Annotated in this window: 89 protein-coding genes, 12 tRNA genes and 3 rRNA genes (2 of these 104 cut by a window edge); 21 read left to right on the forward strand and 83 right to left on the reverse strand. The window is 44.0% G+C overall.

The genetic code is table 11. The features are described 5' to 3' along the window. The 9 genes from DBT50_RS06695 to pepV all read right to left on the reverse strand — a co-directional run. Positions 1-15, reverse strand: the start of a protein-coding gene (locus tag DBT50_RS06695) for a DUF4230 domain-containing protein (RefSeq protein WP_111852504.1). 579 nt of this gene lie to the left of the window's left edge; 15 of the gene's 594 nt are visible here — the first part of the coding sequence; the start codon lies at positions 13-15; its stop codon lies off the left edge, out of view. A gap of 136 nt (positions 16-151) precedes the next feature. Further along, on the reverse strand, positions 152-1,150 hold the full coding sequence (gene pta / locus DBT50_RS06700) for a phosphate acetyltransferase (RefSeq protein WP_111852503.1): 999 nt from the start codon (positions 1,148-1,150) through the stop codon (positions 152-154). Positions 1,151-1,328: 178 nt separating this feature from the next. Next, the gene (locus DBT50_RS06705) at positions 1,329-2,744 is read right to left on the reverse strand and encodes an alanine/glycine:cation symporter family protein (protein WP_060778560.1); all 1,416 of its coding nucleotides are present in this window, start codon (positions 2,742-2,744) and stop codon (positions 1,329-1,331) included. A 230-nt stretch (positions 2,745-2,974) separates the two neighbouring features. After that, positions 2,975-5,416, reverse strand: a complete 2,442-nt coding sequence (pheT, locus tag DBT50_RS06710) for a phenylalanine--tRNA ligase subunit beta (protein WP_111852544.1) — start codon at positions 5,414-5,416, stop codon at positions 2,975-2,977. Positions 5,417-5,424: 8 nt separating this feature from the next. Further along, a complete protein-coding gene (gene pheS, locus DBT50_RS06715) occupies positions 5,425-6,474 on the reverse strand; it encodes a phenylalanine--tRNA ligase subunit alpha (protein WP_111846169.1) in 1,050 nt (349 codons plus the stop codon). Positions 6,475-7,341: 867 nt separating this feature from the next. Further along, positions 7,342-7,674 (reverse strand): winged helix-turn-helix transcriptional regulator, encoded by a 333-nt coding sequence (locus DBT50_RS06720; protein ID WP_101560384.1) that lies wholly within the window; start codon positions 7,672-7,674, stop codon positions 7,342-7,344. Between the two features lie 26 nt (positions 7,675-7,700). Continuing rightward, on the reverse strand, positions 7,701-8,318 hold the full coding sequence (locus tag DBT50_RS06725; protein WP_111821960.1) for an HD domain-containing protein: 618 nt from the start codon (positions 8,316-8,318) through the stop codon (positions 7,701-7,703). 26 nt (positions 8,319-8,344) lie between these two features. After that, positions 8,345-9,094 (reverse strand): TrmH family RNA methyltransferase, encoded by a 750-nt coding sequence (locus tag DBT50_RS06730; RefSeq protein ID WP_111852502.1) that lies wholly within the window; start codon positions 9,092-9,094, stop codon positions 8,345-8,347. 1 nt (position 9,095) lies between these two features. Next, on the reverse strand, positions 9,096-10,487 hold the full coding sequence (gene pepV, locus DBT50_RS06735; RefSeq protein WP_111852501.1) for a dipeptidase PepV: 1,392 nt from the start codon (positions 10,485-10,487) through the stop codon (positions 9,096-9,098). Positions 10,488-10,727: 240 nt separating this feature from the next. On the opposite strand from pepV, the gene malQ reads away from it, so the two are divergent. After that, positions 10,728-12,230 carry a 4-alpha-glucanotransferase gene (gene malQ / locus DBT50_RS06740; RefSeq protein ID WP_111852500.1) on the forward strand — a complete coding sequence of 501 codons (1,503 nt, stop codon included), beginning with the start codon at positions 10,728-10,730 and terminating at the stop codon, positions 12,228-12,230. Positions 12,231-12,315: 85 nt separating this feature from the next. On the opposite strand, the gene DBT50_RS06745 is transcribed toward malQ, so the two are convergent. The 9 genes from DBT50_RS06745 to leuS all read right to left on the reverse strand — a co-directional run bounded on the left by DBT50_RS06745 (position 12,316) and on the right by leuS (position 23,342). Beyond that, a complete protein-coding gene (locus tag DBT50_RS06745) occupies positions 12,316-13,845 on the reverse strand; it encodes an IS1182 family transposase (protein ID WP_195851428.1) in 1,530 nt (509 codons plus the stop codon). Positions 13,846-14,004: 159 nt separating this feature from the next. Beyond that, the gene (locus DBT50_RS06750; RefSeq protein ID WP_111853441.1) at positions 14,005-15,717 is read right to left on the reverse strand and encodes a putative polysaccharide biosynthesis protein; all 1,713 of its coding nucleotides are present in this window, start codon (positions 15,715-15,717) and stop codon (positions 14,005-14,007) included. A 135-nt stretch (positions 15,718-15,852) separates the two neighbouring features. After that, on the reverse strand, positions 15,853-16,839 hold the full coding sequence (locus tag DBT50_RS06755) for a uroporphyrinogen decarboxylase family protein (RefSeq protein ID WP_111852612.1): 987 nt from the start codon (positions 16,837-16,839) through the stop codon (positions 15,853-15,855). Between the two features lie 105 nt (positions 16,840-16,944). Further along, a complete protein-coding gene (locus tag DBT50_RS06760; protein WP_111853442.1) occupies positions 16,945-17,541 on the reverse strand; it encodes an ABC transporter permease subunit in 597 nt (198 codons plus the stop codon). 3 nt (positions 17,542-17,544) lie between these two features. Beyond that, the gene (locus DBT50_RS06765; RefSeq protein ID WP_111852614.1) at positions 17,545-18,234 is read right to left on the reverse strand and encodes an amino acid ABC transporter permease; all 690 of its coding nucleotides are present in this window, start codon (positions 18,232-18,234) and stop codon (positions 17,545-17,547) included. 67 nt (positions 18,235-18,301) lie between these two features. After that, positions 18,302-19,123 carry a transporter substrate-binding domain-containing protein gene (locus DBT50_RS06770; protein WP_111852615.1) on the reverse strand — a complete coding sequence of 274 codons (822 nt, stop codon included), beginning with the start codon at positions 19,121-19,123 and terminating at the stop codon, positions 18,302-18,304. Further along, positions 19,123-19,887 (reverse strand): amino acid ABC transporter ATP-binding protein, encoded by a 765-nt coding sequence (locus DBT50_RS06775; protein ID WP_111852616.1) that lies wholly within the window; start codon positions 19,885-19,887, stop codon positions 19,123-19,125. The genes DBT50_RS06770 and DBT50_RS06775 overlap by 1 nt, the downstream gene beginning before the upstream one ends. 164 nt (positions 19,888-20,051) lie before the next feature. Beyond that, entirely contained in the window at positions 20,052-20,915 is an 864-nt protein-coding gene (locus DBT50_RS06780) for a bifunctional hydroxymethylpyrimidine kinase/phosphomethylpyrimidine kinase (protein ID WP_111852617.1), read from the reverse strand. Between the two features lie 12 nt (positions 20,916-20,927). Continuing rightward, a complete protein-coding gene (leuS, locus tag DBT50_RS06785; RefSeq protein WP_111852618.1) occupies positions 20,928-23,342 on the reverse strand; it encodes a leucine--tRNA ligase in 2,415 nt (804 codons plus the stop codon). Positions 23,343-23,734: 392 nt separating this feature from the next. Here leuS and DBT50_RS06790 point away from each other — a divergent pair, with 392 nt between their 5' ends. Next, positions 23,735-24,421: a histidine phosphatase family protein gene (locus tag DBT50_RS06790; protein ID WP_111821972.1), complete on the forward strand. Its 687-nt coding sequence runs from the start codon at positions 23,735-23,737 to the stop codon at positions 24,419-24,421. Positions 24,422-24,495: 74 nt separating this feature from the next. Here DBT50_RS06790 and DBT50_RS06795 read toward each other — a convergent pair whose 3' ends face one another. The 6 genes from DBT50_RS06795 to ytpR form a co-directional block, all read right to left on the reverse strand. After that, entirely contained in the window at positions 24,496-25,797 is a 1,302-nt protein-coding gene (locus tag DBT50_RS06795) for a bifunctional folylpolyglutamate synthase/dihydrofolate synthase (protein WP_111852619.1), read from the reverse strand. A 331-nt stretch (positions 25,798-26,128) separates the two neighbouring features. Next, positions 26,129-27,130, reverse strand: a complete 1,002-nt coding sequence (locus DBT50_RS06800; RefSeq protein ID WP_111852620.1) for a nucleoid-associated protein — start codon at positions 27,128-27,130, stop codon at positions 26,129-26,131. Positions 27,131-27,190: 60 nt separating this feature from the next. Beyond that, positions 27,191-28,078, reverse strand: coding sequence for a UTP--glucose-1-phosphate uridylyltransferase (locus DBT50_RS06805; protein WP_111852643.1), 888 nt, complete (start codon positions 28,076-28,078; stop codon positions 27,191-27,193). Next, a complete protein-coding gene (murC, locus tag DBT50_RS06810) occupies positions 28,068-29,426 on the reverse strand; it encodes a UDP-N-acetylmuramate--L-alanine ligase (protein ID WP_111821976.1) in 1,359 nt (452 codons plus the stop codon). Before murC ends, DBT50_RS06805 begins: the two co-directional genes overlap by 11 nt. 3 nt (positions 29,427-29,429) lie before the next feature. Beyond that, positions 29,430-30,146 (reverse strand): hypothetical protein, encoded by a 717-nt coding sequence (locus tag DBT50_RS06815; RefSeq protein ID WP_111852621.1) that lies wholly within the window; start codon positions 30,144-30,146, stop codon positions 29,430-29,432. Between the two features lie 54 nt (positions 30,147-30,200). After that, positions 30,201-30,827 (reverse strand): YtpR family tRNA-binding protein, encoded by a 627-nt coding sequence (gene ytpR / locus DBT50_RS06820; RefSeq protein WP_230081902.1) that lies wholly within the window; start codon positions 30,825-30,827, stop codon positions 30,201-30,203. Positions 30,828-31,054: 227 nt separating this feature from the next. On the opposite strand from ytpR, the gene DBT50_RS06825 reads away from it, so the two are divergent. Beyond that, positions 31,055-31,441: a hypothetical protein gene (locus DBT50_RS06825; RefSeq protein ID WP_111852622.1), complete on the forward strand. Its 387-nt coding sequence runs from the start codon at positions 31,055-31,057 to the stop codon at positions 31,439-31,441. Positions 31,442-31,532: 91 nt separating this feature from the next. On the opposite strand, the gene trmB is transcribed toward DBT50_RS06825, so the two are convergent. The 4 genes from trmB to DBT50_RS06845 all read right to left on the reverse strand — a co-directional run bounded on the left by trmB (position 31,533) and on the right by DBT50_RS06845 (position 35,161). Beyond that, complete coding sequence (gene trmB, locus DBT50_RS06830; RefSeq protein ID WP_111852623.1) at positions 31,533-32,180, reverse strand: tRNA (guanosine(46)-N7)-methyltransferase TrmB; 648 nt, start codon at positions 32,178-32,180, stop codon at positions 31,533-31,535. Positions 32,181-32,284: 104 nt separating this feature from the next. Beyond that, complete coding sequence (locus DBT50_RS06835) at positions 32,285-33,118, reverse strand: phosphotransferase family protein (protein ID WP_111852624.1); 834 nt, start codon at positions 33,116-33,118, stop codon at positions 32,285-32,287. Between the two features lie 77 nt (positions 33,119-33,195). Then, positions 33,196-34,431, reverse strand: coding sequence for an ABC transporter permease (locus DBT50_RS06840; protein ID WP_111852625.1), 1,236 nt, complete (start codon positions 34,429-34,431; stop codon positions 33,196-33,198). Beyond that, complete coding sequence (locus DBT50_RS06845; protein WP_111852626.1) at positions 34,421-35,161, reverse strand: ABC transporter ATP-binding protein; 741 nt, start codon at positions 35,159-35,161, stop codon at positions 34,421-34,423. Before DBT50_RS06845 ends, DBT50_RS06840 begins: the two co-directional genes overlap by 11 nt. Before the next feature lie 184 nt (positions 35,162-35,345). On the opposite strand from DBT50_RS06845, the gene DBT50_RS06850 reads away from it, so the two are divergent. From DBT50_RS06850 to DBT50_RS06860, 3 genes are all read left to right on the forward strand, one after another. Beyond that, positions 35,346-35,774, forward strand: a complete 429-nt coding sequence (locus DBT50_RS06850; RefSeq protein ID WP_111852627.1) for an HIT family protein — start codon at positions 35,346-35,348, stop codon at positions 35,772-35,774. Positions 35,775-35,777: 3 nt separating this feature from the next. Beyond that, positions 35,778-36,164: a YtxH domain-containing protein gene (locus DBT50_RS06855; protein WP_111852628.1), complete on the forward strand. Its 387-nt coding sequence runs from the start codon at positions 35,778-35,780 to the stop codon at positions 36,162-36,164. 135 nt (positions 36,165-36,299) lie between these two features. After that, the gene (locus DBT50_RS06860) at positions 36,300-37,310 is read left to right on the forward strand and encodes a peptidylprolyl isomerase (protein WP_111852629.1); all 1,011 of its coding nucleotides are present in this window, start codon (positions 36,300-36,302) and stop codon (positions 37,308-37,310) included. 56 nt (positions 37,311-37,366) lie between these two features. Here DBT50_RS06860 and DBT50_RS06865 read toward each other — a convergent pair whose 3' ends face one another. The 7 genes from DBT50_RS06865 to trmL form a co-directional block, all read right to left on the reverse strand. Further along, positions 37,367-38,191, reverse strand: coding sequence for a glycosyltransferase family 8 protein (locus tag DBT50_RS06865; protein ID WP_111852630.1), 825 nt, complete (start codon positions 38,189-38,191; stop codon positions 37,367-37,369). A gap of 500 nt (positions 38,192-38,691) precedes the next feature. Continuing rightward, entirely contained in the window at positions 38,692-39,657 is a 966-nt protein-coding gene (locus tag DBT50_RS06870) for a 3'-5' exoribonuclease YhaM family protein (protein WP_111852631.1), read from the reverse strand. Positions 39,658-39,677: 20 nt separating this feature from the next. Beyond that, positions 39,678-42,449 carry an ATP-binding protein gene (locus tag DBT50_RS06875; RefSeq protein WP_111853443.1) on the reverse strand — a complete coding sequence of 924 codons (2,772 nt, stop codon included), beginning with the start codon at positions 42,447-42,449 and terminating at the stop codon, positions 39,678-39,680. Between the two features lie 24 nt (positions 42,450-42,473). Further along, complete coding sequence (locus DBT50_RS06880; RefSeq protein WP_111852633.1) at positions 42,474-43,718, reverse strand: metallophosphoesterase family protein; 1,245 nt, start codon at positions 43,716-43,718, stop codon at positions 42,474-42,476. 175 nt (positions 43,719-43,893) lie between these two features. Then, positions 43,894-44,280, reverse strand: a complete 387-nt coding sequence (locus DBT50_RS06885) for a YlbF family regulator (RefSeq protein ID WP_013669338.1) — start codon at positions 44,278-44,280, stop codon at positions 43,894-43,896. Between the two features lie 99 nt (positions 44,281-44,379). Continuing rightward, positions 44,380-46,461: a transglycosylase domain-containing protein gene (locus DBT50_RS06890; protein WP_111853444.1), complete on the reverse strand. Its 2,082-nt coding sequence runs from the start codon at positions 46,459-46,461 to the stop codon at positions 44,380-44,382. 95 nt (positions 46,462-46,556) lie between these two features. Continuing rightward, positions 46,557-47,090, reverse strand: a complete 534-nt coding sequence (trmL, locus tag DBT50_RS06895) for a tRNA (uridine(34)/cytosine(34)/5-carboxymethylaminomethyluridine(34)-2'-O)-methyltransferase TrmL (RefSeq protein ID WP_111852635.1) — start codon at positions 47,088-47,090, stop codon at positions 46,557-46,559. A gap of 189 nt (positions 47,091-47,279) precedes the next feature. Between trmL and DBT50_RS06900 the strand changes: the two genes are divergently transcribed. Then, entirely contained in the window at positions 47,280-47,861 is a 582-nt protein-coding gene (locus DBT50_RS06900) for a xanthine phosphoribosyltransferase (protein WP_060778595.1), read from the forward strand. Positions 47,862-48,236: 375 nt separating this feature from the next. Here the strand turns inward: DBT50_RS06900 and DBT50_RS06905 are convergent, their stop codons facing one another. The 3 genes from DBT50_RS06905 to DBT50_RS06915 form a co-directional block, all read right to left on the reverse strand. Then, on the reverse strand, positions 48,237-49,196 hold the full coding sequence (locus DBT50_RS06905; protein WP_111852636.1) for a 2-hydroxyacid dehydrogenase: 960 nt from the start codon (positions 49,194-49,196) through the stop codon (positions 48,237-48,239). Positions 49,197-49,231: 35 nt separating this feature from the next. Then, complete coding sequence (locus DBT50_RS06910; RefSeq protein ID WP_060778597.1) at positions 49,232-49,975, reverse strand: nitronate monooxygenase family protein; 744 nt, start codon at positions 49,973-49,975, stop codon at positions 49,232-49,234. Positions 49,976-50,290: 315 nt separating this feature from the next. Beyond that, complete coding sequence (locus DBT50_RS06915; RefSeq protein WP_111852637.1) at positions 50,291-52,249, reverse strand: sucrose-specific PTS transporter subunit IIBC; 1,959 nt, start codon at positions 52,247-52,249, stop codon at positions 50,291-50,293. 226 nt (positions 52,250-52,475) lie between these two features. On the opposite strand from DBT50_RS06915, the gene DBT50_RS06920 reads away from it, so the two are divergent. Then, positions 52,476-53,969 (forward strand): sucrose-6-phosphate hydrolase, encoded by a 1,494-nt coding sequence (locus tag DBT50_RS06920; protein ID WP_111853445.1) that lies wholly within the window; start codon positions 52,476-52,478, stop codon positions 53,967-53,969. Between the two features lie 13 nt (positions 53,970-53,982). Continuing rightward, positions 53,983-54,963, forward strand: coding sequence for a LacI family DNA-binding transcriptional regulator (locus DBT50_RS06925; protein ID WP_111853446.1), 981 nt, complete (start codon positions 53,983-53,985; stop codon positions 54,961-54,963). A 53-nt stretch (positions 54,964-55,016) separates the two neighbouring features. On the opposite strand, the gene DBT50_RS06930 is transcribed toward DBT50_RS06925, so the two are convergent. Further along, positions 55,017-55,784, reverse strand: coding sequence for a DUF4931 domain-containing protein (locus tag DBT50_RS06930; RefSeq protein WP_111852640.1), 768 nt, complete (start codon positions 55,782-55,784; stop codon positions 55,017-55,019). Positions 55,785-56,007: 223 nt separating this feature from the next. Here DBT50_RS06930 and DBT50_RS06935 point away from each other — a divergent pair, with 223 nt between their 5' ends. Further along, the gene (locus tag DBT50_RS06935; RefSeq protein WP_111852641.1) at positions 56,008-56,481 is read left to right on the forward strand and encodes a nuclear transport factor 2 family protein; all 474 of its coding nucleotides are present in this window, start codon (positions 56,008-56,010) and stop codon (positions 56,479-56,481) included. Between the two features lie 191 nt (positions 56,482-56,672). On the opposite strand, the gene DBT50_RS06940 is transcribed toward DBT50_RS06935, so the two are convergent. The 12 genes from DBT50_RS06940 to DBT50_RS06995 all read right to left on the reverse strand — a co-directional run bounded on the left by DBT50_RS06940 (position 56,673) and on the right by DBT50_RS06995 (position 80,111). Then, positions 56,673-68,183, reverse strand: coding sequence for a collagen-flanked surface repeat-containing protein (locus tag DBT50_RS06940; protein ID WP_111853447.1), 11,511 nt, complete (start codon positions 68,181-68,183; stop codon positions 56,673-56,675). A 500-nt stretch (positions 68,184-68,683) separates the two neighbouring features. Beyond that, positions 68,684-69,643 carry a nucleoside hydrolase gene (locus DBT50_RS06945; RefSeq protein ID WP_111852777.1) on the reverse strand — a complete coding sequence of 320 codons (960 nt, stop codon included), beginning with the start codon at positions 69,641-69,643 and terminating at the stop codon, positions 68,684-68,686. Continuing rightward, positions 69,624-70,304, reverse strand: coding sequence for a DUF1868 domain-containing protein (locus DBT50_RS06950; protein WP_111852776.1), 681 nt, complete (start codon positions 70,302-70,304; stop codon positions 69,624-69,626). The genes DBT50_RS06945 and DBT50_RS06950 overlap by 20 nt, the downstream gene beginning before the upstream one ends. Before the next feature lie 13 nt (positions 70,305-70,317). Further along, the gene (locus tag DBT50_RS06955) at positions 70,318-71,124 is read right to left on the reverse strand and encodes a hypothetical protein (protein WP_111852775.1); all 807 of its coding nucleotides are present in this window, start codon (positions 71,122-71,124) and stop codon (positions 70,318-70,320) included. 72 nt (positions 71,125-71,196) lie between these two features. Beyond that, a complete protein-coding gene (locus DBT50_RS06960) occupies positions 71,197-72,504 on the reverse strand; it encodes an ABC transporter substrate-binding protein (RefSeq protein WP_111852774.1) in 1,308 nt (435 codons plus the stop codon). A gap of 31 nt (positions 72,505-72,535) precedes the next feature. Further along, positions 72,536-73,711: an ABC transporter ATP-binding protein gene (locus tag DBT50_RS06965; protein WP_111852773.1), complete on the reverse strand. Its 1,176-nt coding sequence runs from the start codon at positions 73,709-73,711 to the stop codon at positions 72,536-72,538. A gap of 32 nt (positions 73,712-73,743) precedes the next feature. After that, positions 73,744-74,577 carry a carbohydrate ABC transporter permease gene (locus DBT50_RS06970; protein WP_111822004.1) on the reverse strand — a complete coding sequence of 278 codons (834 nt, stop codon included), beginning with the start codon at positions 74,575-74,577 and terminating at the stop codon, positions 73,744-73,746. Continuing rightward, positions 74,567-75,442: a carbohydrate ABC transporter permease gene (locus tag DBT50_RS06975; protein WP_064292961.1), complete on the reverse strand. Its 876-nt coding sequence runs from the start codon at positions 75,440-75,442 to the stop codon at positions 74,567-74,569. The genes DBT50_RS06970 and DBT50_RS06975 overlap by 11 nt, the downstream gene beginning before the upstream one ends. 30 nt (positions 75,443-75,472) lie before the next feature. Continuing rightward, complete coding sequence (locus DBT50_RS06980; protein WP_111853448.1) at positions 75,473-76,765, reverse strand: ABC transporter substrate-binding protein; 1,293 nt, start codon at positions 76,763-76,765, stop codon at positions 75,473-75,475. Between the two features lie 77 nt (positions 76,766-76,842). After that, positions 76,843-78,135, reverse strand: a complete 1,293-nt coding sequence (locus DBT50_RS06985; RefSeq protein ID WP_111853449.1) for an ABC transporter substrate-binding protein — start codon at positions 78,133-78,135, stop codon at positions 76,843-76,845. A gap of 38 nt (positions 78,136-78,173) precedes the next feature. After that, on the reverse strand, positions 78,174-78,956 hold the full coding sequence (locus DBT50_RS06990) for a metallophosphoesterase family protein (protein WP_181566125.1): 783 nt from the start codon (positions 78,954-78,956) through the stop codon (positions 78,174-78,176). A gap of 582 nt (positions 78,957-79,538) precedes the next feature. Continuing rightward, positions 79,539-80,111, reverse strand: coding sequence for a YdcF family protein (locus tag DBT50_RS06995; RefSeq protein ID WP_111852769.1), 573 nt, complete (start codon positions 80,109-80,111; stop codon positions 79,539-79,541). A 319-nt stretch (positions 80,112-80,430) separates the two neighbouring features. Here DBT50_RS06995 and DBT50_RS07000 point away from each other — a divergent pair, with 319 nt between their 5' ends. After that, positions 80,431-82,056: an aryl-sulfate sulfotransferase gene (locus tag DBT50_RS07000; RefSeq protein ID WP_146744101.1), complete on the forward strand. Its 1,626-nt coding sequence runs from the start codon at positions 80,431-80,433 to the stop codon at positions 82,054-82,056. 76 nt (positions 82,057-82,132) lie between these two features. On the opposite strand, the gene DBT50_RS07005 is transcribed toward DBT50_RS07000, so the two are convergent. Further along, positions 82,133-83,461, reverse strand: a complete 1,329-nt coding sequence (locus DBT50_RS07005) for an FMN-binding protein (RefSeq protein ID WP_111852767.1) — start codon at positions 83,459-83,461, stop codon at positions 82,133-82,135. 157 nt (positions 83,462-83,618) lie between these two features. Between DBT50_RS07005 and DBT50_RS07010 the strand changes: the two genes are divergently transcribed. Then, the gene (locus DBT50_RS07010; protein ID WP_111852766.1) at positions 83,619-84,206 is read left to right on the forward strand and encodes a chromate transporter; all 588 of its coding nucleotides are present in this window, start codon (positions 83,619-83,621) and stop codon (positions 84,204-84,206) included. Between the two features lie 2 nt (positions 84,207-84,208). Beyond that, the gene (locus DBT50_RS07015; RefSeq protein WP_111852765.1) at positions 84,209-84,775 is read left to right on the forward strand and encodes a chromate transporter; all 567 of its coding nucleotides are present in this window, start codon (positions 84,209-84,211) and stop codon (positions 84,773-84,775) included. A 109-nt stretch (positions 84,776-84,884) separates the two neighbouring features. Here the strand turns inward: DBT50_RS07015 and DBT50_RS07020 are convergent, their stop codons facing one another. Continuing rightward, the gene (locus DBT50_RS07020) at positions 84,885-85,037 is read right to left on the reverse strand and encodes a hypothetical protein (RefSeq protein WP_181566126.1); all 153 of its coding nucleotides are present in this window, start codon (positions 85,035-85,037) and stop codon (positions 84,885-84,887) included. 504 nt (positions 85,038-85,541) lie between these two features. On the opposite strand from DBT50_RS07020, the gene DBT50_RS07025 reads away from it, so the two are divergent. After that, the gene (locus tag DBT50_RS07025; RefSeq protein ID WP_111852764.1) at positions 85,542-86,192 is read left to right on the forward strand and encodes a hypothetical protein; all 651 of its coding nucleotides are present in this window, start codon (positions 85,542-85,544) and stop codon (positions 86,190-86,192) included. 213 nt (positions 86,193-86,405) lie between these two features. Here DBT50_RS07025 and DBT50_RS07030 read toward each other — a convergent pair. The 16 genes from DBT50_RS07030 to DBT50_RS07105 form a co-directional block, all read right to left on the reverse strand. Further along, positions 86,406-86,489 (reverse strand) — tRNA-Leu (locus DBT50_RS07030). An 11-nt stretch (positions 86,490-86,500) separates the two neighbouring features. Then, positions 86,501-86,571, reverse strand: a tRNA-Cys gene (locus DBT50_RS07035). 74 nt (positions 86,572-86,645) lie between these two features. Beyond that, a tRNA-Gln gene (locus DBT50_RS07040) sits at positions 86,646-86,717 on the reverse strand. Positions 86,718-86,724: 7 nt separating this feature from the next. Then, positions 86,725-86,797, reverse strand: a tRNA-His gene (locus tag DBT50_RS07045). Positions 86,798-86,824: 27 nt separating this feature from the next. Then, a tRNA-Trp gene (locus DBT50_RS07050) sits at positions 86,825-86,895 on the reverse strand. A gap of 29 nt (positions 86,896-86,924) precedes the next feature. Further along, positions 86,925-87,005 (reverse strand) — tRNA-Tyr (locus tag DBT50_RS07055). 7 nt (positions 87,006-87,012) lie between these two features. Continuing rightward, positions 87,013-87,085, reverse strand: a tRNA-Phe gene (locus tag DBT50_RS07060). A 12-nt stretch (positions 87,086-87,097) separates the two neighbouring features. Next, positions 87,098-87,170: transfer RNA gene (locus DBT50_RS07065), tRNA-Asp, on the reverse strand. 13 nt (positions 87,171-87,183) lie between these two features. After that, positions 87,184-87,256: transfer RNA gene (locus DBT50_RS07070), tRNA-Val, on the reverse strand. Between the two features lie 21 nt (positions 87,257-87,277). Further along, positions 87,278-87,349, reverse strand: a tRNA-Glu gene (locus DBT50_RS07075). Between the two features lie 18 nt (positions 87,350-87,367). After that, a tRNA-Ser gene (locus tag DBT50_RS07080) sits at positions 87,368-87,454 on the reverse strand. 34 nt (positions 87,455-87,488) lie between these two features. Continuing rightward, positions 87,489-87,562, reverse strand: a tRNA-Asn gene (locus DBT50_RS07085). A 13-nt stretch (positions 87,563-87,575) separates the two neighbouring features. Beyond that, positions 87,576-87,691, reverse strand: a 5S ribosomal RNA gene (gene rrf / locus DBT50_RS07090). Positions 87,692-87,767: 76 nt separating this feature from the next. Then, positions 87,768-90,671: ribosomal RNA gene (locus DBT50_RS07095) — 23S ribosomal RNA — on the reverse strand. 211 nt (positions 90,672-90,882) lie between these two features. Next, a 16S ribosomal RNA gene (locus tag DBT50_RS07100) occupies positions 90,883-92,430 on the reverse strand. The 16S, 23S and 5S rRNA genes sit together here with 12 tRNA genes alongside, the layout of an rRNA operon. A gap of 492 nt (positions 92,431-92,922) precedes the next feature. Beyond that, positions 92,923-93,744: a hypothetical protein gene (locus DBT50_RS07105; protein WP_111852795.1), complete on the reverse strand. Its 822-nt coding sequence runs from the start codon at positions 93,742-93,744 to the stop codon at positions 92,923-92,925. A gap of 63 nt (positions 93,745-93,807) precedes the next feature. Between DBT50_RS07105 and proC the strand changes: the two genes are divergently transcribed. Next, complete coding sequence (gene proC, locus DBT50_RS07110; protein WP_111852796.1) at positions 93,808-94,605, forward strand: pyrroline-5-carboxylate reductase; 798 nt, start codon at positions 93,808-93,810, stop codon at positions 94,603-94,605. Between the two features lie 121 nt (positions 94,606-94,726). Here proC and DBT50_RS07115 read toward each other — a convergent pair whose 3' ends face one another. Continuing rightward, positions 94,727-95,182 (reverse strand): Fur family transcriptional regulator, encoded by a 456-nt coding sequence (locus DBT50_RS07115; protein ID WP_111852645.1) that lies wholly within the window; start codon positions 95,180-95,182, stop codon positions 94,727-94,729. Positions 95,183-95,365: 183 nt separating this feature from the next. Here DBT50_RS07115 and DBT50_RS07120 point away from each other — a divergent pair, with 183 nt between their 5' ends. After that, positions 95,366-96,481: an FUSC family protein gene (locus DBT50_RS07120; RefSeq protein WP_013669200.1), complete on the forward strand. Its 1,116-nt coding sequence runs from the start codon at positions 95,366-95,368 to the stop codon at positions 96,479-96,481. 75 nt (positions 96,482-96,556) lie between these two features. Here the strand turns inward: DBT50_RS07120 and pulA are convergent, their stop codons facing one another. Both pulA and DBT50_RS07130 read right to left on the reverse strand, forming a co-directional pair. After that, complete coding sequence (pulA, locus tag DBT50_RS07125) at positions 96,557-98,557, reverse strand: type I pullulanase (RefSeq protein ID WP_111852646.1); 2,001 nt, start codon at positions 98,555-98,557, stop codon at positions 96,557-96,559. Between the two features lie 187 nt (positions 98,558-98,744). Further along, complete coding sequence (locus DBT50_RS07130) at positions 98,745-99,959, reverse strand: hypothetical protein (RefSeq protein WP_111852647.1); 1,215 nt, start codon at positions 99,957-99,959, stop codon at positions 98,745-98,747. A 150-nt stretch (positions 99,960-100,109) separates the two neighbouring features. Here DBT50_RS07130 and DBT50_RS07135 point away from each other — a divergent pair, with 150 nt between their 5' ends. Beyond that, on the forward strand, positions 100,110-100,697 hold the full coding sequence (locus tag DBT50_RS07135; RefSeq protein ID WP_041705902.1) for a DUF402 domain-containing protein: 588 nt from the start codon (positions 100,110-100,112) through the stop codon (positions 100,695-100,697). Positions 100,698-101,107: 410 nt separating this feature from the next. Here the strand turns inward: DBT50_RS07135 and mutY are convergent, their stop codons facing one another. The 5 genes from mutY to DBT50_RS07160 all read right to left on the reverse strand — a co-directional run bounded on the left by mutY (position 101,108) and on the right by DBT50_RS07160 (position 105,480). Then, on the reverse strand, positions 101,108-102,322 hold the full coding sequence (gene mutY / locus DBT50_RS07140; RefSeq protein WP_111852648.1) for an A/G-specific adenine glycosylase: 1,215 nt from the start codon (positions 102,320-102,322) through the stop codon (positions 101,108-101,110). Then, entirely contained in the window at positions 102,319-103,335 is a 1,017-nt protein-coding gene (locus DBT50_RS07145; protein ID WP_111852649.1) for a RecX family transcriptional regulator, read from the reverse strand. Before DBT50_RS07145 ends, mutY begins: the two co-directional genes overlap by 4 nt. Positions 103,336-103,384: 49 nt before the next feature. Then, complete coding sequence (locus DBT50_RS07150; RefSeq protein WP_111852650.1) at positions 103,385-104,242, reverse strand: hypothetical protein; 858 nt, start codon at positions 104,240-104,242, stop codon at positions 103,385-103,387. A gap of 370 nt (positions 104,243-104,612) precedes the next feature. Beyond that, on the reverse strand, positions 104,613-104,870 hold the full coding sequence (locus DBT50_RS07155) for a helix-turn-helix domain-containing protein (RefSeq protein ID WP_013669101.1): 258 nt from the start codon (positions 104,868-104,870) through the stop codon (positions 104,613-104,615). A 262-nt stretch (positions 104,871-105,132) separates the two neighbouring features. Continuing rightward, a complete protein-coding gene (locus DBT50_RS07160; RefSeq protein ID WP_111852651.1) occupies positions 105,133-105,480 on the reverse strand; it encodes a helix-turn-helix transcriptional regulator in 348 nt (115 codons plus the stop codon). Between the two features lie 242 nt (positions 105,481-105,722). Between DBT50_RS07160 and DBT50_RS07165 the strand changes: the two genes are divergently transcribed. The 3 genes from DBT50_RS07165 (at position 105,723) to DBT50_RS07175 (ending at position 109,214) form a co-directional block, all read left to right on the forward strand. Next, positions 105,723-106,994 (forward strand): uracil-xanthine permease family protein, encoded by a 1,272-nt coding sequence (locus DBT50_RS07165; protein ID WP_371653029.1) that lies wholly within the window; start codon positions 105,723-105,725, stop codon positions 106,992-106,994. A 161-nt stretch (positions 106,995-107,155) separates the two neighbouring features. Continuing rightward, entirely contained in the window at positions 107,156-108,169 is a 1,014-nt protein-coding gene (gene galE, locus DBT50_RS07170) for a UDP-glucose 4-epimerase GalE (RefSeq protein ID WP_111852652.1), read from the forward strand. Between the two features lie 163 nt (positions 108,170-108,332). Beyond that, on the forward strand, positions 108,333-109,214 hold the full coding sequence (locus tag DBT50_RS07175) for a LysM peptidoglycan-binding domain-containing protein (protein WP_224785073.1): 882 nt from the start codon (positions 108,333-108,335) through the stop codon (positions 109,212-109,214). A gap of 106 nt (positions 109,215-109,320) precedes the next feature. Here DBT50_RS07175 and DBT50_RS07180 read toward each other — a convergent pair whose 3' ends face one another. Then, entirely contained in the window at positions 109,321-110,316 is a 996-nt protein-coding gene (locus tag DBT50_RS07180; RefSeq protein ID WP_013669562.1) for a D-2-hydroxyacid dehydrogenase, read from the reverse strand. Positions 110,317-110,565: 249 nt separating this feature from the next. Here DBT50_RS07180 and DBT50_RS07185 point away from each other — a divergent pair, with 249 nt between their 5' ends. Then, on the forward strand, positions 110,566-111,099 hold the full coding sequence (locus tag DBT50_RS07185) for an LOG family protein (protein ID WP_111852654.1): 534 nt from the start codon (positions 110,566-110,568) through the stop codon (positions 111,097-111,099). Between the two features lie 265 nt (positions 111,100-111,364). Here DBT50_RS07185 and DBT50_RS07190 read toward each other — a convergent pair whose 3' ends face one another. From DBT50_RS07190 to DBT50_RS07210, 5 genes are all read right to left on the reverse strand, one after another. After that, positions 111,365-112,393, reverse strand: coding sequence for a lipoate--protein ligase (locus tag DBT50_RS07190; RefSeq protein WP_111852655.1), 1,029 nt, complete (start codon positions 112,391-112,393; stop codon positions 111,365-111,367). Positions 112,394-112,411: 18 nt separating this feature from the next. After that, positions 112,412-113,284: an SIR2 family NAD-dependent protein deacylase gene (locus DBT50_RS07195; protein WP_111852656.1), complete on the reverse strand. Its 873-nt coding sequence runs from the start codon at positions 113,282-113,284 to the stop codon at positions 112,412-112,414. Beyond that, positions 113,285-114,097, reverse strand: a complete 813-nt coding sequence (locus DBT50_RS07200; protein ID WP_111852657.1) for a protein-ADP-ribose hydrolase — start codon at positions 114,095-114,097, stop codon at positions 113,285-113,287. Between the two features lie 70 nt (positions 114,098-114,167). Beyond that, the gene (locus tag DBT50_RS07205) at positions 114,168-114,500 is read right to left on the reverse strand and encodes a glycine cleavage system protein H (RefSeq protein ID WP_111853476.1); all 333 of its coding nucleotides are present in this window, start codon (positions 114,498-114,500) and stop codon (positions 114,168-114,170) included. Positions 114,501-114,744: 244 nt separating this feature from the next. Then, positions 114,745-115,343 carry the end of a mechanosensitive ion channel gene (locus DBT50_RS07210; RefSeq protein WP_111852658.1) on the reverse strand. Its footprint extends 679 nt past the window's final position, so only the last 599 of its 1,278 coding nucleotides appear in the window; the start codon falls outside the window, past its right edge — the gene reads right to left on this strand; it ends in the stop codon at positions 114,745-114,747.

Consider the following 115,343-nt stretch of genomic DNA (forward strand, 5'->3'; position numbering starts at 1 on the left):
CTTAAATCGTCGCATAGTTTCCCTCTTTTCTGATAATCATTATAGCAAAAAGTCTGTCAATAGCACTTTTTAAAGCTTGCTTAAACCTATAGCGATAAAAAGCCCTTACCTTGGGGCAAGGGCTCATATTTATCGTGATCTCTTCTCAGTCTTAGTTTTCGTTTAAGCCTGCTTGTAGGGCAGTAACGATAGCTAATTTGTAGGCATCTTCTTCGTTACAGCCACGTGATAGGTCATTTACTGGCTTAGCCATTCCTTGTAAGATAGGCCCAATCGCTTCAAAGCCACCGAGACGTTGAGCAATCTTGTAACCGATATTTCCTGATTGAATTTCTGGGAAAATAAGCACTTTGGCATGACCAGCTACTTTTGATCCAGGGGCTTTCTTTTCCCCAACAGCTGGAACCAGAGCCGCGTCAAATTGTAATTCACCATCAACGTTGAAGTCTTCAGGCGCATTTTCTTGAGCGATCTTAGTTGCTTGGGCAGCTTTTTCTTGTTCTGGAGATGAAGCTGATCCCTTGGTTGAGAATGACAAGAAAGCAATATCCGGTTCCACGTCAAATAATTTAGCGGTTTCCCCTGTCACTAAACCAATTTCCGCTAAGGTTTCTGCGTCTGGACTAATGGTGATCGCGCAGTCCCCCATCATGTATTTTTCTTCACTGCCGTCTTCTTTAGGACGGGTCAATAAGAAAGCGCCAGAAACGTTTTTTACCCCGGCCTTAGTCTTGATGATTTGTAAAGCAGGACGTACGGTATCACCAGTCGCATGGGCAGCTCCTGAAACTAAACCGTCACTTTTACCCATGTAGACGAGCATGGTACCAAAGTAGTTAACGTCTTTAAGCATTTCACGGGCTTGTTCTTCAGTAGCCTTGCCTTTACGACGTTCAACAAAGGCTTGGACCATTTCTTCATAAGCATCATAGTTATCAGGGTCTACGATTTCAATCCCAGATAGGTCAATGTCGCGGTCTTTAGCTTGAGAATGAATTTCATCAGGGTTACCCACTAAAATAGGAACTAATAGGTCGTCAGCTTTTAAGCGAGCTGCAGCCCCTTGAATCCGTTCATCAGTAGCTTCTGGAAAAACGATACGCGTTTGTTTTCCTTTAATTTTTGCTTTTAATTCATCAAATAAAGCCATTTCTCTACCTCCATAAATTATTAGATTCTAATTTTAGTTTACCATAAAATGAGCGTTTCTAATAATCATATGCAAAAAGTACAAAGAAAAAGAGTGCCCCTCCAGCTTGCCTATTACGAATAGAATCGGCAGCTGGAGAAGCGCTCACAATTTCATCAATATAATGATTTATCCGAGATTATTGCCAGAAATCCAATTTTTGTGGATCTAGGCCAATATCCTTGGCTCTAAAGACAGGATTTTTACCCGCTTTTCTTTGCTTATGGTAATCATTTAAAGCGGCAATGGCCTGCTTACTTAACAGTAAAATGGCCGGTAAGTTAATTAAAGCCATCAAGGCCATTAGAATATCTGCAGTCATCCAGGCCAAAGACGATTCTTGTAAGGCTCCTAAGAAGACCACCAAGATGAAAAAGATTCTAAAGAGACGCATAATCCCAGGTCTTGGCGTGCCTTTAAAAATATAGGCAATATTATTATCGACATAATATAAGTTTCCAATTAAAGTCGTAAAACCGAAGAGCATGAGTGATACCGTAATAAAGATATTCCCAAAGTTTCCAAAGACGGTTGCAAGGGAAGCTTGGACATAGGCCGCTCCAGATAATTCTTCTGCAGGGGTTATTCCTGAACTTAAACACATGAAGGCGGTTGCTGAACAAATTAACAAGGTATCGATAAAGACCGAAATCATTTGTACCAACCCTTGCTTAACCGGATGGGATACATGGGCTGAAGCGGCTGCATTAGGCGCTGAACCGATCCCTGCCTCATTAGAAAAGAGACCACGCTTGATTCCATACATCATACTCGACCCAGCAATTCCTGAAAAGATGGCCTTGAAGTTAAAGGCATCCTTAAAAATTAAAGTAAAGATGGTGGGCAGGTAATTCAAGTTAAAGAGGATCATAATCAAAGCGACCCCAACATAAATGGTCCCCATAAAGGGAACTAAAAAACTAGTGAAGGAAATAATCCGTTTGCCTCCACCCAAGATACAATAGCCGGTCACCAAAGCCAAGACCCCACCAACAATTAAAGGCGTCCATTGAGCATGGTAGAAGTCATAGACTTGAAAGGAGTCTTGTAAATTATAGGCAGCCAGCATATTGAAACCAACTGCGTAAGTCAAAATTAAAAACACGGAAAAGATAATGCCTAATCCCCGATTATGGAGGGCCGTTTCAATGTAATGGGAGGGGCCCCCATAAGAATCCCCAGTTGGCGTTTTCTTCTTGTAAATTTGAGCTAGGGTAGATTCAATAAAGGCCGAAGAACCGCCAATAATAGCCACTAGCCACATCCAAAAGACCGCCCCATAGCCACCTAAACAAATGGCTGTTGAGACACCGACAATATTCCCGGTTCCTACCCGTGAAGCCGTTGAAACCATTAAGGCCTGGAATGAAGATACCGAATCTTCTTTTTCAGGTTTTTCCATAATTACCCCAATTGCTTCCTTAAAATCTCTAATTTGGACCCCCTTAGTGCGGAAGGTAAAATAAAGACCAATTCCCAAAAGCAAGACAATTAAAATCGGGTAATAAAGGACATTGCTGATTGGTGTCAGAAAATTAATCAGTTGTTCAGTCACTGAAGTCAGCTCCTTTTTATCAATTAAAAGTTTTTACCTTATTAGATTAGCGAAAAGGCCGATAAATAGCAATGGTTTTTTGTAATGATTTTTGACATCGTTTTAAATTTAAATCTCCCGCCAAAAAAAGAACCTTGACTTATCAAGGTTCTTTAAAGATAGTCTTTATTAGCAATGTTAGCTTTACTGCCACACACTTGGCACTTGCTTAGCAGCAAGATGATTGAATCTTAATCGCGAATTTTTGCTTGTAAGTCATTAGCAAGGGCTGCTTTGACCTTAGCAAAATCTTCATTGACTTCTTCATCCACCAAAGTCGCTTCTGGGTTCAGATAAGTGAGTTGGTAAGCTACCGATTTTTGCCCGTCTTGGATATGTTCACCACGGTAAATGTCAAAGAGTTTAACATTAACCAGGTAACTATTGGCTGCTTTTTGAATGGTTGCTACAATTTCAGCATGGCTCACTTCTTCAGCCACAACCATGGCGATATCGCGGCTAATGCTTGGATATTTTGCCAGGGGTTCTTGGATGACTTGGTGCTCTGGTAAGTCATAGATAGCTTGTAAGTTAAACTCAGCCACGAAACTTTGGTTATTGAGGTCATAGTCCTTAGTAATTTGAGGGTGGAGTTGGGCTAAGTAACCAATGGTTAGCCATTCTCCTTGGTCCTCCACTTGTACAAGGGCTGTCCGACCCGGATGGGTATCCGGTAAATCGGTACTTTGTAGGTAACGGATTTGCCCAGCTAAATTGTAAGAAGCCAGTAGCGATTCCACTGCCCCCTTCATATCATAAAAGTCAACCGCTTGGGCCTTGCCTTGCCAGCTATCGCCTTCGACATCACCCGTCCACAGGGCTGCTAGATGGCTTTCTTCACGAGGCAGGTCATCTTCTATCTCGTCATCATAGAAGACCCGGCCAATTTCATAGATTTGCACGTCCTTCACCTTACGAGCCAAGTTGTATTGAGCAATATCTAATAGACTGGTCAGTAAGTTAGTCCGCATATAACGGCGTTCGTCACTCATTGGGAAATCCAAGGCTACGGCTTCATGGGCTTGGGCTTGTAAGACATCAAGTTTCTTCTCACTGGTTAAACTGTAAGAAATCACTTGGTCAAAGCCTAGCGCTTCCATAGTCCGATGGCTTTGACGTTCAAATTTTTGCCAGTCGTTTAAGCCAATTTTCACCGGTTGGACGGGTGAAATTCGGGAAGGAATCTTATCGTAACCATAGATACGGGCGACTTCTTCCACTAAGTCAGCTGGAATGGAAATATCCCAACGTCTAGTAGGAACGGACACGGTAAATTCATCAGCGGCACCTTCAACCGGGAAACCCAACCGTCTAAAGGATTCTTTGACCTCTTCAAAACTGATTTCCATACCTAGGAGACTGGTAATATAAGCTAAATTGGTCGTCACTTCTTTATCTTTAACGTCAAGGTGAGATACCCGGGCGCGTCCCATAACCGCTTGTCCACCAGCCCAATCTTCCATCAATTGGGCTGCATAGGCGCCGGCTTCATCGATAGTGGCGATATTTAAGCCACGTTCATTTCTTAAACTCGACTCACTTCTAAGGGCTAAGCGTCTGGCTGTGCGGCGGATATGGGAAGAATTAAACATGGCTGATTCAATCAAGACAGTGGTGGTATTGTCATCAATCTCAGTAGACAAGCCCCCCATCACTCCAGCTAGGGCAATGGGTTCTTGGCCGTCAGTAATGACTAAGTCGTCATCGGTTAAGTCTCTTTCCACACCGTCTAAGGTCACTAATTTTTCTCCATTTTTGGCTAGACGGGGAGCAATGGTTTTAGATTGCAACTTATCATAGTCAAAGGCATGAAGGGGTTGGCCGTATTCCAATAAGACATAGTTGGTGGCGTCAACCACATTATTAATCGGACGGATACCTTCCTTCATGAGGCGGATTTGTACCTCAATCGGGCTGGCTTGAATTTTAACATCCTTAACCAAATGAGCAGTGTAGTGAGGGAAGAGATCACTATCAGAAATTTCAACAGTGACCTCGTCACTTAAATCACTTCCCGCTTCAAAGGCTTGGTCATCATAAGTGTTGATGTCAATAGGACGGTCATAGATGGCACTTAATTCATAAGCGACGCCCCGCATGGATAGGGCATCGGCCCGGTTAGGGGTGATATCGAGGTCTAAGACCGTATCTTCTAAGTGTAAATATTCTTTAATGTCTTGGCCTAAGGGAGCATCTTCCGGTAAGATCATAATCCCATTAGCAAACTCTTTGGGAATCACATTTTCGCTGAAGCCGAGTTCCTGTAAAGAACAGAGCATCCCATTGGACTCTTGTCCGCGCAATTTTCCCTTCTTAATCTTTTGGTTACCGGCAACGCGTGCCCCATGTAAAGCAACGATAACCTTCTGACCAGCTGCCACATTAGGCGCGCCACACACAATTTGTAAGGGCTCTTCTTGGCCAACATCCACTTGGCAAACGTGCAAGCTATCGGCATTGGGATGTTTTTCCACAGATAAGGTCTTTCCAACGACAATTTTCTTCAAGCCGGAAAAATCTTGGTTCAAGCCATCGACTTCCAAACCGGTCCGTGATAAGTCTTCTGCTAAAGCTTCATCTTGAATATCTTTAATATCTACAAATTCATTTAACCAATTACGTGATGCTAACATGTCAGTCATTACCCTCTTTCTTGAAATTGATGAATAAAGCGAAGATCGTTTTGGTAGAAATGACGGATATCTTCAATCCCGTATTTCAACATAGCTACCCGGTCTGGTCCCAGTCCAAAGGCAAAGCCACTATACTCTTCGCTATCAATCCCTGACATTTCTAGGACATTAGGATGAACCATACCCCCACCGAGAATTTCAATCCAGCCAGTTTTCTTACAGATGTTGCAGCCTTGGCCACCACACTTGAAACAAGAGATGTCAATTTCAACAGATGGTTCAGTAAATGGGAAGTAGGATGGACGTAGACGCACTTGGCGGTCCGCCCCAAAGAGATGGCGGGCAAACAATTCCAGGGTTCCCTTTAAGTCTGAGAGGCCGATATTTTTATCAACCACTAGTCCCTCAATTTGGTGGAATTGGTGGGAGTGGGTGGCGTCGTCAGAGTCCCGGCGATAAACCTTACCTGGACTAATCATTTGCAAAGGCCCCTTAGAAAAATCATGTTGGTCCATAGCATGGGCTTGGACTGGTGAAGTATGGGTCCGTAAGAGAACCTGATTCTTTTCAATATAGAAGGTATCTTGCATATCGCGGGCTGGATGATCTTCTGGTAAGTTCATCCGCTTGAAGTTGTAATAATCAGATTCGATTTCTGGCCCTTCGACAATGATATAACCAAGGTCTAAGAAGAGATCTTCAATTTCTTCCATGACTTGGCTAATCACATGTTGGCTACCTAATTTTTGTTGCTTACCAGGCAGGGTCACATCAATGGTTTCCGCCATTAATTTTTGGTTAAGGGCTTCTTCTTCTAAAACAGCTTGTTTTTGGTCGAGTTCTTTAGCCACTTTATTTTTTAATTCATTGGCATAGGCCCCTACTTTAGGGCGTTCACTAGGATCAATATCCTTCATATGCCGCAAAGCTTCGGTGATCGGCCCCTTTTTCCCTAGGTACTTGACGCGAATAGCCTGCACATCATCAAGGCTAGAAATGCTTTGAATTTCTTCAGCGATTTGCCCTTCAATTGCTTGTAAATTGCTAATTATATCCATGCTTAAACTCCTTTTTATAACGATTATGTGAGAATTTTTCCACAAAAAAAGTCTCTCATTCCCAATAGGGACGAGAGACCGCGGTACCACCCTAGTTTTTACTCAGTTTGCTTAACAAAACCGAATAAACCCTTCATTTCAGGCGATAACGAGCCCAGTCGGGGTACCTTTTGACTGCTGTCGCCCGGTACCTACTCCAGAAGTGAAAAATTCCCCGCTTACCTGTAAGAAACTCTCAATCGGTGATTTCTCTTCCTGTTACAGGCTATGATAAGGAACCGTCTTCTATCAACGTATTCATTAAGGATAATTGTAGCCGTTAAAGTGGCTTTCGTCAACATGTAATCTGATAGGGATAAAAAAGACTGGACTTAATATCCAGTCTCCTTATTAAAAAAATGCTCCAGTCACAGGACGAACGTCCACTTCACACAGGGTGTGAGACTTGGCGCCTAGGCTTGGATGATTGGAGCAAGTCAGAATAAAAGCGAAACATTCGCTTGTTTCTGACTTGTGAAATCACTCCAAGTCTGCCAAGTCGAACCCGACTAAAACTGGCAACGCTCAGCTTAGTTGAGTTTGGACACCAGCCTTGAAGTCACTTCAGAAAATTCCAACGCACAGACTAGTTGAGCTCGGAAGGGTGAGGGGATGTCCTTTCAGAAAAGTTGAACGATCAGCAAACTGATCTTATCATCTTTTCCTCCAAGGAATCTCCCTCACTGATCCTTCCTCACATCCTTATAGCTGTGCTTATGGCATTTTCTTCCAGTGATTCAAGCCTCTGACGGCGTCCTCACATCCTTACAACTGAGCTTATCCCAGTTTTCTCCAATTGTTTCGTCCTTTGTCGTAACTGTCACACTCTTACTTATCTAACTCAATCCATTGGTCAGACCAGGAATGCAGTGAGGTTAAGACGGTTTCAAGGTCTTGGCCTTTTTGAGTGAGGGCATAGTAAGTATATTTGTGGCAATCACTACATTGCGTCACCCGTTCAAGGATTCCTAAGCAGGTCAACTCTCTTAGCCTTTCGGTCAGTACCCGGTCGGAAATCCCATCAATATGGTCACGTAATTCAGAAAAACGAAGTGGGCCTTTGAGTAAGCTTTGAATGATTAAACCATTCCATTTCTTTCCTAGTAATTGGAAACCTTGCTCAAACTTGCGACACAGAGAAGGAATGTGCTGTTCACTCAAGCGGTCACTTCCTTTCTTATATAAAGTTAATTTTTCTTATTATTTTCTGCTAATTTCGGAAAATATTTTCTTCTCAAGCGATTAAATGGCGTTAGCAAGCGCTCATTAATGGCTTGGTTTAGAGGATTAAGAATGCGTTGGCTACAGAAAGTATGGCAATTGTCCCGCCAAATCTTAGAGGCAGGTTTCAAATATTCTGTCGATGCTAAATATTTATCCACAAAAGTCACCACAAATGACTCTGGATAAGCAGGAAGTTGCCAAGTAGCCAACCACATGTGTTTAATGATAATATCATGTTCAACTTCGTTTAAGTCGGTTAAGACTTCTGCATTTTTTAGTGCAATATAAGGGTGATTGGTGAAATGATTGCCTTTTGAGAATGTCATTTCTTTCGTATCATAGTAGAAAAGATCATGCATTAAACCCGCACGAGCGACTGAACGATAGTCTAAGTTTAAACGCTTAGCAATTTTATAACTATAATAACTGACAGAATAAGAATGAACTAAACGATTCCCATAAATATGTTGGCGAAATAGACCTAAATCGGTAATAAATTCATGGTCTTTAATATCATCGATTAAGGCCAAATAGTCACGGTCATTTTCCCAAGGGTAATTAGTTTCTGTCAATAAGTTCATGTCCTTTCTTTTGTTGACCCTACTGATCAATTGGGAAGGAAGTGGTGCATAGCGATCGAGCCGGCAATGGCGACATTCAATGATTCCGCCTGACCCAGCATGGTAATATAGAGACTAATATCACTCGCTGCAATGATTTCCGGTCGGACACCATTTCCTTCGTTACCTAAAATGATGCCCCATTTTTGGCGTTTTTTCAAGTTATAAGTTTCTAAAGCTTGCGCCTGATCATTTAATTCGGTCGCTGCTAAACAATAGCCTGCTGCCCTCAAACTGGCCATGGCTTCTTCTAAAACCACTTGGTGGAGGCGAACATGGAATTGACTGCCCTGCATGGAACGGACCACCTTGGGACTATAAGGATCAACAGTGCCCTTACCCAAGTAAATATCTTGGTAATGAAAAGCATCTGCCGACCGGATCAAGGTGCCCAGGTTTCCCGGATCTTGGACCCCATCCAATAGCAGGACTGCAGGAGAAGCCGGTTTGAAGGAAGCTTTTTGGTCTTGGTTAACCACTGCAAAGACCCCCTGATCCCTTTGGGTGTCAGATAGTTCTTGGGCTATTTCAGGACTAATCAGAGTTTGATTAGCCAGCTTAAAGTCGGCTTCATGTTCAGGAGTAAGAAAAACTTCCGCTAGGTCAGCCCCTGCCTCTAAGGCAGCCTCTAAAAGATGAGGGCCTTCAATAAGATACTGGCCAGCCTTTTCTCGCCCCCGCCGGCTTAATAATTTTTTAGCGGACTTAATTTTGGGATTATTTTTAGAAGTCAGCATATTACTTGATCAAGCGGTAAATCGCATCCGCATAAATGGCCATAGTTAAGAGGAGGCGATCAACGCGTTGGACTTCATTAGGCTCATGCATGGTAGACACTTCATCTGGGAATTCAGCCCCAAAGGCAACGCCCCGTTCCATCAAACGGCCGTAGGTTCCACCGCCAATAACAACTTCGTGGCCTTCCATACCAGTATGTTCTTCATAAACCTCTAAGAGGGTTTCAACAAGTGGGTCATCCCCAGGAACATAGTGAGGCACTTTGTTAGAAGTCCCAGTTTCTTGGGCAAAGCCAAATTGGTCACCTAATTGACTAAAAGATTTATTCAATTGTTCAAAACTTTGCCCTTGAGGGAAGCGAATATTCAAGGTCACAAATTGTTGTCCATCCTTGGCACCAAAGACACCTGGATTTAAGGATAAGTCTCCCATCACTTCATCATGGTGGTCAATCCCGGTCTTTTGCCCCTTGAAGTCTTGGTGCAAGAGGTTAGCAATGAAGCTAATATAGGAATTGCCTTCTAAATCACTAGATAGGTTCTTTAAGAATAAAGCCAGGTAAGTCGCTGCATTCTCTCCGGCTTCAGGGAAGGCCCCATGTGATACCCGACCATGTAGGTGGAGGTGGATCTTATTGTCTGCACTAGCCTCAACCGTCAAGCTAACGGGTTGTTTAGCTTGGAATTCTTCAGCAGCGGCTTGGACTTCTTCAAGGTCAAAGCCCTTGATAACCGCATCAGCATCCCCTGGGACCATATTTTCCCGAATGCCAGATTCAAAGGATTCAATCGCCCCTTCTAAGGCAGGAAATTTCAAGGTGGTGGAATACATCCCCTTTTCTCCATTGATAATTGGAAACTCAGCATCTGGTGAGAAACCAAAGTCAGGTAGGGGTTCGGTTTCCAGGTAACGGGTCAAGCCCTTCCATTCACTTTCTTCATCCGTTCCGACAATAAAGTGAACTTTTTTCGATACGGGTAAATCTAAGTCACGGATAATTTTTAAGGCGTAGTAGGCTGCTAGCATTGGGCCCTTGTCATCGCTTACCCCGCGGGCATAGAGTTTACCATCAATGAGGGTTGGTTCAAAAGGATCAGTTTCCCAAGAATCGTCGACAGGAACCACATCTAAGTGGCCAATAATCCCTAAAATTTCATCGCCTTGACCAAATTCAAAGCGCCCCGCCATGTTGGCAACATTCTTACTGGTAAAACCGTCACGGTCCACCATGGCTAAGAAAGCGTCTAGGGCTGCCTTAGGACCAGGGCCTAGCGGTGCTTCTTCCGTAGCCTTATCGTCTTCACGGTAGCTAGGAATTCTCAGTAAAGTATATAAATCATTAAGATAGTCGTCTTTTACTTTTGCAACTTCTTCTTGCCAATTAATCGTCATCTTCTTCATCCCTCCAATTGGCTACATTATAGCACAAGAGCCTTTGTCTTGGCTAAGGGAGTAAATATTTCTTTCTCTTTAACTAAATTATATTCAAGAACAAGCTTGATCACCATTTCTTAATCTAGCGTTTCCTGGTTACCTCAAGACGGCAATCACCCCTTAAAGAAAAGGAAAAAGTCATTCTTTTCCACCTTTTTGCTATAATAAGTTTAATCTTAATTAAAGGAGAAAAAGCCTATGACACGTGCAAGTGGTGTGCTCTTACCTATATCGTCCTTGGCTAATGCGGAAGGGATTGGGAGCTTAGGAAAGTCCGCCTATCAATTTGTGGACTTCCTAGCCGCAGCCGGGCAAAGCTATTGGCAAATCCTACCGCTAGGGCCAACCAGCTATGGGGATTCCCCCTACCAATCCTTTTCTGCCTTTGCTGGTAACACCAATTTCATTGACTTAAAAACCCTAGTCGATTGGAGCTTAATTGAAGCCGACGACTATCAAGGCATCGACTGGGGCAATAATCCCGAACAGATCGACTATGCCAAAATCTTTTATCATAAGCGCCCCATCCTAGAAAAGGCCGTCGCTAGCTTTCTTGAGCAAGCCGACAGCGATCCTGATTATCTGACTTTTATCCAGGATAATCAGGACTGGCTGCAGCCTTTTGCTGAATTTATGGCGGTAAAAGAATATTATGACCTAAGCCCGATTAGCGACTGGCCCGAAGCTATCCGTTTAAGGGATGGTGAGGCCGTAAAGGCAATCCTAACCCAAGAAAAAAACAGCCTCAATTACCATTATGTCAGTCAATATTTCTTCTTTAAGCAATGGTTTGCCCTAAAGGACTATGCCAATCAAAAAGGCATTTACCTGATTGGTGATATTCCCATTTATGTGGCTAGTGATAGTGTCGAAGTCTGGCAAACGCCCCACTTTTTTAAGCTTGACCAAAGCGGACAGCCTCAAGTGGTCGCGGGTTGTCCTCCAGACGCCTTTTCTTCTGATGGGCAATTATGGGGAAATCCGATCTATGATTGGGAGACCATGGCCAAGGACAATTATCAGTGGTGGATCAAACGGATCCAAGCCAGCCTCAAGCTCTATGACATGGTAAGAATTGACCATTTTCGGGGCTTTGAAGCCTATTGGGAGATACCAGCTAGCGCTCCAACTGCAGCCAGTGGCAAATGGGTCAAGGGGCCAGGCCTTGACTTGTTCCAAGCCATCAAGGAAGCCCTAGGATCTGTCAACATTATCGCAGAAAACTTGGGCTTTCTGACCCAAGAAGTTGCTGACTTACTAGAAGTTACCGGTTTTCCCGGCATGCATGTCATGCAATTTGGCTTTTCTGGTGAAGATTCTTCTGACCTCCCCCACAATTTCAATAAAAATTCTGTTGCCTATGTTGGGACCCATGACAACCAAACGGCCCTAGGCTGGTATTTAGGTCAAGACGCTGCCAGCCGCTACTATATTGATGCCTATTGTGGTCGGCAGAAAGCGGAGAGTGTCGCGGAAATGTTAAACCGAACCCTAGCCGCCTCTTGCAGTCAAACAGTCATCTATACCATGCAAGACCTCTTAAATCTTGATGACCAGGCCCGCATAAATACCCCCTCCACCTTAGGAGGCAACTGGCAATGGCGGATGTCAGCTACCGCCTTAACGTACAGCTTGGTCAAGAACCTCTACAGCCTGACCAGACTCTACCACCGCTTACCCATAGTTAAAAATTTTCCTTAATAACAAAGAGCCTGGGACAAAAGTCTGCGAACTCTAAAACTAAAAGAGAATCTACAAATTACTTAAGCGTGATTTGTAGATTCTCTTATTTTATTGCTTTTATTTTGCTATATTTTTTCAAATTATTGGCCATGAAGGCCAATCCAACATCAGTTTTAACCCTTGTTTTCCCTCTGAGGTTAAATCGAGTGAACCCTAAAATAGCCTTTATCTGGCCAAAAACTGGTTCAACGTCAATTTTCCGTTTGGAAAAGAGCTTAGATCCTTCTTCAGATAAAAGCTTCTGTGTTTCTATATTCTTTAATTCCTGATAGTTTTTATTATAGTAAAGCGCCTTTTGCGGTGCATTTTTTGGGTCCAAAGGTTTATAAACCTGAATTTCAGAAATATAACCACTCATTTTATTTTTTCGTTTTTGGAGATGACTAAAGAAATAAACCGTGCCGTCAGGATGTGTAAAAGTATTACTTTGCTTATCGTAACTCCAATTATCCATATTTTTAGCTGATTTTTTATGTTTCTTTTTCTGCTCTTTATCAAACCGATTATATTTAATCAAATGGTTAATTTTATGGTTATCTAAATAAGTAAGGTTTTCTTCGCTACCATAACCAGCATCAGCTATAATGCATTTCGGGAAATTAGGGAAACTTTCAACAAAGGGTTGTAAAGTCCGCGTGTCCGTCGGATTGTGGAAAATATCATAATGAAGGACAAACTGGTTTTCAGTCGCTACTTGGATATTGTATCCCGCTTTCAATTGCCCATTCATCATATGATCATCTTTCATTCGCATGAACGTAGCATCAGGATCTGTTTTTGAATAGCTGTTTCTTCCGTTAAATGTTTCAAACTGTTTGGCATACTTTTGTTTGCGGGGTAGAAAATCTTTACTCACTTTACGGTAATGTTTTTTCAAACGACGACGTTCTTGTTTACGTTGATCTGGCCCTTTTACAGGAGTTTCCTCAATATCTTCAGTGAGTTTATCGATTTCTTCCTTAAGAACTTTAGATATCTCTTGAAGCATATTTTCTTCTAGATCTAAATTTTCATCATATTGGATGCCAGCATCAACCATCGGTTGAATTTCATTAAAGTAATATTCACGTGAAGTCACTTTTAATTGCTCTGCATATTTTTCAGTTGCCTTTTTCCAAACAAAAGAATATTTATTGGCATTCGCTTCAATTTTAGTTCCATCTATAAAGCAATTTTCTAAATGAATTAATTTCTCTAACTTTAACTGAGTGGTAAACTCAACGAATAAATTTTCTAATAAACATCTACAATTTTCTGAGGAACGGAAGCGATTAATCGTTCGATAGCTAATCACTTGTTGAGCGACTAGCCACTGCATGGGTATATTTTCAACCATTAATTCTTCTATTTTTCTTCCACTAAATACGCCTTTACTATAAGCATATAAAAGCGCCATAATTAAAGGTTTTGGATGATAGGCAGGACGTCCGTCCTGGGTACTGAAGCTTTCAAAATGTTTTTCATCCAGAGATTCAATAAAATTATAGATTGAAAATACAATATGATCTGGATCGATACATGCAGATAATTCTAGTGGAAGTGTTGTTTGATTCATGTTATATTGTATGTACATAAGAAGCACCCCTTAATCTTTAGTGTGGTTACTAATATTATAGCAGGGTGCTTTTTTTATACCTAATTTTAAGTAAAAGGGTTAAGAAATTAGTGAAAACTAACTTCTTAACCCTTTTTATTTCGAGGCTTTTGTCCCAGCCTCTTTTTGTGCCTCAATCTATAAATGTAAATACTGACGTAATTTTTGTGCTTTATCTTGACCTAGGATAATTTCTAATTGTTGAGATTTGATGAGTCCAATTAAATAGATCCAAATTCCGACTAAAGCGACAAGGATAACCATCACAAAAGCGCCTAACTTATTAGGCTCCGGAATGATCCAGTGGAGAATTTGATAAGTTATTTCACTGATTAGTCCCATAATCAGGACTACTTTGAGGGCTGGCCAGATCCGTCCAGCTAAGTCAGAAAAGCTAAACTGGATCCGCTTATAAATACATGTTAGGTAGAAGGCACACATAAAGATAAATGCCAGTATTGAGGCATACATGGCTCCTTGGCTGCCGCAGACTGCCAGGAGCGGAAACTGGACCAACAATTTAATTCCTAGGCCTAAAACAATCCCAAAGATGGCTTTTTTCTGTTGGTCCATAGACTGCAAGGTCATCACTAAAACATAGAAAAGCCCCATAGGAATAGCCATCAAACAAGAAATTTGTAAGTAAAATTCACCTAAGGGGTCATTTATTCCGTAAAGCAACTGGTAGACTGGGGCAGCTAGAACAGCTAAGCCAATGGCTGCTGGCACCATCACTAAGGTGAAGAGGTGGATACTGTGTAAGACCACATCACAGCTATGGTCAAAAACAGGTTTTAAGTAGTCATCGTAAGCTGATCGAGCCTGGAATTTAGCCACTTCTCGAGTATAAGCATCAGTCACCACGGGAACGGTAGTTGAGGAAATCGCTGTTGCAAAAGAAATAATAATTTGAATCACCCGGCGGGCATTGGCATTAAATACCCCATATTCATAAATTAACTGTCCTTCTCCTAGGTCACTCACCCTTTGCATGATTGGCATGAAGGTATTCATATCGATGAGGTTGACCATTTCGATGATCGAGCCCGTAATCACAAAGGGAATCGCTATGCGGACAATTTCGATTAGGAGTGTCCGGGTGCCTACATAGTCACTGTCCACATGACCAGAGGGGACTGCATATTTATCTCGGTTTTTGAAGTAATAGAAAGCCAGGGTTCCAATCGCTATAACTGCCCCTATAAAGGCAGCAAAGGTGGAGTGACTGGCCGCCTTAGCGACACTGCCATCCATGACCACACGAATCAGATAAACCGTCGCCAACATATAAATGACGCGGGCAAACTGCTCAGTAACCTGGGAAATCGCACTGGGCTTCATTTCTAAATAGGCCTGAAAATAACCCCGCAAAATCGATAGCAAGGGAATCAAGGCCAAGGCAGGCACTAAGGAGCGGATGACTAAGATAACATCTTCTACGTTTCGCGCCGGCTTTCCCTGGGCTAGAAAGGGAGCCAGGAAATAAAGCGCCAGGGCACTTACAATCCCGGTTGCTAACATCATGACAGTCCCACTTTTAAAGAGTCGCTTACTAGTTTGGTACTGGCCTCTAGCCATATAATTGGTCATTTGCTTAGAGATCGCGGCTGGCACCCCAGCGATGGCTATGGCTAAGAATATCGAGTAATAATTATAGCCAATCCCATAGAGGGCATTGGCTTCGGTACCGACTTGTGGGTCTCCAATCCAATGCATCCAGGGAATAATATATAAGACACCAAGAATTCTAGAAACCACACTAGCAATGGACATCCAAGCCGATCCTTCATTGAGCTTCTCCTTGGATTGCTGGTCCTGGAGGATAGACTGGCTCCTCTCATTATCATTCATAGTTTTACCCCAAATCTAACGTAAAATTTTTGTTCATATTACTTCATTCTAATCAATAATTTTACCCAATTCAATTGAGGCCTGGATTCATTAAGTAAACTTAAGGACTTTAAGGAGTTAAGAAATCCTCATCTCCTAGCTTCTGATTAAATCTCTAAGCCGCGCTAAAGTCTCTTCGGAAAAGGGCTGTCTGATCACACAGCCTGGCGTTAAGAGGATACGATTGTCTGTTTGATTAATAGCCTTGGATTGGGCAACTTGGTCTTTAAGTGTTGGCCAATCCGCTTGGGTAATAGCCTCCCGACGTAAGCCACCCATAATGAATTTATCGGTTTCCTGAATGCCTTCTTCTAATTCGGGTTTAGACTCACCAATATGCCAATTAATTATCGGAAGCGGGTAGTCCTTAAGAAGGTCAAACATAATATTCGCTCCGTGAATATGAAGGGTATTTAACCAGCCCGACTCCGCTGCTTCAATAATTTTCAAATCAAAGGGGATCCCATATTTTTGATAGGTTTGAGGGCTCAACTTATCATGGGAAGCCATTTGACTGGCCAGGTAGATCCCGTCTGCCCCCTTAGAGAGTGCTAATTGAACAAATTCAATAGTCGGCCGCGTCAAGCGTTCTAGAGCTTGTAAGAGATAGCCTTCCCCATCCGCTTCAATGTATTGGTCAATCTGACCCTGGCATAGCTTATTAGCAGTCGTTAAGGGGCTATGGACAGTGACCACAAGAGGAATCTCACCCTTGGTCAATTCCACTAAGCGCTCCAAATGTTCTAACTCTCTTTGAAAGGCCGGGGCCTGGCCAACGCTTAGCTCAGGAACCTCCCGCCAATCCTGATAGTAATGGATAGGAGTCGCTTTAACCTGGGCCACCCCACCCTTGGCTATGGCCGAAAAATCGAGGTCGACGCCATAGTCTTCCACCGTATACATACCATTACTCATGGTTTTGATAAAATCCAAGTCAAACTGGCGGGCAAAATCATAAGTGGCTTGGCTGATGGCCTGGGGCTCTCGGTCAATTTCAGGGTAATGGGTCCAAGCAGAGAATGGTGTATAGTCCGTTACTTGCTTAGCCATGAAGGCTTTTAAAAGTTTTTTCTTGTCTGTCATACTAGACTCCTTTCTCAAATGAAATCTTCTGACTCAAGTGGTCAAAGGCAACCTGCAAGAGGCCACAAATTAACCAATAAACGAGGGCCGCTGCCAGGTAAGATTCTAGATAATGGTAGGACAAGGCGGCGGCAAAGCGGGCTTGAGTAAGAATGTCACCACACCCACAGTGAAGGCTAGGGACTGGACCTTAATGGCCTTCAGATAAGCGTTTAAGAAGAGTGGAATGGCAACTGTTAAGGCTTGAGGAAAGATGATCCGTTGTAAGCTTTGCTTTTTAGTCATTCCGATAGATAAAGCAGCCTCCACTTGGTCCTTACTGACCGCATTGAGGGCACCACGGATATTCTCCGACTCAATGGCTGCTTCTAATAAGGTAAAGGCAACAATAATGAGCAAGATATTGGGAAACTCACTAGGCTCCATACCAAAACCAAGCAGGTTCATAAAACTAGCCGCTACATTTGGTAAACTATAGCGGATAATGAACAAATGAACAATTAGGGGAACCCCCCGCATATAGGAAATAAAAATTTCTAACAATTGGTCAATAATCGGAATTCGCCGACGTCTAACTAAGGCAATTAAAGACCCTAAGCCGATCCCCAAGATTAAGACAACCAGGGCTAATAAGAGGACCCGGGGAACCGCCTGTAAGACCACTAAAATGGTGTCCCATAAAATATTAAGATCAAAGCGCATAGCCTAGTCCTCCCTTCTCCAAATCATAGCGTAACGATTTTCCAGCAACTTACTGATTAAGATCAATAATGATGACATGGCCCAATAAATGAGGGCAATAGCAAAGTAGACTTCCACCTGGTAAAGGCCGTAATTATTGGCAATAATAATTTCCGCCTGCCCCATCAAGTCGACTAAACCAATAAGGAAAAGTAGGGATGTATCTTTTAATAAGTCGATGACAGCTGTCGTTAGCGATGGTAAGGCAATAGGGATAATTTGTGGGAAAATAATCCGCCAGTTCCTTTGCCAGGAAGTCATCCCCAAACTCAGGGCCGCTTCTTTTTGGTCTTGGCCGACAGCCAGATAGGCGGGACGGATAATTTCAGCCATGAAGGCCCCGTTATAAGCCACCAAGGCTATAATCGCTGCCGTCACCTGGCTATTGGTCCCCAGTGAAATATGAAAGGGACGTAAAACAAAAGGAATCCCATAATAAGCCACAAAAAGGTGGATAATCCCAGGGGTCGACCGCATAAAAGAGGAGTATATCCTTAATAACGGGTCGACTATTGGAATCTTTTTCACCTGTAAACTGGCCACAATAACAGCCAGCAATAAGGACCCAACTAAGGCAACTACAAAAACAAACAAAGTTAGCGGCAAGGTCTTTAGGAGGGTGGGGAGTATATTAATAATAAATCCAAAATCCATAAAGCAACTCCTTTATTACAAAGAAAAGCGACTAATGGTTATTAACTGATTAGTCGCCTGACAACTATTAATTTTCTTCACTGATTTCATAGTCGAAAATGTTCTTTCCATACCATTTTTCTGAAAGTTCTTGTAATTTACCTTCATCCGCTAGTTGTTGGATCGCCTTATCCAGAGCTTCTTTTAAATCTTCCCGGTCAGGGGCAATCATAAAGTAAGTCGCTTTAACTTGAACAGGTTGGTCAGCTGTATCCACATTTAAGCCTAATTCTTCGATAATTTGATCGGCACCCAGGTTGGATGGCATTACAACAGCATCGGATTCACCCTTGTCAACTGCTTGGAAACGTTCCGCAAAAGAGCCAGATTCACCCAATTGAATATTAATTTGATTGTCAGGGTGGGCTTCATTATAAGCGGTTAATAAGTTAAAGATTCCCCCATTCGGAGTAACCGGGTGAACTTTCTTATCGGTTAAATCATCTAAACTTTGAATGGAATCATCATCAGCGCGTTTGTAAATTTCAATAACGCTAGCTCCAGTATGTCTTTCTGGGAAGAGGTACATGGATTCACGTTCAGGGTTCTTATAGAGTCCCCCACCGATAAAATCATATTGTCCCATTTCCAAACCTACCTGAGCAGCTTCAGAGTCAACACTTTCAATATTAATATTATATTCCGGCATGGCTTCATCTAAGGCTTGGATCAGCTCCACTTCATAACCAGTTAAATTCCCCTTTTCATCGGTAAAAGATAAAGGTTTTGACGCATTTTCAACCGCAACAGTCACGGTTTTGGCTCCGGATTCGGATCCACCTTGGCTATTCCCGCAGGCTGCTAAAAAGAGGCCTGCTAGTACAATGATAAAAGTCTTTAATGATTTCATTAATTATTCTCCTCACTTTCTGCTAAAAAGGGATGTTGGATCTTATTGACAAAGTCTCGCGTCCGGGCTTCCTTAGCTGCTGAAAAAATCTGTTGGGGACTTCCCGATTCAACGATTTCCCCATTTTCCATAAAAACAACCTGGGAAGAAACGTATTTAGCAAAATCCATTTCATGGGTAGTAATCAACATAGTAACCCCGGTCCGGGCAATTTCTTGTAGAATCTTCAGCAATTCTGCTGACCGTTCCGGGTCCAATGACGAGGTTGGTTCATCTAAAAGTAAAATTTCAGGTTTTAGAGCCACTGCCCGGGCAATTCCTACGCGCTGGGCCTGACCTCCAGATAACTGGCTGGGATACTTGTTTAAATGGTCCAACATGCCCACCTGGTCTAATTCTGCCTTGGCAATTTTTTCAGCCGCTTCAGCACTCTTGCCTTGTACGGTCATTAAACCTTCTGTCACGTTCTCTAAAACGGTTTTATTTTTAAAGAGACTATAATTTTGAAAAACCATAGCCGTTCGCCGGCGGATTTCAGTAATTTCCTGCTTGGTCGCTTGGTCAGCTGCCACTGTCAAGTCATTGAGCTGGATATTTCCATGGTCAGCGGGATCGAGGAAATTAATGGTTCTTAGTAAGGTGGTTTTCCCGGTACCACTGGGACCAATAATAGCAACCACTTCCCCGTCATTGACGGTTAGGTCGATCCCCTTTAAAACTTCCTTATCAGCGAAAGTTTTGTGAATGTTCTCTAGGCGCAGCAAAGTCTTCCCTCCATTTACTTATTTTTTGTTAGTAATAATTTTAACATATTTTTCTCCCATAAAAAGCATATTGCTCAGTGAGTTGAAAGTTTTTTTATCAGTATTGAAAAAAAGCGATTAATTCCTGCCTTTAATGGCTAGAAATTAATCGCTTAAATGTTTTTTTATTTATTTTTTAGCTCATGGACAAAGCGGTTAAGGTCGGGACAGGCTTTTTCGAAGTCCAGGCCATCTTGGTGAATATTGGGATTATCGATAGAGGCTTGGAGAATTTTGGGCAGAGTTTCCACAGCTAAGGCGGTACTTGCTTTTAGCGAAGCCCCATTTTCGCGGGCGCCAACGAATATAGAAGCAAAAATATCACCGGTTCCATGGAAAAGTCCGCCGACAAAATCAGCCTGTATCAAACCATCAATCTTATTCTCAGCGTCATAGTAATAGGCCCCGGTCTGTTGATCACCATCATAACCTACCCCAGTCAGAACCAGTGAAGTTGGCTGGTCACTGTCCTGGTTGATTAAAGCAGCTAAGTCTTTAGCGCTTTGATAACCGGCCAGGCCTTCCTGATAGGGAAAGTCATAGATAAAGGCTGCCTCGGTTTGATTGGGCATGATCACATCAGCAATATCACATAGCTTGCGCATGGCCTTGGCATAGGCTTCATCAAAGCCGGGATAAAACTTGCCCTGGTCAGCCATGACTGGATCCAGGTAAATTTTTCCACCGGACTTAATTAATTGAGGTAATTTCTCAATTAAGAAGTCAATTTGCTCAATGCTGCCCAAATAACCAACATAAACGGCGTCAAATGTTAAACCAAAAGATTGCCAGTGATCAACAATTTTTGCCATTTCATCACTGAGATCCAGATAGGTATAGCCTTCAAAACCAGGTCCCGTGTGGGTTGACAAGAGTGAGGTGGGGAGTAAAGTCCCCGCTAATTCCATCATGGCTAAGATAGGTAAGGCTACTGTTGAAGAACACTTACCGTAGCAGGAAATATCATGGACGATTAAAATATTCTTCATGCAATTTCCTTCCTATTTGACCACAATATTAACCAATTTATCTGGAACAGCAATCACCTTCACCACGTCCTTACCAGCAATGGCTGCTTGGACCTTGTCAGAGTCTTTGGCCGCTTGACTCAATTCCTCTTGGCTAAGGCCACTAGCCACTTGGAGACGTTCCTTGATCTTACCGTTCACTTGAACAACAATTTCGATACTTTCTTCGACCAATTGGCTTTCATCGTAACTTGGCCATGGCACATAAGAAATTCCGCTTTCACCAGTTAAGCGTTGCCACAATTCTTCTCCCAAGTGAGGGGCAATTGGAGCCAGTAATTGGACAAAGCCCTTGGCATAATCGTAAGGAATACTTTCTGCCTTATTAGCTTCATTAACAAAGACCATCATTTGCGAAATTGCCGTATTGAAGTGTAATTTTTCCAGGTCTTCAGTGACTTTCTTGACGGTTTGATTGTAAACCTTGTCTAATTCACCCGTGTCAATGGTAGTAATTCGGTCCCGTAATTGGTCGTCACTATCGATAAATAGGCGCCAGACTCTTTCCAGGAAGCGTCTAGCCCCCGCTAAGCCATCTTCACTCCAGGCAATTGAGGCATCCAGAGGTCCCATAAACATCTCATACAAACGTAAAGTATCGGCCCCGTAGCCTTCCACAATGTCATCAGGGTTGACCACATTGCCTTTTGATTTAGACATTTTTTCATGACCTTCACCGAGGATCATCCCTTGGTTAAAGAGTTTTTGGAAGGGTTCTTCGGTAGGCACTACCCCTAAGTCATAGAGGAACATGTTCCAGAAACGCGCATAGAGGAGGTGAAGAACGGCGTGTTCTGCCCCACCAATATAAAGGTCAACATTCATCCAATAGTCGGCTGCTTCTTGACTAATAAGAGCTTCCTTATTCTTAGGATCACAGAAGCGAATAAAGTACCAGCTCGATCCCGCCCATTGTGGCATGGTGTTGGTTTCGCGCTTGCCGTGGAGGCCAGTTTCTTCATCATAAACGTTAAGCCAGTCTTCAAAGTTGGCGAGTGGGGATTCACCAGTACCTGATGGTTTGATATCCTTGCCTTCTGGTAAGAGTACAGGTAAGTCTGCTTCAGGAACTGCTGTGGTGGTCCCATTTTCCCAATGGATAACAGGAATCGGTTCACCCCAGTAGCGTTGACGTGAGAAGACCCAGTCACGGAGGCGGTAAGAGGTCTTAGCTTGGCCAGCGCCCTTGTCTTCTAAGATTTCAATGGCTTTTTGAATGGCTTCATCCTTGCCTAAACCATCCAGTTCTTCTGAATGAATGTGGACCCCATCGCCAGTGTAGGCTTCTTTTTCCAGGTCGCCACCTTCGATAACAGCTTTAATTGGAAGGTCAAATTGCTGAGCAAATTCGTAGTCCCTTTGGTCATGGGCAGGAACAGCCATAACAGCACCGCTCCCATAAGAAACCAAGACATAGTCAGCCACCCAGATAGGGAGCTTGTCCCCGTTGAGTGGGTTAACCGCATAGGCCCCAGTAAATACCCCAGTCTTCTCCTTAGCGAGATCGGTACGTTCTAAGTCAGACTTATGGCTGGCTGCTTCAACATAGTCAGCTACCGCTTGTTTTTGGTCTTCGCTCACAATTTGCTTGATTAATGGATGTTCTGGGGCTAAAGCACAGTAAGTTGCCCCGTAAAGGGTATCAGGACGAGTGGTAAAGACTTCAAATTCTTTGTCAGTATCAGCCACCTTAAAGGTCACATCGGCCCCTTCGGAACGACCAATCCAGTTCCGTTGCATTTCCTTAATGCTTTCTGGCCAATCCAAGTCATCTAAACCATCTAAAAGCCGATCAGCATAGGCGGTAATCTTCAATACCCATTGCTTCATCGGACGCCGAACCACAGGATGGTTGCCCCGTTCAGACAAGCCGTCAATCACTTCTTCATTAGCTAGAACCGTCCCCAAGGCTTCACACCAGTTAACCATGATTTCATCTTCATAGGCTAGTCCCTTTTCAAAGAGTTTGGTGAAGATCCATTGGGTCCACTTATAATATTCTGGATCAGTGGTGTCAATTTCACGGTCCCAGTCATAGGAAAAACCGAGAGATTCAATTTGTTTCTTGAAGACCCCGATATTGGCTTGGGTAAATTCGGCGGGGTCATTACCGGTATCGAGGGCATATTGTTCCGCTGGCAAACCAAAAGCGTCCCAACCCATAGGATGGAGAACATTATAACCTTGGGCCCGCTTCATTCTCGAAACAATATCGGTTGCTGTATAACCTTCTGGGTGCCCCACATGGAGCCCTTGACCAGAAGGATAAGGGAACATATCCAATGCATAAAACTTAGGCAAGGACTTGTCCTCTAAGGTTTTAAAGCTTTTATTGTCTTTCCAATATTTTTGCCATTTTTTCTCTATTGTCTTGTGGTTATAAGCCATTATGTAATCCCCTTCCATTTCAACATGAAATATTTACCTAAAAAAAAAGCCCCCTTATACAAGTTATCTTGCATAAATAGGACGAATGATCGTGGTACCACCTACGTTGGCTCTCTTCTTACCCTTAACGCAGGTGAGACGGCAAACAAGTTGCGTGTGAATCACCAGACGAGTTCACTGTTAGGAATAAGATGTTTTCACCAAGCACATCCTCGCTAAGTATTCCGCCCGAGTTACTACTTCTGAGTCGTCTTCATACTTATGCCATTGTATCACGCTTTAGGTTGATGGGCAACTTTATTTATCTTTGGGAATTTCTTTCAGGCAATGGCTCACCTTTAGTAAAAATATATGCTAAAATAAATAAAAGATAAAAAAGAGGAGGTGATCTGATGCAAGCCATACATTATTACTTTATCCGCCACGGAGAGACCGAAGCCAACCAAAACAAGCTGGCTGGTCAAGAAAAAGTACAAGGTTGGACCGATACCCCCCTAACCCGGGTAGGTCGAGCACAGATGGCCGATTTAGCTGACCACTTTAAAAACATTCCATTGGATTTAGCCTACTCCAGTGACATGCCAAGGAGTCAAACAAGTGCGCAAATCCTCTTATCGAGTCAGCCTCAAGGCCTGATAGCCACTCCCTTAAAAGAATTTCGTGAGATTTATTACGGCGGTATGGAAGGGCAGCCCATCGAAGTAGCCTGGCCCGAAAGCTTGCAGGAAATGGTCCACCACATGCGAGAAGAAGGCATCCCTCAATCACAATTTGTGCCTAATGTTATTGATGGCATTAGCCACCGTGATCCTGAAGGCTTAGCTGAAGATTTTATGACCTTTTGGAATCGCCTAGAAAGTGGGATGATGCAGGTTCATGATGAGGCTTTAGAATACCGCCTAGACCATATGAAACCCGAAATCAATGTCGCCATCATCTCCCACCATACCCCGATCTCTGCCTTTCTGCACGAGGTCTTGGCTGATTTTGACTTAGCCGATGTGCTAGACTACGGTCACTATGCCCATGTTTCCTATCATGATGGTTTCTATGAATTAATCGAGTGGAATATGAGCTAAAGAAGTAAAAAATCTTGTATAAAAATAAAAACCGGATGAATCAGTGTAGAGGATCACTGATCCATTCGGCTTTTTTATTGGTCGGCTTCAAAGGATTCAAAGACCAGCTCTCTTAATTCACCGACCAGGTAGAGGCTACCAAAGACACAGATGAGGCAGTCCCCCTCTTGCTGGTCAGCCCAAAGTCTGGCATAGGCCATAGCGTCTTCATTATCCTTGGCGGTGTAAGTATTTACCTTTTGGAGGCCGGTGACCATATGGACAGTCTTTGTAAGTTCATTGGCCGTCATGGCTCGGTCGGAATCAGGGGTAATGGTGACAATCTCATCAAATAAATGCACAACCTCTCCTAACATCCGGTAAACATCCTTGTCCCTGAGCATGCCAGTAATGCCTAGGCGGGGAATATTAGGGAAGTAATCCTCAACGGCATGGCGCATGGCCCGGACCCCATCTAAATTATGGCTGCCATCAATAATAATTTCTGGATCTTGGTGAACCCATTCAAAACGTCCTGGCCAAGAAACTGTCTGTAAACCTTCTTTTATCTGCTTGAGCTCTACATTAAAACCAGCTCGTTTAATTTCAGCTAAAGCTTCAATCGCCAAGCAGGCATTCAACACTTGGTGTTTACCCAATAAGTTAAGGTGATAATTTTCTCCCTTATAAGTAAAAACTTGCTGGCGGTTTTCCGGGTGAATATTCTCAATACTTTCTGTATCAATCGTCTTCAAAGGAGCCCCTTGACGTTCAGCAGTCGCACTTAAAACTTCAATCGCCTCTTTCGGATAGGGGTAAACCACGACCGGGGTGTAGTACTTAATAATCCCCGCTTTTTCCTTGGCAATTTCTGAAATGGTATGGCCCAGAATATTTTCATGGTCTAAGGCAATTTTAGTAATCACACTGACTAAGGGACTCTTTACCAGGTTGGTGGCATCCAAGCGACCACCTAAGCCCACTTCTAGAACAATAATATCGCAGTCTTCATGGAAAAAGATCAACCAAGCCATGGCGGTAAATAACTCAAACTCGCTGCATTGAATCTTAGTGCCGGCAAGTTTTTCCTTCATGTAGTCTTTCATGGCTCGCAGCTTTTCATCAGCGATATTCTCCCCGTTAATCCGAATACGCTCATTAAAACTCACTAAAGATGGTGAGGTATACAAACCTACCTTATAACCAGCTAATTGGAGGGTTCTAGCTATCATTGAGGCGGTTGAGCCCTTGCCATTGGTGCCGGCGATATGGACAGTAGGCAATTTGTCTTGGGGATTATCAAAGACCGCCATGAGGTCGCGAATATGGTCTAATCCCAGGGTCCACTTGCCCCGCTCTAAGACCGGTAAATCTTTTTCAAATTCTTCATAATCCATCTAATTTGGGTCATCCTTTCACATATCCAGGTCAATGATTAAACTGCCCACTCTATCTGAGTTATCGGAGCAGTCAAAAGTCTGCTTTCTCTTATAGTATACTAAGTTTTTTCGTGCTGGGATAGCCTTAGCTTTATTTTGTCAGCGCGCACTCTCTTTCAAACCTGCTCCGGGTGCAGATCGATCTCCACTTCACTAAAGTGCAAGAAATTCTTTTCAAGAATTTTTGCGCTTTAGCTCCAGTTGCTATAGCTGTTCGAAGCGTAAGCGAGTTACAGATATAGTATGCGTAGCTCTATCGATCTTTGACGCACCCGTCGCACTCTCAACCTTAAAACATATTTTTTATGGATTCGATGTTTTTGATGGTGACACTGATTGTTCCGTCGGGGTTATTGCTTAATTCAATGACGTCGGGATCGTAGAACAAGTCGAGGGGGATGGTGATTTCAATGCCATTGTCCAGTTTCAATTTTTGCCTTTGGAGTTTTGTAGGAATACTTTCAACTTCTTGCATCATTTCATTGTCAAAAGGGAAAGTCTGGGTTTCTTCCAAATAGGATTGTTTCTTGTCCAGGTTATCTTCGTAGAGATAGTCAGCAATCCGCTCATTGGAAAAGCCTTCCTCTCCACTCATTTCATGGTAGAGGATATCTTTGGCCTTGGCGAGAGATTGGTAGACCGGTTCATCATAAGTGTGAGCCGTCTTTTCAACGGCTTTCTTGATAGCTTGGATACTTTCCTTGGCACTGGGCTTGGCCGGCACCTTGAGGTACAATTCACTAAAATAATTGACCTTTTCCCCTAGGCTTTCAATTTCATGCTTCTTTTCCACCAGGTCATATTGGCCACTGGCTAAATTAACCACGATGCCTTCATCAATGGACTGTTTGGCTGATGGCAGAATATTTTTATGAATAATGAGATCATTTTGAACATTGTCTTCATTATAGACCAAGTTATGGGTATAGGATTCATTGTGGTTAAGTTTAAAAGCTGCCAGGTAATCTTCGCCTTGGTCATCAGAAAAACGCAGCCAAAGTAAGTCAGCCGCAGGAATATCAGGGTTTAATTGGATAAATTGAAACCATTGACTAGCCAATGCTTGGCTATTGGGAATAAAGTCTGCTGCGGCCGCCTGAAATTGCTGGTATTTTTCATTGTCAGCCGGAAAAGTTCCCCGCTTCTTCTTATCGGTAACCCAGACCTTGTCAATTAAGGCATTCATATATTTAAATAAATGATTACTATCAACGGCTAAGGGAAGTTCAGACATGACCCCCTGATTAATGTTTTGATCATAGATATGTAAGATCGCTTCTTTGATAATCAAAAATCTGCTCTCCTCCAATGAAAAAGTCTCCCTCAGCTAGTTGAAGGAGACTAGATGACTTTATTTTTCCGCTTTTAAGCGGGGAATGATTTCTTGCTTTAAATAATCATTGAGGCCTTGGCTGGTTTCTTCGTGGTGTAAGGCATACTGGATGCTAGCCTCGATAAGTCCCAAGGGTTCTCCCACTTCATACCATTGGCCATGGAAGTGGGTGGATAAGACTGGATGGTCCTTAGCCAGTAAATTTAAAGCATCGGTGAGTTCAATTTCACCAGATTGCGGGTTAACGCCAACCGCTTCAATCGCTGAAAAAATATCAGGCGTTAAAACATAACGACCGCAGATGGCCATGGCGGGGTCATAATCGGGTTCTGTGGGTTTCTCCACTAGACCACTTATATCATAGACATCTCCCGACCGCGCACTGGCTTCATCAACAATCCCATAATGCTTAGCTTCCTGGTTGGAGACTGCTTGGGTTAAGATTGCTGTTGCTTGGTAACGGTCAGCAATTTCCATGACCTGCTTAGAAGCGGGCTTATCAGAAACCATAATATTGTCCCCCAGGGTTAACAGAAAAGGTTCATCTCCCACAAAGGACTTGGCTTGTAGGATGGCGTCGCCAAGCCCTTTAGGATAGTGTTGGCGTTTGAACTGGATATTATGTAAGGTGCTGGATTGGACCATTTCCAATAAGTCTTCCTTACCCTTTTCAGTAAGGTTTTGCTCTAATTCGTAATTAGAGTCGAAATGGTCTTCGATAGAGCGCTTGTTGCGCCCAGTAACAATGAGAATTTCCTCAATTCCACTGGCCAGCACTTCTTCAACAATAAATTGGATGACTGGCTTATCCATCAAAGGAAGCATTTCTTTAGCAGTGGCTTTAGTAATGGGAAGAAAACGTGTCCCCAAACCTGCTGCCGGGATTACTGCCTTCTTAATGGTCATCATCTGACAACTCCTTATCTGTGTGCCCATTTTCTAACAAGGCGGCTTCATAGGCCTTGGCATATTTAGGAACATCACCAGCCCCCATAAAGAGAATAACCGCATCTTTATAGGCGAGTAATGAGGTCATATCGCCCAGATCAAGAGCCGCATGCGGCACCGTTAAGCGGTCCAAGACATCTTGGCTAGATACTTGGTGGTGATCGGTTTCCCGTGCTGAAGCAAAGATATCACAGACGTAAGCCGCATCGGACTTATCTAGCGCCTCGGCAAATTGGTCCAGTAGAGCCAGGGTCCGCGAATAAGTATGGGGTTGGAAAACACTAATCACGGCTTTATCTGGATATTGTTGGCGGGCGGCATCAATGGTCGCTTTGATTTCTGAAGGATGGTGGGCATAGTCATCAACAATCACCATATCTTCAACAAAACGTTCATTAAAGCGACGTTTCACGCCCTTAAAGCTGGTCAAGGCTTCTTGGACATCCTCTGGATCAAAACCTTCTAAATAACAGAAACCAATCACTGCCAGGCTATTCAAGATACTGTGTTGACCAAAGGTATGAATGGAAAAGTTGCCATAATGCTTGCCTTGGACCCAGACATCAAAGTGTGAGCCCTTGGTGTTACGAACGATATCCTTGGCGACAATATCAAAATCATCATTGTCAATGCCGTAATACCAAACGTCAACCTCATCCTTCAATTTTTGTAAGTAAGGATCGTCTCCATAGGCAATCACTTTATTCTTAACTTGGTGGGCAAATTTTCGGTTAGCAGCAAAGACTTCTTCAATATTATGGTAAAAATCGGGATGGTCGAAGTCGATATTGGTAAAGATGGCATAATCAGGTTCATAAGCTAAGAAATGTTCCCGGTATTCGTCGGCTTCTAAGACAAAGTATTCGCCGTCTTCCACCCCTTTACCGGTTCCGTCTCCAATCAGATAGGAGGTCGTTTTTAAGCTACCTAGAACATGGGCCATGAGACCGGTGGTTGAAGTTTTTCCGTGGGAACCGGTGATAGCAACACTCGTATATTTCTTAATGAGTTCACCTAGGAAATAATGGTAGCGGGTAACGGTCAGGCCTAATTCCTTGGCCCGGACAACTTCAGGGTGGTCATCCTTAAAGGCGTTCCCACAAATCACCGTCATGCCTTCATGGATATTATCAGGATCAAAAGGTAAAACGGTAATGCCCGCTTCCTTCAAGCCTTCCTCAGTAAAGAAATGATCAGTGACATCAGAACCCTGGACCTGGTAGCCAGCTCCTTTAAGAACGCGTGCGAGAGCACTCATGCCTGTGCCTTTGATTCCGGTAAAATGATAGGTCAATTCTTTATCCATGTCTTATTTGTCTCCGTTTCCATCTTGATGCTTTTTGAAAGGGGGTTGGTCCTTTTCTAGGCCATCATCTTGTCCTAGAAAAGAATTCCCTTTGAGGGGCCTTTCCTCAGCCATAATTGACTGCAACCCCCGGTTTAAATGCTTCTTAGGTCTTGCTTTGCTTTTGTTCGAGTTAGGCTGATTTGTAGAAGCCAAATCGCGTTTTTGGCTAGTCCTTGGCGACGCCGTTTCCTTACTTGGGCTTTGAGAAGGCAGTTCTGCTTTTGTCCCTTTGTCTTGAGCAGGGGTGCTGGACTGGGTATTCAACCAGGTTGAGGGCAACTCAGTCGGTTTAAAGGGCTTTTTACTCTGGTACATTTGAAATTCTTTAATTTCACGCCGTAAGCGGGCCTGCTTTTCTCTTTTATCCTCACGAATGGAGTTTTGCTTGTAGTGGTAGGGACTATTTTGCCGCTGGTCATTAATTTCTTTGCGACGCCGCATAGCCTCTGAACGATCAGGACGAACAGAGGCTCGGTTAGCTTGATAAGGTGAGCTATTAATTACCATCTGATCATCGTCAATATGGAAGCTGACCGGGGCTTCTTTGCCTAAGCGCTGGTCATTATTTTCCTGGTAATTGCTATAGTCACGGCTTAGATAGTTAGGGAAATCAAGGACAGAGTGCTTAGGCTTAATCCGCTGCGTATTCTCTTTACGATAAAAAGGGACAAAGGCCATATCCTCTCATTCCTTTCTTGATAAAATATTTCAGTGAACCTGTCAATGACTCCTTTAATTCAATTGCTCTTTGATTGACTCAAAAGCAGTCCCTGGCGTCAATTCATCGTCAAGCACTAAGATGCCTTGACGTTCATGGTCAGGATCTAGGCCTAATTCATAGGCGGAACAAATCATGCCATTACTTTTCACCCCGCGCAATTCTCCCGGCCAGATAATCTGTCCATTGGGCATGACTGCCCCACTCAGGGCAACGATTACGGTCTGCCCTTGGTCAATATTACTTGCCCCACAAACAATTTGTTGGACGCCTGCCGGGCCCACTTGGGTTTGGGTAACATGCAGGTGGTCAGAATTTTCATGATCGACACACTCCAGTACCTTTCCTACCACAATCCGGGGTTCGTTTGAGATTTTGATGGTTTCAAAACCTTGTTCATAGAATAATTGGTTAATTTGCTCAATTTGAGCGTCTTCTAAGAGAACGTGTCCTGTCCCCTTTATTTCCATATAGGTCGAAATATTATTGATATTATAACCAATGGTTTCTTTATTTTCCTTGTTATAAATACGTGTCACATCGGACAACGTTTCAGTTTCTATTAGTTCACGAGGAAGATCTGCTGACGTCAGCATCAACACATCGCCTACTCCTCGAGGATTGTAGAAACTAAGCCACATAATTAACTTCTCCTTTATATTGCTTGCCCGATTTATATCATTGAGCAAGTCATTAAATCTTTACAAAGTATCGTGTAAATTATAAACTGAAACCGTTAAAAAGGCAATTCAAGCCTAATTCCAAAATATATATCTCTCCCTAGACTCCTGCAAGAAAAGCTTATGCGTGTTATAATTAAAAGAAATATTGTGCTTCATCCAATAAACAAAGGAGATTGACATTCACTATGGTAAAAAAAGCCCTAATTAATCAGTTGAAACATAGCGTTTTTCCAAATGATCAAAAGCAAAACTATGCCCTGGCCGGCAGCCTCTTTGCCTGCGGTTTAGTCATTGGGGGTGTTGCTGCGGCTTTGATTTATGACCAAGTCCAAGCCCATAAGACTAAAGATGGCATGGAAGTTTTAGAAGCCGTTAAGGACCACTTTAAAAAAGACGGCGACATCGAAGGCTCTTGGATTGAACTCCAACCGGCCCATGTTAACCGTTTTGACCAAGAACAAAAGCTCTACTACGGCGGTATCTCCCGCTTAGAAAATAATAAGGTCGTTCAATATGAATTCTATGCCGACGCAATCACAGGCAATATTGTTGATATTTTTGCTATTGACTAATTCATCATGCTTAAGAAAAACCAAGCCGGAAGTGCTCAAAGTGAAGAGACTACCCGCTTGGTTTTTCTTTTTATCAATAGGATTTGTTTCTCTATCCCTCAACTCTAAAATGAGCAATTAAGCGGTAAATACGCTGCCCTTTTTGAGAGAACTTGGCCTCATACTCGGTCATGATATTATCTGTTACCCCACTATTGTGGAGGTCCAAAGATACATCATCTAAGACCATTCCGTAATGGGAGAGCGAGGTTAAGGAGTACTCAAAAAGTCCTTGGTTATCTGTCTTGAAAATCAAGCGTCCGTCTGGCTTTAAGATATGCTGGTATTGTTTGAGAAAGTTCTCATGGGTCAAGCGGCGTTTAGCATGGCGTTTTTTGGGCCAAGGATCGGAAAAGTTTAAGTAAATTTCACTAACTTCATTTTGAGCAAACATGTCGCTGACATGGTTACCATCTCCGCGAATGAAACGCAGGTTGCTTAATTCGGTTTCCATGGCTTTTTGTAAGGCCATGACTAGAACATCAGAAATCATTTCGATGCCGATAAAATTAATCTCAGGATAGGTCTTAGCCATTTCAATCAGAAATTGTCCCTTTCCGGTACCCACTTCCACATGGATAGGATGGTCATTGGCAAATATCTCATGCCAGTGGCCTTTTTTATCGTAAGGGTCAGTAATCACCCATTCAGGGTGTTGGGCGATTAGATCTTTTGCCCAGGGTTTGTGACGTACACGCATAGTCTTCCTCCTTAGTGGTGTTTCCTAACTTAGAAAAAGGTTGTGACCCTTGCCACAACCTTTTTTAATTGACAAATGTTTTTAAACCAATGCTGATCATTTTCCTAGTCAATAGACCAGGAAGTGATGGGATTTTCTTGGTTACTGCTTTTAAAATAACGGCTTTCATAGATATGTCTGAGCAATAAAATACTTTCATTAATATGATAGATGCGTTTTTTCTGATAGTCTGCCTTAATTAAAAAGAGCAAGTTCATTAATGAATACCATTCAATTCGTAAATAGGTTTCTTCACTAACATGTAAGTTATACAGATCAAACCAGTGGTCCCAATCTTCCAAGGGAATGTATTGGACTAAGAGCTGGGTAATGTCAAAAATGGGGTCAGCAATGCAGACCTTCTCCCAGTCTACCAAGTATAAGCGGTGGTCTTCTGACAAAATAAAATTACGACGGTTGAGGTCGCTATGGCAGACAGTGCGCCGGGCGTTTTGCACAAAAGACAAGGTGTCATAAAGGTAATCCTTCACACTATTAATATAGGTTAGGGAGTCCAAATCCACACTAAGATTATTTTCAAATTCGTGTAAGAAATCTTCTGGTTTATAGGTTTTTCCACCAATCTTCACCAGCATATTATAGAGATTGTCGGAGTGATGGTAGCGTGACATCAACTTGGTCACGATGCCTTGCTGGATTTCTTGGGCCGACAGGGTGTGTCCATAAAGCCATTCTTGGGCTGAGTAGACATCACCGCTAGCAGTTCTTTTGGTCCAGATCAAGCGGGGGGTAATCCCCTCCATGGACAAGGCAGCTAAAAAAGGAGAAGAATTTCGCTTCAGAAATATCCGCTCTTGATTATGTGTTCCCATAAAAGCTTGGCCAGTATCGCCACCTATTGGGTGCAAGGTCCATTCTTTATCGAATTGGAACTCCATAACTTCTCCTCCCTTTCTCCCGATTATATTTAAACAGTATCTCTTATTTTAGTCAGAAATTAGAGGATCGTCAATAATTATCTATGTAATTTTTCCAAGAGACGATTTTTTCCTCGTAAACGACGGGGTAAATAGACCTGGGTGAAAAGGATAATCACTAACCCCGCTAAAATCAAGAAAATCACACTGTCTTGCCAGGATTTGCTCATTAGGAAAGTCATCGTAAGCAAAGCCGTCTGCAAGCCTAGCGGCAGGTATAAAAAGCGACGAAAAGCAGGTAAAGCTTGCCCCTGGTCTAAGGGGTAGATTTTCATTAAGGGGTGCTTATAATAGCGACGATAGAGCGGTAAAATTTGAAAATGACTGGCATAAAGCATTAAAAGGCCTAAACAGTAAGTCAGCAGGTGACCAGGTAAGAAATAAAGCAAGAGAGTCGCTAGAACAGTGAGCCTGAACCATAAATTAAAATAATCCTGACTCCGACAAAAGGCCCTTTGGTAGAGAAAATAATAGGGATTGTTCTTGCTGGTCATAAGCAGTGGATCTAAGTATTTCCGCCGTTTAACCGCCCTTTGACCCGTAGGAACATCAACAAACAGGCTCAAAACCTGGTTAACCCTTTCTTGGCGTTGACTTTCCTCAGCTACGATTTTTAACCAATCCCATTGCTTTTCACCCTGCCAGTTTTTACTGGTCAGATAATAGATGACGATCATCACAAAAACAAAAGCCAGGGCCAAAAAGACTTTTCCACGCACGGCAAAATACAACTGACAAAAGCTATAAGCTGCAGTCAAAACCATCAAGAGCCTGCGTTTGCTGGAACTGTAAAAATGAAAATTCTCTAAAACTGACCGTAACTGGAGAGCCTTCAAGCCGAGCATTACCACAAAGATAGCAAGGACCTGGCCCGCTGACAAGCCTTGGTGAATCAGTAAGAAGGGATAAGATACCCCAACAAATAAGGCATAGATCCCCGTCGGCAGGAGTAAGCTATAGGCTAAGGCTTGGTTAAAGTAAGCTTTAAAGTTCCTTTCCCGAGCCAGCAAAAAGACCGTGTCCGCCTTTTGAATGAAGCTAGCTAAGTGGCCTATCCCCATCACTAAGGCTGTGGCAATGACTAGCCAGATCCATTGGTAAAGCGGGTTAAAAGTCGTTAAAGTCTTTAGCCACTGACTATATTGAAAGGCCAAGGCCGCTAAAATAAAGGCCAAAGCTAGGATAAAGTGGTCATTGAAAATATATTTAAAATAACGGAATATTCGTTTTTGCTGACTTTGACGGCGTTTGGGATAGAGCTCTTTAAAGGTCATGGCTCTGCCCTCTTACTAAGTCAACATAGAGTTCATCCAAGCTGGCATCTGCCTTATTGAAGCGCTGACGGATCTCATGCAAGGTCCCTTGGGCCTTAATTTGCCCTTCATGAAGGAAAATAAAGCGGTCACAGTAGTGTTCAGCGCTGGAGAGGATATGGGTTGACATTAAAATTGCTGCCCCCGCTTGGCGTTTCTTCAGTAATAATTGAGTAAAGTCATCAATTCCCAGTGGATCTAAGCCGACAAAGGGTTCATCAATAATGTACAACATGGTATCCACCAGCATGGCACAGACAATCATGACCTTTTGCTTCATACCCTTAGAAAAATGGATAGGTAACCAGTCCAAACGTTCGGTTAAACGAAAACGTTCTAAGAGCGGCTCGGCATTAGCCATGGCTTGGTCAGGGTCAATATGGTAGGCCAAGGCGATGACTTGGATATGCTCGCGCAGGGTGAGCTCTGGATAGAGGATCGGTTGTTCGGGAATATAGCTAAGGGCTTGGCGGTAGGCCTGGTTATCCTTAGCCAGTGAATGGCCATTCACCAATATCTCCCCCGCACTCGGCTTGAGCAGACCTAAAATATGCTTAATAGTGGTTGATTTGCCAGCCCCATTCAAGCCAATCAAGCCGACAATTTCACCAGCTTGAACGGAAAAATTTAAATCGTGGAGGACCGTATAATTACTATAACCCCCACTTAAATGTTCTACAGATAGTGTCATCTTTCAATTCCTTTGCTATTGATAATCTAATCTTAAGACCTCATTTTACACCTAGTTTAGCAAATATCCAGAATTTTTTCGATCAGGGGCGGCCGAAAAAATCCCAGTAGAAAAATTGTGACTTCCCTAGGCTTGTGATAAACTTAAGCTAAATGAATAAGTCAATTAGAGAGGACGATATATCATGGAAGATTGCATTTTCTGTAAAATCGCAAACCGGGAAATCCCCACTAATCTAGTCTATGAAGACGAAGTAGTCACTGCTTTCTTAGATAATTCTCAAGTTACCAAGGGGCACACCCTACTCGTTCCTAAAAAACATCTGAAAGATATCTTTGACTACGATGTCAAGGATGCTGGAGCGATTTTTAGACGGATTCCTATTATTGTCGAAGCCATTAAGAAGGCCTTCCCAGACGTACAAGGAATTAACATCTTAAATAACAACGGTGAAATTGCCTATCAATCGGTCTTCCATTCTCACATTCACATCATTCCTCGCTACCAAAAAGAGGAAGGTTTTGCTGTCAAATTTACCAATAACGGTGACAATTATAGTGATGAAGAATTAGCCAAAATTGCTAAAACCATTAACGAAAATATTGAGGTGTAGTCGATGTTAAAAGCATTTTTAAAAGGTTTGGGCTTGGGCGCCCTCCTTGCGGGTTCTTATGCCCTCTTGAAAACGCCCCATTCTGGCGAAACCAACCGCCGCATTCTAAAAGATTATAGTAAACGTTTATCAGGCGCAGCTACCGACCTTACGGGGTCCTTAGCTGAAACCCAAGTAGCCATTAGCGATTTGGCTAATCAAGGCATGCAAACCCTAGGCTCAGCCCGGGACGACATTCAACTAGCAATCCGTGACTTCCAACGCACCGCCGTCCCCCAAATGAATCGTATCCAAGAACAAGTCGCTCAATTACAGGCCGATGTGGATAATTCTGCCCTCTTAAATGGGGAAAAAGATAGTGATGAAACGGCCGATAAAGAAGACGAATAATCCGAAGATAGTAAGAGAAAAGAAGTTTAAGAATCTTTGAAGGTTCTTAGACTTCTTTTCGTTAGCATTGAGTTAGAATAAGAGCTGTGCTATATTTTTAGAGTATATTGAATGAAATGATTAGGAGTTTGATTTATGAAATTTAAGAAAAAATTCACCCTAGGCCTAGTATCCAGTCTATGTGCCTTCACCCTGGCGGCTTGCCAAAGTCAAAGCAATGATAGCGCTGTGGCGACCGGTGATGATATTAAAATTACCCAAGGCCAACTGAATGACCAAATGAAGAAAGTTGCCGGCGATCAGACCCTTCGCCAACTCATCCTTTCTGAAATCTCTAAACAAGAAGTGGGTAAGGACCGTTATAAGGAAATTGAACAAGAAACTGACCAACAAATTGCGGCAACCAAGGCCCAAGTTGGCGATAATGACAAATTCCAAAATGTCCTCAAAAGTTCCGGCGTGCCTTCTGAAGAAGCCTACAAAGAATCACTAATCCAATACACCCTCACCCAAGAGGCACTCAAGAAAAATATTCCTGTTTCAGACGAAGAATTAAAGAAGGCCTACGAAGACTATGAACCTGCTGCGGAAATTTCACATATTTTAGTAGAAGATGAAAACGAAGCCAAGGATATTATCAAACAATTAGACCAAGGTGGCGACTTTAGTGCATTAGCTAAAGAACACAGTAAAGACCCAGGCAGCAAAGAAAAAGGTGGGTCTTTAGGTCAAGTGGAAAAAGGCCAAATGGTCAAAGAATTTGAGGACGCTGCCTTCAAACTAAACGAAGGGGAATACACCAAGGAACCGGTCAAATCCCAGTACGGTTACCACGTCATTAAATTAGATAAAAAGGGTCAAAAAGGTAGCTTTGAAGATGAAAAAGATAAGCTGGCTGAACAAGTTAAGAATAAGAAAATGCAAGATCCTTCTACCCTCCTCCAAGTCACCAGTGATCTCTTGAAGAAATACAATATTGACATTAAGGACTCCGACCTAAAATCTGCTCTCGACCAATTCAAACCAAAAGAAGAGGACAAGAAGTCAGATAAAGATTCTAAAGAAAAATCAAAAGGCCAAGACAAAAAAGACGACCAAAAAGGACAAGAAAACAGCCAAAGTCAGGCAGAATCTGATAAAAAATAGTCTATCAGTAAAAGAGCATGCTCCAAGGAATCTCCTCGGGGCATGCTCTTTTCATTTTATTTGACATTGGTAAATAATTTCCGCTTATGGTCATAGTGGGCATAAAGCAAGCCAAAGTTATCCAAGTGCTTCCTTTGCCAAGGTTTTTTCTTCCCACAAAAATGCAAGAGAGCGCCGTGTTCAACTACCCACTCGGGGGTCCACTCCCCTTCACTAATCAACTCATAAAGTTTACTATAGCGGACATCATAGTTGTAAATTTGATCTGGCAAATCATAGATATACTGGCTGTACAAGGCATTGAGAACATCCTGGTCAGGCAGAATTAATTGATGGCGGTTTTCCTGGATAAAGTCAAAAATATCATCGGCTTTCACCCTTTTGCGGATCGCCTTAAGGTTCATTAATAGGACCCCAGAATTATAATAGTGGTCAGCCTGGGTATTGCCTAGGCGTAGTTTATTGATCTGGTCAGTAATCTTAGTCAACTTAGCGTGACTGGCTGCTCCATATAAATCATCCCCTAAGTCAGTTTCATATAGGGGCACGAGGTCATTGATACAAAGGATATCAGCATCCAAGTAAAGGATCTTCTCTAACTGATCAGGCAAGAAATAGTGGGCTAGCAAGCGGTAGTAGATGGTCTCTGGATAGCGTTTAGAAACCGGTGCCTCTTTAAAAATATCTTGATCAACAAGCACCGGGTGGTAGGTCATTCCCATAGTTTGTAAAAAGCGATCAATTTGATCGCGGGCCGCCAGGGGCTGATTCTGTAAGATATAGACTTGATAGTCATGCTTGGCTGTGTTTTTATAGATGGAGTAAAGCGTGGTTAACATAGGCTCCACATAGTGGTCATCAACGGCAAATAATAAGTTCATTCCATAGCTCCTTGACTGAAAAATAGCTTAAACTTACTTTACCATGCCCAGATGAATTAAAGCCCAAGAAGTCAAAGCTTAATAAATTCTCAACAAAAGAGTGCGACAAGCACGTCAAAGAGCATGACCGATACGCATACTGTATCTGTAACTCGCTGACGCTTCGAACAGCTATAGCAACTGGAGAAAAATACCATAAGCACAGGAAAGCTGTGCCTTGGGATTTTTTGAAGTGACTTCAAGACTGGCAACCGAACTCAACTTGCTGGTCGTTCAACTTTTCTGAAAGGACATTCCCTCACCCTTCCAAACTCAACTAGAACTGTGCGTTAGTATATTCTGAAGCAAGATCAAGGCTGGCGTACGAGCTCAACTAGTCTGTGCATTGGTATTTTTTGAAGCGGACGTTCGTCCTGTGACTGGAGCTCGTTTTGATTAGACAGTCCATATATTAAAAAGGAGGTCGGAACAAAAGTCTCGATCTCCTTTTTCAGTTCTCATTAAATATTTTGATAATAGTCATCACTCGGATGGTAGAAAGAACGTCCTTCTAAGCCCATAATTTTTGGAGTAAATTCACCAGGCTCAACATCCTTTAAGTGACTGGTCATCATATTAATCTTTGCATCCAGGTCATCCACCCGATGAAGGATTTCAGCTTCCAATAGGCGAGGGGTTACCGGACTACCGAATTCATTCTTCCCGTGGTGAGCAAGAATCATATGTTTAAGTAAAACTACTGCTTCTTCATCTTGGCGGTAGCCTAGCTGTTCTGCGGTGAGGGAAATTTTTTGCCCCATCAAAGAGATATGGCCAATAAGGTTCCCCTCAATCGAATAGTCCCCACTTAAAGGATCTACAAATTCAATCACCTTAGCGGCATCATGGAGGATAACCCCAGCATAAAGCAAGCTTTTATCTACATTAGGGTAAAGTTTAGCAATCGCTTGAGCCAGGCGTAACATGGAAACGGTGTGGAAGGCTAATCCTCCAACAAAGGCATGGTGGTGGCGTTTGGCAGCTGGATATTGGTAGAAAATATCATCGTATTCGGTCATGATGCTGCCCACAATTTTCTTGAGCACCGGATGCATAATGCTTTTAATACCCGCTTCAATTTCAGCCTTCATATCTTCTACCTTCATCGGTCCGTCGGCAATAAACAAGGTCGGATCATTGGGTTCACCATCATGGGCTAGACGCAAGCCCGAAATCTTGACTTGGGGTTGGCCATTATATAATTCCCGGTGTCCCTTTAAGCGGACCACCCGACCACTTTGAAAGGCCTCCACTTCATCTTCCATGGCACTCCAATACATACCATCAATAGTCCCCGACTTATCTTGGAAAGTAAAGGCAATGAAGTCGCGCCCATTGCGGTCAGTACGCACATTGGCATTTTTTATCAAAATATAGAGATCAAATTTTTCATTTTGAGGAATTTCATAAATTAAGCACTTATCCATAAATTAAGTTGGCTTCCTTTCTATGCTTCTAAGTAATGAACTTGGTCGGAATGTAAGCCTTGGGTAATTTCTTGGTCAAAGGTAAAGACAATAATTTGACGGGATAGACTCTTTTCTTTCAAGAAGCGATAAATATTTTGCCGGTATTCTTGGTCTAAATGAGCAAAACCTTCGTCAATCAGAATTGGCAAGTCTTGGTGACCGAGTTGGGCGTCTAAGAAGGCAAACCGCATAGCCACAAACAAGAGAGCCTTCTCCCCACGGGATAATTGGTTAACACTGGTCCATTGGTCTCGCATCGGTTGATAGACTTCGACACTGTCATCAGTGTAGCGCATCTTTTCAAATTTCGTATTGGTTAAATCGAATAGATAGCGATTGGCTTGGGCAAGAACTCGTTGGACCGTATCTTGGCCTTGTCCCAGAGTCGCTTCCTCCATCGTCTTAGCTGCCAAAGTATCACTAGCCCAAGCGACTGCGGTATCATAGGATTGATCAACTTGTTCTTGTTTGTCTTGTTCCATGGCTTGTAAGGCTTGGCTGTTTTTCATTTGCTTCAATTGATTTTCAATCCGCGCGATATCAGCAAGTAAGACTTGCCTTTGGCCCTCATAGCTATTAATTTGGTCTTTGGTGGCCTTAATTTGCTCGCTAACTTCCGTCTCATCTTCATTTAAAGCCGAAGCCTTTTTATCCAGATATTGGTTTAAGAGTTGGTAGCGGGCTTCTTTGTCCTTAAATTGACCATAGGCAGTCAAGGCTTTTTCTAGGTCTGCACGGTCGGTTAAGTTGTATTGTTTTAAAAAGTTCTCCTCAGTTTTTTCAAGTTGGTCAATATGGTCAGCTAACTGGCTGAGGCGGGCTTGCTTGGCTTTTTGTTCTTGGTCTTCATAATCAAGATTAGCCGCATAAAGTCGGTAATTGTGGTAGTCATCTTCAAACTGTTGGAATAAGGAATCCAGTGACAGGGCCTGATTATGGCTTGCTTGGCGGTAATCTGACCATTCCGCTTGATGAGCTTGCCCAAAAGCGCCTGCCCCACTTTGATGGATCAGTTGGTTAATTTCCCCTTCCAAGTCTTCAATTTGTTTCACATAGTCGGTTTGTAGCCAAACCAGGGGCATGATGTAAGAGGACCCACCCTTAGCTTGTAAGAAAGCCTCCAAATCCTTGGTAAATTGCTTGGATTCTTCCTCTAGTTCTGCAATTTGTTGGTTTTGATTATCGATTTGGCGTTGGATTTCAGCCGTTTCACTATCGATATCGCGTAAGTCTAATTGGTAGGCCTTCTCTTCTTCATTAACATAGTGTTTACCTTTGCGTTCTTGGAACCAGGCAATTAAGACAAAGATTAAACCGAGTATTAAAGCAGGCATCCCCGCTCCCCGCCAGAAAGGACTGGTGTGGAAGAGTGAAATCGCATAACATATTATACCAACAGCTAATAAGGTCATCCCAATCGGACGAATCCAGGACTGGGTATATTTATAAACAGTGGCTTTGAAGTCATCATAGTTGCTAGAAATCTCTTGACGTTCTTGGCCAAGACTTTCCCGGTCTTCCATCAAGTTTTCTAGGCCGGCTTTGGTATTTTTGTAGAAGACCCGGCGGCTATCAATAGCTTTTTGACGTTTTTGCCATTCATCGCGCTCTTCGTTAGTGAAATCACGCGGCAATTCATCAATGGTTTCAGCTCCTAAGGCTGAAAGTAAGCGGCTTTCTTGGTAACGTTTCTCGACAATTTGATCATGGAGATTCTCATTTTGCCGGATTTGTTCCCGGTAAGCCCGGGCTTCAGCCAACATTTGCTCAGAAATGCCGAGATGGTCACTGATCCATTGTCCTCCGGCATTCAGTTCTTCTTCTGGTTCCGCTTCCGCTTCTACAGAATCCATAATCACAAAGCCCTCAGGGTTGAGTTCCTGATACTCCTCAACCAAGCGGTCCTTGGTGTTCACAATGTTTTGCCATTGGTCAACATCCTGGTCTGAAAAACGTGGTCCATCATATTGGGCGAGTTCAAAGCCCAGTGCCACCCGCTCTTCATCAGAGGCGCTCTGTTGGTCAGCCTTTTCTAAGTCCATTAAGCTTTGTCGAGCATTTTGTTCAGCACTTTGAACTTCTGCCAAGGCCGCCTTTTTATCTGACAATTCTTGGTCCAAGTCAAAATAGGCGTCTTCTTCTTGACGGGCAGCCGCCAAGTCTTGGTTTTGTCTTTCTAATTCAACCATTTCTTGATTAAGCTTAGGATTTTGTCCTTGGGGCCGGTAGAGGCTGTCGGCATCCGCTTGTAATTGGTCGACTTCCTGGCTAAGAGAGAGCTTACCGGTCACACCTAAGTTGACTAAACTACGGGCAAAGTCTTCTTCCGATTCCCAGATAAATTGCATTAAATCAGGTTCAGTAAAGCCAAAATAGGCTAAATAGGTATCCCGGGTCAAATCCCCAAAAAGTTGTTTAAAATGATCAACTTCCTTGGCTTCTTGACCGGCAATAGACATTTTTAAGACTTGCTTACCATTGGCCCGGGTACGTTCAATGGCACAATCGCCCCATTGGGTATCCTTAAAATATAGACGCCCTCCGAAGCGAACTTGGTCATTGGTATCAAAATCACGACTCCCCTTTCGGCGTTGGTTGGGAAAACCGAACATGATACTTAGAACGAAGCTCATCAAAGTGGATTTTCCCGACCCGTTTGGGCCTAGGAAAACATTAAAGTCATCCGTCAATTGAAATTGGCGGTGGACAAATTTTCCATAGCCAAAGATGTCGATTGCTTGTAATTTCATTTGTTATGATTCCTCCGTGCTTGCTTATTTTTGATAGAGAGAGAGTAAAATTTTATTTCTAGTTGCGACTAGGACGTCTTCTTGGAACTGGCTTAGTGAGATGGCCGGCTGCAAGTGGCGCTGCCAAAGTGGGTGGTCTAATAGTTCATTTAACGCCTGGTCAAAGGCTCCTGGATCCTGATAGTGGTCGAGGGTTTCCATCAAGGCCTGCTCGTATAAACTGGACTGGTCCAACCTTTTGCTTCCTTTGACTTCAAAGCGCAAGTCAGCCAGAAAAACGTCATTCTGGTCTTGGTACTGCCACTGTAATTGGTCGAATAAGTCCTTGGCATAGTCCTCCCAGAAAGCCAAGCTATCGTTGTCTGAGCCGTCCACGCGATAATGGAGGCGCAAAACATAATGTAAGCCCTCTGCTCTTGCCTGGTCCAGTTCAGCTTGATATGCTTTTTGGAAAAGTGCTTGCAAATCACTGACCCCGTGAATTGGAGGCGCAATCGCTTGGTGGACTTTAAATTGCCAATCAGTCGTTTCGATGCTTTCAATGATTGGATCCTTTCCTTGTTCAAGCGAGACGAGGACACCACCTTTAGGACCAGTTTCTTTGAAATGGGTCCCTTGGATATTGCCGGGATAGACGATAGGTGTTTGTCCGGATAATTGTTGGGCTGCATGAATATGCCCCAAGGCCCAATAGTCATAGGCTAATTGTTGTAAATGACTTTTTTGAAAAGGGGCATAGTGGTCTTGTTGGCTGTTTCCCTGACTTTCCTGGCCGTGAAACATACCAATGTGGTAGTCTACATGATTATAACGCTTAGGAAAATATTGGCTATAATCTTCCGTTAACCAGCGCTTGGGATAAGAAAAGCCGGTAATAGCCACCTGGTCACCCCTAGCGGTAGTAAACTCTAGAGTAGTTACCTGCCGTGGAAAGACCCGGGTAGAGGCTGGCGAGGCCAGGTGTTTTTCTTTTTGGCTCTTATAGTCATGGTTACCAAACAAAATAAAAGAGGCGATGCCTGCCTGGTCCAAGCGCTCCAAGCCCTTAACGAGGGCAAACTGTTCTGCCAAGGTCCCCTCAGGACTGTCATAGAGGTCTCCTGCGAGTAAGACACAGTCAACCTCCTCATTGATGGCAATATCGATCAAACGATTGTAGGAGTCAATGGTCGCTTGCCTTAAGGCTTGGTACACTTTATGATTTTGTTTTTTTATTTTTTTCATTGTTTGACCGAGATGCAGGTCAGCCGCATGAACAAAGCGTAACAAGTCATCGCACCCTTTCCTTATTGATACTTCCCTAGTTTATCATATTTTAACGGGCTTTGTCGCAAGATTTATCGGCGAATTCAAGGCGATAGGGCCTCATCAATTGCTCACTAGAAAATTTTTAAAAAAATAAAAAAATAGCCACCTCAAAGATTTGAGGTGACTAGAGGCTTAATTATTCGCCATCTTTATCTTCTGAACTGAGTTTAGTTGCTTGGTTAGCACGGTCATAGATCTCACGAATAGGACGACCAACCGCTTGGTTAACATCTTCAACGTATTGGTTGAGTTGTTGTTCTTTTTGCATTAACTCACTTAAGACCGCATTGTTAGCCAAAGTTTTTTGCATGTCTTCAGCTTTTTTAACATCCTCTTCACTTAACTCTTGACCTAATTGCATCTTAGTTTGGACGCTAGTTTGATAGTTTCTAAAATTAATGTAGAGTTCACGTGCTTCGTCATCATTAAGAAGCTTATCCATCGCCTCACTTAAGGCGTCATAAGCGTCTAATTCGCGAATGTCACGTTCTAATTGGTTAATGGTATCGTAAATATTTGCCAAATTGATCTCTCCCTTATATGTTTTTTTCAATATACCATGGATAAGATTGTTTTTAAAGTATTTTACTATCCCAGCCAATTCAGTGACTGAATGGTGAGCCTAAAGTAGACCTCTAAAATAATCAAAGAGATTTCGCCCACCATCAATAATTCGGTTGATTACGTCTTCATTGTCTGAATTGGAGTGAGGTGATTGACTAGCCCCTTCTCCGTTATTATATTCAAAACGATTACCGTATTGCTTAGCCGCTGATTCCACCTGGAATGGAGTTCCCGGACTGTTAGCCAGGATTCCTTGGAGGATGGTATTGAAACTAGAGTGGGAATTAACTCCAGAGTAGGCGGAAATATAATTTTCCGAAGAGGTTTGGTCAAAACCAAACCAGGAAGTCACTACCACATCAGGAGTATAGGCAACAAACCATTCATCATTATAGCCCGCTGCATGAGGATCATCCAAAGTCAATTCAACTGTTCCCGTCTTCCCAGCTACTTGGTAACCCGGTGGTTCAGCTTGAGAACCGGTATAGTTTCCATCATAAACCGCTAGCATCATGCTGGTCATTTCCTTAGCAACGCCTTGAGACATCACCGTGTTTTGCTTAGGACTTTGTTCCTTAACCACTTCCTCACCATTAGGACCGATAATTTTTCGGATAAAGTAGGCCTCGGAACGTTTCCCATTATTAGGAAAGGCTGTATAAGCACTGGCTAGCTGAATAGGTGAAACCCCTTCCGTCAACCCACCCAAGGCACTGGCTAAGGAGAGGTCCTTATCCGTATAAGGAATACCGAAAGCATCAAGTTTCTTCATGGCTGTATTGACCCCCACTTGGTCCATCAACCAAACTGCTGAGGTGTTTTTACTTAGGGCCAAGGCTTCCCAGAGCGGTAAGTCGCCATTCGATTGGTGGTTCCAGTTTTCAGGTCGGTAGTTGTCAGTCCCGTAAGAGCGGACTTCATCAGGCACTTGGTCATTCTTTGAAAAACCATGTTCTAGGGCTGGAACATAAACATTTAAAGGTTTGAGTGTTGAACCTGGTTGCCGTTTCATTTGAGTAGACCGATTAAAGCCACGGAAGTGATAGTCGCCCACCCCACCAACACTGGCTAAGACACCGCCATTATAGGGGTCTAGGGCCACGGTCGCACTTTGCGAAGCCTGACCACTATTGTTAGTTGGGAAGAGTTGCTTATTCTCATAGGCAGCCTCTAACTGACTTTGGTAGGTTGGGTTAAGATTGGTATAAATCTTATACCCTCCATTCATAACCTCTTCTTCGGTCAAACCAAACTTATTGATCGCTTCCTCTAAGACGCTGTCGAAATAATAAGGGTACTTGGATTGGTCACTAGCCACCGGATTATTCATCTGTGGCATCACTGTACCTTGAGCATTTTGGGCCTCAGTTTCACTGATAAAATCATTATTACTCATCAGGGAAAGCACCAAATTTCGGCGTCCTTGAGCTTCTTCATAATTATCAATCGGATTATAGAGGCTGGGCCCCTTCAAGGCTCCGGCTAGGACTGCCGCATTAGGTAAATTAAGGTCAGCAGCATGGGTGCCAAAGTATTTTAAGGACGCATTTTCTACCCCATAAACCCCATTACCAAAATAGGTATGATTGAGATACATTTCTAGAATTTGATCCTTAGAATATTTCTTCTCCACTTCTAGGGCGATAAAGAGTTCTTTAAACTTTCTCAGCAGGCTCTGTTCATTAGTTAAGAAGGAATTTTTTACTAATTGCTGGGTCAGAGTGGATCCCCCTCCAACCACATTTCCGCGGTGAACCACATAGCCCACCATGGCCCGGCCGATCCCGATAATATCAAAGCCAGGATGTTGGTAAAAGCGCTTATCTTCAGTCGATATGACAGCATTTTGAATATTAGGTGAAATCTGATTTAAGGACACATAGGTTCCGCGTCCGTCAGCCATTTCCCCAACGGCTTGGTCAGATTGGTCATAAATCTCAGTAGTCATTTGGAGCCGGGCTTGTAAGTCATCGACATTAGTCATCTTTGCCCCAACCACTAAATAAGATTCGAAAATAAAGATGATCAAGAGGACAAGAAAGATTAGCCACTTCGTCAGGCGAAATTTCTTCCAGTAGTGACCTAAAAAGGCTTTGACCTTGTCAAACCAGGAACTTTCTTGCTGTTCTCCCTCATTCATATCGCTGCCCCCTTTCAAGTATTCAATTCATCTTACTACAGTTTCTTCATTAATATTTATCCTTGAAGCGATATTTAAATTTTCTTATTTATCATTTAATCTTTTTTTAAATTTGCTAATTTGTCATGGTCATAGCTATGGATAAGCTCTAAGTCATTGAAGGCTTGTTGACGGAGGACTTCATAGATACAAATGGCTGCACAATTGGACAAATTCAGGCAGCGGACATGGGTATCATCCATAGGCAGACGCAGGCATTGGTCTTCATGTTCATGCATAAAGGCTTCCGGTAGACCCGTGGTTTCCTTACCAAACATGAGGAAGATATCTTCTCCCCGCTTTTTATGGGTCATGTAATCAATATCGGTATAATTCTTGGTAGCGAATTTACTGATTAAATACAAAGGCCGACCATCCAAATAATTCATAAAGGCCTTCAAGTCGTCATGATAGGTAATGTCTAAGGCATCCCAATAATCGAGTCCAGCCCGCTTCAAATGTTTATCATCCGTTTGAAAACCCAGGGGTTCGATTAAGTGCAGGTGGGTGTCAGTCGCTGCACAGGTACGAGCAATATTTCCAGTATTGGCTGGAATTTCTGGTTCAAATAATACAATATGGTTTGTCATTAAAATCTCCTCTTCAAAATATTCTCATCTTATCTATTATACCCCTAGCCGGATGATTACGAAACCAAGACTTAGAAACAGGAAAAAATCGCTTAATGTTCAAAAAATGTTCGCATTTTATCCCGATAAAGGGTAGAATAGGGATAACTTATTCTAATTATTGCTCAAAATACCAAAGGAGGAAAAAGAGTGGCAAACTTAAAGCAACGGATTCTTGAAGATGGTAAAGTATTTCCGAACAACGTTTTGAAGGTTGATTCATTCCTCAACCACCAAATTGACCCTAGTGTCATCAGTGATATTGCTGATAAAATCATTGCTCACTACCAAGGTCGCGAAATTACCAAAATTGTTACCGTCGAAGCTTCCGGGATCGCACCATCGATTATCATCGCCGAAAAATTAGGGGTTCCTATGGTTTTCGCTAAGAAGCAACAACCATCTACCCTTAAGGACCAAGCTGTTTACGGGAGTAAGGTGCATAGTTACACCAAGGATACCGATAGTTTTGTGATTATCAGTAAACAATACTTAAGTCCAGACGATAAGGTTCTGATTATCGATGATTTCTTAGCCAATGGTGAAGCTGCTATGGGACTCATTGATATTGTTAACCAAGCCCAAGCTGAAGTGGTAGGTGTGGGTATCTGTATTGAAAAATCCTTCCAAGATGGCCGCCAACGCATCCTCGATGCCGGCGTTGACCTCTATTCAGAAGTGCGGATCGCCTCTCTAGCCAACAGTAAAGTCGAATTTGCCGAAGGGCACTAAGCAAAGAGTGTGACAGTCACAACAGAGGACGAAATCACTGGAGGAAACTGGTAACACTCAGCTGTGCTGAGTGTTACCAGTTTTTGAAGTGGACGTTCGTCCTGTGACTGGAACAGATTTGGAGAGGATGTAAGGAAGGATCAGGGAGAGAGATTCCTTGGAGAAAAAGATGATAAGATCAACTTGCTTGATCGTTCAACTTTTCTGAAAGGACATCCCCTACCCCATCCGAACTCAACTAAAGAGTGTGACAATCACATCAAAAGGCGCTTAGCCCAGCTTTTCATTAAAGAATTTATATTAAAGAAAAGAGACAGGAGAAAAATTCCTGTCTCTTTTTTGTATTCACTTTTTCAAAGCTAGTAATCGCGCCTGCTATTCGGTCACGATATTTTGCGGATCATCCTTGAGGTAATGATAAATATTATCAAAGGCAGTTTTGGCTAATTTTACCATGGCTTCATCGGTTAAATAGCCCACATGGGGAGTGAGTTGAATATTTTTAGCGTGGAGAAGTGGGTAATCATCTGTCAATGGTGGTTCACTATCAAAGACATCAATGCCTGCCCCAGCAATCTTCTCATCGTTAAGGGCTTGGGCTAGAGCTTCATTATCCACAATTGGTCCTCGGGCCACGTTAATTAAAACTGCCGATGACTTCATTTTTCCGATCATTTCCTTAGAAATCATACCTTTAGTTTGGGCGTTATTCGGTAGGTGGATGGAAACAATATCACTTTCAGCCATCACTTCTTCTAAACTATGGTATTCAATTCCTAAAGCCTTGGCTTCTTCTTTTTCGCTGCGGCTGTAGGCAATCAAATTCGCCCCAAAGGCCTTAAAGAGAGCAGCGGTGGCTAAACCAATCGATCCAGTTCCGATAATCCCAACCGTTTTACCAGCCAATTCCCGACCTTGATATACTTGGCTTAATTGGCTGCCCTTGCGGGTTTCTTGGTCATTGGCTTGAAGATGACGGTAGAGGGCTAAGGTTAGCCCAAGGGACAATTCAGCCACGGCTTGGTTGGCGTAACCAGAGGCATTGTTAACCATAATCCCCTTGTCTTTAAGAACATCCATAGCCACATGGTCTACTCCGGTAAAGGCCACATCCACTAATTGAGTATCCTCTAAGCTGGAGGCCACTTCCTCTGGGAAAGGGGTAGAATCAATAATCAGGATTTCAGCCCCCTCTGAGCGCTTAGCCATTTCTTTAGGATCTGTGGTCTTATCTTCATAATACACAAAGTCATGCCCATCCTCAATTAAGGGCTGGGCCAATTCATCAATCAATTCTTTTGCTACATTTAAAGGTTGGACACTAACGATTTTCATCAAAAGACTCCTCTCTTCGTTCAGCAAATACTTTCTTATAAATTATACTTATCCTCATAAGCGTCTAGGGTGAGGCCGTCATGGTTGGACATAAAGCGCTCTTCCGATTTATCCCGGTAATTATCCATCACTTCTTGGAAGAGTTCAGCATTTGTTGGTGGGGTCCAAGAAATCGCATCAGCCCCAGCTTCAATGACCCTTTTTATATTTTCTTCGGATTTTCCGCCGGTGGCAATAATAGGGATATCAGGAAATTGATCACGAACCCGCTTGACTAATTCCACGGTGTGCCGGCCATTGGCAACATTAAGAATATCTACCCCGCTATTCAACTTGGAAAGCAAGTCATATTCTGAAATCACGGTAGAAATAATTGGGGAATCGATCCGATCCTCTATGGCTTGGATGGTTTCAATTGGCATAGGGGCATTACATACCACGCCTAAAGCCCCTTCCGCTTCTGAAAGCAAGGCGATTTCAACGCTCCGCATGCCCTGAGTCTTGCCCCCGCCTACGCCAGCAAAAACTGGTTGAGAAGCGACTTGTAAGATCGCGGAAATAATGCTGGGATGAGGCGTAAAAGGATAGACCGCTAGGATAGCGTCCGCATTAGAGTAAGTAATGGTCGCGACATCGGTAGAAAATAGTAGAGATTTAATGGTACGACCAAATATCTGAATACCGGGCGCCTCTTCAATCACTTCCGGCACCATAATAATATCTTTTCTTAAAGCGGAACTGACTTTTTTGATAACTTTCTTTTTGCCTTGTTCTTTCATGGCTACCTCTCATTTCATCTTTTTCTTTTACAGCCATATTTTAACGATTACTCAAGCTTTCGTCAAAATAATTTCCTTGTCCATTCTGTTGTCAGATGATTCTAACTTCAGACCTGCTTCGGGTGCACCCGAAGCACTTTCTCAAACGTGCTCCAGTCACAGGACGAACGTCCGCTTCTAAAACTGGCAACGCTCAGCTTCACTGAGCTTATCCCAGTTTTCTCCAGCGATTTCGTCCTTTGTTGTGACTGTCACACTCCCCACAAAAAAAGAGGCGGCTAGTGTTAGCCAACCTCATGGGGAGACAAAATATAATTAAGAGGGGTTAGTGATTGTTAGAAGGTCTTCATTAGCTAAAGTCGCTCCACTTTCTCTCACAGCGGTGACGGATTGATAATCTCCAGTATTGGTAATAATTTCCATCACCGTAGGATCATAGCCTGCTGACTTAATGCCTTCAATATCAAAAGTTCCTAGGAGGTCGCCGCGTTTAACCGCTTGACCTTGGCTGACTTGGGAAGTGAAATATTGGCCCTGTAAGTTGACGGTATCAATACCAATATGAATCAAGACTTCCACTCCATTATCCCCAGTTAAACCGTAAGCATGCTTGGTGTCATAGGCCACAGTCAGGGTTCCATCGAGGGGTGAATAGATCTTGCCATCACTTGGATCAATGGCAATCCCCTTGCCCATCATTTCTTGAGAAAAGACAGGGTCATCCACTTCTTTTAAGGCGTTGACTTGGCCACTAGCGACTGCAGGTAAAACAATGTCAGCTTCAAGTCCTGAGCGATTCGCCTGGCTAGGCTTACTTTCTGCGGCTTCTTCGGCTTGGAGGGCTGCTGCTTCTGATTTTTCGGCTTCTTTATTGGAGTGCTTTCCATAGAAGAAGGTTAATAAGAAAGCAGAGATAAAACTAATAGCCACTCCAACTAAGAAAGGAATCCAAGAATTCGAATCAATAGAAATAATGCCAAGGAAACCGGCTGAGCCTAAAGAAACAGCTAAAACATGGAAGAAACCTAAACAAGCTGAGGCAATTCCTGAAGCAATCATGGCACAGTAGAAAGGATAACGTAATTTGAGGTTGATCCCAAAAATCGCTGGTTCAGTAATTCCGAGTAAGGCGGACACTGAAGCTGAAGAAGCGACCCCTTTTTGTTTTTCATTACGGGTAATCACCATCACCGCTAAACAGGCTGCCCCTTGAGCAATATTCGCCATAGATGCCACTGGGAAGATAAAGGAGCCTCCTGTTGTGGCTTGGTTAGCAATTAAGGTAGTCTCCACGGCGGGGAAACTTTGATGGAGCCCTGTAATCACGATTGGTGAATAGAAGAGCCCTAATATTCCCATACCTAATGCGCCAGTCGCTTCATACAACCAGGTCAAGCCATAGGTTAAGGCATCGGAAACATTCCGCATCAGCGGACCGACAATAGCAAAGGTTAGAAAGCCAGTGATAATGATGGCTAACATAGGAGTAAAGGTAAAATCAAAGGCGGGATGGATATGGTCGTGGAAGAAGTTTTCTAATCGGGCCAATATCCAAGCGACTGCTAAGACAGGCAGGACTTGCCCTTGGTAGCCAGCCTGAGCAATTTTAAAACCAAAAATGTCCCAATAAGGCATTTCTCCAGCCGCGGTTACTGTGGCAACCTCATAGCCACTCACTAAGGACGGCATCACCATAGCCATACCAATGGCTGCTCCTAGGTAAGGATTGCCGCCAAAACGCTTGGTCGCTGAGAAACCGAGAAGAACCGGTAAGAAAGTGAAGGGTGCTCCCGCAATAACCCCTAGCATTCCAGAAAGGTCAGCAATAACAGCTGAGCGTTCGACCAGAGCTACTCCTCCAAAGGGTGAAGTTAAGAGATTATTTAAAGCGAGAAGTAAGCCCCCTGCAACTAAGGCCGGCAAGATCGGCACAAAGATATCCGATAAGAGTTTGGTCAACTGCATGAAGGGATTACTTTTTTCTTGGGACTGGGCGACCGCCTTAATATCTTCGGTTGAGGCTTCTTGGACACCGGTAATGGCAGTTAGTTCTTTATACACCTTATCGACATCGCCGGTACCGATAATGATTTGGTACTGACCGTTCACTTCAAAGGTCCCTTTGACCCCTTCGTTATTATCAATCGCTTCTTGGTCAACAGCTTGACTATCTTTTAAAACTAAGCGTAAGCGGGTTGCACAGTGAGCAGCAGCAAGGAGGTTATCCTTACCAAGTGCGTCAGCAATATCTTGAGCAACTTGTTTGTGATTCATGATTGGTCTCCTTTCAGGTGAAAACGCTTTTACACTTAATATCTTATCAGCATTTTTATTTTATTTATGTCAATCGTTTGACAGAATAAATTTAAAAAATATTTTATGTGCATTTTAACTGAGCTTATCCTTATGAAAGCGTTTGACATAACAATCACTTTTTCTTATACTTACTGTAAATTAAGCATTTGATTTTTGACCAATGATAAAGAAAGGAAGCCTATCCATGACACAAGATCCCAAATGGACCCGGCAATTGCGTTACCAAGCCTATGAAGACTGGCCAAGTGACTATCTGGGTCAGCTTAAAGAAAAAGTTGCCCACAGCCCCTGGCGCCAACACTACCACGTCCAACCAGAAAGTGGCCTACTCAATGATCCCAATGGTTTTTCCTATTACAATGGTCGCTGGCAGCTTTTCTACCAATACTATCCAATGGGACCCGTCCATGGGCTCAAGTCCTGGTACCATCTCTCCTCCAAAGATCTAGTCCATTGGAAAGATCACGGGATTGCCCTAGCACCCGATTCTCCCTACGATAGTCACGGAGTCTATTCAGGATCTGCCCTCCCCGTGGATGACCAGCTCTTTCTCTTCTACACAGGGAATGCTCGCGATAGGGACTGGCAACGCCATCCTTACCAGGTCGGCGCCTGGATGGATAAGGACTATCAATTCACTAAAATCGATCCACCCCTCATTAGAGCAGTTGAAGAGGGCTATACTGATCATTTTCGTGACCCGCAGATCTTCCCCTACCAAGACGGCTATCTGATGATACTGGGCGCCCAAACCGAAGCGCTTAAAGGCCAAATCCTAGTCTACCAAGGCGACAATCTTAAGGACTGGAACTTTTTCGGTCCCCTAAAATTAACTAGCGGAGAAAGTGCCTATATGATGGAATGTCCCAATTATGTGAAAGTGGATGGGAAAGACCTGCTGATCTTTTGCCCGCAAGGCTTGGACCAGGATGAACTCAACTATCAAAACATCTATCCCAATACTTATTTAGTCTCCGAGGCCATTGATTGGGAGAACTTGGCACTGAATGAGCCTAGTTCTATAAAGAATCTTGACGATGGCTTCGATGTTTATGCCACTCAGGCCTTTAACGCGCCTGACGGTCGGGCTTTAGCCGTGTCTTGGTTAGGTTTACCAGACCTGACTTACCCCGACGCGGACTGGGGCTGGACCTCGGTCATGAGTTTGGTCAAGGAACTCCATTTTGACCAGGGTCATCTCCACCAACGACCAGTCAAAGAAATGGAGAGCCTGCGCCAAAGCCCTATCGCCATCAAGGAGACACTAGAATCAGGTCAAGCGTGGACCTATGATCCCGAAGACAATGCCTACGAAATAAATTGTTCATTGGCCGCTGACTCCAAGCTTGACTTTTTAATCATGAGTGATGAGAAAGAAGCTGCCGCCCTTCACATTGACGTGGACGTTCCAGCGGGCAGACTCACGGTGACACGGACCAACCAGGGCGAACTCGTCAATCCTGAATACGGCCAAGTCCGGGAAAGTCACTTTAAGGGCGGAGAAGACCTCCAGCTACAAATCTTTATCGATGCCTCTTCCTTTGAAATTTTTGTCCAAGACGGCTGTAAAGTCCTTAGCGGCAGAATTTTCCCCAAAAAAGGACAAAGTCAGCTTATAATAAAGGGAAGTGGTCGTTTAGGGGGCAGGATCTATCCCCTAGAAAATATTAACAAGTAAAGGAGTGCTGGTCATGGCGATTACCTTAGCCGATGTGGCTAAAAAAGCCGGGGTGTCAGCAACAACTGTTTCCCGGGTGATTAATAATTATGGCTATCTCAGTGAGAAGACCATTAAAAAAGTCCGCCAAGCCATGGAGGAATTAAAGTATCAACCCAATGCCTTAGCGCGGTCATTACAAGGTAAAGGGACGCAATTAATTGGTCTGATCTTTCCTAGTGTGGCCCATCCCTTCTACGGAGAATTAGTGGAGGCCTTGGAAAGCTGTTTTTTTGAAGAGGGGTATTACACCATCCTCTGTAATTCAGCTAATAATAAAGAAAAAGAGCGCCATTATTTGCGCATGTTGGCTGCTAACCAGGTGGACGGTATTGTGGCTGGAGCTCATAATATGGGAATAGAAGAATATCATCACTATCAAAAACAAGTCGTCTCCTTTGACCGCTATCTTTCCGAAGAAATTCCCATTGTTGGTAGCGATAACTTCCAAGGGGGACAAATGGCGACAGAAATGCTGGCCCTCCGCGGAGCTAAAAGGATCGGAATCTTTACCGGTAGTCAAAAATCTGCCTCGCCGACCAACCAGCGTTTGGAAGGTTATCTCTCCGTCATCGAAGCCCAAAAGCTGAATCCCTATGTTTACCAGCTCCAAGAACAGCGGTCGCCTAGAATAGCCGCCCAACACATTCAGAGTATCCTGAAAAAGGACCAGTTGGACGGCATTTTCTGTACCGATGACCTGACTGCCCTACTGACCCTCGATGCGGCCAAAGACTTAGGACTCCAGGTCCCCCACGACTTAAAAATTATTGGCTATGATGGCAGCCGTTTTATCCAAAACTACCATCCCGAACTTTCTACCATTGTTCAACCCATCCAAGATTACGCCAATCTGATCGCTGATTTGTTAATTAAGAAAATTAAACAACCAGATAGCGACCTTAACCGCAATTACCAGCTACCTGTGTCCTTCCTACAAGGCAAAACGTGCTAGCAAATAAAAAATGAGCTTTACCCCGATCTCGGGAAAGCTCATTTTTAGTTTATCTAAAAAGGAAGGTAGTCTTGGAGTTCAGCAACTACCTTTTCCAGGTGTCCCTGGTAGGAAACCTGGCCAATCTTAAAGCCGATAAAATAAGGGCTAGCGATAAAGCGTGGGAAAACCTTACAATAAAAACGTCCCCCCATGGGATAGAAAAAGAGGTTATAAGACCCGTTACGTGAACTGAAGTCATCCGTCAAAATATAGGTCACAATGCTTTGGACCGCATCCGCAAAGTCATCCAGCTGATCGAGATCAGCAATCGCGACATTAAATTCAGTCATTCCCATAATTGGTTGGGTGGACAAGGTAACGGTAACATCCCCCTTCTTGCCGACTTCTAACCCCTTAAAGGCATCCAGGCTAATTTCTTCATAGCCATCCTTATCCTTCAGTCCCACAATCTGTGAGTGAGGATGGCGCAAAGACCCGCCGGAAAGTGGACCATAATTTTTAAATAAGAGGACACTCTCAAATTGATCGTCTCCTAACATGTCTAGCCAACAATCAAAGGTGAAACGAAAAATTTGGCGATTTTCTTCCTTACTATAGGTAGGGGTATCGGCCCAATGGTCTTGGGACTCAATCACCAGGGTTTGCACCGTATCATCCAGAGTGCGGTATTTATTCATAAGCCAAATCTTATCATCTTCTTCACGGAAGATATTGGTTAGCGCCTCGCGATCGCAGAAGGGACAATAAGCCCCCTCATTGCGATAATTTTCCGGCTTTTGCGCCGCAATTTCCTTATGAAAAATCAATGGCTTTCCCATAATGACAACCGCCTCCTTTATAATATCCATTGTCATTATCGCATATTTTTGAGGGATTGCCTAAGAAAAGCTTAAGTCGCGGTGGAAAAATTACTCTAGAAAGCCAATCGTTCTCTTAGGTACTATACTTTTATCAAAATAAAATTAATCTATTGTTAAAGACAAAAAGCGGGTGTAGACTTATTTCTAAATAACTAAAAAATCATGGATACGGAGGTTAATTATGGAAACAATCGACCAATTAGCGGCTATCGAAGAAATTAAACAATGTAAGGCACGATATTGGCGGGCAATTGATAGTAAGGATTTCGACCTACTTCAGACGGTATTTGCTGACGATGCCACTTTTGATACCTCACTAGTAGCCCATGACCCCATCAAGGGCCAACATCCACTCATCCCTCAAAAAACAACCCCTTCGACGTCGTGTGAAGAAATCATTCAAAATGCTAAACGCTTGATGGGTAAGAATGTACAAAGCGCCCACATGGGACACATTCCTGAAATTGAAATCACTTCAGAAAATACGGCCCATGCCTACTTTCCCTTTGAAGACCGGGTAGTCAACCTAGGGGTGTCGGCCTTTATTGGTTATGGTTACTATGATGATTATTTTGAAAAAATCGACGGGCAATGGAAGGTTAAAGACAGTAAAGTCTACCGTTACCGAGTTGTCTTTGATGATTTATTGGATTAAAAAATGTGACAAGTGCTTCAAAAGACAAGACCACTGGAAGAAAAAGGCGTAAGAATTTTAACTCAAGCTCATTCTAATTTTTATCTATAGCTATGCAAAAAAGCAGAACAAGAACTAATTATTTTCAGTCTTGTTCTGCTTCTTTTTGTCTAATGCTCTTTAAATCAAGTGAGCATCATCCTATTTAGCGATTAGTCTTCCTTATTGTTTTTGACTAATAAGGCACCACTACTTAGTAGTAATGAAGCAATAATCACTGTCATCGCTGATGTCACTTCTGCACCTGTGGCTGGTAAGCTCACTTGTTTGTTTTGACCATCTTGTTCTTTATTTGTAGCCGATTCATTGTCCTTGGCCTTGAATGAATTGTCTGGATCAGCTTGTCCAGGAACTTGAGGAGCTGGATCGCTTGGTTGGTTTGGAACTTCTGGTCTTGGTTCAGCAGGTTCATTCGGTACTTCCGGTGTTGGGTTATCTGGTACGCTTGGTACTCCTGGTGCTGGCTCACCTGGCACGTTCGGTACTTCTGGCGTTGGGTCACCTGGTACGTTCGGTACTTCCGGTGTTGGCTCACCCGGTACATTTGGTACTTCTGGTGTTGGGTCGCCTGGTACGTTTGGTACTTCTGGTGTTGGCTCACCTGGCACGTTCGGTACTTCTGGCGTTGGATTACCTGGTTGACCTGGTACTTCTGGCGTTGGGTTACCTGGTACCTTAGGCTCACCTGGTTTTGGAGTTTCTGGTTTGTTCGGAACTTTTGGTGTTGGATCGCCAGGTTTTGGTGTTCTTGGAGACTCTGGGCATGGTTTGCAGCATGGGATTTCGATCTCTTCCGTGGTGTGGTCTGAGAAGATGATGATCAGTTTACCTTGGCGGTTATAGATCTTCTGTACGCTGCGGCCATCCTTACCGTCCTTGCCGTCTTTACCATCGCGGACAAAGTGACGACTGGATTCATTGCCTTGGCCATCTTTAACGATTACCCAAAGGCCGGATTCACCTTTTTCATTCTTACCTGGAATGGTTTCGAGGCTTGATGACGCGCCGTCTTTACCGTCACGGACGAATTCACGGGAAACTTCATTGCCGTCGCCGTCGAAGACAATAATCCATTGGCCAGATTCACCGCGGCTGTTCTTGCCTTCTTCCACCTTAACAGATGGGGTCTTGCCGTCGCGGATAAATTCACGGCTTAATTCATTGCCCTTGTCGTCGGTAATGATGACCCAAACGCCTTCGTTGCCTTGGCTATCCTTACCTTTTTCGGTGCGGATGCGTTGAGACTGGCCATCCTTACCGTCCTTACCATCGCGTCCATCCTTACCGTCTTTGACAGTCGTGGTTGTGGTCGTGCCATCTGGATTCTTGATGGTGATGGTATGGCTGCCGTCACCGTTGTCTTTGACGCTAACTTCTGGGGACTTACCGTCCTTACCGTCTCTAACTGTGGTGTTGGTGGTCGTACCGTCTGGGTTCTTGATGGTAATGGTGTGGCTGCCGTCGTTATTGTTTCGGATAGAAACTTGAGGTGACTTGCCGTCCTTACCATCTTTACCATCGCGGCCATCCTTAACGGAACCTTCCGCTACAGCTGGTTGAGTCGTGTCTGGCTGGCCCGTCTTAGGATCTACTGGGTAGAACTTAATCGTGGTGGTGCCGTCTTGACCTTTCTCAACCACTGGGGCAAAAGTCTTACCGTCGATACCGTCGCGACCATCCTTACCGTCTTTGACAGTTGTCGTTGTGGTCGTGCCATCTGGGTTCTTAATAGTGATGGTGTGAGTCCCGTCGCCGTTATCCGTAGTGGTCACTTCTGGGGACTTGCCGTCCTGACCATTCTTCACGGTAGTGGTTGAAGTCGTGCCATCTGGATTCTTCACGGTAATGGTATGGGTCCCGTCGCCATTGTCCTTCAAGGAAACTTCTGGAGACTTGCCATCTTTACCATCTTTGACGGAGCCTTCTGCAACAGCTGGTTGCGTGGTATCTGGCTGGCCCGTCTTAGGATCTACTGGGTAGAACTTAATGGTGGTTGTACCGTCTTGCCCCTTCTCAAGGACTGGGGCAAAAGTCTTACCGTCGATACCATCCTTACCGTCGCGGCCGTCTTTACCATTTTGACCAGCCTTACCGTCTTTGACCGTGGTGGTAGTTGTTGTGCCATCTGGGTTCTTGATGGTAATGGTGTGGGTCCCGTTGCCGTTGTCCTTGGTGGTGACTTCTGGGGACTTGCCGTCCTTACCGTCACGGACAAATTTAGCGGAAACGACTTCATCATCGGTAAACTTACCGTCACCGTTCTTGTCGTAGTAGTTGATGATCCATTGACCTTGTTCACCAGCTTCGTTAGGTCCAGTGACTACCGTCGTGTAGGCAGATTTACCGTCTTGACCAGCTGCACCCTGAGCGCCGTCTTTGACTTCGCCAGTAGCAACAGGTTCTTGGCTCTTATCAACCTTACCCGTCTTAGGATCAACTGGGTAGAACTTGATGGTGGTTGTGCCATCTGCACCCTTCTCAACGACTGGAGCAAAGGTCTTGCCGTCGACACCATTTGTGCCGTCTTGACCCTTGTCACCTTTCTCACCCTTGGCCCCGTCTTTGACGGTAGTTGTGGTGGTCGTGCCATCTGGGTTCTTGATGGTGATGGTGTGGGTCCCGTTGCCGTTGTCCTTAGTCGTGACTTCTGGCGACTTGCCGTCTTGGCCGTCCTTCACAAAAGTTTCACTAATGACCTTGTCGTTTTCTGGATCTTTAACGGTGATCTTAGTACCTGCCTGGTTTCCAGGGGTATTTGGATCGAGGTCTTCCACCCGTTCCGTTTCAACGACTGGAGCCTTAGCGTCCTTACCGTCTTTCACAGAGCCTTCTGCGACAGCTGGTTGACTTTCATCAGCCTTGCCGGTCTTAGGATCAACTGGGTAGAACTTGATGGTGGTTGTGCCGTCTTCACCCTTAGTCACAACAGGTGCATAGGTCTTGCCATCCTTACCGTCAGGGATAAATTGGGCAGATACCACTTCATCGTCGGTGAACTTGCCATCCGCGTTCTTGTCATAGTAGTTGATGATCCAACGGCCAGGCTCGCCGGCTGCGTTTGGTCCTTCAACAACTGTGGTGTAGGCAGACTTACCGTCTTTGACAGTACCTTCAGCCACAGGAGCTTGGGTTGTGTCAGCTTTACCGGTCTTAGGATCTACTGGGTAGAATTTAATGGTGGTCGTGCCATCTTGGCCCTTCTCAACGACTGGCGCAAAGCTCTTGCCGTCGATACCGTTCTTACCGTCTTTACCATCCTTACCGTTGACGCCATCTTTGACGAAAGTTTCGCTGATGACCTTACCGGTTTCTGGATCTTTGACCGTAATCTTGGTACCTGGTTGATTATCTGGAGTATTTGGATCGGCATCTTCAACCCGAGTGCTTTCAACGACTGGGGACTTGCCATCCTTACCGTTCTTAACAGTGGTGGTAGAGTTTACTGTGCCGTCTGGGTTCTTAGTGGTGATGGTGTGGGTACCGTCACCGTTATCTTTCACTTCAACCGTTGGGGATTGACCATCCTTACCATCGCGAACGAATTGGGCAGAAACGACTTCATCGTCGGTGAACTTGCCGTCGCCATTCTTATCGAAGTAGTTGATGATCCAGCGGCCTGGTTCATTGGCTGCATTTGGTCCTTCAACGACTGTGGTGTAAGCGGACTTACCGTTTGCACCGTCCTTGACTGCACCTTCTGCAACTGCTGGTTTGGTCGTATCGGCTTCACCGGTCTTAGGATCAACTGGATAGAACTTAATCGTGGTTGTGCCGTCTGCACCCTTCTCTACGACTGGAGCAAAGGTCTTGCCATCAGTGCCATCTTTTACCGTACCTTCAGCGACAGCTGGTTGTTCGGTGTCAGCCTTGCCGGTTTCTGGATTCACTGGGTAGAACTTGATAGAAGTTGTGCCGTCTTGGCCCTTAGTTACTACAGGAGCGAAGGTCTTGCCGTTCTTACCATCCTTAACTTCTGTTTCACTTGGGGTCCCGTCAACGACATTACCTTCTGCATCGCGAACTTGTGGGGTTACCTTGATGATCACACCATCGTTAGCGTCATTGCGGCGGGTTTCAACCTTAGGACTGAGACCGTCTTTACCGTCCTTGCCGTCCTTCACCTTGCCTTCTGCTACAGGGGCTTGGGTCATGTCTGGCTGTTTGGTTTCTGGGTTAACTGGGTAGAACTTGATGGTGGTTTCGCCGTCTTTGCCTTTTTCGAGGACAGGGGCGAAGGTCTTACCATCTTGGCCATCCTTGACGGTTCCTTCTGCTACGGCTGGTTGAGTTTGATCTGCTTTACCAGTTTCAGGGTTGACTGGGTAGAACTTAATAGAGGTTGTACCGTCTGCACCCTTCTCAACAACAGGAGCAAAGGTCTTACCGTCCTTGCCGTCTTTCCCATCTTTACCGTTGCGGACAAATTGGGTTGAAACAATTTCGTCGTCGGTGAACTTGCCGTCGCCGTTCTTGTCGAAGTAGTTGATAATCCATTGACCTGGTTCACCGGCTGCATTTGGTCCTTCAACAACCGTTGTGTAGGCGGACTTGCCGTTAATACCGTCTTTGACTGTACCTTCTGCAACAGCTGGTTTGGTCGTGTCTGGTTGACCAGTCTTAGGATCGACTGGATAGAACTTGATGGAAGTTGTGCCATCTTCACCCTTCTTAACGACTGGGGCGTAGCTTTGGCCGTCTTGGCCATTCGCACCGTCTTTAACGAAGCTTTCGCTGATGACCTTGTTAGTTTCTGGATCTTTAACCGTAACCTTGGTGCCTGGTTGGTTACCTTCAGTTGTTGGATCGGCGTCTTCTACGCGGGTCGTTTCAACAACTGGGCTCTTACCGTCTTTGACTTCGCCAGTAGCGACTGGAGCCTTAGTCTTGTCAGGTTCACCTGTCTTAGGATCGGTTGGGTAGAATTTAATTGTGGTTACGCCATCTTGACCTTTTTCAACTACAGGAGTGAAGGTCTTGCCGTCTGCACCGTCTTTAACTTCACCAGAAGCGACTGGATCTTTGGTCTTGTCAGCTTGGCCATCTTTACCAGCTGGGTAGAACTTGATGGTGGTCGTACCATCTTGGCCTTTTTCGACAACAGGAACAAAGGTCTTGCCATCTTGTCCTGGATCGCCTTTTTCACCCTTGGCACCATCTTGACCCTTTTCGCCGTCTTTAACGAAGCTTTCGCTAATAACATTGCCGGTTTCTGGGTCTTTGACAACTACCTTGGTACCTGCTTGGTTACCTGGGGTAGTTGGATCGGCGTCTTCTACGCGGGTCGTTTCAACAACTGGACTCTTGCCATCTTTGACTTCGCCAGTTGCCACTGGGGCTTTGGTCTTGTCAGGCTCACCGGTCTTAGGATCGGTTGGGTAGAACTTGATGGTGGTTACGCCATCTTGACCTTTTTCAACTACAGGAGTGAAGGTCTTGCCATCTGCGCCGTCTTTGACTTCGCCAGAAGCGACTGGATCTTTGGTCTTGTCAGCTTGGCCATCTTTACCGGTTGGGTAGAACTTGATCGTTGTCGTACCGTCTTGACCTTTCTCAACAACAGGTGTAAAGGTCTTGCCGTCTTGGCCATCCTTCACAGTGCCTTCAGCGACAGCTGGTTGACTTTCATCAGCCTTGCCAGTTTCTGGATTCACTGGGTAGAACTTGATCGAGGTGGTGCCATCTGCGCCCTTAGTTACAACAGGAGCAAAGGTCTTGCCGTTTTCACCGTTCTTACCGTCTTGGCCTTTCTCACCTGGATCACCTTTTTCACCCTTGTCGCCTTTAGCGCCGTCTTTGACTTCGCCGGTTGCGACTGGGTCCTTAGTTTGATCAGCTTGGCCAGTCTTAGGATCGACTGGGTAGAACTTGATGGTTGACACGCCATCTTGGCCCTTAGTGATCACAGGAGCGTAGGTCTTACCGTCCTTAACTTCCGTTTCGGTTGGGGTACCGTCAACCACATTGCCTTGAGCATCACGAACTTGTGGGGTCACCTTGATGATGACACCATCGTTAGCGTCGTTGCGGCGGGTTTCAACCTTAGGCGTTAGGCCATCTTTACCGTCCTTAACTTCACCTGTCGCAACAGGGTTTTGGGTCTTATCAGCCTCACCGGTCTTAGGATCAACTGGGTAGAATTTAATGCTGGTGACACCGTCTTGGCCTTTTTCAACCACTGGGGCAAAGGTCTTGCCATCGATACCATCTGTAACGAAGCTTTCGCTGATAACAGCCCTGGTTTCGGGATCTTTGACCACAATCTTGGTTCCTGGTTGCTTGCCGTCAACACTTGGGTCAGCGTCTTCTACGCGGCTGGTTTCAACGATTGGAGTCTTCCCATCTTTCACTTCGCCAGTAGCAACTGGATCTTTGGTCTTGTCGGCTTGGCCATCTGCACCTGCTGGATAGAACTTGATGTGGGTCACACCATCTGCACCCTTCTCAACGACTGGAACAAAGGTCTTACCGTCTTGGCCTTTCTCACCTTGGGCTCCGGTAGCGCCTGGATCACCCTTGTCACCCTTAGCGCCGTCTTTGACTTCTCCGGTAGCTACAGGTTCTTGGCTTTCATCGGCCTTACCGGTCTTAGGATCGACTGGGTAGAACTTGATAGAAGTTGTGCCATCTTCACCCTTCTTAACCACTGGCGCATAGGTCTTACCATCTGCACCTTTCTGGCCATCTTTAACTTCAGTTTCAGTTGGCGTGCCATCAACGACATTGCCTTGAGCATCGCGAACTTGTGGGGTCACCTTGATGATGACGCCATCGTTGGTAGCGTTGCGGCGGGTTTCAACCTTAGGCGTTAAACCATCGATACCGTCCTTAACCTCGCCAGTTGCGACTGGTCCTTGGCTCTTGTCCGGTTGACCTTGGGCATCTGCTGGATAGAACTTGATGTGGGTTGTGCCATCTTGGCCTTTTTCTACGACTGGGACATAGGTCTTGCCGTTTTCACCTGGATCGCCCTTGTCACCCTTAGCACCGTCTTGAACTTGGCCAGTGGCAACAGGATTTTGGCTCTTATCTGCATTACCATTCGCATCTGCAGGGTAGAACTTGATGTGGGTCACACCGTCAGTGCCCTTTTCAACGACTGGGACGAAGGTCTTGCCGTCTTTACCCTTGTCGCCTTTTTCGCCATCCTTAACAAAGCTTTCGCTTAAGACGGTTTTACCTTCAGGATCCTTAACGGTTACTTTAGTGCCTGGTTGGTCACCATCTGTATTTGGATCAGCGTCTGCGACACGAGCCGTTTCAACGATTGGACTCTTGCCGTCTTTACCAGGATCACCCTTGGCACCGTCTTTAACTTCGCTAGTTACAGGCTCGCCGTTAACCACTTCACCTTGTTCATTGTAAGAACGTGGGGTCAGGGTAATGATCACGCCATCGTTAGCTGGGTTCCGTTTAACGTCAACTAATGGGGGTAACCCATCGCGGCCATTTTGACCGGGATCACCTTTCTCACCCTTGTCGCCCTTCACGCCATCTTTAACAAAGCTTTCGCTGAGGACTTCTTTAGTGATTGGGTCTTTGAAGGTAACCTTGGTGCCTGGTTGGTTGCCGTTTTCTTTAGGATCAGCGTCCTCCACACGGGTGGTTTCGATGAGCGGAGTCTTGCCGTCCTTACCGTCGTTAACCTCACCAGTTGCAACTGGGTTCTTAGTCTTGTCGGCTTCGCCAGTTGGGGTAGCTGGGTAGAACTTGATATGGGTAACCCCATCTTCGCCCTTCTCTACCACTGGGACAAAAGTCTTGCCGTTGGCGCCGTCTTGGCCCTTTTCGCCCTGGGCACCTTGAGCACCAGTGTCACCTTTAAGGCCTTGTTCACCCTTTTCGCCGTCTTTTACGACACCTTCAGCAACAGGTTTTTGAGCCTTGTCAGCTGTGCCGTCTGTCTTAGCTGGGTAGAATTTAATGGTGGTTTGTTTGTTAGGCTCATCGCGCTCAACGACAGGAACAAAGGACTTGCCGTCAGCTCCCTTTTCACCTTGAGCGCCTTGAGCACCGGTCTCACCCTTTTCGCCGTCTTTTACGATGCCTTCAGCGACAGGTTTTTGGCTCTGGTCAGCTTTACCTTCTGCATTAGCTGGGTAGAATTTGATGGTGGTTTGTTTGTTAGCGTCATCACGTTCAACAACAGGAACGTAGGACTTGCCATCTAGGCCATCCTTACCCTTCTCACCTTGGGCACCAGTAGCACCAGTTTCACCCTTTTCACCGCGCTCACCTTGTGGACCTTGGATACCTGGATCGCCTTTTTCACCGTCTTTAACTTGACCGGTTGCAATCGGTTGTTGGTCTTTATCAGGTGTGCCATCTTTTTTGGCTGGGTAGAACTTGATATGGGTAATACCATCCGCACCCTTTTCAACGACTGGGACATAGGTCTTGCCGTCTGTACCAGGTGCGCCGTCTTGGACTTCGCTGGTGGTTGGAGTCCCGTTTTCAACTTCACCTTTAGCATTGTAGTGACGAGGAGTTACAGTGATAATCACCCCATCGTTGGCTTGATTACGTTGAACGTCAACTAATGGTGTTAAGCCATCGCGGCCGTCCTTACCTGGCGTACCTTGAGCACCTTGTTCGCCCTTCTCACCTTGTGGGCCGCGTTCGCCTTGGTCACCTTTTGGACCTTGGGCGCCGGTTTCACCTCGAAGGCCTTGTTCACCTTGAGGACCGCGTTCGCCTTGGTCACCTTTTGGACCGGCGACACCTTGAGGACCCTGAGGACCAACTTCGCCGCGTTCACCTTTTTCGCCGTCTTTAACGGTACCTTTAGCGACTGGTTCTTTGCTGGTATCAGCAGAACCATCTGGCTTGGCTGGGTAGAACTTGATGGTCGTTTCTTTCTTCGCTTCATCACGAGTTACGACTGGAACGAAGGATTTACCATCAGCACCTTTTTCACCTTGGGCTCCGGTAGCGCCCGTTGCGCCTGTTTCGCCCTTGTCGCCTTTTGGACCTTGGGCGCCGTCTTTACCATCTTTAACGACACCAGTTGCAATAGGATTCTTAGTGGTGTCAGCCGTCCCATCAGCTTTGGCTGGGTAGAACTTAATGGTAGTTTCTTTCTTAGCTTCATCGCGGTCAACGACTGGAACGTAAGACTTGCCGTCTTCGCCCTTTTCACCCTTGACGCCTTGTGGGCCAGCTACGCCTGGATCACCTTTAGCACCTTGTGGGCCTTGAGGACCAGCGACACCTTGGTCGCCTTTTTCACCTTTTGGACCTTGAGGACCGGCAACACCTTGTTCACCTTGTGGGCCACGTTCGCCTGGGTCTCCCTTAGAACCTTGAGCTCCGGTATCACCTTTAAGGCCTTGTTCACCTTGTGGGCCGCGTTCGCCTTGAGGACCTTGAGGACCACGTTCACCAGTTTCACCTTTAGGACCGGCTACGCCTTGTGGACCTTGAGCTCCGGTGTCACCCTTAGGACCCTGTGGACCTTGAGCGCCAGTATCACCTTTTTCACCTTGGGGACCACGGGCACCAGTTTCTCCCTTGTCGCCTTTAGCACCTGGATCACCTTTATCACCCTTTGCACCGGGATCGCCTTTAAGACCTTTTTCGCCTTGTTCGCCCTTGAGGCCATCGTAAACAAAGGTTTCGTTAAGAGTTCTGCCAGTTGCAGGATCCGTTACGGTTACCTTAGTCCCTGGGCGGCCATCTTTAGTCCCACGTTCAGTTGTAATCTTAGGAGTACGTCCATCACGGGGAACGATGGTCTTACCTGGGCGGCTGGTGCGATCACCATCTCGAACGACTGCTGAGATTGTGTCTCCTTCGTTTAAGGCAGGCACATTAGGAATCTCAAAAGTTCCATCTGCTTTAGTACGTGTTTGGTAAGTTTTATCACCTACAGTTACGGTAATATCCTTGTTTGGTTCAGCTGTACCACTAATTGTAGTATCGCCAGATAAACGAGGATTCACTACTGGGGGTTCGATTGGTTGTTTTTGACCTTCTGGTAGTCCGACCCCAATCAGAATTTCAGCGTCAACAACTGGTTTTTCAACTTCACGACGAGTACCAATTTCTCCGAGATCGACACCCTTATAGGTACGAACCGTCTTAACAAGCCGGTCAACCCCTTCTTCCCCACGACGTACTTCTTTACTTGAACCTACAGGCAGTTCAGTAGTCGTCTTATAGATGGTTTGGAATTTTACAGGTACTTTTTCGACTTTTTCACGCGAACCGAAGTTAGCATCTGGGTTTAGGTCACCTTGTTGGGTATTGTTTTCGTAGAAATAGTTACGGCGATTTACTGGGTCAGTTGTTCCAGGATTTGAACCCATAGCTTGGTTGAACATCCCAATTGTCGTCTTATAGTCTAACTTGCCATTCCAATCTTTAACCGGGACTGAGAATTTATAAACTAGAGGATAACCCTGCTGCACATCATAGTTACTTAAAGCAAAGTCTGTCCCCATGGATAAACCGGCATAACCAGTAGCAGCTCCACTTGTTAATTGAATAGTTTTAGGTTGACGTCTTCTATTTCCTTCAATAACCGCTTGAGCTGGAACGCCTGTTGTAGGGTTATAGTTAAAGCCACTTCCTAGCTCGATACCAAAACGTGGTTGGTGATTAACCGATCCTCCTATTTGAGCAGTTGACTTAGGATCTAGGCGATATTTTAGCTCAAAGTCAACCTTATTAGCTGCCCGATTAGGAACAGCTTTCAAGGTATAATGAGCATTATTTACATTACCTGAACCAAAAACCGTTCCATCTGCTTGATGGGTAATCGGCGTATTCGCATTCCCTAAGGCAACAGGTGCGCCACCGACCCGCACCTCACTCGGAGTTTCAGGTGCGGCATAGAAGGTAAAGCCTGTGCGGCGTTTGTCGCCTGCGTATTGAACGCCGGCCTTGGAGACTTCTTCCATCAACTGGCGGCCGTTGCTGACTTTAGATAAATCAACATTCTTAACAATACCGTCGATCTCTTCGTCAGTGTAGATGTCCTTGAGCTCTGTTCTCAGCGCTTCTTGAGGATTAGCTGCCCCTAAGATTCTCTTAGCTAAACGGTCGAGGCCTGCATCACGGGCTGCTTCTGCAGAAGCACCTGGAACTTCAGAACCTTCAGTTGCCACATAGTTTCCTGCTTGGCTTTGAGGTGCTTCTTTTTTACCTTTGTCTGACAATTCACCCACTTCTGGAGAACCAGTATCAGCTGCTTTTTCTTCTTTATTTTCTTTAGCTTGGTCAGCTTCAGCTGGCGCTTGAGCCTTGTTTTCAGCTGCTGGCGCTTCTGTTGCTTCTTCCGCCTTAGTTGGCGCTTCCCCTACAGGTGCTGCTTCTGCTGCTGGAGCGACTTCAGCCGCTGGAGCTACTTCTGTTTCAGCCTTATCGCTAACAGAATCTGCTGGCGCAGGTGCTTCAACTTTTTCTACATTTTCACTCTTTGCGGCATTTTCCAGTATTGCACTCTTATCAGCTGTGAGCGTGTGCGAGGAATTTGTTGGAAGTGAGCTTTCTTCAGCGTGGGTTTCATTAGCAACAGCGCGAACTACCGAAGCGTCTCCCATGAAGAGTAAACCCATCGCAACAGCGACTGAGGCTACCCCAATGTTTAAACGTTTAATGCTGTAGCGGTAATAGCGATTGCTATTTTTCTCCCGCAACAGTTTAAAATTATTTTTTCCTACCATATTTTCAACTACTTTCTCTATGACGAATGAATTATCATCGACTCATGTTTTTTCTCGGGTGACACTAAAAATATTACCTAGTCAGTAAATCAAAAAAATCTGTGAATTACTAGAAGCTTTAGATTATTTTCATTAAAAAAATTAAATTAAATAATATTGTTCTTTTTTCAATAAATTAAATAAGCCCTATATATTGGGGTTTTCGGTGATTTTAATAAATTTTATTTAAGAAACGCAAATGTTTAAAGTGCAATTTATTGTATTTTTATATGTGTGGCCGTTCGGAAAGTTGTGATTAATTCTCTCTAAATTTGTCTTATTTATTATAAAATGCCGCTAAACTCAGTGGATTTTGGAACGTTTTTATACATATTTGTATTTATTTAAAAACAATTTTCTTTTAGCTTTGTTTTTTCTTGAAACACACAAAAAAACCTCTAAGTTTTTGAAGCAAAGCTTCTAACCTAGAGGAAATAAATTATTATATATATTCTATTCTTTTAGGGCAAGTGAGTCTCTAAATGCATAAAAGCCTCCATTAGTCGGTCAAAATAGCGGTCAGGATTAATTTTCATCACTACTTGCGCATTAGCCACCTGGTCAAAGCGGCCTTCCAAGTCTGCTACACAGAGCCCCTGGGCCAAGTTGCTATCGGTCACAATGGTCATAGCGGTTAAGGGAGCTGCTTCAACAAAGTCAGGGTCATAATAGACCATAAAGGCCATAACATCATGGATAATACAGCCCGGTAAGCTCTCCCGCTCTTGGTAGGTTTTGATTTGCCCATCAAATAAGGCATGGAATAGCTCAGAAAGCTTTGAAAAATGATCTTCTATAGCTTGAACAATCTCAGGCGTATAAACAGCCTGGTAAGTAGCATCCAAACCACACATAGTGATCGGTGTTTGAGTCCCAATTTGCTGGTAAACGCTCTGGGCAGCCTGGGCATCATAGCCATAGTTAAATTCCGTCACCGGCGTCAGCTTACCTTTATGGATACCACCGCCCATGGAATAAACCTGACCTAGGTCATTAACTAAGTCGGGCTCTTTTTCCAAACAACGAGCTAAATTAGTCAGTGGGCCCAATGTTAGAATATTCACCTTTTTAGGATTAGTCTTAACCGCTCGGATAATAAAGTCAACCGCGCTCTCTTCAGCCAAAAGCTCTTCTCGAGGAGGAAGCTCTAAACTCCCCATTCCCCTACCTCCGTGATAGGCTTGGCGCTGACTCGCTTTTATGACCGGATTCCGACTCCTATAGTCTGAACCGGGGTACACCGGAGTGGTTAACCCCAGATAGTTGACCAAGCTAGTGGCATTGGCATTAATCTGATCTAAAGGCTGGTTTCCCTGAACCGTTGTGAGACCAAGTACTTCGATATCAGGCTGGCTGAGGGCCAGTAAGATAGCCAGGCTATCATCAGTACCGGGATCAGTATCAATAATCACTTGACGCATGGTTTCCTCCTGAGTAAGTATCAGTATTGAATAAAGGGTGAAAGGCTAGCATATCTTCATAGAAGGCCAGGTCTGGCTGGGGGAGGAGAAAAGGTTCTAGCTTTAAGCATTCTCCTTCTAGTTGCTGGCAGATGTCAGCGATAGCCGAACTCTCTTCTCCCAAAAGATAGGACAAGCTCATATGAAACTGATAATCCTCTTCCAAGGGCAGTTGGAAGGCGTCCGCCAGTTGCCGACGGTAATTGCCTAAGCGGTGGTAGCTATCTACATCACTAGGCTCTAGGAGAATAGCTTGAGGAATCAATCCCGCTACCTGCATTTTTATATTTTGCGGTTTAGCGACTTGATTAAAACGCTGCAAGAGAGCCTGTTTGATCTTTTGCCGAGAATAGGTTTTGGGTAAGAAAGCTGGCCATTTGTCTGTCCCCTGGTCACGCTCCTTGAAAAGACCTAGGATAGTGATATGAAAACTTGATTTCGGTAAGAGGGCCAGTTTGTCTTGGTCTCTCTGTGGTAAAGTAGAAAAAGTTGCTTGTACCTGCTTTCCATAAGCGACGAGGTCGTCCATCGCCTCATTAGCAAAGGAAATCACCGTATAGCCCGGATTAGAGACGACTTGGCCAGTCTTGGTAAATTTATCTTGCGGGTTGTTAATTTCCATAAGTATTTCCTTCCTAAGTCACAATGAATTCGACATAACACCGGTCATCAAAACTATTATCGCGGGGATTGAGCCCCTTAGTAGAGAGAAAGTCTCGAGACAATTGTGGATCTTTAGTCAATATCGCTTCTAGGTAGGACTCAGTTGCAGTAAAATCTTCCTTTATCTCTGGATAACCATCACTCGTTAGGGTGACCTGGTCCCCCGCTTGAACGGGAATGACCTGAATTAAAGAAGCAGGGATGGATTCCCCATTGATCACTGCGTAGCCATATGGCGTGTCATCCTGGTTAGCAAAGCATGTAGCTTGGATAATCCAAGGCAATATTACTTCCCGGCCCGGATCCTGAGCTTGATCTCCTCCCTGGTCTGCTTCAATGGCTAGTACCAATGAGCGCATCTGGCTTAAGACCTCATCGGATAGTTTGGGCTGGTAATAATTCTTACCATTAACCCGAGCTTGGCAGTCCCCCACCAGAAAAATTTTACCCAAATAATGGCTGTATAGGGCCATAACCGCCTGGAGACCATATTCTCCCCGGTCTAAATCGAAAGTGACGTCTTGGTAGAAATTGTTAATGGCGGCATTGATAGTAGCTAAAATCTCTTCCAAGAGGGCTTCTTTTGACAATTGGCCAAGCGCCTCTTTAATGATTTGGCTGGCTAGTTGACCTGTGGTTTTTCCATGGTAGTGAAAGTTCGATTTCGAACTGACCCCATCGATCACAGCCACATAGTCTTCGCTGATAAAATAAGTGTCTTCACAAAGTGCTTGGTCAGGGTGCTTGCCCTGAATAAATTCCTTAATGACCTTAACCATATTATTCCCCCCCTTTCTTAATTCGCGAAAAAAGCTGGAGCATCCACTTACCCCAGCTTTCTCTTAATCAGACTAGTTTAATAATTCATTAATTTCATCTTCTGCTTTAGGCAGTTCTTCAGAAGCAGACACGCCAGTAAAGATCCGGTCACGGGCATCTCTGAATTTCTCAGAAGCTTGTAAGCCATTGGTCCCTGGGAAGGATGAGAACGGTACTAAGTCTTCCATTTGACCATATGAGGTTTGATACATTTGATCTTCTTCAATCAATTTCTTCAAGGTTTCATTTTCAGTCGCATCGGTCGTTGGTGGGAGGTACCCAGTCCCTTCGTCCCAAATAGCGATATTGTCTGGTTCAAAGAGGAATTTAATAAATTTCCAGGAAGCTTCTTGTTCGGCTTCGTCTTGAGCAGTTACCGCTAAGAAGGAACCCCCAGCAGGAATGGCGCGTTCCTTGTCCCCAAAGCTTGGTAGTGGGATAGCTTTAGCATTAAAGCTGGCATTACGGGTAATGTTACCACGTTGGGCAATGGTGGAGTTAGTCATAGCCACGTCACCAGTAATGAATGATTGTTGGCCGTCAGCAGTTTGTCCATTAAAGACATAACCTTCTTCAATACCTTCTGCCCATAGCCCCATAGCTTCAACAGCTTCATCAGAACCGATGGCTGTCTTACCGTCATCAGTAACCACTTTACCCCCGTTGGATTCAATTAATTGTTGGGAAGTCCAGTTGTCGTTGGATTGGTCGATGTTTAAACCATATTTCCCGGTTTTATCTTTAACGGTTTTAGCCGCTTCAAATAAGTCTTCATAGGTCTTGATTTCATCTGGGTTGACGCCAGCTTCTGCAAGGAGGTCTTCATTGACGAAGATAACCGCAGTAGAAGCGGAGTAAGGGAATCCGAGAACTTCCCCTTCTAAGTTCTTAGCGAGGTTAGTGAACTCATCATGGAACTTGGTGTCCATATAGTCTTTATCTTCTTCAGCTGCATAGTTATCAATTAACTCAGCAGGCTTCATGGATTCAAAGTTCTCATCGAAGTATTCCCGGTAAGCCCAACCAATTTGAACCACAGCAGGGTATTTCTTGGCTGCTGCTTGGGTTTGGAGGTTCTTCATCAAACCAACGTATAAACCTTCATTATACACAGGGGTCACGTGAACTTCATCTTGGGATTCATTGAATTTATCCACGAGTTCTTTGACCTGTTGGCCCCCTTGGGTATCAGCATTACCATGCCAATATTCAATTTCAATCGGGCCGTCGCCCCCACCATTGTTACTTGCGGATTCTGAACCCCCATTGCCACAGGCTGCAAGGGAGAGTCCAGCCAAGAGTGCCATGGCTCCCTTGAAGATTCTATTTTTTAATGACATCCTTCTTTAACCCTCTTTCTATATTATATTATTATTTTTTATTAGCTGTTGGGACTTTGTGATCTTCTGCTCCGATTGGTAGTGGTTTTTGACCAGCAGATAAGCGCTTGGCATTAAGAATATTTTCTGGGTAGCCAATGGAATTCGTGGTATCGACATCAAAGAAATGTAAGTCATATTTTTCAAATTCCATATAAATCGGGTCCCCTGGATCAGCCAGGCGGATTTGGGTTAAGACCACCATGGGTTCGCCAGCGATATCCACATAGTTAGCGTAGTTAGCCCCTTGGTTCTCAACATGGCTGACTACCCCAGTGAAGGTGGTCTCGGTAGGATTCACAGTCACCTTGATCGCTTCTGGACGAATCCCCACTTTGAGGTTGCGGTAGTTACCTGCTTCAATATATTCTACCCATTCAGGGGCTAGTGGTGCCGATTGCTCATGGATAAAGAGTCGGCCATCCTTATAGGAACTGTTATCAAAGATATTCATCGGTGGGTTCCCAATAAAGCGGGCGGTAAAGATATTAGCCGGGGTATGGTAAATATTTTCCGGTGAATCGATTTGCTGTAATTCCCCAAAGTTCAGTAAGGCAATCCGGTCAGCAAAGGTCATGGCCTCGATTTGGTCGTGAGTTACGTAAATCATGGTTTGTTGATAACGTCTATGGATATCCACCAAGGATTCACGGGCAGAGACCCGTAACTTAGCATCCAAGTTAGATAGGGGTTCGTCTAAAAGAAAGACATCACTATCTTTAACTGTGGCGCGGGCTAGGGCTACCCGTTGCCGTTGCCCACCAGATAATTCGGCGGGTTTACGTTGTAAGTATTTTTCTAAGTCTAAGGCATCCACTACTTCATTAACCCGGTTATCGATTCGGTCTTTGGGGACCTTGTTAACCTTAAGGCCATAAGTGATGTTGTCGTAAACATTCATATGGGGATAAAGGGCATAGTTTTGGAAAACCATGGCTACATTACGGTCTCCAGGAGCCACTTCATTCACTTTTTGTTCGTCAAACATCAAATTACCATCCGTAATTTCTTCAAAGCCGGCAATCATCCGTAAGATGGTGGACTTCCCACAACCAGATGGGCCGAGTAGAACTAAACGTTCACCCTCTTCAACTGAGAAGCTCATGTCTTCCATGATGACGGTATCGCCATAAGCTTTTTTGATGTTATCTAATAAGATTCTAGTCATTACTTGTTTACACTCCTTACTTTGTCGCTAATCTATTTAATACCGGCTGAGGTGAAGGTACCGATAATGTATTTTTGGAATACCAGATAGAGTAATAGCGGGATACTCATGGTAATCACTGATATTGCCATGGCAACGGTAAAGTCAGTACCACCTTCTGCCGACATAAAGAGTTGTAAGGCCAGTGGTAGGGTAAAGTTTTCTTCGGTTTTTAAGAAGAGGGATGGCCATACAAATTCATTCCAGGAATTGATAAAGAACCAAATCCCCGTCGAGGTCAATTGCGGACGAATCAAGGGTAAGATGATATCCTTCATAATCCGCCAGTCAGAGATATTATCTAACTTGGCCACTTCAATCAGTGAATACGGGATATTCCGCATGGCTTGGTTCATCAATAAGATCCCGGTCGCATCAGCAACTAAGGGGAAGACTACCCCAAAAATATTGTCTCCCAGTCCCATCCGGTTAATCATGAGGTAGTTAGGAATCATGGTTACCGTAAAGGGAATAAAGATGGAAGAAATAAAGAGAAAATAGGATGATTTCTTCGCTCTAAAGTCAAAGTAGACAAAGGCATAGGCAGCTAAGAAGGAAATCACTAACTTAGCCACCGTTACAGTCGTGGCGATGGTAAAGGTATTCATCACGATCCTAAGTAGTGGTAAGCGGTCCATCAACTTGATGTAGTTATCAAAGACCGGTTGCAAAGGGATAAAGGCTAGGACATTGTCATAAACATCCGGGAGTCGTCTCAGTGAGGTTCCCAATGCAAATAAGATTGGCATTAACCAAATGATCACGATCAGGATGAAGATAATGGTCCAAATGACATTACTTGCGCTCCATTTGCCCCTAGTTTGCATAGTAGACACCCCTTTCGCTGAACTTGAAGTTCAAGAACAGTAAGATAGAAAAGAGTAGCAAGGTCACTATGGACATGGCTGCCGAATAGCCGGTTTGGAAAAGAACAAAGGCATTCTTATAGGACTCATAAATCAAGTTGGATGAGGCGTTGTCCGGTCCTCCGGAAGTAATCACTGAGATTGGGGTATAGACGTATTGGAGACCGGTAACAATGGTCATAATGAATACGTATAAACCGGTTGAGGAGGACATGGGGACAACAATGTCCTTGAAGACGCGCCAGGAAGGAATTTTATCCAAACGCGCGCTTTCAATGACTTCATTATCAATCCCTGAAATCGCCGCATAGAGAGTAATAAAGTTATAACCAAAAACCTTCCAAGCGGTAATATAACAAATGACCACAATCACCAGGCTTTGGGAGGTTGACCAATTAGGGAGGTTAATCCCAACAAAGCCTAATAATTTAGCCACTGGTCCTGAGGTTGGATTCAGGATCCAGTTGTAAACGATTGATCCAACCACCATTGAAATAAATGAAGGTAGGAAAAATGCGGATTTAAAGAAGTCTTTGAATTTTGGAATTAAGAAATGGAGTACAAAGGCAATCACATAAGGAACAGCAAAGTTAACAACCAACAAGATAAGAATATAGACCACGGTATTCCATAGGATCTTATAAGTTAGAGGGTCAGTAAACAAAGTGATGTAATTGTCAAAGCCGACAAAGGTCTTCTTAGGACTGACCATATTCCATTCAAAGAAACTCAAATATAAAGTATAGAGTGTAGGCCAAGCTACAAATATACCAAATATGAGAATGGCTGGTAGTAGATACCATAGCGGTTTATAACGCTCTTTCATATTTCCTCACCTTCTAAATATCAAGCATTGTTATTTAATCAATTGGTTAATTTCATCCTGGGTCTTTTGTACTTCAGTATCCACGTCAGCCCCACCTAAGACACGGTCTTTGAGGTCAATGAGCATTTGTTCTGCTTGCATACCGGAGTTACCAGGGAATGGTGCCCATGGAACCAGATTTTCTAAGTTAGCATAAGCTGCTGGGAAGATTTTATCGTCTTTAATTAAAGTTTGTAATTCTTCGTTATCAGAAGCATCTTTCGTTGGTGGCACATAGCCAGTTCCCTTAGTCCAGGCAGCAATGTTGTCTGGTTCATATAAGAACTTCATAAATTTCCAAGCAGCTAATTGTTGGTCATCATCTTGGGCAGTCACCACAAGCATAGAACCCCCAGCTGGTTTGTTAATTTCTTCGCCTTCAAAGGCTGGTGAAGGAATGGCTACTGCTTCAAAGTTGGCATTATTCATGACATTGGTCCGTTGGGCGATGGTTTGGTGCCACATGCCAATGTTTCCTGAGATGAAGGCTTGTTGACCATCTTCTCCTGAAGCGTGAATAGCACTGCCTTCTTCAACCATGTCTTGATAGAATTGGTAGGTTTCTTTTCCTTTATCGTCAGCAAATGCGGCTTTGCCGTCTTTTAGCATTTGAGAGCCGTTAGATTCCACCATGGATTGGATATTCCAGTTATCTTCCGCTTCTTGGATATACAGGCCGGTGTGGTCAGTCTTTTCACTGATGGTTTGAGCCGCTTCTCGGATGTCTTCCCAGGTCTTGAGGTCATCTTTATTGACCCCAGCTTCATTTAAGATATCCATATTCAAGTAAATTACCGGTACCGATAAGGAATAAGGTAAACCAACTTGGGAATCGTCATTGGCTGTCGCTAGGCTATAGATATTTTCTTCGAACTTATCGGTGATAAAACTACTGTCTTCAGTGGATAAGTTGTCAATAATTTCTTGGGGTTGGCTATATTCAAAGTTATTGGCAAAGTATTCGCGGTAGGACCAGCCAATTTGTACTAAGGCCGGTACTTGACCAGCTGCAGCATTGGTTTGGAGGTTTTGCATTAGACCTTGGTACATCCCCGATTGGAAAACACCGGTCACATGGACTTCATCTTGGGACTCGTTAAACTCATTAATCAGTTCAGTAACCGTTTGTCCCCCTTGGGTGTCGGCGTTAGGGTACCAATATTCAATTTCTACGGGGCCGTCAGAAGCATCACTATCGCCCTCTCCTGAGCTATTACCACATGCGGCGAGTGATAAACCTGTTAATAAGGTTAAACCACTTAATAACCATTTTCTAAGCTTCATTTCTCTACTCCTTTTCTTAAATTAAACTGAGAATCTTAAATGAATTGACATACTTAACTTCCAAATATCAAGCATTTTTATTTAATCAATTGGTTAATTTCATCCTGGGTCTTAGTGACTTCAGTCTCTACGTCAGCGCCACTTAAGATACGGTCTTTGAGGTCAATAAGCATTTTTTCTGCTTGCATCCCGGAGTCTCCAGGGAATGGGGCCCAGGGGACCATGTTTTCTAAGTTCGCATAAGCAGCTGGGAAGATTTTATCGTCCTTAATTAAGGCTTGTAAATCTTCATTTTCAGAGGCATCTTTCGTTGGTGGCACATAACCTGTTCCAGCAGTCCATGCAGCAATGTTATCGGGTTCATATAAGAACTTCATATATTTCCAAGCAGCTAATTGTTGTTCTTCATCTTGGCCAGTAACTACTAGCATGGATCCGCCGGCTGGTTTGTTATTCTCTTCACCTTCAAAGGCAGGCGAAGGAATCGCTACCGCTTCAAAATTAGCATTCTTCATGACATTGGTCCGGTGAGCAACTGATTGGTGCCACATACCGATGTTTCCTGAGATAAAGGCTTGTTGCCCCTCCTCACCAGTAGCATGGAGGGCGCTCCCTTCTTCAACCATATCTTGGTAAAACTGGTAAGTTTCCTTACCCTTGTCATCAGCAAAAGCAGCTTTGCCATCTTTTAGCACCTGTGATCCATTCGACTCTACCATAGCCTGAATATTCCAATTATCTTGAGCTTCTTGGATATAGAGACCAATATGATCAGTATTTTCACTAATAGTTTGGGCTGCTTGGCGGATATCTTCCCATGTCTTCAGGTCGTCTTTATTAACCCCGGCTTCGTTCAAGATATCCATATTTAAATAAATAACAGCTACCGATAAGGAATAAGGTAGGCCGACTTGGGAACCATCATTAGCAGTAGCTAAGTTATAGATGTTTTCTTCAAACTTATCAGAGATAAAGCTACTATCCTCTTTTGATAAGTTGTCAATAATGTCTTGAGGTTGACTATATTCAAAGTTATTAGCAAAGTATTCACGGTAAGACCAACCGACTTGAACCAGAGCTGGCGTCTTTCCCGCTGCAGCATTGGTTTGTAGGTTTTGCATCAAGCCTTGGAAGGTCCCTGATTGAAAGACACCCGTCACATGGACTTCGTCTTGAGACTCGTTAAACTCATTAATTAATTCAGTGACGGTTGGGCCTCCTTTGGTATCACCATTAGGATGCCAATATTCAATTTCAATTGGCTCGTCTGAAGCAGCACTTTCATTGCCACCTGAGCTATTGCTGCAAGCGGCCAGCGATAAACCTGTAAGTAAGGTTAAACCACCCAACAACCATTTCTTTAGTTTCATTTGCCTACTCCTTTAAGCGATAACTAGCGACCAATAACTTATAATCTTTGTTGCTTGTAGCGTTCCGTTATGGGATTGGTTGTCTTAGTAAAGACATCAATCGTCTCATCATTCACTTCAACCACGGAATAACCCAATTGATCAGTAAAGAAAGCCACATCTCCAACTTGTTCTAAACCAAAAGCCAATGAAGCCGCCGTGTGTTGCGGGATATTTCTAACCATGGCATGGCGATTTTCATGAAGATGTCCGGTAAAAATTCCCCGTACATCGGACTCTTCTAATAGGTCCAGATAGCTGTCACTAATCTCCGTTTCGATCACTCCTGGTTCCCAACCGATGAGAAGAGGATGGTGGTGGAAAAGTAAGGTTCCCTTTTCACTAGGCTTGGCTAATTGATCAGCTAACCAAGCTTCTAATTCTTTTGAAATGATACCGTGGTGACGACTTTGTTCGGCAGTATCTAAGATAATTAAGCGATAGCCTTGAAAATCAACCACATAGTTCAATCCTTCATCAGCTTCCTTGCCGTACAAGGCTTGGTAAAAAGCTGCCTTATTGTCGTGGTTGCCCAATACATAATAAAGTGGCATATCTTTAGGCATGTAAGACCGCAATATCCGGTCAAGAGCCTGGTAATCTTCTACGCCACCATCATGAATCAAATCCCCTGTATTCACCACAAAATCCACACTATTAAAATCGAAAGTCTCTAAAGCGTGAAAAAGTTTTTCATGGGGTTCATAGTCGATCCCAAACACTTCAAACTCGCCTTGGTAATTATCCAAGTAATGGGTATCCGAAAGATGCAAAAACTTCATGTGATTTCTCCTTTCCATTAAAGTACATTGTCCATTTTAGCCAAGCAATGTAAATTCTAGGGCCGCTTTTGAGTAAAGTTTGTAAATAATAGGTATTTTTTCGGTAAATAAAAATAGGCCTTTTTACAAATGTTAACTAATGAGTAAATTTATAAGGAATGATTAAGAAATCTCTAGGAAATGTTAATTAAATGTAAAAAGACCCGGAATTCGCTTTACATTAAATTTACAATACGCTAGAATAGTTTACGTAAAATTTACATAAGGCCAATAATTGGCCATGCTAAAAGGTAAAAATCAAAAACGAGAAAGGATGAAAACCATTATGTTAAGATTTTTTGAACAACGCCGTCCTTACAAGAGCTTAGAACAAGTGCAACGTGAAGAAAGCAAACGTCAAGCTAAAGAAAAAGCCCAAGTATTAGCTCACGCTAAATAAGCTATATAATGTAAGAAAAGAGGTTAGGACCATTCACCTAACCTCTTTTCTTTACCAATTTTATTTAATGAACTTTTGCTATTCCGTCCTGTATTCACTTAGCGACTTGAAACCAATTTACCTGTTCTTGCCTTTACTTATCTTTACAAGTCAATCCAATGATATAAATGCAAGCAATAACCAATATACTTATACAACTCTTGCAAGGCCATGTTTTGGGTATAGGGGTGATTTGGATAGCTTTCCCCTTGAAAATAGGCGCTCACAAAATTGAGTTGGAAGCCGTAGTCGCGGTTAGCTCGCTCAAAAGCCAGCCGTGTCCGCCTCATGTGATAGTCACTAGTCACGACAATGGCAGAATGATAACCCAGATCATCCATAAGAGCTAGTGAAGTTGTCGCGTTGGTCCAGGTGGAAGTGGCCTGTTTTTCTTCGATTAAGTTCTCCCGCTCGGCCCCCAATTGCTGGTAACCAGCAAATAAATCTTCGCCCACATCAGTATAGCGGGGAGAAACAATCATTTTATCAGCCCGACTATAGCCTGCCTGCAGTAAGTGAACCGCCTTTTCAGCCCGTTCGACTGCCGGCCCCTCGGCCACGATAATTAAGTCACTGATTTGCGGTGCCTGGCCTTGGTCCAAGTGCTTGTAGAGGGATCTCAATCCTAGGCCAAGAAGCGCTCCTAGTGTGAGAGCAGGTAGCCATCTTCTTTTCATTATTTGACTTCCTTTCACGAGTAAGCTTTGCTCTTTAAAGCTATTATTCTTGCAAATGACTTACCTTATTATAGCAATTTCCCCAACCATTTAATGGTTTTATCCCTATAATAAATAAATCTTTTATGATAAAATGTACCTTCATGTTTAAAATTTGCATTTAAAGGGGAGTTTTATCATTAAATATCTTATTATACTGGCCTTGTGCTTATTAGCTGGCTGTCAGCTGCCTAATCACACAAGCCAATCCCTCAGTGATTATAAGGAAATCTACCAACCGGTAAGTGACAAGGTTGAGTCAGGAGACAATCTTCTAAGCTTGAGTGACCAAGTCCAAAATCTCGACCTTTCCTATTATGATGAAGAGGTCCAAGCAAGTATCTCTGACCAGATCAGGAGTCTACAAAACCAACGTAAGTCCTATGATGATGGTCTCTTTATCATGAACCCATTTGGGACCTTCACTCAATCCATCTATACTTATCTGCCTGATCCTGACCAAGACATTGGCAAGGTGACCTATACCATCGAGTCTGAATCCAGCCATGCCCTCACTTTCCAACCAGTCAATTACAGTCAGGATTCAAAGGCTTATGAATTTACTATGATCGGTCTGGTGCCTAATGAAGCTAACCAGCTAACGGTTAATCTCTACGATGCTGATGATAACAAGTTAACCGACTATCAATTTCAGATTAGTGCCCCCGATATCCAGGCCACTGACTACGAGACCAAAATGGAAGTCCTCTACGACTCTGGCAGGGAAGAACTGACAGAGGGGTTCTATGCCAGCATGGGGAGCGACCAGGATAATGCGAAGTTTTCCTATTTATATGATAATAATGGGCTCATTCGTTCTGAATTAGTCTCTGACGGCGGCCGTTTAGAAAACTACCAGTTTCTGGATAAACACCACCTCTTGATTAAAGCAAGCAATGGTAAACTAGCTGTTCTCAATGGCTTAGGTCAACCCGTTCGTATCTATGAACTGCCTAATCATTCTGTCCACCATGACTTTATCGTCAATGAGAAAAAAGATGCGGCCTTCCTACTAACCACTAACGATCAGACGAACACCATTGAAGACACCATCACCTATCTCGATTTACGGACTGGTGAAAGTCAGGAACTGATCGACTTAAAGGCGATTTTTCCTAATTATTTCCAACCTGTGATGGCCACCCACCAAAACCGGGCTCAAAATGAGATCGCTAATTATTTAGCTGAAAATCCTGACCGAGACTATTCGGACATTGATTACACTGATGATGGCTTTAACGTCCTGGACGAAGAAGGTAATTTAACCAATTTAGATTGGATTCATATCAATGCCATCGATGTGATCAATGGTGACGAGTTAATTCTTTCTTCTCGGGAAACCTCGTCCCTGATCAAATTATCCAATGTCTTTGACCAAGTGACAGTCGACTATATTATTGGGCCTGAAGCAGTTTGGGCAGGGACAGGTTATGAATATTACCTGCTCACCCCTGACAGCGACTTTAAGCCCACTGGCGGCCAACATAGTGTTCGTTTCCAATCCAATGCGATTAATGATGGCTTTTACAATTTGACCCTCTTCGATAATAACTACTGGCGTCTGGACACTCGAGATGACCTAGTTATCGACCTGCCTCAGGAAATGAGCGAAGAATTTGATCCAGAAGTGCTTGACACTTACTCTTACTTTTATAATTTACAGGTGGATGAAGCGAGCGGGACATATGACCTGGTGCAAGCCTTTCCAGTGCCCTATTCCTCCATCGTTTCCTCAGCCCAAGTCTATAAAGGCAACTATATTACTACCAGTGGGATGACGAATATTCTCGGAGAATATAATCCCCAAGGTGAACTCATCCGACAATTTCAATTCTATGTCCCCCGCTGGACCTACCGTTTGGTGAAGTTGGACCTGCAAGACTTCTTTTATGAAAATATCCTTTAAACAAAAGACCTCAAGCTTAGGCAAATGCTAGCCTGGCTTGAGGTTTTTTAGTGAATTATTTTAAATTGGTCACTCTTTAATGAGGCGCGGTTGGCCCAGAAACGCTATCCCGCCCTCTTTCAATCTCTTCTTTAGGCATTGGATTAGGCATCTTATGCTCATGTTGTGAGGCACCTGACACCGCATCCTTACTTTCATTTTCTTCTTTATCCTTAGCTTTTGAAGTTGCCTTGGATACCGTATCTGGTCTTGGGCCACCCTCGCTAGCTTCAATATAAGGTTTCTCAATGGCATGTTGGAGGTCATCATCAAGACCCGCTTCGTAGCGTTCTTGATACCATTGGTTAACGTCTTCAGCGGTTTCGCCCAAGAATGGGTTTGGTACATGTGGATCATGCAAGGTCCGGTCCCAAGAGGATTCCGCCGTATCAATAAAGGGTTTCCCATTTTGAACGGTTTCTAAGACCCCGAGATAGCGGCCTTTTTGGTCATAGATCGGACGATAGTGTAAGTAGACCTTATTCCCATTGCCCTTGGTGTACCACATGCTCTCACTGCGACGACGACCATGATGGAGGTCTTCCATAATCCCTTCCACCTTGGTACGGATTTGTGGTGGGTGGCAGTCAGAAACATTGCCCCCTAAAGTCACTGGAGAACGTGGCGTCCCCGCATCTTCTTGGTGGCGGCGTTTATTATAGTAGAGGAAGCGGTTTTGCTTATCGACAAAAGAAATTTCCACTTCTAAGTTGTCAAGGATGGCTTGGACTTCATCCAAGGTTAACCAACCTGTTCCAAAATCTACCCGAGTATCGGTTTGGAAGGAGTAAGGTTCAGCGTCAGGATCTTCATCCCCTCTAGCATAGGCTAAGGCGCGGTCTAGGGCGTATTGCATCCCCATCGTGGTATAGGTTGCCCCAGAGACCACATCAAATTCACGCTTGCTGCCATCCTCTTTGATTTGTTGAATTAATTTTTCTGAGGCTTGGCCACCAAGTTCTGGGGTTTCAATCCCCCGATATTTGATATCGGTAATTTCATTCTCATCAACAGTCACTGCTAAGGTCACTTTCCCCTTGTAACCGTCCCCTTCACCATAATAGGTTCCTGGAGTGAATTCATTAGGTTCAGGTTCACCGGCCGCGATTCTTAAGGCTTCTTTGACCGCCTGAATGAGCCCTTCAGAGGAATGCGTGGCCCCTGATAGAACATCCACATCAGCACTTTGTTGGTCTAAGATTTGATTCACCAAGTGCTTGATGGCTAGGCTACCAACGTTTTCTGAATCCGCTTCAGAAACTTGAATATCTTCAATCTTATCTTCACTTACTTTAACATCAACTTCTACCATATTCAGAAAGCCCTGAGCGGCTTCATGGTAGGTGCCTGGTTTAAATTTTGCCATTTTATCCCAGCCTTTCTAAATCTTTATTGTATATATACCATTGTATAATAATCGATAGCTAAAAACCAATGATATCTAGAACCCTTTGCTTATTTCTTTGCTTAATCAACCATATAAAAGTAAACTAGAGATAACTATTAAAGAAGGAGTCTGTTTAATGTACGAAAAAATGCTTAAAGACTCAAAAAGTAAGCGCCAGATGCTGGTCAAACTCTTTTGGTCGACTTTCTACCTCTCTGCCTTTACCTTTGGTGGGGGCTACGTCATCATTACCCTCATGAAAAAGACCTTTGTCGATGACTTCGGCTGGATTGAAGAAGATGAAATGCTAGACCTGGTGGCGATTGCTCAATCTTCTCCCGGAGCAATCGCAGTGAATGGCGCCATCGTTATCGGTTATAAATTAGCTGGCTTTATCGGTATCTTAGTTTCTGTTTTAGGGACTATCTTACCACCCATGCTGATTATTTCAGTGATTGCCCTCTTTTACCAACAGTTTATCCAAAATTTCTGGGTTAAGACTCTCTTGGAAGGCATGCAGGCTGGCGTGGCAGCTGTTATCGCCGGCGTTGTCTTAGATATGGTCGCTGATGTCTGGCGGCGCAAGCAACCCATCTTGGTCATTATTATGCTAGCTGCCTTTATTGCCAATTACTTCTTTACCGTTAATATCATCTATATTATTTTAAGCTGCATTGGACTAGGAGTAATATACAGCTGGTTACAAAGTAGGAAAGGACGCTAATCATGATTTATTTACAATTACTCATCTCCTTTTTAAAAGTCGGAGCCTTTAGCTTCGGCGGTGGTTATGCTGCCCTCCCACTCATCCAAGAAGAAATCGTTGAAAATCATGCTTGGCTATCCATGCAGGAATTTACCGACCTGATCACTATTTCGCAAATGACCCCTGGTCCGATCGCTATCAATTCCGCAACCTTTGTAGGAACTAAGCTAGCTGGACCCCTGGGCGCTATGGTTGCCACTCTGGGTTCGATCTTACCTTCCATTATTATCGTAAGTATCATCGCGCGTCTCTACTTCAAATACCGTAACCTTAGTCTCTTACAAAACGTTCTAGTCGCCCTACGTCCTGCGGTGGTAGCTATGATTGCTGCAGCCGGCTTATTAATACTAATCGCTGCCTTTTGGGGAGAAGCTCCCATTGCCTTAACCAATATCAACTGGACCGCCGTAGTCATCTTTGGCCTCGCCTTAGCCATTCTCATCCGCTACAAAGTCAACCCAATTGTAGTGATCGTCATGGCAGGAGTCGTTAATGTTATATACCAAGCGGTTTTGATGGTGGTATAAAGGAAATTATTAGCCAATATACAGTAAAAAGACACTATTGAACGAGCTGGAAAACTGATTACAATAGTGTCTACTATAGACGAACTTAATTCATTTTTTCTAATTTGCACTAAAAGATTAACTTAAATAAACCATAGGCTAATAAACCAAACACCAATACTGATGGTATAATTCCAAAATTAAATTCGCCTTCTATTTGTCGACTGTCTCCTCGTTCTTCGTCAACAAATGACCATGACCCTATCCATTTTTCTTTATTCATTATTTTCACTTTCTTTCCATCTTGAAAAGCGTAATCTGAAATGGTAAACTTTTATTACTAATCTTCCACTTAGGAGGACCACTTCCTAAACGATTAGTGACTAAATTTTATTTCAAATTCTATTGTGAATAGTAGTAGCATGAATTTGAACTTTAAGAAGAAGTCTTCTAATGACCTCTTCTTTTTTTATTCACTTCCCTTTTAAATCTAAGTATATTACAACTTAAGGGTGATGAATACTTTTTAAGAAAGCAAAAGTTTTAAGAAATTTCTAAATCATTGCCTCTATCAAGATAATGAAGCTTATGTTAGGAAGGATTGTTGGAAAAGAGTAACTAAGACTAGCGACACTTAAATCTAAATATGTGATATAGCCTTTAAAGATTTTATTGAAGCTAATTTAGTTAGTAGCGAGATAATATAAAAAAGCGCCCCTTTGCAGGGCACTTCAATAAGAACTAATATATTATAACATATAAATAACTTGGTTAAAGGAGGTAATCTATGATTACTACTCAAGATGCAACATACCTCGCTGGCTTATTCTTTTTAACGGCTATTGGATTTATTGTCAAAGCAATTTATGACAAATCTAAAGAGAAATCCGTTAAAAAATTTATGCTTGCTACATTAGTATCATTTTCATTTTCTTTATTGTTCGGTAGCAATTTCCTAAGGCTACATATTGATCCAAAAGATCCTAAAGAAACCCAAAATAGAATTGCTGAACTTGTGCACATCAATCCTAAAGAAGTTCAAGTGACTGATGAGGAGATTGGCGAAAACAAGTATAAAAAATATAACTTTGAATATAAAGCTAAAATGCTCACAAGGGATGAAAATACAAAAGTAAAAAGCATTGATTTTGATAATGTTGACAAACAATTTATTTATAATTTGTTTAAAGAACTAAATTACCCTAAATTGAAGCAATTAGACGACTTAATACAAAATGACAGAGGCCTTTGTTTCGATTATATAGATAATTTAGGGATTATGTTATCCTCAAATAAAGATCAAAACACTTTTAATGTATATATAACGTTTAATGAAGATAATGACTGGCTTTGGAGTACTAGAAAAGCAATTGAATCTACTTACAACAATAAGAAATCTTCATCTTCTAAACACTCATTATTAGACGAACTAAAATAAAATAGTCCTACTTCCTCTTCTTCTATACGACAGATATTAAAAAATGCCATACCATTTCTGATATGACATTAATTATAAAAATTCCCATCAACGTTATTTGACAAAGAACCATTTAAAACTCATCGGAACACCTTTCGTTACACTTTTTGCCAAGACAAAAAAACGTTGTTATATCAAGCTTTTTAACAAAGTGATATAACAACGTTTTTTTAGTGCCGGCGGTGGGGGTCGAACCCACACGTCCGTGAAGACACGGGATTTTGAGTCCCGCGCGTCTGCCAATTCCGCCACGCCGGCTTATATATAAAAGGCGGTAGCCGGATTTGAACCGGCGATAAAGGTTTTGCAGACCCGTGCCTTACCCCTTGGCTATACCGCCATATTTAATTAAAAACTAACCTCTTCTTTTAAGAAGAGGTCTAAACAATTACCACTAGCATGATAATCATCAAACTGGGGTAGCTGGATTCGAACCAACGCATGACAGAGTCAAAGTCTGTTGCCTTACCGCTTGGCGATACCCCAATGTAAGGGCGAACGAGGGGAATCGAACCCCCGAGTGTCGGAGCCACAATCCGATGCGTTAACCACTTCGCCACGTTCGCCATATATATGATATATAACAGGTTTAACAGGGACACTAGGAATCGAACCCAGATCGACGGTTTTGGAGACCGTAGTTTTACCGTTAAACTATGTCCCTATTCTCAAATGAGAATAGTTATCATTTTATGGAGGGAAGAGGATTCGAACCTCTGAACCCGAAGGAACGGATTTACAGTCCGCTGCGTTTGGCCGCTTCGCTATCCCTCCTAATGGATGGTCCGAGACAGAATCGAACTGCCGACACCTTGAGCTTCAATCAAGTGCTCTACCAACTGAGCTATCGGACCCCATTATAAGAACGGTCCGGACGGGATTTGAACCCGCGATCTCCTCCGTGACAGGGAGGCATGTTAACCCCTACACCACCGGACCAATATATGAATAATGGAGAATGAGGGGCTCGAACCCCCGACATTCTGCTTGTAAGGCAGACGCTCTCCCAGCTGAGCTAATTCTCCTGGTTACTCTTAAAGAAGTAATGACCCGTACGGGAATCGAACCCGTGTTACCGCCGTGAAAGGGCGGTGTCTTAACCGCTTGACCAACGGGCCAACAAAATAAATATAAAACGGAGAGTAAGGGATTCGAACCCTTGAAACGGTCTCCCGTTTACACGATTTCCAATCGTGCTCCTTCGGCCTCTCGGACAACTCTCCAATAGCTTAAAGCCTGAGGACTCACTCGCCATAACTCCGCAAGTAGGACTCGAACCTACGACATCTTGATTAACAGTCAAGCGCTACTACCAACTGAGCTATTGCGGAATAAAATAAGATTGCACGGCAACGTCCTAGTCTCACAGGGGGCAACCCCCAACTACATTCGGCGCTAAGAAGCTTAACTGCTGTGTTCGGGATGGATACAGGTGGGTCCTTCTTGCCATCGTCACCGTACAATTTATTTTTTTGAGCTTGTTCGCTCAAAACTGAATCTATCATGCCTTCCTTAAACCTCATACAACCTTATCCTTTGGATAAGTCCTCGACCGATTAGTATTTGTCCGCTCCACTTATTGCTAAGCTTCCACTCCAAACCTATCAACCTGATCGTCTTTCAGGGGTCTTACTACTTTCAAAGTATGGGAAATCTCATCTTGAGGGGGGCTTCACGCTTAGATGCTTTCAGCGCTTATCCCGTCCACACATAGCTACCCAGCCATGCTCCTGGTGGAACAACTGGTACACCAGCGGTGTGTCCATCCCGGTCCTCTCGTACTAAGGACAGCTCCTCTCAAATTTCCAACGCCCGCGACGGATAGGGACCGAACTGTCTCACGACGTTCTGAACCCAGCTCGCGTACCGCTTTAATGGGCGAACAGCCCAACCCTTGGGACCGACTTCAGCCCCAGGATGCGATGAGCCGACATCGAGGTGCCAAACCTCCCCGTCGATGTGAACTCTTGGGGGAGATAAGCCTGTTATCCCCAGGGTAGCTTTTATCCGTTGAGCGATGGCCCTTCCATGCGGAACCACCGGATCACTAAGCCCGACTTTCGTCCCTGCTCGACTTGTAGGTCTCGCAGTCAAGCTCCCTTCTGCCTTTACACTCTGCGAATGATTTCCAACCATTCTGAGGGAACCTTTGGGCGCCTCCGTTACACTTTAGGAGGCGACCGCCCCAGTCAAACTGCCTGACTGACACTGTCTCCCGACCAGCTAATGGTCGCGGGTTAGAATGGTCATCCCACAAGGGTAGTATCCCACCAGTGCCTCCATCGAGACTAGCGTCCCGACTTCGATGGCTCCTACCTATCCTGTACATGTGGCACAAACATTCAATATCAACCTACAGTAAAGCTCCATGGGGTCTTTCCGTCCTGTCGCGGGTAACCAGCATCTTCACTGGTACTACAATTTCACCGAGCCTCTCGTTGAGACAGTGCCCAAATCGTTACGCCTTTCGTGCGGGTCAGAACTTACCTGACAAGGAATTTCGCTACCTTAGGACCGTTATAGTTACGGCCGCCGTTTACTGGGGCTTCAATTCAGAGCTTCGCTTACGCTAACCCTTCCTCTTAACCTTCCAGCACCGGGCAGGCGTCAGCCTCTATACATCATCTTTCGATTTGGCAGAGACCTATGTTTTTGATAAACAGTCGCTTGGGCCTATTCACTGCGGCTGACCTTGCGGTCAGCACCCCTTCTCCCGAAGTTACGGGGTCATTTTGCCGAGTTCCTTAACGAGAGTTCGCTCGCTCACCTTAGTGTTCTCCACTCGACTACCTGTGTCGGTTTGCGGTACGGGTTGTTTGATTCTCACTAGAAACTTTTCTTGACAGCGTGACGTCGGCGGCTTCGGTACTAAACTTCCCTCCCCGTCACAACTCATGAAGTCTGAGGCAAGCCTTTCACTCACCTTCTCACTCATTGCTTGGACGCGTTTTTCCATCTCCGCGCTCCGCTTAGCCTTCTGTGTCCTTCCATCGCTCAAACAAATCAAACAAGTACAGGAATCTCAACCTGTTGTCCATCGCCTATCCCTTTCGGTCTCGGCTTAGGTCCCGACTAACCCTGGGAGGACGAGCCTTCCCCAGGAAACCTTAGTCATTCGGTGGACGGGATTCTCACCCGTCTTTCGCTACTCATACCGGCATTCTCACTTCTATACGCTCCACATGTCCTCACGATCATGCTTCTCTGCCTATAGAACGCTCTCCTACCATCCTACGGATCCACAGCTTCGGTGTTCAGTTTAGCCCCGGTACATTTTCGGCGCAGGGTCACTCGACTAGTGAGCTATTACGCACTCTTTCAATGATGGCTGCTTCTAAGCCAACATCCTAGTTGTCTAAGCAACCCCACATCCTTTTCCACTTAACTGAAACTTTGGGACCTTAGCTGGTGGTCTGGGCTCTTTCCCTTTCGACTACGGATCTTATCACTCGCAGTCTGACTCCCGGACTAAACTATTTGGCATTCGGAGTTTATCAGATGTCGGTAATCCAGGATGGACCCCTCGATCAAACAGTGCTCTACCTCCAATAGTCATCATCCGAGGCTAGCCCTAAAGCTATTTCGGAGAGAACCAGCTATCTCCAAGTTCGATTGGAATTTCACCGCTACCCACACCTCATCCCCGCCTTTTTCAACAGACGTGGGTTCGGCCCTCCAGTGTGTTTTACCACACCTTCAGCCTGGACATGAGTAGATCACTTGGTTTCGGGTCGACGACAACAAACTCAACGCCCTCTTCAGACTCGCTTTCGCTGTGGCTCCGCTTCTTCAGCTTAACCTTGCTTGCTATCGTCACTCGCCGGTCCGTTCTACAAAAAGTACGCCATCACCCCTTAACGGGCTCTGACTGCTTGTAGGCATACGGTTTCAGGTACTCTTTCACTCCCCTTCCGGGGTGCTTTTCACCTTTCCCTCACGGTACTGGTTCACTATCGGTCACTAGGGAGTATTTAGGCTTGCCAGATGGTCCTGGCGGATTCCGACGGAATTTCACGTGTACCGCCGTACTCAGGATACTGAATGAGGTGGCTGAGCTTTCGCCTACGGGATTGTCACCCTCTCTGATCGCCCTTTCCATGGCGTTCGACTAGCTCATTCACTCCCGTCCATCAGTCCTACAACCCCAGCATGCAAGCACGCTGGTTTGGCCTCTTTCCGTTTCGCTCGCCGCTACTCGGGAAATCGATTTTTCTTTCTCTTCCTGTGGCTACTGAGATGTTTCAGTTCACCACGTCTACCTTCCACTCAGCTATGTGTTCACTGAGTGGACCATTGTCGATGAAAACAATGAGGTTCCCCCATTCGGAAATCTCCGGATCAAAGCTTACTTACAGCTCCCCGAAGCATATCGGTGTTCGTCCCGTCCTTCATCGGCTCCTAGTGCCAAGGCATTCACCGTACGCCCTTATTCACTTAACCACCGGTTAAGTTGTATGATGCGAAAAGTTTTAAAACTCTTTCTTTTTCGGTTTTTACGCTTGGTAAAATTGGTTTATTGACATTTCTATCTCGCAAAAAATAGAAATGCGGAATGTTATGATAGTATTCAGTTTTCAAAGAACAATAGAGAGTTAGACCTCTCAAAACTAAACAAAGAAGACTCAAATATGTATTCCGAATATATCCTTAGAAAGGAGGTGATCCAGCCGCAGGTTCACCTACGGCTACCTTGTTACGACTTCACCCCAATCATCTGTCCCACCTTCGGCGGCTGGCTCCAAAGGTTACCTCACCGACTTCAGGTGTTACAAACTCTCGTGGTGTGACGGGCGGTGTGTACAAGACCCGGGAACGTATTCACCGCGGCGTGCTGATCCGCGATTACTAGCGATTCCGGCTTCATGTAGTCGAGTTGCAGACTACAATCCGAACTGAGAATGGCTTTAAGAGATTCGCTTGCTTTCACAAGGTCGCTGCTCGTTGTACCATCCATTGTAGCACGTGTGTAGCCCAAGTCATAAGGGGCATGATGATTTGACGTCATCCCCGCCTTCCTCCGGTTTGTCACCGGCAGTCTCGCTAGAGTGCCCAACTGAATGCTGGCAACTAACAATAAGGGTTGCGCTCGTTGCGGGACTTAACCCAACATCTCACGACACGAGCTGACGACAACCATGCACCACCTGTCACTTTGTCCCCGAAGGGAAAGCTCTATCTCTAGAGTGGTCAAAGGATGTCAAGACTTGGTAAGGTTCTTCGCGTTGCTTCGAATTAAACCACATGCTCCACCGCTTGTGCGGGTCCCCGTCAATTCCTTTGAGTTTCAGCCTTGCGGCCGTACTCCCCAGGCGGAGTGCTTAATGCGTTAACTCCGGCACTGAAGGGTGTAAACCCTCCAACACCTAGCACTCATCGTTTACGGCGTGGACTACCAGGGTATCTAATCCTGTTTGCTACCCACGCTTTCGGGCCTCAGCGTCAGTGACAGACCAGAAAGTCGCCTTCGCCACTGGTGTTCTTCCATATATCTACGCATTCCACCGCTACACATGGAGTTCCACTTTCCTCTTCTGTACTCAAGTTTCCCAGTTTCCAATGCACTTCCACGGTTAAGCCGTGGGCTTTCACATCAGACTTAAGAAACCGCCTGCGCCCCCTTTACGCCCAATAAATCCGGACAACGCTTGCCACCTACGTATTACCGCGGCTGCTGGCACGTAGTTAGCCGTGGCTTTCTGGTAAGATACCGTCAAGACTGGAGCAGTTACTCTCCAATTTGTTCTTCTCTTACAACAGAGCTTTACGATCCGAAAACCTTCTTCACTCACGCGGCGTTGCTCCGTCAGGCTTGCGCCCATTGCGGAAGATTCCCTACTGCTGCCTCCCGTAGGAGTTTGGGCCGTGTCTCAGTCCCAATGTGGCCGATTACCCTCTCAGGTCGGCTATGCATCATTGCCTTGGTAGGCCGTTACCCCACCAACGAGCTAATGCACCGCAAGGCCATCGATAAGTGACAGCAAAGCCGTCTTTCCAAACACCACCATGAGGTGGTATTTCCTATGCGGTATTAGCACCCGTTTCCGGATGTTGTCCCCCGCTTATCGGTAGGTTCCTTACGTGTTACTCACCCGTCCGCCGCTAACGTCAGAAGTGCAAGCACTTCGTCGGTTCGCTCGACTTGCATGTATTAGGCACGCCGCCAGCGTTCGTCCTGAGCCAGGATCAAACTCTCATGAAAGAATCATGAGCGTTGATAGCTCATTTGTTTGCTGACTAGTTATAGTCTGGTCTAGACTTATTGTTTGAATTGTTGGTTCATCAACAAAATGTTGATGCCCTACACATTTGGTTCGTCTTCTTTGTTCAGTTTTCAAAGGTCTAAATCTTGCCATCTTCTGTGACAGCGACTTAATTAGTATACCATAGCTTTCGGACGCTTGTCAACAACTTTTTAAAAGTTTTTTTGAAGCAGTTGAACTTGGTTAATCAATTAAGTTTTACCAATCAGCTTTATCTGATCAGCAAGAATTATTATAGCTCATCGCTAAGTTGTTTGTCAACATTTTTTTGATTTATTTTCTTAAGTGTTTTAAGGAACAAATCATTTCTTGTGAGAAACAACTTTTATAGAATACCAAGTCCCCCATTGATTGTCAATAACTTTCTCCAACTTTTTTCATAATTAATTGCTCTTAGCTGTGCATATCCTACATAATCACTAGTCCTATCCCTATTTAGGCAAGTTCTTTTCCTTAAAACCGGTAAAATGATAAGCCATAATGAGTTGTCCGATACTTAATAGGATCACTAGAAATGCCATTAGACGATTATTTAAGTGAAAGTAGCCCCATAAGCTTGCCAGGAGGCTAGGTAGAATTAATGAAAGTAAACTGGCGCCGTAGCACTCCTTCAGATTATAAAAATCCAAGCGCTGAGCTAGCCGCAAGCGGTTGAGGGCCACAGCAGCTAATAGGCTATATAAGATAAGAAACAGTAAAAAGAGAATGTGACGCATGCCGACGAATAAGTATTTCTGGTTTTTACGATAATTTTTCTGATAGTTTTGATAGAACTGTTCCAGTAATTCCTGACTACTTAGCTTAGTCTGTGTTTTTCGATCATAAGGTGCGGAAAAGTCATCGCCTTCTCGAGGTTGATAGACCATCATATCTTCTAGAAAGATTAAGGCCGAGGGATTATTCAGGAAAAGAGTGTCTAATTCTTCCAGTTCAGGTAAAACCCCGATACTTATTGCTGGCGCATCTATTTTTTCCTTTTTCTCCTTAGCCCCATCTCGGGGAACTAATTGCCCTTCTTGGAGTTCATAGTCTTTTAGCTTCTGGTCAACACGTTGACTGGGGAAGTCAGCTAGTAATTCTTGGTAACTTTGGTCAAAGATTTCATTATTTACCCCCTCAAAGCGCCAAGCAAAGGGTAAGGTTAAAACTAAGCTTAGGGTAAGAATGACTATGACCATTCCAAAAGTGTTGAGTGAGCGCCTTTGTCGATAGACATAGGCAGAAGTAAAAATATTTTTTAAAGAAGAGCGCATGAAGGGTTCCTTTCTGCTATGATATTTTCAGAAAATACTTGTAAGTGATAGGAGTGCGTATCTATGAAAACCATTGCCGTTATTGGAGCTGGGAATATGGGCCAAGCCCTCATTGCCGGCTTACAATCCAGTGACCACCAAGCTCAGATAGAAATTAAGGCCGCTACTGCTAGCCAAGCGAGCGCAGATAAAGTTGCAAAGCATTTTGACATTGCCTGCTCAACTGATAACCAGACCTGTGCCCAGGATGCTGACCTCGTCATTGTGGCAGTGAAACCTTATCTAATGGACCAGGTGTTGGACGAAATCAAGAACAGTCTCAAAGCGGATGCCATTATCGTCACCGTGGCAGCTGGTTATAGTCTAAAACAAGCAGGGACAATTCTTGGCGACCAAGCTGCCATTGTCCGCATTATGCCAAACACTGCCGTAAAAATCGGCCAAGGGGTGATTGCGATGACTGCTAATGACCAGGTCTCCGCTAAGGACTACCAAGCAGTTAAAGACTTATTCCAAGGACTAGGTTTAGTTGCCGAAGTCAGTGAAGACCAATTTGCCACCATCACGGGACTGTCTGGCTCTAGCCCTACCATTGTCTACATGCTGATCGAGGCCATGTCAGACGCCGGATGTCAACAAGGTCTCCCCCGGTCTCAAGCCCAAAGTTTAGCAGCCCAAACCGTTATGGGAGCAGCAGCCATGGTCGTAGAAACTGGCCAACACCCCGGTCAACTGAAGGATGCCGTCTGCTCCCCTGCTGGCACCTCCATTGAATGCGTTCGTAAGGCAGAGGAAAAAGGCTTACGAACCGCTGCCATGGAAGCTGTCATCGCTGCTTGCCAAAAAGCCAAGGACAAGTAAGCCAGCTAGCCGCACACATAGAACTCAATTTACAACAAGAAATTAGCTACTTGAAGCAAGAAGGGCTATCCCAGGATAGCCTTTTTTTATTTTTTTCAACTTAAGGCTGCTTAAGCTAGGTCTAATCGATACCTTGGCAGTCAGAGCAGATTCCGTAGAACTCCAGGTGGTGGCCAGTAATTTTAAATTGAGTAGCCTCTACCGCATAGTCTTCCACTTCAGTTAGGGCTTGCTCAACTTTAGCCGCATCGGGATAATAGACATCGACGATTTTTCCGCAGTTTTGACAAATGATGTGATAGTGCTTTTTTAAGAAGAAATCGAAATGGGTGGCCCCATCATTGGCACGTACTTCCTTGACAAGATTAATATCGGTAAAGATGTTCAAGGTGTTATATACCGTTGCTAAACTCACCGATTGATCTTCTTGGGAGAGCTCTTGATAGACTTGTTCAGCAGTAGGATGATGGTCAGCCACAATCAGATGTTTTAGTATTTTTTTTCGTGGGGAAGTTAGGCGAATACGGCGTTCTCGCAAATAAGCGACCGCATCGACATATAATTGCTCATAATCCATGTGTTGTCTTCCTTTCCATCAGCCCTTTAGCTAATTATAATTGAAAGCCTGTAAAATATCATATTTTTCCCTTAAGTTGTTAAAATTCTCACTTATGCTTATTGAAGAAAATCATGCTATGCTATATAGTAATTCAAGGTCTTAATGGTATCGATTAAAATAGAAAAGGACGATTAAAAACCAATGAAATTAGGTGCTCGCACGATAAAAACCGGCATTGGCGTCATGCTAGCTATGGTGATCTCTAGCCTCCTACCCCATATTGAGATTATGCAACCAACATTTGTTGCGGTTCTAGGGCTGCAACAATCCGTCAAAAAAACCTGGTATACCCTATTTAGGCGGGGAGCTGCTGCTTTCTTAGGTGGCTTAACCGCCGTGGTCATGTCTTACTTCTTTGGAAATAGTCCCATTGTGGTTGGTCTGACCGTCATTATTTTTATCGCTATTATGAATGCCATTCAACTCCAAGACGTGATCTCCCTGGCCACAATTACCGTAGTTATCATCATGCTACAGCCTGTCGATAACGTCAATGACTTAATCGGCATTGCGACCTCCCGGGTGATTGAAAACATCCTCGGTGTGGTCATCTCCTTCTTGGTGAATGTCTTTATCATGCCACCTAAGTATGACAATGTCCTCTACAAGGAAATTTCGGACACTTCCTCAGAAGTATTGATTCGGCTACGAGCTATCTTGAGAAAAAATGGTGAATATTCTTCCCTGACTTCAGACTTGGACTGGGCCTATAAGCGGATCAACTATATTCGCGATCTCTTCCAACTTTCCAAAGAAGAACCCATTTGGTTTGCCAGTCGCAGGGTATCAAGGAAACGGCAGTTGGTGGTTTATCGGAGTTTCATCCAATCTTTATTAGATATGACTAATTTACTCCATACTATCCACACCCATACTAATATTCTCTTTGTGATTGATGATGACCTGCGGATTCAAATACGTGAGCGGATTGAAACTCTCTGTGCCGCCCATGAGCAGATCTTCCTTAAATTTGATGGCCGCATCTCACCGGCTGAAGTCAACTTCTTCCAGCCGACTAAGATTCGCCGCCAGGAGTTGATGAATCATATCATCAAGGAAACCGACCTCAACCGAGGCCCAGAAACAGAATCCTTGAACTACCGAATTGAGAAGAGCAACTCCTTAATCTTAATCACCGGAGCCATGATCAAGGTCGAGAGTTCTCTCATCCATCTTAATACCCTGGTCCGCTCCTACCATACCCATCACGAAGAAGACCATGACCATTACGCCTTAAAAGATAAATTAGATAGTTAAAAAGACTCGAGCTGATCAGTCGGTAAATGACCTGACAATGATAGGCTCGAGTTTTTCTTTTAATCGATAAATTGGCTAAGATTTTTCTGTTCCTTGCTGTTTCAAAATACTTAGCGACAGTTCCTCAACGACAAGGGGATGTTCATTACTTAACAAAGGCTTCTCTTCATCGGCAGCGAGAAAATGATAGTCTTTTGCCAAAAGCTGCCAATCACCATCTGGCAAGGTAAAACGAATGGTATTGGTCTGTCCATTAAATACCAGCAGGTAATCAGCGTCTTCTTCATGGTAAAGAAGAGCAATAATTTGAAAATCAGCCTTCAAAACCTCCACTGCCTGGTCAATGCTTTCGAAATCAGACAGGTGAAAGACTGGGTGAGCCTGGCGAAAAGCAATCAAATCCCTCAGATAGTCCACGGCATTCCGGTGTTTATCGCTCAAGGACCAGTCAATCTGGTTGATACGGTCCCCATGGCGGTAGGAATTACGGACACCTTGCTTAGTCCGGAAGAATTCCTGGCCAGCATGCAAGAAGGGGATGCCTTGACTTAGGAGAACGAGGCTATTGGCAAGCAGTTGCCGTTTTTGTCGCTTGGCTTGGCTTTCAAAGCTATGGCTAATGGCTAGTTTATCCCATAAAGTCCAGTTATCATGGGCAGCCACATATTTTACCAATTGTAGGGGCGACTTAACATTAATGGCCAAGTTATTCAGCCGCTCCCCACCCAAGAAACTGGCTAAGAGGGTCCGCTCCACAGAAAACTTACCACTGGCATAACCGGTATCCATACCCTCCCCTTGGTCAGAGCCTTTGACACTGTCACGAAAATGGTCGTCAAAATAGGCAATCCGGGGAGTCTTATAAGCATTGACTAGGCAAGCCTTGTCCTTATCGGGCAGGTAGGTCCCTAAGTTCCACCCTTCCCCTAAGATAAGGATACTTGGATCAATTTCATCTAAAGCTTGGCGGACTTGATTCATGGTCTTGACGTCATGGATCCCCATTAAGTCAAAGCGAAAACCATCAATATGGTACTCCTTGGCCCAGTAGCATACCGAGCGGACAATATACTCTCGCATCATCCTTCTTTCTGAGGCGGTATCATTCCCCACACCCGTCCCATTACTGATGGTGCCATCGGGATCACGACGGAAATAATAGTTAGGGACAGTCAGTTCCAAAGGGTGGTTTATGTAATCATAGACATGGTTGTAGACCACATCCATAATTACACGAATGCCCGCTTGGTGGAGGGATTGGACCATGGTTTTCATTTCTTTAATCCGGCAGATGGGATCAGCAGAATCCGTGGCATAAGAACCTTCAGGAACATTGTAATCGCCAGGATCGTAACCCCAATTATAATTATCGCTATCCTCGATCCCTTCAATCACCGTCTTAAAGTCAGCCATGGGCAGGAGCTGGACGTGGCTGATCCCTAAGTCCTTTAGGTAGTCAAGGCCTGTACTCTGTCCTTGGGGCGTTTTAGTCCCTTTTTGACTGAGGCCCAGAAATTTACCCCGCCACTTGGGCTTGACGCCTGAATTATCCGCACTAGTCAAATCTCTCACACTGGCTTCATAAATCACCGCTTGAGAAAGACTCTTTAGAGCGGGTGATTGGTCTTGGTCCCAATTTTTGGGGTTAGTCCGAGACAAATCAACCACCACACTGCGCTGGCTATTCTGAGTTGCTCCAAGGGCATATGGGTCTCTCGTAAAATTGGTCTTTCCATTAGGAAAGGACACCTTATAAAGATAGGCGGTATTATGCCAATCACCAGGAAGATCTAGACTAAAAACACCTCGTTCTTGACGTTGCATAGGATATTGGGTTTGTCGATTACTATATAAGTCCTGGTAAATGAGCAGGCTGACTTCATTGGCCAGGGGCGCCCAAAGCCGAAAACTGGTCGCCTCTGGCCGGTAGTTAGCCCCTAACTGGGCTTGACTAGCAAAATAGTTATCGAATTCTGGAGCTCTGACCAAGTCATCCATGGCTTGGTCTAAGCTAGAGCCTTGGGGAGGGATCCCCTGGAGAATTTTATCTAAACGTTCTTCTAGTTGATTTTTCACTTAATAACCTCTTCGTATACTTCTTACTCACTCATCTTCTCCTTCATTATAACCAGGATGGGCGCATTTAGCTATCTTGGCTATTGAAAGAAGCCATAAAAAAAGCAGTCAGCTCTTAACTAATTGCTAGCTAGAGCTGACTACTACTGTTAAAGCCGCGTTCAAAACGACTGATACAAGGATTAAACTATTGTCCCTGTCCACCATAAGGGTTGGCCGGGGCTGGATTATTATTCCCAGCAGCTGGCGCTTGAGGAGCTGGGGCCTGTCCTTGCCCATTAGCGGGTTGTTGGTTAGGGGCGACTTGGGACTGCTGTTGCTGTTGTTGTCTTTGGGCTGCTTGAGCTTGGCGGTCCGCTTCCGCTTGGGCCGCTTCTCTTTGCTTAGCCTCTTCTTGTCTTTGTGACTCAGCGGCTTGACTTTGACGAGCAGCCGCTGCTTCAGCTTCCGCTTGGGCCGCTTGGGCTTCTTGAGCCTCCGCCTTCTTCTTATCTCTAATACTTTGACTTTCCTTAGCCATGGATTCTTCTAAGGCAGCCTTGTCATCATTTTTGCCTTGGAAGCCGTGACTTAGGTCAAAGTGTTCTTCCTGCAAGGCTTGACCAAAGAGATCAGCTAAGGCTTTAAAGCCTTGGTCATTGAATAGACCTGACTCTTGGTCATAGATCTTCTCAGGGTCAAAGTTCTTCGCCTCGAAAGCCTTATTGAGGTCCATGATATTTATATGCGAGTCTTCTAAGGCTTGGATTAAGCGGACTAAGAAGCTGCCGTATGTGCCCTGGCCATTAGCCGCTTCACTATAAGATGGTAAAGCCAGGAAAACGATATTGGTTTCTGGGGAAGCAATCCGTAGATGGCCATAGACTTGTTTCAAATTAACTAAGGTATCTTCAAGGCTTCTCCCTTGGGCAAAGTCCACTTCACTGGTCAAGGGAAGGATTAATAAATGTGGTTTTTCCTTAGCCACCTGGTCAACCAAGTCACTCGTTAATAAGGACTGGCTACTGTGGCCTGCATAGTCATAAGCTTGAACGTTTAAATCCAAGTCTGCTGCTTGGCCTTTCGACTTAATGAGCTCGCTTAGCCATTGGTCACTTTCTCCTTGAACCTTAACCGTAGCCACTTTGGCTTGGGTTCCTGCTTGGTTAATATAGGCTAAATAATCGCTAAGAGTCGCTCCTTGACGCTTATCTTCAAAACGTTTAGCTGCCTGACTGTGATCACTGGTTTTTGGCGCTTGACTTTCTACCTGGCTACTTGCTTGGCTTTTTGACTCATAGGCGACATTATTTTGCCCTATTTGTCTTTGCTTACCAATCAGGTAAAAAGCAGCCACTAAGAGGACAGTAATTATTGTCGCAATAATAGCTATCTTACGCTGTTGATCTCTAGATGTGTTCATCTAACTTGCTCCTCTCCTTCTTCTTAAAAGATTGTAACATGAGACTGCTCCAAAAACGAGAAAAAAATATTTTACCTATACACTATTCCTTAAGCTATGTTATACTATTTTTGACTTTGGTTTTTCCAAGTGAAGAAAGTAGGTCATGTGATGTATCATCCAAAAGAAGGAGAATTCATCACAGTCAAAAGTTATAAACATGACGGCTCACTCCATCGAACATGGCGCGACTGTTTGGTCCTAAAAACAAGCGAACAAAGTATTATTGCTTGTAACGACCACACGCTCGTTACCGAATCTGATGGTCGCCGTTGGGTGACACGTGAACCCGCTTTACTCTATTTTCATAAAAAATATTGGTTCAATATTGTCACCATGTTAAGGCAGAACGGTGTCTCATATTATAGTAACCTAGCTTCTCCCTATGTCATTGACGAAGAAGCCTTGAAGTATATCGACTATGATTTAGATATTAAAATTTTCCCTGATGGGGAAAAACGCCTGTTAGATATTGACGAGTATTTAGAGCATGGTCATGAAATGCATTATTCTAAAGAATTAGATATAATCATTAAAAGCCATCTCAAAGAGTTAGTACGCTGGATCGAGGAAGAAAAAGGTCCCTTTTCTAAACCTTATGTCGATCTCTGGTACGAACGCTACTGTCAGCTGACCCAACGTCGGAAGCGACGGAAGAAAAGCTACAAATATAAGAAGAAAAAGCGGATTCAGTCGTAATAAGATCATCAGACTGTGATGATTAAGCAGATAGCGTCATACGCTATACCTTTTCAAGTGATTAAAGTCTTGATAAAAAACGTCGACACCATAGAGTGGTCGACGTTTTTTTATCATGCGACTTAACTAAGCTGAGCTTATCCCAGTTTTCTCCACTTGCTATAGCTGTTCGAAACATAGCGAGTTACAGATATAGTATGCGTAGCGTTCTTGCCTTTTGGCGCGCTTGTCGCACTCTACCCAAACCTGCTCCAAGCGCAAGGCAAGCGTCCACTTCAGAAAATGACGACAAATCCTCGATAAGAATTTTTACGTCTTTTTCTTCCAGTTGCTGTAGCTGTAGGAAGCGTTAGCGACGTACAGATATAGTATGCGTAGCGATCTTGCCTTTTGGCGCGCTTGTCGCACTCTTATTGATCAAGATAATCTTTTAAGGTCTGCCAAATCTTCATTTGGACGGTAGGATAGGCATGACGGTTAAGGTCATGCAAGAAAACCCAATCATTATCTTCTTGGCCTTGCCAGCCTTTTTCGGCTGCGGGGGATAATTTAGCATAGTAGAGGTCAATCTCCCAAAGTCGGTGAGAAAAGACATGGCGGACATGGCCGATGGATTTTTTCATTACGACTGGTCTAATATCATAAACTGCCTCTGCTTCAGCAACCAGGTTTTGGTAAGGCTGGCGCTCTTCTCCCCCTTGTTGATCACTTTTTTCTTGGTTAGCTACTTCAAAAAGCGGAACCGTCCACAAATTAGCCAAGAGACCCTGGCTGGGACGCTTTTCAATCAGATACTGGCCTTGACTATTCTCCAGCAAAAGTGCTTGGTAGTGAATAGTTTTGGATTTGGTTTTGGATAATTTCACCGGATAATCCAACTCGGTTCCGGTCAGGGTAGCTAGGTTAAAGTCTTTGATGGGACTAATATCACTCAAGGGCTTCTTAGCGGTTTCGTAACTACTACCCAAATCCATTAGTGCCTGGTTAAAGTCCCCTGGCCGCTCATCGCCCATCACATAAGCCACTACTTCACGGAAGATAGCGTGGTTCTTTTGCCGGCTAATATCAGCGTTAATGGTAAAGAGGCGGCTGAAAACTCGCATGGCATTTCCATCAATGGCGGGTACGGCCTGACCAAATGCAATAGAAGCAATGGCGCCAGCCGTATAAGGTCCAATCCCGGAAAGTTTCATCAGTTCCTTAGCGGTTCGGGGAAATTGCCCTCCATAGTCATTCACAATCTCCTGAGCTGCCCGGTGGAGGTTTTTAGCTCTAGAGTAATAGCCTAGTCCGGCCCAATGTTTCAGTAGGTCATCTTCTTCTGCCGCTGCCAGGTCCTCGACAGTGGGAAAGGCTTGTAAAAAGCGTTGGTAGTAAGGAATGACAGTATTGACCTGGGTTTGCTGCAACATAATCTCTGATATCCAGATTTGGTAAGGGTCCTTACTTTCTCGCCAGGGCAAATGACGCCCTTCCTTGTCGTACCAATCAAACAAGGTCTTACGAAAAGCCTGGTTGGTTTGTTCGCCCCAGACTTCAACTCCCGCAATGGTCGGCCCTAAATCAACAATAGCTGATTGTCCGAGCCAATCCTTTGGGGAAAAATCTTGGTTACTTCCGCTCACAGTTCTCCTTCTTCCTCTGCCTGCCTTATGGCCGCATCGATAGCTTCACTCTTAAAGCCACGGCCAAAAAGCATGGTTTTTACTTTAAAACGTCGTTCTTTCTCATCCAAATTCCAGTACTTCTTCCAATAGCGTTTAAAATACTTATTCAAAGCCGCACTCTCATCACGATCTAGCTGGTCAGACTCTTTTAATTGGGATAAGACTTGGCCAATTAAATCATTATTGTAGCCCTTCTTATAGAGGAATTGCTGTAATTTCTCCTCTGCTTTAAGGTTAGAATTCTTCCTAAGTAAGCTAGGCAACTTCTTTTTAGCCAAGTGTTGAGCATTTTCCATTTGATCAGCCTCACTATACTCCAACAAGGCTTGGTCAATGGTGTCTTCACTAAGCCCCTTTTCCTTCAGTTCCATAGCAATCACCTTGGGGCCTTTTCGATTGATGGTTTTTGCCGTTCGGGTATAGGACTGGCCGTAATAGAGGTCGTTAACTAGGGATAAGTCTTCCAATTTCTCCATGACCGTATCAATGGTCGCTTGGGAATAATCTTCCTTAGCTAAGCGTTGGCTAACCTGCTTTTTCGACCGTAAACTATGACTTAAATAATTTAAAGCAATCTGATAGGCCCGATTATCGCGTTCACTAGCTAGGATATTTTTGCTTTCTTCTTGGCCTAGGTACTGCCCCTTAGACAGGGCGTAACGAACTAGGGTATCTTCACTAATCCCAAAAGCAAAGTCACCGTCAAGGTAGACATTATAACGTTTCTTATGGCGCTTTTGAGCTTCAATCATGGTGATCTTGCCTGATAAAATCCTCTCCTGGTCTTGGTCTAAGCCTTCTGGGTCAGAGGAAGTGGCTAGTTTCCTAGGACGATAACCGCTTTTTTTAGTCTTTCTTTTTGGCCTGGTCAGTTGGTCACTTTCATCGGCTAAGGCTCTGACTCTTTTTGGGCGGGACTTTTTCTCCGGACTGATCTCACTTAATTTTACTGGCTGATTATCTTCTCGCATGTTTCCACCATTCCATACGCTTAGTCTGAGCTAGATTTCAATAATTGTTCTAGATCAGACTTTTTTCACTTTGCTGTTCTTGATAATATTCTTTAAAAAATAAATAAGACTGCATTTTCTCTATCGGATTTTCGATTAAAGGATTCGATAGGAGGTCTAGATAATAACTCTGCCACAAGTGGTAGGCAAATTCAAGTTGGGCTTTGATTTGTACATTTTTAACCGGTAAAACTAAAGAAGTCGATGCAACCGTTTCGATGGTCACCGGTCGTCCCCCTACCGGGAAGAAGTGAAAGTATTTCACCAAGTTGAGGTTTAAGTAGCCGTGAAAATTTTGGTTACGATAACGCAGAGGCATCAATAAGTGCTTCCCCAGAAAGAAGGGCCTAAGCCAAGTATTTCCCAGGTCCACTGGCTCTTGAACCAGTCGATCAGTCATTTGCGTTTTTAGGGTTGATTTTAATAATTGGTCCAAAGTACACCGACTCCGGTACAAGAAGCCCTCACTGGTTAAGATCAAAGACCCCTTTAAATAGGCTTTATCTGTGTGATTTTTTAGCAAACGGCCTTTGACTTCTAAAACCATTAGGGTATCCTCACGAAAATGCCCGATACTCCGCGGAACTTCCTCAGCTATCCGATAAGCTCTAATCAGGTCGTCAGCCTCCACTAAAGAAAGGTACTTATGCGGTAAATTCAAGGCATAGTGCTGGCAATGGTCACTATCCTTATTTGAAATAAGGGAAGAATTGTCAGATGACCGAGTTGCTTCTGGGACCTCATTAGCTAGGGGCACCTTAGCTGGTGACTCTAGTGATTGGGCCTCACTGGTATTTACAGCAGCAGGATCTTCTCCCACTTGAGACGGGGACATATGGCAAGACGTTAGCGACATGTTTTCCAACATTTCTGGTACTCCTTCATTGTATTAGTTCTCAGTTATTGAGAAACCATTTTTAAGATAGCATATATTCTTCAAGTAAAGACTATCTTTACTTAAAGCTAATCCATTTTTTACCAGGAATTTACAAAACTTCCTTTTAAACGCTTACATCCGCATTTTTACCTAAAATTTACCCTGATTTTACAAAAGCCTCCCCTTGTTTGCCTAGTTCTCTTTGAGCATTCCTTCTGCCTTTACATAGTGGCCTTTGAATAGCTAACTAGCAAGCATATCATTTTAAAGCATTAAAAAACAACAAATCCCTAGATTAGATTCTAGTTATTTGTTGTTTCAAGGTCTTACGCACCTAGCTATTCCGTCTTTGATATCAGTTTTAGAAGTGCACATCGACAACGAGGTGGCCACCTACAGCATTAACAATTTCTTGTAGGGTACCTAAACTAATATTTTGTTGACGTGATTCAACCCGTGAGATATAACTTTGCTTACGCCCAGAAATATCCGCTAATTGAGCCTGGGATAGCCCCTTTTCTTGACGGATTTTTAGCAACACATCAGAAGCCTTAATACTTGCTTGTTGTCTTGCAATATTTTTTTCATCAAGGGATAGGTCTTCTCTATGCGTATCCATATTCATCCCCTCCTAAATATTTCACACAACTCATCATAATATTTTTAATAAACATATATCCTATATTTATATTATACATAAATCATAAGATAATGCATAGATATAAACTTTGGATGAGCTATCTCAAATATTTATAAATTCCCAGCAAAGTGAACCCGTCAAGAAAATAGGGGGGGGAACAGGAAAGCCAATCAATAGATATAGGCTCTTGACATGGACTAAAAAGGTAATTAATCAAAGCGATTGTAGGGCTACAAAAGGACTAGTCTTCTTGGCCTAAGTGAGTGAGCAAATAGGTCACTAAGCAACCTGCTCCAAAGCCAAGCAAGAGATGACTCCAGTTAAAGCGCTTCACTTCCTCATCATCCAAACGCGTTGGAATTACCCGGCCGGTTGCTTCAGAAATATCCTGGATATCCTCATTTAACAATTCTTCCATCGGTTGATCAAAAATCGATGATAATAATATTAAGTTTTCCACGTTGGGATAGCTTTTATTATTTTCCCAATTAGACACTGTTTGTTGGGTGGTTTTTAGATAACTCGCCAATTGTCCTTGGGAAATATTATTTAGCTCACGTTGTTCTTTAATTACTTGACCAATTTTCATCTTGCCACTCCTCAATAATAGACAATAATTCTCATTCTTTATTAGTATACAAGATTATTGGTAGGAGGACAAATGCTTATTCTTATTCATTAAAGCTTGATTTTCTTAGCTAGCCCTTGTCAAGACTGAAGAATTGGTGTATAATTTCGAAGATTTGGGCTAAATTAGCCGCTTTATTTTAGCTTAGGGGATTTCCCTTGTGATTTTTGGAAGGAGATACTATGACATCAGCAGAAAATTTAATGAAAATGAATTATGACATCGAGGATCGGCCTCCACGTGGTGAGGGACTGCTCCTAAGTTTTCAACACGTCTTCGCTATGTTCGGTGCAACCATTCTGGTCCCCTTAATCTTAGGTCTACCGGTATCGGTTGCTCTCTTCTGTAGTGGGATTGGTACCTTAATTTACCACTTCGCTACCCAAAATAAGGTGCCTGTTTATCTGGGCTCATCCTTTGCCTTCATTGGCGCTATGGCCCACGCTATCGAACAGTTAGGTGGCGATATTTCCGCGGCTCAAACTGGGGTCATGCTAGCCGGCGGAATCTATGTCTTAGTGGCTCTTTTGGTTAAAATGTTAGGGAGTAGCTGGATTGACCGCCTCCTACCTCCAATTGTTATCGGTCCCATGATCATTGTCATCGGTTTGAGTCTATCCTCATCTGCTGTCACTAACGCAGGATTCACTCCAGACGGGACCTGGCAACAAATGTTGACTGCCCTAATTACCTTCCTGATCTGTGCCTTTGTTAATGTTTATGGACGGGGATTTATTCGGGTGATTCCTTTCTTGATTGGTTTAGTTGGTGGTTACATTGTTGCTGCCTGCCTAGGCCTAGTCGATATTAGTCCAGTGGCTGACGCCGCTTGGTTTGAAATCCCTGATTTCTATTTACCTTTTAAGACACCATTCTTTAACAGCTATCAACTTAACTTTGGTCCAGAAGCCATTGCCATTTTACCAGTGGCGGTAGTCACCATTTCTGAACATATTGGTGACCATACTGTCTTAAGTGAAATTTGTGGCCGTCAATTTCTCAAGAATCCTGGTCTCCACCGGACTTTGATGGGTGACGGGATTGCGACCTCGGTTTCTGCCTTCCTAGGTGGACCTGCCAATACCACTTACGGAGAAAATACTGGGGTTATTGGCCTCACCCGAGTGGCTTCGGTTTCCGTTATCCGTAATGCCGCTCTCTTGGCGATCATGCTCAGTTGCTTGGGTAAATTCACCGCCCTCATTTCAACCATTCCAGCAGCTGTCCTCGGTGGCATGTCTATCCTCCTCTATGGGGTCATTGCAAGTAACGGCCTCAAAGTCTTAATTGAAGCCCGGGTAAACTTCAACCAAGTCCGTAACCTGGTCATCGCCAGTGCCATGTTAGTTCTCGGTCTAGGAGGCGCAGTGCTTAAATTAGGGGCCTTTACCCTTTCTGGAACCGCCCTCGCTGCTATGGTAGGGATTATTCTTAACTTACTCCTACCTGAAATTAAAACCCTGAAGACGAAATAGAAGTGATTAAATAGCTGGGATAGCTCTTCTCAGCTATTTTTTAATCTTCATTTTTCTAGTAATATTTAAAAAAATCTTTGAAAGAAGCCCTTCAAATCAATGGTATAATAAGAATAATCAGTGAATTTTACCAAGTAATTAAATGAATAAAGGAGAGACTTATGTCCATTTTAGTTACAGGCGGAGCGGGCTATATTGGTTCGCATACCGTTATTGAATTAATCAACTCTGGCTACGAAGTTGTTATTGTCGATGACTTCTCTAATAGTAAGCCAACCGTTCTTGACCGCATCGAAAGAATTGCTGGTAAGCGCCCGACTTTCTATGAAGCCAATATCTTAGATGGGGATGCCTTACGCCAAATCTTTGAAAAAGAATCCATCGATGCTGTCATTCACTATGCAGCCTTTAAAGCGGTCGGTGAATCGGTTGAAAAACCTATTGACTACTATCACAATAATATGGGTGGACTCCTTCAAGTATTAAAAGTAATGAAGGAATTTGGTGTGAAGGAATTTGTCTATTCTTCAAGTGCCACGGTCTATGGGATGAATAATGTCTCCCCCCTAACCGAAGACTTACCAACCAGTGCTACCAATCCATACGGCTATAGTAAGGTCATGGGCGAACAAATCTTAAAAGATACCTACAAGGCTTACCCTGACTGGTCCATTATGATCTTACGCTACTTCAACCCTATCGGGGCCCACGAAAGTGGCCTGATTGGTGAAGACCCCCAAGGCGTCCCTAATAATATCATGCCTTATATCACCCAAGTAGCCATTGGTAAGTTAGAAAAATTACATGTTTTTGGTAATGACTACGATACCCATGATGGTACTGGAGTCCGCGATTACCTCCACGTAGTTGACTTGGCTAAGGGCCATGTTGCAGCCATCGACTACGCCAATAAGCACCAAGGCCTAGAAATTGTCAACTTAGGCACCGGTCAAGGCTACTCTGTCCTCGACCTGGTCAATACCTTCCAAGAGGTCAACCAAGTTGAGCTTCCTTATGTGATTGACGAACGCCGGGCTGGTGATGTAGCTGAATGTTATGCTGACCCATCCTACGCTAAAGAGCTACTGGGTTGGGAAGCAGAAGAAGATTTAGCTGACATGTGCCGGGATTCCTGGCACTGGCAAGAAACCTGCCCTAACGGCTACGAAGGTTAAAGAACTTGAAAAGAGTTTGTCGCTTCAGGCAGGCTCTTTTTTGTTAGCTAATTTTAATCAACAAGTTCTCCTAGTTTTACCGAAAGCTTCTTAGCTAGCTTGCATGTTCATCCTAAAATGTTTAAACTAGAGAAAACCTGTTTAAATGAAGAAAGGAAAGCCTATGTCAGATTCACAAGGGCCCAGTTTTTCCTGGCACAAGTTGGTCCAGGAAATCCTAGCCACTCTCAAATCCCTCATTAAGATGCTGGCCCGCCTCGTTTATTATCTCATTGATCAGCTGACCCGCATCCTGCTACCGCTCTTTCGAAGAATTGACCGCGTCCTGCCCCACAGAAACAAACAAAACAAGGATCAAGACAGTCCTTTCAAGCATCAAGTCCAAGAAAAGGTCAATAGCCAACTCCAGCCTGGCTTAACTCCTCTTAAAAGCTTCTGGCAAAAACTATCCCTCCCCCTCCAATGGGGAGTGGCCCTTGGCGTTTTGGGACTAGTCTTCTTCCTAGCAAGCCCCAGTTATCAGGGGACGGCTAGTGATAACCTCTTAGGTCTCAAGGCACAATCCTCACAACTAACTGGCCAAGACCATTACCAAGCTGATAACTGGGAGATTGACCAAGACGATGTCTCAGTTTATCATGGGCCAGAGGAAAAGGAGCCAGCCGACCAGGCCTTGACCACTAAAGACCAGGACCATGCCTCAGCTATTCTCGACGAAAAAGTCGCCCAGTATGAGTCTAAACGAGCTCGTTACCCAAGAAGGGCAACAAAAATCAAGCGATCAGGGGAAGAAAAAGCGACGGATTCCAAGCTGGCACAAGAGTCCATTGAGCCAGATAGCTCAAATGCTGGCAGTGAGTATCCCTCCCAGTCTCCTAAGACAGAAGAGAGCCAGGTCCAAGCTGGAGGCAGCTACCAAGTTCAGGCTGGCGATAGTCTCTACCGCATTGCCCAAGACCATGGCATGACGGTCGACGAGCTCATGGACTTAAACGGCATGACCAGGCCTGCGCTTATGCCTGGTCAAAGGATTAAAGTCAAATAAGACAGAAGGCTTCCCCCTCTACTATTTGATAAAGCAAAAAAGACTAGCCACATAGCTTTAACAGCTAGGGCTAGCCTTTTTTTCTCTATATTTTATCTGTTAATGATTAGTTAACACGTAATTCAGTATCGCCAGTTTCAATCACTGATTTTGTAGCATTCAAGGCATGGAAGACCATGTTTTGAACGGATTCATCAGTATAGTAGGCAATATGTGGGGTGTAGGATACTGCTGGGTGGTGTAATAAACGTAAGAAGGTTTGGTCAACAATCCCCTTATGTGACCAGTCATGTTTGACATAGTCAAATTCGTTTTCGTAGGTGTCTAACATAGCAGCTTGTAAATGACCTGCATCAAGAGCGTCAAGTAAAGCGTCAGTGTCAATTAAAGCCCCACGACCAGCATTGATAATCACAGCGCCTTCCTTACATTGTTTGAGTAAGTCAGCGTTAAATAAATGATAGGTATCATCAGTTGAAGGTAAGTGAAGGGAAATAATGTCGGCTTCTTTCACACATTCTTCTGGTGTGTCACGGTATTCCAATAAGTCCCCTAATTTGTCATTTGGATAGAGGTCGTAACCAAGGATCTTGCAGCCGAAGCCTTTGAAAAGACGAGCAGTTGCTTGACCAATACGGCCAGTACCTAAGATAGCAACGGTCTTAGTCCCTAAACGTTGTCCACGGATATAGAGAGATTCTCTGAAATCATGGTGGTTAGAATGATCTCTAACGGTATATAATTTACGGATAGCGTTTAAGGCTTGTGCTAGAGTGTATTCAGCAATGGATTCTGGTGAATAAGCTGGCACATTAGAAATGATCACGTCATTTTCAGCAGCTAATTCAAGGTTGTAAGGGTCGAAACCAGCCATACGTTGAGCAATGTTCTTAATACCAAAGCTCTTTAAAACTGGGTAAACGCTGTCTTCTAGAGGAGTATATTGGTAGGTAGATACCCCATCGTAGCCTTCACAACGGTCAACAGTTGCTTCAGAAAGAATATCTGCGTCAAGGGTCAATTCAACATTGTTGTCTTCGCCCCATTTTTTAGCGAGATCTTCTTCTTGTTCGCTGACACCATACATATAAATCTTAGTCATCACTTTCATCCTTTCATAAGTGTGAACCTTCACATTATTAATCTATTTTGCATAGATTACATATTCACATGAATAATTTTAAAAGAGGCAAAAGCCTTTGTCAAGCGATTTTTAGCGGTTCTTTTTAAATGATTTAAATAAAATACACAATTGTGAATTAATTAGACAATTCGCACTTTTTTACTTTAGACCTGGCTTTAGTTATACTGGTTAAAGCACTTATTCTCATCGATAAAAAGGAGATTAATCATGAAAATTACGGTTTACTGTGGGTCCAATTTAGGGATCAATGAACGTTATGAACACCTGATCTGGCAATTAGGTGAATGGATTGGCCAGAACAATCACCAGTTGGTCTATGGGGGTGGTCGGACTGGTTTAATGGGGACCATTGCCACTGCTGCCAGCCAAAGCGGAAGTCAAGTCATTGGGATTATCCCCCTAGTCCTAGTCGAGGCCGAAGTCGCCAATTACGATATCCATCACTTAGAGGTCGTTGATACCATGAATCAACGCAAAGAAAAACTGATGGAATTAGCCGACGCCATGATTATCTTTCCCGGGGGCTTGGGAACCATGGAAGAACTCTTCGACAGTTTGGTCTGGAAACGCCTGGCTAAGAAGCAGACCCCCATCATCATTTACAATGTGGACCACTTCTATGACGTCCTCCACTCCCTTCTCAAGACCATGGTCTCCGAAGCCTTCATGCCCCAAGAAGAATTAGAGCAAATCCACTTTGTTTCTTCCCTAGCTGAAATCGAGACGATTCTCAACCACTAAAAAAGCGATTTTCTTAAAGAGAGTGTGACAAAAGTCAAAAGAGCCCTGAAGAGCTACGCATACTATATCTGTAACTCGCTTGCACTTCGAACAGCTATAGCAACTGGAACAAACTATGAAGATAGGCGAAAGTCTATCGCACGTAGTTCGTGAAGTGGACGTCAGGGCTGACTTTTGGAACACATTTTGATTAGAAAAGTTCGTATTAAAAAAAGACTGAGACTTTTGTCCCAGCCTTACTATTGAGAAAATCGCTTTTAACTTATTAAGAGAGAATAAGATCGACGAGTAGTTCAGGCGTCATGTGACTGATATAGTTTTCCAGTTGGACATCTTCCAGAGCCTTTAATAGGTCGTCTCGGCGCATCTTTACACCAATTAATTGCTTTTCTAATTCAGCAATATCGGATTGGCCAAAGAAATCGCCCCAGATCTTGCATTGGCTAATCTTACCATCCTCAACCTCAATAGAAATTTCGACCGTTCCTACTTGGTCGAAGTGGTCATCACGGTTGTAAGTGTATTGCGGAGCTTTGCCATAGTTCCAATCCCAATTCTTATATTTTTCCTTGGCTAATTGGTCAATCCCTTGCCAATCTTCCTCGGTTAATTCATATTGCTTAATTTGTCCGAAGTCCTCGACATCAAAGAGTCGGCAAACTAAGGCTTCAAAGAGCTCATCCATGGACATGGCTTGAAATTCTGGCGCTAAGGCTGGACGAATCGGCGCTACCCGACTTTTGACCGACTTAATTCCCTTAGAAATAATTTTCTTTTGGTTAGGGTTTAAGGCCTTCACCATGGCTTCAGCATCAATATCAAAGAGGAGGGAGAAACCACCATAGACCCGGTCACCGACTAAGGTCATGGCAGCGCCCGACACCTTCTTATCGCCTAGGTACATGTCATTACGACCCTTGGTGTGTAAACCTTGAACCCCCATGTCCTCTAGAGCCTTGATACCTGGTTGGTACATTTTTTCAAAATTACCAAATAAATCATTGGATTTGTGGTCAGCTAAGAAGCAGACATTGATGGCGCCACGGTCACAGTAAACTGCTCCACCACCAGTATCGCGGCGGACCACTTGAATATTTTCTTGGTCGATATAGTCTTGGTTGACCTCAGCCCGGGCATTTTGATACTTACCAATTTCTACTTTAGGGTCACACATATAGGGAAAGAGAATGTCCTCATCCAAGAAAATATGGCTTTGGGCATAGACTTGAGCTGCCAAGGCTAGTGCCCCGTCATAAATCCGTTGACCATCACGTTTTAAATCAATTAAATACATTTTTTCTCACTTGTCCTTTTAAAGTTCACATAATGTTTGTTGAATATCGTCAGTCAAGCGCAAGCTTTGGTCTTTAATGGATGGTGGAATATGGTAAGGTTTTTGGTTCATCATCACATAAAGGGCTTTGGGATTTTCCTTGGTCCACGCTTGGAAGGGTTGGCGAATAAATTGTGGGGTGGTATTTCCCACACCAATTTCTAAATAAAGTATCTTGTCGTATTGGTTTTTCTTAACAAAGTCTTCATAAGCTGCTTGGTGGACCTGCCAGTCCTTATCCTCTACCATGCCATTTTCTGCCGTGCGCTTATTTAACTCCAAGGGGGCGCCGCAATTTGGGCAATAAGGAACAAGTTCACTAGGAATCCGCATATTTTCTTGTTCCTTAGCCATGCGATAGAGCAAGGCGTCATCGCGATAGGTCACTGGCTGGCAATGCTTTTTACACTGCATGAGAACATACTTCCCTTGGTAGTAGTGCACCTTATCCATGTCATAGCCAGCCTTAGGAAAGGCGTTATCAGCATTGGTGGTAATAATAAAGTAATTTTTTCCTTGAAGGTATTGGTTAAAATGTTGGTAGGCCTTACCAGCTTCTTGTTCAATCCCATTCATAATGGCAAAGCGACTGGCAAAAGCCCAATATTCTTCCAGACTGGGGTAATCATAGAGGGAAGCTTGCAACATATCAAACAAATTAAACTTTTCAATAAAGTCAGGAAATGCCTGCTCAAAGCGCTCCCCCACATAGGTAAAGCCGTCAGCAGCTGACATGCCAGCACCGATCCCCACCAAGATGGCCTGGGCTTCTTCCATTAAGGCCCGCAAAAGGTCTGATTCATTATTATAATTTTGGCTTAAAGCTTGCCAAACTGTTTCTTTATCACTCATCTACTCTTCCCCTTCTAGTCTGTCAATTAAGTCCTGATATAAATGAAGGTCTTGGTCCAAATAAACATTGAAAATCACTTGCAAAGATGATCCGCTTTTCTTTAAATAGTCTCTTACTGTATTGAAGGCAATTTGAGCAGCGAGATCATTAGGGAAGTGGAACTCGCCCGTAGAAATACATGGGAAAGCCAAGCTCGTCAACCCCAGTCGATCGGCCTCTTTTAAGCAGGAAAGATAGGACTGCTTGAGAAGATTTTGGCGGATGGGACTGACCCGGTCAGATTCAATTCTTGGGCCCACGGTATGGAGAATATACTTAGCCGGCAAGTGGTAAGCTGATGTTGTCTTGACCTTGCCAACCGGCTCATTGTGGCCCTGGTCTTCCATGATATCGTTCAATGCTAGCCGCAAGCGGACACCGGCGCGGGTTTGGATGGTATTATCAATGCACTTATGGTTAGGGATAAAACACCCTAATAGAAAGGAATTCGCTGCATTGACAATCCCATCAACTGCTAAGCGGCAGATATCCCCTTGCCAGAGATAAATCCGGTCTAAGGCTGGTTCTAATTTGTCCAGACTAACGGTCCCTTCTTGGTCACGCCAACGCTTTAAATACTCATCTTCTAAGTCCAGGTAATCCTCACTAATAGGCCAGGCGGGACGGGTATTAATCAGAGCCCGCCACTTGTCATGCATGGAATAATCCCCATAGTCAGGCCTATCTTCAACCTTCCTTCTGAGATAGTATTTATCACTTCGCTCGGCTTCTAGGTAATCAATCATTTGCCTTAGCAATTCTTCTGCTGTCAAGATACTCCCCCCAATAAAAAAATCCTATGCTAAAGGTGTGACCTCTAGCACAGAATCATTCAATATCACCCTAGGCTTCTTCTAAAGCGTCAAATTCAGCTGGGTCGACATCTTTTAAGCGAACAATCCAGTTTTCTTCGCTTTTAGCAGAATTCAATAAGGAAGGTTGGTCAACCACTTCAGTATGGCGTTCAACCACGGTTCCCTTGAGCGGGGAGTGAATTTCCATCACGGTTTTTGATGCTTCAATATTTAACAAGGCAGCATCTTTTTCAACTTGGTCTTCTTGGGCAAATTCAGCATAGCCCACTGTACCGATATCATCTTGTAGTTCTGGAGTCATGGATACCGTATAAAGATCGCCATTTTGTTCTACAAATAAGTAATTTCCACGTTTTGTCATTCTTCATTCTCCTTTTGTTTAAATTTATGTTGGAGCAAATCGCTGGCTCCAACTTATCCTTAACTATTCTAGCACAGAAGTGAGAGAGACCCAAAAATTTAAATCTCTTTTAAGTGATTAAATAAATGATAATTTTCTTTGTAAATAATATCGTTTTTTATTATCCAAAAAATTAATTTTCCTTTTAAGGACCAAAAAAAGACTGTGACAAAAGCCACAGTCTCACTTTATTTATCGCTTACTTTTAGAATTGAGAGTGGTCACCATCTTGGTCCTTCTTGTCTGCTTCACCCTCATGTAATTTATGATCAAGGTGTTCTAATTGCTTCTTAGCAAAGTCACGTCCACCTAAACCAAAGGCTAAGGCAAAGGCAACTGCAGCTCCACCAACAATGAACATGAAACCAGTATTAACAATGGTTTGGGCAAATTGTAATTGGTCAAGAGCCATGAAGATAGCCAGAGCAATTAAACCATATTGAACAATATTAGCTAAAATATTGGATCCGGTTGATTCTTTGAGGAATTGGGATAAGAGATTTCCACCAACAACCCCTAAGATCAGAATGATTACAGCAGATAATACTAATGGTAGGTAGGCAATAATTGCAGCACCAATAGTATTTAAGACTTCTAATTGAAGGACATTTAGAGCCTCAACAAAGAAGAAGATGACAATGACTGCTTTGACGATATTGGCAACGATCGCTGATAATTTCACGTTGACATCGCCACTAGCATTAAGATACTTGGTATATTTATTGATATTAGCTGCTTCCAGTAAGTTTTCGATCAAGTCGCCAACTAACTTAGAAACTAGGCCACCCACAGCAATCAAGATCG

Origin of the sequence: Aerococcus tenax (assembly GCF_003286645.3) — a bacterium.
GTDB lineage: Bacteria > Bacillota > Bacilli > Lactobacillales > Aerococcaceae > Aerococcus > Aerococcus tenax.

What these genes read in the sequence shown, in the direction of transcription:
- DBT50_RS06745 (WP_195851428.1), bottom strand. Translation starts at nt 13,845, where the DNA reads ATGTACATACAATATAACATGAATCAAACAACACTTCCACTAGAATTA.
- trmL (WP_111852635.1), bottom strand. Translation starts at nt 47,090, where the DNA reads ATGACAAACCATATTGTATTATTTGAACCAGAAATTCCAGCCAATACT.
- DBT50_RS07115 (WP_111852645.1), bottom strand. Translation starts at nt 95,182, where the DNA reads ATGGATTATGAGCAATTATATGTCGATGCGGTCGCTTATTTGCGAGAA.
- DBT50_RS06955 (WP_111852775.1), bottom strand. Translation starts at nt 71,124, where the DNA reads ATGGTTAAGGTCATTAAGGAATTTATTCAGGGCAAGCACCCTGACCAA.
- DBT50_RS06815 (WP_111852621.1), bottom strand. Translation starts at nt 30,146, where the DNA reads ATGGCCTTTGTCCCTTTTTATCGTAAAGAGAATACGCAGCGGATTAAG.
- galE (WP_111852652.1), top strand. Translation starts at nt 107,156, where the DNA reads ATGTCCATTTTAGTTACAGGCGGAGCGGGCTATATTGGTTCGCATACC.
- DBT50_RS06860 (WP_111852629.1), top strand. Translation starts at nt 36,300, where the DNA reads ATGAAATTTAAGAAAAAATTCACCCTAGGCCTAGTATCCAGTCTATGT.
- DBT50_RS06770 (WP_111852615.1), bottom strand. Translation starts at nt 19,123, where the DNA reads ATGAAATCATTAAAGACTTTTATCATTGTACTAGCAGGCCTCTTTTTA.
- murC (WP_111821976.1), bottom strand. Translation starts at nt 29,426, where the DNA reads ATGGATAAAGAATTGACCTATCATTTTACCGGAATCAAAGGCACAGGC.
- DBT50_RS06755 (WP_111852612.1), bottom strand. Translation starts at nt 16,839, where the DNA reads ATGACAGACAAGAAAAAACTTTTAAAAGCCTTCATGGCTAAGCAAGTA.
- DBT50_RS07155 (WP_013669101.1), bottom strand. Translation starts at nt 104,870, where the DNA reads ATGGATACGCATAGAGAAGACCTATCCCTTGATGAAAAAAATATTGCA.
- DBT50_RS07150 (WP_111852650.1), bottom strand. Translation starts at nt 104,242, where the DNA reads ATGTTGGAAAACATGTCGCTAACGTCTTGCCATATGTCCCCGTCTCAA.
- pheT (WP_111852544.1), bottom strand. Translation starts at nt 5,416, where the DNA reads ATGTTAGCATCACGTAATTGGTTAAATGAATTTGTAGATATTAAAGAT.
- DBT50_RS06935 (WP_111852641.1), top strand. Translation starts at nt 56,008, where the DNA reads ATGGAAACAATCGACCAATTAGCGGCTATCGAAGAAATTAAACAATGT.
- DBT50_RS06980 (WP_111853448.1), bottom strand. Translation starts at nt 76,765, where the DNA reads ATGAAGCTTAGAAAATGGTTATTAAGTGGTTTAACCTTATTAACAGGT.
- DBT50_RS07105 (WP_111852795.1), bottom strand. Translation starts at nt 93,744, where the DNA reads ATGCGCTCTTCTTTAAAAAATATTTTTACTTCTGCCTATGTCTATCGA.
- DBT50_RS06750 (WP_111853441.1), bottom strand. Translation starts at nt 15,717, where the DNA reads ATGAATGATAATGAGAGGAGCCAGTCTATCCTCCAGGACCAGCAATCC.
- malQ (WP_111852500.1), top strand. Translation starts at nt 10,728, where the DNA reads ATGACACGTGCAAGTGGTGTGCTCTTACCTATATCGTCCTTGGCTAAT.
- DBT50_RS06765 (WP_111852614.1), bottom strand. Translation starts at nt 18,234, where the DNA reads ATGGATTTTGGATTTATTATTAATATACTCCCCACCCTCCTAAAGACC.
- DBT50_RS06840 (WP_111852625.1), bottom strand. Translation starts at nt 34,431, where the DNA reads ATGACCTTTAAAGAGCTCTATCCCAAACGCCGTCAAAGTCAGCAAAAA.
- DBT50_RS06795 (WP_111852619.1), bottom strand. Translation starts at nt 25,797, where the DNA reads ATGGATTATGAAGAATTTGAAAAAGATTTACCGGTCTTAGAGCGGGGC.
- trmB (WP_111852623.1), bottom strand. Translation starts at nt 32,180, where the DNA reads ATGCGTGTACGTCACAAACCCTGGGCAAAAGATCTAATCGCCCAACAC.
- DBT50_RS06875 (WP_111853443.1), bottom strand. Translation starts at nt 42,449, where the DNA reads ATGAAATTACAAGCAATCGACATCTTTGGCTATGGAAAATTTGTCCAC.
- DBT50_RS07010 (WP_111852766.1), top strand. Translation starts at nt 83,619, where the DNA reads ATGTACGAAAAAATGCTTAAAGACTCAAAAAGTAAGCGCCAGATGCTG.
- DBT50_RS07015 (WP_111852765.1), top strand. Translation starts at nt 84,209, where the DNA reads ATGATTTATTTACAATTACTCATCTCCTTTTTAAAAGTCGGAGCCTTT.
- DBT50_RS07025 (WP_111852764.1), top strand. Translation starts at nt 85,542, where the DNA reads ATGATTACTACTCAAGATGCAACATACCTCGCTGGCTTATTCTTTTTA.
- DBT50_RS06780 (WP_111852617.1), bottom strand. Translation starts at nt 20,915, where the DNA reads ATGAAGAATATTTTAATCGTCCATGATATTTCCTGCTACGGTAAGTGT.
- DBT50_RS06930 (WP_111852640.1), bottom strand. Translation starts at nt 55,784, where the DNA reads ATGGGAAAGCCATTGATTTTTCATAAGGAAATTGCGGCGCAAAAGCCG.
- DBT50_RS07190 (WP_111852655.1), bottom strand. Translation starts at nt 112,393, where the DNA reads ATGTATTTAATTGATTTAAAACGTGATGGTCAACGGATTTATGACGGG.
- DBT50_RS06910 (WP_060778597.1), bottom strand. Translation starts at nt 49,975, where the DNA reads ATGAAAGAACAAGGCAAAAAGAAAGTTATCAAAAAAGTCAGTTCCGCT.
- leuS (WP_111852618.1), bottom strand. Translation starts at nt 23,342, where the DNA reads ATGGCTTATAACCACAAGACAATAGAGAAAAAATGGCAAAAATATTGG.
- proC (WP_111852796.1), top strand. Translation starts at nt 93,808, where the DNA reads ATGAAAACCATTGCCGTTATTGGAGCTGGGAATATGGGCCAAGCCCTC.
- DBT50_RS06805 (WP_111852643.1), bottom strand. Translation starts at nt 28,078, where the DNA reads ATGACCATTAAGAAGGCAGTAATCCCGGCAGCAGGTTTGGGGACACGT.
- DBT50_RS06905 (WP_111852636.1), bottom strand. Translation starts at nt 49,196, where the DNA reads ATGAAAATCGTTAGTGTCCAACCTTTAAATGTAGCAAAAGAATTGATT.
- DBT50_RS07165 (WP_371653029.1), top strand. Translation starts at nt 105,723, where the DNA reads ATGAAAATGAATTATGACATCGAGGATCGGCCTCCACGTGGTGAGGGA.
- DBT50_RS06890 (WP_111853444.1), bottom strand. Translation starts at nt 46,461, where the DNA reads ATGAATGAGGGAGAACAGCAAGAAAGTTCCTGGTTTGACAAGGTCAAA.
- DBT50_RS06870 (WP_111852631.1), bottom strand. Translation starts at nt 39,657, where the DNA reads ATGGATAAGTGCTTAATTTATGAAATTCCTCAAAATGAAAAATTTGAT.
- DBT50_RS07020 (WP_181566126.1), bottom strand. Translation starts at nt 85,037, where the DNA reads ATGAATAAAGAAAAATGGATAGGGTCATGGTCATTTGTTGACGAAGAA.
- DBT50_RS06960 (WP_111852774.1), bottom strand. Translation starts at nt 72,504, where the DNA reads ATGTCATTAAAAAATAGAATCTTCAAGGGAGCCATGGCACTCTTGGCT.
- DBT50_RS06985 (WP_111853449.1), bottom strand. Translation starts at nt 78,135, where the DNA reads ATGAAACTAAAGAAATGGTTGTTGGGTGGTTTAACCTTACTTACAGGT.
- DBT50_RS07160 (WP_111852651.1), bottom strand. Translation starts at nt 105,480, where the DNA reads ATGAAAATTGGTCAAGTAATTAAAGAACAACGTGAGCTAAATAATATT.
- DBT50_RS06725 (WP_111821960.1), bottom strand. Translation starts at nt 8,318, where the DNA reads ATGAACTTATTGACAGAAACTAATTACCCTTGGGAAAATGACCGTGAC.
- DBT50_RS07195 (WP_111852656.1), bottom strand. Translation starts at nt 113,284, where the DNA reads ATGAGTGATAAAGAAACAGTTTGGCAAGCTTTAAGCCAAAATTATAAT.
- DBT50_RS06855 (WP_111852628.1), top strand. Translation starts at nt 35,778, where the DNA reads ATGTTAAAAGCATTTTTAAAAGGTTTGGGCTTGGGCGCCCTCCTTGCG.
- DBT50_RS07185 (WP_111852654.1), top strand. Translation starts at nt 110,566, where the DNA reads ATGAAAATTACGGTTTACTGTGGGTCCAATTTAGGGATCAATGAACGT.
- pepV (WP_111852501.1), bottom strand. Translation starts at nt 10,487, where the DNA reads ATGACGATTAATTGGCAAGAAGAAGTTGCAAAAGTAAAAGACGACTAT.
- pta (WP_111852503.1), bottom strand. Translation starts at nt 1,150, where the DNA reads ATGGCTTTATTTGATGAATTAAAAGCAAAAATTAAAGGAAAACAAACG.
- DBT50_RS06995 (WP_111852769.1), bottom strand. Translation starts at nt 80,111, where the DNA reads ATGAAAAGAAGATGGCTACCTGCTCTCACACTAGGAGCGCTTCTTGGC.
- DBT50_RS06760 (WP_111853442.1), bottom strand. Translation starts at nt 17,541, where the DNA reads ATGCGCTTTGATCTTAATATTTTATGGGACACCATTTTAGTGGTCTTA.
- DBT50_RS07130 (WP_111852647.1), bottom strand. Translation starts at nt 99,959, where the DNA reads ATGAACACATCTAGAGATCAACAGCGTAAGATAGCTATTATTGCGACA.
- pheS (WP_111846169.1), bottom strand. Translation starts at nt 6,474, where the DNA reads ATGGATATAATTAGCAATTTACAAGCAATTGAAGGGCAAATCGCTGAA.
- DBT50_RS06850 (WP_111852627.1), top strand. Translation starts at nt 35,346, where the DNA reads ATGGAAGATTGCATTTTCTGTAAAATCGCAAACCGGGAAATCCCCACT.
- DBT50_RS07175 (WP_224785073.1), top strand. Translation starts at nt 108,333, where the DNA reads ATGTCAGATTCACAAGGGCCCAGTTTTTCCTGGCACAAGTTGGTCCAG.
- DBT50_RS06940 (WP_111853447.1), bottom strand. Translation starts at nt 68,183, where the DNA reads ATGGTAGGAAAAAATAATTTTAAACTGTTGCGGGAGAAAAATAGCAAT.
- DBT50_RS06950 (WP_111852776.1), bottom strand. Translation starts at nt 70,304, where the DNA reads ATGGAAATTAACAACCCGCAAGATAAATTTACCAAGACTGGCCAAGTC.
- DBT50_RS06965 (WP_111852773.1), bottom strand. Translation starts at nt 73,711, where the DNA reads ATGACTAGAATCTTATTAGATAACATCAAAAAAGCTTATGGCGATACC.
- DBT50_RS07205 (WP_111853476.1), bottom strand. Translation starts at nt 114,500, where the DNA reads ATGACAAAACGTGGAAATTACTTATTTGTAGAACAAAATGGCGATCTT.
- DBT50_RS06915 (WP_111852637.1), bottom strand. Translation starts at nt 52,249, where the DNA reads ATGAATCACAAACAAGTTGCTCAAGATATTGCTGACGCACTTGGTAAG.
- DBT50_RS06790 (WP_111821972.1), top strand. Translation starts at nt 23,735, where the DNA reads ATGCAAGCCATACATTATTACTTTATCCGCCACGGAGAGACCGAAGCC.
- DBT50_RS06925 (WP_111853446.1), top strand. Translation starts at nt 53,983, where the DNA reads ATGGCGATTACCTTAGCCGATGTGGCTAAAAAAGCCGGGGTGTCAGCA.
- DBT50_RS07180 (WP_013669562.1), bottom strand. Translation starts at nt 110,316, where the DNA reads ATGACTAAGATTTATATGTATGGTGTCAGCGAACAAGAAGAAGATCTC.
- DBT50_RS06945 (WP_111852777.1), bottom strand. Translation starts at nt 69,643, where the DNA reads ATGCGTCAAGTGATTATTGATACTGATCCCGGTACTGATGATAGCCTG.
- DBT50_RS07005 (WP_111852767.1), bottom strand. Translation starts at nt 83,461, where the DNA reads ATGGCAAAATTTAAACCAGGCACCTACCATGAAGCCGCTCAGGGCTTT.
- DBT50_RS06825 (WP_111852622.1), top strand. Translation starts at nt 31,055, where the DNA reads ATGGTAAAAAAAGCCCTAATTAATCAGTTGAAACATAGCGTTTTTCCA.
- DBT50_RS07145 (WP_111852649.1), bottom strand. Translation starts at nt 103,335, where the DNA reads ATGCGAGAAGATAATCAGCCAGTAAAATTAAGTGAGATCAGTCCGGAG.
- DBT50_RS06970 (WP_111822004.1), bottom strand. Translation starts at nt 74,577, where the DNA reads ATGCAAACTAGGGGCAAATGGAGCGCAAGTAATGTCATTTGGACCATT.
- DBT50_RS06990 (WP_181566125.1), bottom strand. Translation starts at nt 78,956, where the DNA reads ATGAAGTTTTTGCATCTTTCGGATACCCATTACTTGGATAATTACCAA.
- ytpR (WP_230081902.1), bottom strand. Translation starts at nt 30,827, where the DNA reads ATGTGGCTTAGTTTCTACAATCCTCGAGGAGTAGGCGATGTGTTGATG.
- DBT50_RS07135 (WP_041705902.1), top strand. Translation starts at nt 100,110, where the DNA reads ATGTATCATCCAAAAGAAGGAGAATTCATCACAGTCAAAAGTTATAAA.
- DBT50_RS06730 (WP_111852502.1), bottom strand. Translation starts at nt 9,094, where the DNA reads ATGCTGACTTCTAAAAATAATCCCAAAATTAAGTCCGCTAAAAAATTA.
- DBT50_RS06975 (WP_064292961.1), bottom strand. Translation starts at nt 75,442, where the DNA reads ATGAAAGAGCGTTATAAACCGCTATGGTATCTACTACCAGCCATTCTC.
- DBT50_RS06845 (WP_111852626.1), bottom strand. Translation starts at nt 35,161, where the DNA reads ATGACACTATCTGTAGAACATTTAAGTGGGGGTTATAGTAATTATACG.
- DBT50_RS07120 (WP_013669200.1), top strand. Translation starts at nt 95,366, where the DNA reads ATGAAATTAGGTGCTCGCACGATAAAAACCGGCATTGGCGTCATGCTA.
- DBT50_RS06865 (WP_111852630.1), bottom strand. Translation starts at nt 38,191, where the DNA reads ATGAACTTATTATTTGCCGTTGATGACCACTATGTGGAGCCTATGTTA.
- DBT50_RS06920 (WP_111853445.1), top strand. Translation starts at nt 52,476, where the DNA reads ATGACACAAGATCCCAAATGGACCCGGCAATTGCGTTACCAAGCCTAT.
- DBT50_RS06835 (WP_111852624.1), bottom strand. Translation starts at nt 33,118, where the DNA reads ATGGAGTTCCAATTCGATAAAGAATGGACCTTGCACCCAATAGGTGGC.